The sequence below is a fragment of the Candidatus Aalborgicola defluviihabitans genome (assembly GCF_016705985.1).
GTDB lineage: Bacteria > Pseudomonadota > Gammaproteobacteria > Burkholderiales > Burkholderiaceae_C > Allorhodoferax > Allorhodoferax defluviihabitans.
The window spans coordinates 338,890-453,250 of record NZ_JADJKN010000023.1 but is presented as its reverse complement, the minus strand read 5'-3'; the positions used below and the strand labels follow the sequence as shown (position 1 = coordinate 453,250).

The 114,361-nt window shown below is 60.8% G+C and carries 99 protein-coding genes, 1 tRNA gene and 10 pseudogenes (2 of these 110 running past the window's edge); 67 read left to right on the top strand and 43 right to left on the bottom strand.

Annotation, left to right across the window (positions count from 1 at the left end):
• On the bottom strand, window positions 1–165 hold the beginning of the coding sequence (locus IPI80_RS18115) for a wax ester/triacylglycerol synthase family O-acyltransferase (protein WP_413862510.1). 1,446 nt of this gene lie to the left of the window's left edge; 165 of the gene's 1,611 nt are visible here — the first part of the coding sequence; the start codon lies at window positions 163–165; its stop codon lies off the left edge, out of view.
• A gap of 179 nt (window positions 166–344) precedes the next feature.
• Here IPI80_RS18115 and IPI80_RS18110 point away from each other — a divergent pair, with 179 nt between their 5' ends.
• Window positions 345–599, top strand: a complete 255-nt coding sequence (locus IPI80_RS18110; protein WP_413862509.1) for an acyl-CoA-binding protein — start codon at window positions 345–347, stop codon at window positions 597–599.
• Window positions 600–661: 62 nt separating this feature from the next.
• Here IPI80_RS18110 and IPI80_RS18105 read toward each other — a convergent pair whose 3' ends face one another.
• On the bottom strand, window positions 662–988 hold the full coding sequence (locus tag IPI80_RS18105; protein ID WP_413862508.1) for a polyhydroxyalkanoic acid system family protein: 327 nt from the start codon (window positions 986–988) through the stop codon (window positions 662–664).
• 73 nt (window positions 989–1,061) lie between these two features.
• Here IPI80_RS18105 and IPI80_RS18100 point away from each other — a divergent pair, with 73 nt between their 5' ends.
• Window positions 1,062–1,394, top strand: a complete 333-nt coding sequence (locus IPI80_RS18100) for a DUF1840 domain-containing protein (RefSeq protein WP_413862507.1) — start codon at window positions 1,062–1,064, stop codon at window positions 1,392–1,394.
• Window positions 1,395–1,422: 28 nt separating this feature from the next.
• Here IPI80_RS18100 and IPI80_RS18095 read toward each other — a convergent pair whose 3' ends face one another.
• From IPI80_RS18095 to IPI80_RS18065, 7 genes are all read right to left on the bottom strand, one after another.
• Window positions 1,423–2,673: a phenylacetate--CoA ligase family protein gene (locus tag IPI80_RS18095; protein WP_413862506.1), complete on the bottom strand. Its 1,251-nt coding sequence runs from the start codon at window positions 2,671–2,673 to the stop codon at window positions 1,423–1,425.
• A 43-nt stretch (window positions 2,674–2,716) separates the two neighbouring features.
• Window positions 2,717–3,526: an ABC transporter ATP-binding protein gene (locus IPI80_RS18090; protein WP_413862505.1), complete on the bottom strand. Its 810-nt coding sequence runs from the start codon at window positions 3,524–3,526 to the stop codon at window positions 2,717–2,719.
• A 110-nt stretch (window positions 3,527–3,636) separates the two neighbouring features.
• Window positions 3,637–4,965, bottom strand: a complete 1,329-nt coding sequence (locus IPI80_RS18085; RefSeq protein WP_413862504.1) for an ABC transporter substrate-binding protein — start codon at window positions 4,963–4,965, stop codon at window positions 3,637–3,639.
• A 58-nt stretch (window positions 4,966–5,023) separates the two neighbouring features.
• On the bottom strand, window positions 5,024–6,100 hold the full coding sequence (locus tag IPI80_RS18080; RefSeq protein WP_413862503.1) for a branched-chain amino acid ABC transporter permease: 1,077 nt from the start codon (window positions 6,098–6,100) through the stop codon (window positions 5,024–5,026).
• 29 nt (window positions 6,101–6,129) lie between these two features.
• Window positions 6,130–7,059 (bottom strand): branched-chain amino acid ABC transporter permease, encoded by a 930-nt coding sequence (locus IPI80_RS18075; protein ID WP_413862502.1) that lies wholly within the window; start codon window positions 7,057–7,059, stop codon window positions 6,130–6,132.
• Between the two features lie 75 nt (window positions 7,060–7,134).
• Window positions 7,135–7,950: an ABC transporter ATP-binding protein gene (locus tag IPI80_RS18070; protein ID WP_413862501.1), complete on the bottom strand. Its 816-nt coding sequence runs from the start codon at window positions 7,948–7,950 to the stop codon at window positions 7,135–7,137.
• Between the two features lie 2 nt (window positions 7,951–7,952).
• Window positions 7,953–9,899 (bottom strand): AMP-dependent synthetase/ligase, encoded by a 1,947-nt coding sequence (locus IPI80_RS18065; protein ID WP_413862500.1) that lies wholly within the window; start codon window positions 9,897–9,899, stop codon window positions 7,953–7,955.
• A gap of 166 nt (window positions 9,900–10,065) precedes the next feature.
• Here IPI80_RS18065 and IPI80_RS18060 point away from each other — a divergent pair, with 166 nt between their 5' ends.
• Window positions 10,066–10,779, top strand: a complete 714-nt coding sequence (locus IPI80_RS18060) for a Crp/Fnr family transcriptional regulator (protein ID WP_413862499.1) — start codon at window positions 10,066–10,068, stop codon at window positions 10,777–10,779.
• A 21-nt stretch (window positions 10,780–10,800) separates the two neighbouring features.
• Here the strand turns inward: IPI80_RS18060 and IPI80_RS18055 are convergent, their stop codons facing one another.
• Window positions 10,801–11,439, bottom strand: coding sequence for a hypothetical protein (locus tag IPI80_RS18055; protein ID WP_413862498.1), 639 nt, complete (start codon window positions 11,437–11,439; stop codon window positions 10,801–10,803).
• A 193-nt stretch (window positions 11,440–11,632) separates the two neighbouring features.
• On the opposite strand from IPI80_RS18055, the gene IPI80_RS18050 reads away from it, so the two are divergent.
• The 3 genes from IPI80_RS18050 to htpG all read left to right on the top strand — a co-directional run bounded on the left by IPI80_RS18050 (window position 11,633) and on the right by htpG (window position 15,994).
• Window positions 11,633–12,601, top strand: coding sequence for a pseudouridine synthase (locus tag IPI80_RS18050; RefSeq protein WP_413862497.1), 969 nt, complete (start codon window positions 11,633–11,635; stop codon window positions 12,599–12,601).
• 21 nt (window positions 12,602–12,622) lie between these two features.
• Window positions 12,623–13,912 (top strand): lipase family alpha/beta hydrolase, encoded by a 1,290-nt coding sequence (locus IPI80_RS18045; RefSeq protein WP_413862496.1) that lies wholly within the window; start codon window positions 12,623–12,625, stop codon window positions 13,910–13,912.
• Between the two features lie 99 nt (window positions 13,913–14,011).
• Entirely contained in the window at window positions 14,012–15,994 is a 1,983-nt protein-coding gene (gene htpG / locus IPI80_RS18040; protein WP_413862495.1) for a molecular chaperone HtpG, read from the top strand.
• Between the two features lie 80 nt (window positions 15,995–16,074).
• Here htpG and IPI80_RS18035 read toward each other — a convergent pair whose 3' ends face one another.
• On the bottom strand, window positions 16,075–17,544 hold the full coding sequence (locus tag IPI80_RS18035; protein WP_413862494.1) for a DHA2 family efflux MFS transporter permease subunit: 1,470 nt from the start codon (window positions 17,542–17,544) through the stop codon (window positions 16,075–16,077).
• A 96-nt stretch (window positions 17,545–17,640) separates the two neighbouring features.
• On the opposite strand from IPI80_RS18035, the gene IPI80_RS18030 reads away from it, so the two are divergent.
• From IPI80_RS18030 to IPI80_RS18020, 3 genes are read left to right on the top strand one after another with little or no spacing between them, the layout of a single operon-like run.
• A complete protein-coding gene (locus tag IPI80_RS18030) occupies window positions 17,641–18,504 on the top strand; it encodes an SDR family oxidoreductase (protein WP_413862493.1) in 864 nt (287 codons plus the stop codon).
• Window positions 18,505–18,539: 35 nt separating this feature from the next.
• Window positions 18,540–20,393, top strand: coding sequence for an SLC13 family permease (locus IPI80_RS18025; protein ID WP_413862492.1), 1,854 nt, complete (start codon window positions 18,540–18,542; stop codon window positions 20,391–20,393).
• Window positions 20,390–21,412 carry a hypothetical protein gene (locus IPI80_RS18020; protein ID WP_413862491.1) on the top strand — a complete coding sequence of 341 codons (1,023 nt, stop codon included), beginning with the start codon at window positions 20,390–20,392 and terminating at the stop codon, window positions 21,410–21,412. Before IPI80_RS18025 ends, IPI80_RS18020 begins: the two co-directional genes overlap by 4 nt.
• A 17-nt stretch (window positions 21,413–21,429) precedes the next feature.
• On the opposite strand, the gene IPI80_RS18015 is transcribed toward IPI80_RS18020, so the two are convergent.
• Window positions 21,430–22,569, bottom strand: coding sequence for a M14-type cytosolic carboxypeptidase (locus tag IPI80_RS18015; protein ID WP_413862490.1), 1,140 nt, complete (start codon window positions 22,567–22,569; stop codon window positions 21,430–21,432).
• Between the two features lie 218 nt (window positions 22,570–22,787).
• Between IPI80_RS18015 and IPI80_RS18010 the strand changes: the two genes are divergently transcribed.
• Window positions 22,788–23,255 carry a glycine cleavage system protein H gene (locus IPI80_RS18010; protein ID WP_413862489.1) on the top strand — a complete coding sequence of 156 codons (468 nt, stop codon included), beginning with the start codon at window positions 22,788–22,790 and terminating at the stop codon, window positions 23,253–23,255.
• Window positions 23,252–23,644, top strand: coding sequence for a DsrE family protein (locus IPI80_RS18005; RefSeq protein WP_413862488.1), 393 nt, complete (start codon window positions 23,252–23,254; stop codon window positions 23,642–23,644). The genes IPI80_RS18010 and IPI80_RS18005 overlap by 4 nt, the downstream gene beginning before the upstream one ends.
• Before the next feature lie 46 nt (window positions 23,645–23,690).
• On the opposite strand, the gene IPI80_RS18000 is transcribed toward IPI80_RS18005, so the two are convergent.
• The 7 genes from IPI80_RS18000 to fdnG all read right to left on the bottom strand — a co-directional run bounded on the left by IPI80_RS18000 (window position 23,691) and on the right by fdnG (window position 32,956).
• A tRNA-Sec gene (locus IPI80_RS18000) sits at window positions 23,691–23,786 on the bottom strand.
• Between the two features lie 11 nt (window positions 23,787–23,797).
• Window positions 23,798–25,726: a selenocysteine-specific translation elongation factor gene (selB, locus tag IPI80_RS17995; protein WP_413862487.1), complete on the bottom strand. Its 1,929-nt coding sequence runs from the start codon at window positions 25,724–25,726 to the stop codon at window positions 23,798–23,800.
• Window positions 25,727–25,742: 16 nt separating this feature from the next.
• Complete coding sequence (gene selA / locus IPI80_RS17990; protein ID WP_413862486.1) at window positions 25,743–27,224, bottom strand: L-seryl-tRNA(Sec) selenium transferase; 1,482 nt, start codon at window positions 27,222–27,224, stop codon at window positions 25,743–25,745.
• Complete coding sequence (gene fdhE / locus IPI80_RS17985) at window positions 27,224–28,225, bottom strand: formate dehydrogenase accessory protein FdhE (RefSeq protein WP_413862485.1); 1,002 nt, start codon at window positions 28,223–28,225, stop codon at window positions 27,224–27,226. Before fdhE ends, selA begins: the two co-directional genes overlap by 1 nt.
• Before the next feature lie 83 nt (window positions 28,226–28,308).
• The gene (locus tag IPI80_RS17980) at window positions 28,309–28,962 is read right to left on the bottom strand and encodes a formate dehydrogenase subunit gamma (RefSeq protein WP_413862484.1); all 654 of its coding nucleotides are present in this window, start codon (window positions 28,960–28,962) and stop codon (window positions 28,309–28,311) included.
• On the bottom strand, window positions 28,959–29,873 hold the full coding sequence (gene fdxH / locus IPI80_RS17975) for a formate dehydrogenase subunit beta (RefSeq protein ID WP_413862483.1): 915 nt from the start codon (window positions 29,871–29,873) through the stop codon (window positions 28,959–28,961). Before fdxH ends, IPI80_RS17980 begins: the two co-directional genes overlap by 4 nt.
• 2 nt (window positions 29,874–29,875) lie before the next feature.
• Window positions 29,876–32,956, bottom strand: a complete 3,081-nt coding sequence (fdnG, locus tag IPI80_RS17970; protein ID WP_413862482.1) for a formate dehydrogenase-N subunit alpha — start codon at window positions 32,954–32,956, stop codon at window positions 29,876–29,878.
• A gap of 519 nt (window positions 32,957–33,475) precedes the next feature.
• Between fdnG and dbpA the strand changes: the two genes are divergently transcribed.
• Window positions 33,476–34,885, top strand: coding sequence for an ATP-dependent RNA helicase DbpA (gene dbpA / locus IPI80_RS17965; RefSeq protein WP_413862481.1), 1,410 nt, complete (start codon window positions 33,476–33,478; stop codon window positions 34,883–34,885).
• A 6-nt stretch (window positions 34,886–34,891) separates the two neighbouring features.
• On the opposite strand, the gene IPI80_RS17960 is transcribed toward dbpA, so the two are convergent.
• Both IPI80_RS17960 and IPI80_RS17955 read right to left on the bottom strand, forming a co-directional pair.
• Entirely contained in the window at window positions 34,892–35,689 is a 798-nt protein-coding gene (locus IPI80_RS17960) for a CAP domain-containing protein (RefSeq protein WP_413862480.1), read from the bottom strand.
• A 197-nt stretch (window positions 35,690–35,886) separates the two neighbouring features.
• On the bottom strand, window positions 35,887–37,479 hold the full coding sequence (locus IPI80_RS17955; RefSeq protein WP_413862479.1) for an FAD-dependent oxidoreductase: 1,593 nt from the start codon (window positions 37,477–37,479) through the stop codon (window positions 35,887–35,889).
• A gap of 56 nt (window positions 37,480–37,535) precedes the next feature.
• On the opposite strand from IPI80_RS17955, the pseudogene glpK reads away from it, so the two are divergent.
• A pseudogene (glpK, locus tag IPI80_RS17950) lies at window positions 37,536–39,052 on the top strand (glycerol kinase GlpK).
• A gap of 21 nt (window positions 39,053–39,073) precedes the next feature.
• Here the strand turns inward: glpK and IPI80_RS17945 are convergent.
• A pseudogene (locus tag IPI80_RS17945) lies at window positions 39,074–39,208 on the bottom strand (hypothetical protein); the annotation flags it as partial.
• A gap of 33 nt (window positions 39,209–39,241) precedes the next feature.
• On the opposite strand from IPI80_RS17945, the gene IPI80_RS17940 reads away from it, so the two are divergent.
• The gene (locus IPI80_RS17940) at window positions 39,242–40,486 is read left to right on the top strand and encodes a D-alanyl-D-alanine carboxypeptidase family protein (protein WP_413862478.1); all 1,245 of its coding nucleotides are present in this window, start codon (window positions 39,242–39,244) and stop codon (window positions 40,484–40,486) included.
• A 572-nt stretch (window positions 40,487–41,058) separates the two neighbouring features.
• Window positions 41,059–41,424, top strand: a complete 366-nt coding sequence (locus tag IPI80_RS17935) for a hypothetical protein (RefSeq protein WP_413862477.1) — start codon at window positions 41,059–41,061, stop codon at window positions 41,422–41,424.
• Between the two features lie 416 nt (window positions 41,425–41,840).
• Here IPI80_RS17935 and IPI80_RS17930 read toward each other — a convergent pair.
• From IPI80_RS17930 to IPI80_RS17920, 3 pseudogenes are all read right to left on the bottom strand, one after another.
• Window positions 41,841–42,314, bottom strand: a pseudogene (locus tag IPI80_RS17930) (dihydrolipoyl dehydrogenase); the annotation flags it as partial.
• Window positions 42,307–42,476: pseudogene (locus IPI80_RS17925) on the bottom strand (transposase zinc-binding domain-containing protein); the annotation flags it as partial. The pseudogenes IPI80_RS17925 and IPI80_RS17930, both read right to left, overlap by 8 nt.
• Window positions 42,477–42,663: 187 nt before the next feature.
• Window positions 42,664–43,306: pseudogene (locus IPI80_RS17920) on the bottom strand (IS5 family transposase); the annotation flags it as partial.
• A 291-nt stretch (window positions 43,307–43,597) separates the two neighbouring features.
• Between IPI80_RS17920 and IPI80_RS17915 the strand changes: the two are divergent.
• From IPI80_RS17915 to IPI80_RS17865, 11 genes and pseudogenes are all read left to right on the top strand, one after another.
• Window positions 43,598–43,942 carry a carboxymuconolactone decarboxylase family protein gene (locus tag IPI80_RS17915; protein ID WP_413862476.1) on the top strand — a complete coding sequence of 115 codons (345 nt, stop codon included), beginning with the start codon at window positions 43,598–43,600 and terminating at the stop codon, window positions 43,940–43,942.
• Between the two features lie 26 nt (window positions 43,943–43,968).
• Window positions 43,969–45,373 (top strand): annotated as a pseudogene (locus IPI80_RS17910) (ABC transporter substrate-binding protein).
• Entirely contained in the window at window positions 45,307–45,651 is a 345-nt protein-coding gene (locus IPI80_RS17905; RefSeq protein WP_413862475.1) for a hypothetical protein, read from the top strand. The pseudogene IPI80_RS17910 and the gene IPI80_RS17905 overlap by 67 nt, the downstream one beginning before the upstream one ends.
• A gap of 24 nt (window positions 45,652–45,675) precedes the next feature.
• Window positions 45,676–46,680, top strand: coding sequence for an ABC transporter permease (locus tag IPI80_RS17900; RefSeq protein WP_413862474.1), 1,005 nt, complete (start codon window positions 45,676–45,678; stop codon window positions 46,678–46,680).
• A 227-nt stretch (window positions 46,681–46,907) separates the two neighbouring features.
• Window positions 46,908–47,543 (top strand): annotated as a pseudogene (locus tag IPI80_RS17895) (ABC transporter permease); the annotation flags it as partial.
• An 88-nt stretch (window positions 47,544–47,631) separates the two neighbouring features.
• Window positions 47,632–48,648, top strand: coding sequence for an ABC transporter ATP-binding protein (locus IPI80_RS17890; RefSeq protein WP_413862473.1), 1,017 nt, complete (start codon window positions 47,632–47,634; stop codon window positions 48,646–48,648).
• Window positions 48,639–49,691 carry an ABC transporter ATP-binding protein gene (locus IPI80_RS17885; RefSeq protein WP_413862472.1) on the top strand — a complete coding sequence of 351 codons (1,053 nt, stop codon included), beginning with the start codon at window positions 48,639–48,641 and terminating at the stop codon, window positions 49,689–49,691. The genes IPI80_RS17890 and IPI80_RS17885 overlap by 10 nt, the downstream gene beginning before the upstream one ends.
• Entirely contained in the window at window positions 49,688–50,923 is a 1,236-nt protein-coding gene (locus IPI80_RS17880) for a CaiB/BaiF CoA transferase family protein (RefSeq protein ID WP_413862471.1), read from the top strand. The genes IPI80_RS17885 and IPI80_RS17880 overlap by 4 nt, the downstream gene beginning before the upstream one ends.
• An 86-nt stretch (window positions 50,924–51,009) precedes the next feature.
• Window positions 51,010–51,795: a MaoC/PaaZ C-terminal domain-containing protein gene (locus IPI80_RS17875; protein ID WP_413862470.1), complete on the top strand. Its 786-nt coding sequence runs from the start codon at window positions 51,010–51,012 to the stop codon at window positions 51,793–51,795.
• A gap of 36 nt (window positions 51,796–51,831) precedes the next feature.
• Window positions 51,832–52,632: an enoyl-CoA hydratase/isomerase family protein gene (locus IPI80_RS17870; protein ID WP_413862469.1), complete on the top strand. Its 801-nt coding sequence runs from the start codon at window positions 51,832–51,834 to the stop codon at window positions 52,630–52,632.
• Window positions 52,633–52,699: 67 nt separating this feature from the next.
• Window positions 52,700–53,257: a TetR/AcrR family transcriptional regulator gene (locus IPI80_RS17865; RefSeq protein WP_413862468.1), complete on the top strand. Its 558-nt coding sequence runs from the start codon at window positions 52,700–52,702 to the stop codon at window positions 53,255–53,257.
• A gap of 843 nt (window positions 53,258–54,100) precedes the next feature.
• Here the strand turns inward: IPI80_RS17865 and lpdA are convergent.
• From lpdA to IPI80_RS17845, 4 genes and pseudogenes are all read right to left on the bottom strand, one after another.
• Window positions 54,101–55,504: a dihydrolipoyl dehydrogenase gene (lpdA, locus tag IPI80_RS17860; protein WP_413862467.1), complete on the bottom strand. Its 1,404-nt coding sequence runs from the start codon at window positions 55,502–55,504 to the stop codon at window positions 54,101–54,103.
• A gap of 6 nt (window positions 55,505–55,510) precedes the next feature.
• Window positions 55,511–56,872: a dihydrolipoamide acetyltransferase family protein gene (locus IPI80_RS17855; RefSeq protein WP_413862466.1), complete on the bottom strand. Its 1,362-nt coding sequence runs from the start codon at window positions 56,870–56,872 to the stop codon at window positions 55,511–55,513.
• Entirely contained in the window at window positions 56,872–57,891 is a 1,020-nt protein-coding gene (locus tag IPI80_RS17850) for an alpha-ketoacid dehydrogenase subunit beta (protein WP_413862465.1), read from the bottom strand. The genes IPI80_RS17855 and IPI80_RS17850 overlap by 1 nt, the downstream gene beginning before the upstream one ends.
• Window positions 57,888–59,122 (bottom strand): annotated as a pseudogene (locus IPI80_RS17845) (3-methyl-2-oxobutanoate dehydrogenase (2-methylpropanoyl-transferring) subunit alpha). Before IPI80_RS17845 ends, IPI80_RS17850 begins: the two are co-directional and overlap by 4 nt.
• Window positions 59,123–59,356: 234 nt before the next feature.
• Here IPI80_RS17845 and IPI80_RS17840 point away from each other — a divergent pair.
• The 4 genes from IPI80_RS17840 (at window position 59,357) to IPI80_RS17825 (ending at window position 62,430) form a co-directional block, all read left to right on the top strand.
• On the top strand, window positions 59,357–60,796 hold the full coding sequence (locus IPI80_RS17840) for an MFS transporter (protein WP_413862464.1): 1,440 nt from the start codon (window positions 59,357–59,359) through the stop codon (window positions 60,794–60,796).
• Between the two features lie 4 nt (window positions 60,797–60,800).
• Entirely contained in the window at window positions 60,801–61,046 is a 246-nt protein-coding gene (locus IPI80_RS17835) for a hypothetical protein (protein WP_413862463.1), read from the top strand.
• Window positions 61,047–61,194: 148 nt separating this feature from the next.
• Complete coding sequence (locus tag IPI80_RS17830; protein WP_413862462.1) at window positions 61,195–61,743, top strand: NADPH-dependent FMN reductase; 549 nt, start codon at window positions 61,195–61,197, stop codon at window positions 61,741–61,743.
• Between the two features lie 210 nt (window positions 61,744–61,953).
• Complete coding sequence (locus tag IPI80_RS17825) at window positions 61,954–62,430, top strand: OmpA family protein (RefSeq protein ID WP_413862461.1); 477 nt, start codon at window positions 61,954–61,956, stop codon at window positions 62,428–62,430.
• A 190-nt stretch (window positions 62,431–62,620) separates the two neighbouring features.
• On the opposite strand, the gene IPI80_RS17820 is transcribed toward IPI80_RS17825, so the two are convergent.
• The 7 genes and pseudogenes from IPI80_RS17820 to IPI80_RS17790 form a co-directional block, all read right to left on the bottom strand.
• Window positions 62,621–63,706 carry an XdhC family protein gene (locus IPI80_RS17820; RefSeq protein ID WP_413862460.1) on the bottom strand — a complete coding sequence of 362 codons (1,086 nt, stop codon included), beginning with the start codon at window positions 63,704–63,706 and terminating at the stop codon, window positions 62,621–62,623.
• A 15-nt stretch (window positions 63,707–63,721) separates the two neighbouring features.
• The gene (locus tag IPI80_RS17815; RefSeq protein WP_413862459.1) at window positions 63,722–64,324 is read right to left on the bottom strand and encodes a CoxG family protein; all 603 of its coding nucleotides are present in this window, start codon (window positions 64,322–64,324) and stop codon (window positions 63,722–63,724) included.
• Between the two features lie 44 nt (window positions 64,325–64,368).
• Complete coding sequence (locus tag IPI80_RS17810; protein WP_413862458.1) at window positions 64,369–65,574, bottom strand: vWA domain-containing protein; 1,206 nt, start codon at window positions 65,572–65,574, stop codon at window positions 64,369–64,371.
• A 39-nt stretch (window positions 65,575–65,613) separates the two neighbouring features.
• Window positions 65,614–66,606 (bottom strand): AAA family ATPase, encoded by a 993-nt coding sequence (locus IPI80_RS17805; RefSeq protein WP_413862457.1) that lies wholly within the window; start codon window positions 66,604–66,606, stop codon window positions 65,614–65,616.
• 158 nt (window positions 66,607–66,764) lie between these two features.
• Window positions 66,765–67,555: pseudogene (locus tag IPI80_RS17800) on the bottom strand (FAD binding domain-containing protein).
• A gap of 18 nt (window positions 67,556–67,573) precedes the next feature.
• Entirely contained in the window at window positions 67,574–69,946 is a 2,373-nt protein-coding gene (locus tag IPI80_RS17795; RefSeq protein WP_413862456.1) for a xanthine dehydrogenase family protein molybdopterin-binding subunit, read from the bottom strand.
• A 12-nt stretch (window positions 69,947–69,958) separates the two neighbouring features.
• A complete protein-coding gene (locus IPI80_RS17790; protein ID WP_413862625.1) occupies window positions 69,959–70,429 on the bottom strand; it encodes a (2Fe-2S)-binding protein in 471 nt (156 codons plus the stop codon).
• Between the two features lie 190 nt (window positions 70,430–70,619).
• On the opposite strand from IPI80_RS17790, the gene IPI80_RS17785 reads away from it, so the two are divergent.
• Window positions 70,620–71,738, top strand: coding sequence for a helix-turn-helix domain-containing protein (locus tag IPI80_RS17785; protein ID WP_413862455.1), 1,119 nt, complete (start codon window positions 70,620–70,622; stop codon window positions 71,736–71,738).
• 44 nt (window positions 71,739–71,782) lie between these two features.
• On the opposite strand, the gene icmF is transcribed toward IPI80_RS17785, so the two are convergent.
• Window positions 71,783–75,079 (bottom strand): fused isobutyryl-CoA mutase/GTPase IcmF, encoded by a 3,297-nt coding sequence (icmF, locus tag IPI80_RS17780; protein ID WP_413862454.1) that lies wholly within the window; start codon window positions 75,077–75,079, stop codon window positions 71,783–71,785.
• Window positions 75,080–75,266: 187 nt separating this feature from the next.
• Between icmF and IPI80_RS17775 the strand changes: the two are divergent.
• The 3 genes and pseudogenes from IPI80_RS17775 to IPI80_RS17765 all read left to right on the top strand — a co-directional run.
• Window positions 75,267–75,947 (top strand): annotated as a pseudogene (locus tag IPI80_RS17775) (MBL fold metallo-hydrolase); the annotation flags it as partial.
• Entirely contained in the window at window positions 75,933–76,379 is a 447-nt protein-coding gene (locus IPI80_RS17770; protein ID WP_413862624.1) for a rhodanese-like domain-containing protein, read from the top strand. The pseudogene IPI80_RS17775 and the gene IPI80_RS17770, both read left to right, overlap by 15 nt.
• 6 nt (window positions 76,380–76,385) lie before the next feature.
• Window positions 76,386–77,156 carry a type III pantothenate kinase gene (locus tag IPI80_RS17765; protein ID WP_413862453.1) on the top strand — a complete coding sequence of 257 codons (771 nt, stop codon included), beginning with the start codon at window positions 76,386–76,388 and terminating at the stop codon, window positions 77,154–77,156.
• A 10-nt stretch (window positions 77,157–77,166) separates the two neighbouring features.
• Here IPI80_RS17765 and IPI80_RS17760 read toward each other — a convergent pair whose 3' ends face one another.
• On the bottom strand, window positions 77,167–78,354 hold the full coding sequence (locus IPI80_RS17760) for a M20 aminoacylase family protein (RefSeq protein ID WP_413862452.1): 1,188 nt from the start codon (window positions 78,352–78,354) through the stop codon (window positions 77,167–77,169).
• Window positions 78,355–78,421: 67 nt separating this feature from the next.
• Between IPI80_RS17760 and IPI80_RS17755 the strand changes: the two genes are divergently transcribed.
• Window positions 78,422–80,530, top strand: a complete 2,109-nt coding sequence (locus IPI80_RS17755; RefSeq protein ID WP_413862451.1) for a molybdopterin-containing oxidoreductase family protein — start codon at window positions 78,422–78,424, stop codon at window positions 80,528–80,530.
• A 92-nt stretch (window positions 80,531–80,622) separates the two neighbouring features.
• Here IPI80_RS17755 and IPI80_RS17750 read toward each other — a convergent pair whose 3' ends face one another.
• Entirely contained in the window at window positions 80,623–81,207 is a 585-nt protein-coding gene (locus tag IPI80_RS17750) for a molybdopterin-dependent oxidoreductase (RefSeq protein ID WP_413862450.1), read from the bottom strand.
• An 18-nt stretch (window positions 81,208–81,225) separates the two neighbouring features.
• Between IPI80_RS17750 and IPI80_RS17745 the strand changes: the two genes are divergently transcribed.
• Complete coding sequence (locus IPI80_RS17745) at window positions 81,226–81,441, top strand: hypothetical protein (protein ID WP_413862449.1); 216 nt, start codon at window positions 81,226–81,228, stop codon at window positions 81,439–81,441.
• A 31-nt stretch (window positions 81,442–81,472) separates the two neighbouring features.
• Here the strand turns inward: IPI80_RS17745 and IPI80_RS17740 are convergent, their stop codons facing one another.
• A complete protein-coding gene (locus IPI80_RS17740; protein ID WP_413862448.1) occupies window positions 81,473–82,354 on the bottom strand; it encodes an acyl-CoA thioesterase in 882 nt (293 codons plus the stop codon).
• A gap of 36 nt (window positions 82,355–82,390) precedes the next feature.
• Here IPI80_RS17740 and IPI80_RS17735 point away from each other — a divergent pair, with 36 nt between their 5' ends.
• Window positions 82,391–83,290: a radical SAM protein gene (locus IPI80_RS17735; RefSeq protein ID WP_413862447.1), complete on the top strand. Its 900-nt coding sequence runs from the start codon at window positions 82,391–82,393 to the stop codon at window positions 83,288–83,290.
• Here IPI80_RS17735 and pobA read toward each other — a convergent pair.
• Window positions 83,287–84,459, bottom strand: a complete 1,173-nt coding sequence (gene pobA / locus IPI80_RS17730; protein ID WP_413862446.1) for a 4-hydroxybenzoate 3-monooxygenase — start codon at window positions 84,457–84,459, stop codon at window positions 83,287–83,289. The two genes, IPI80_RS17735 and pobA, sit on opposite strands and share 4 nt — an antisense overlap.
• Before the next feature lie 112 nt (window positions 84,460–84,571).
• On the opposite strand from pobA, the gene IPI80_RS17725 reads away from it, so the two are divergent.
• Window positions 84,572–85,450 carry a helix-turn-helix domain-containing protein gene (locus tag IPI80_RS17725; RefSeq protein ID WP_413862445.1) on the top strand — a complete coding sequence of 293 codons (879 nt, stop codon included), beginning with the start codon at window positions 84,572–84,574 and terminating at the stop codon, window positions 85,448–85,450.
• Between the two features lie 7 nt (window positions 85,451–85,457).
• On the opposite strand, the gene IPI80_RS17720 is transcribed toward IPI80_RS17725, so the two are convergent.
• Complete coding sequence (locus IPI80_RS17720; RefSeq protein WP_413862444.1) at window positions 85,458–86,363, bottom strand: LysR family transcriptional regulator; 906 nt, start codon at window positions 86,361–86,363, stop codon at window positions 85,458–85,460.
• Between the two features lie 122 nt (window positions 86,364–86,485).
• Here IPI80_RS17720 and IPI80_RS17715 point away from each other — a divergent pair, with 122 nt between their 5' ends.
• From IPI80_RS17715 to IPI80_RS17620, 20 genes are all read left to right on the top strand, one after another.
• Window positions 86,486–87,523 carry a cupin domain-containing protein gene (locus tag IPI80_RS17715; RefSeq protein ID WP_413862443.1) on the top strand — a complete coding sequence of 346 codons (1,038 nt, stop codon included), beginning with the start codon at window positions 86,486–86,488 and terminating at the stop codon, window positions 87,521–87,523.
• A gap of 16 nt (window positions 87,524–87,539) precedes the next feature.
• On the top strand, window positions 87,540–88,241 hold the full coding sequence (locus IPI80_RS17710) for a fumarylacetoacetate hydrolase family protein (RefSeq protein WP_413862442.1): 702 nt from the start codon (window positions 87,540–87,542) through the stop codon (window positions 88,239–88,241).
• A 34-nt stretch (window positions 88,242–88,275) separates the two neighbouring features.
• Window positions 88,276–89,469 carry a 3-hydroxybenzoate 6-monooxygenase gene (locus tag IPI80_RS17705; protein ID WP_413862441.1) on the top strand — a complete coding sequence of 398 codons (1,194 nt, stop codon included), beginning with the start codon at window positions 88,276–88,278 and terminating at the stop codon, window positions 89,467–89,469.
• Entirely contained in the window at window positions 89,469–90,110 is a 642-nt protein-coding gene (maiA, locus tag IPI80_RS17700; protein WP_413862440.1) for a maleylacetoacetate isomerase, read from the top strand. The genes IPI80_RS17705 and maiA overlap by 1 nt, the downstream gene beginning before the upstream one ends.
• 172 nt (window positions 90,111–90,282) lie before the next feature.
• The gene (locus IPI80_RS17695; protein WP_413862439.1) at window positions 90,283–91,458 is read left to right on the top strand and encodes an ABC transporter substrate-binding protein; all 1,176 of its coding nucleotides are present in this window, start codon (window positions 90,283–90,285) and stop codon (window positions 91,456–91,458) included.
• A gap of 18 nt (window positions 91,459–91,476) precedes the next feature.
• Entirely contained in the window at window positions 91,477–92,334 is an 858-nt protein-coding gene (locus IPI80_RS17690) for a branched-chain amino acid ABC transporter permease (RefSeq protein ID WP_413862438.1), read from the top strand.
• Window positions 92,335–92,343: 9 nt separating this feature from the next.
• Window positions 92,344–93,339 (top strand): branched-chain amino acid ABC transporter permease, encoded by a 996-nt coding sequence (locus IPI80_RS17685; protein ID WP_413862437.1) that lies wholly within the window; start codon window positions 92,344–92,346, stop codon window positions 93,337–93,339.
• Complete coding sequence (locus IPI80_RS17680; RefSeq protein WP_413862436.1) at window positions 93,336–94,091, top strand: ABC transporter ATP-binding protein; 756 nt, start codon at window positions 93,336–93,338, stop codon at window positions 94,089–94,091. The genes IPI80_RS17685 and IPI80_RS17680 overlap by 4 nt, the downstream gene beginning before the upstream one ends.
• The gene (locus IPI80_RS17675) at window positions 94,084–94,791 is read left to right on the top strand and encodes an ABC transporter ATP-binding protein (RefSeq protein WP_413862435.1); all 708 of its coding nucleotides are present in this window, start codon (window positions 94,084–94,086) and stop codon (window positions 94,789–94,791) included. The genes IPI80_RS17680 and IPI80_RS17675 overlap by 8 nt, the downstream gene beginning before the upstream one ends.
• Before the next feature lie 25 nt (window positions 94,792–94,816).
• Window positions 94,817–95,386, top strand: a complete 570-nt coding sequence (locus tag IPI80_RS17670) for a hemerythrin domain-containing protein (RefSeq protein ID WP_413862434.1) — start codon at window positions 94,817–94,819, stop codon at window positions 95,384–95,386.
• 205 nt (window positions 95,387–95,591) lie between these two features.
• Entirely contained in the window at window positions 95,592–96,374 is a 783-nt protein-coding gene (locus IPI80_RS17665) for a crotonase/enoyl-CoA hydratase family protein (protein WP_413862433.1), read from the top strand.
• A 20-nt stretch (window positions 96,375–96,394) separates the two neighbouring features.
• Window positions 96,395–98,263: a feruloyl-CoA synthase gene (locus IPI80_RS17660; RefSeq protein WP_413862432.1), complete on the top strand. Its 1,869-nt coding sequence runs from the start codon at window positions 96,395–96,397 to the stop codon at window positions 98,261–98,263.
• 42 nt (window positions 98,264–98,305) lie between these two features.
• Complete coding sequence (locus IPI80_RS17655) at window positions 98,306–99,571, top strand: thiolase family protein (protein WP_413862431.1); 1,266 nt, start codon at window positions 98,306–98,308, stop codon at window positions 99,569–99,571.
• Window positions 99,572–99,636: 65 nt separating this feature from the next.
• Window positions 99,637–100,401 carry an SDR family NAD(P)-dependent oxidoreductase gene (locus tag IPI80_RS17650; RefSeq protein ID WP_413862430.1) on the top strand — a complete coding sequence of 255 codons (765 nt, stop codon included), beginning with the start codon at window positions 99,637–99,639 and terminating at the stop codon, window positions 100,399–100,401.
• 11 nt (window positions 100,402–100,412) lie between these two features.
• Entirely contained in the window at window positions 100,413–100,832 is a 420-nt protein-coding gene (locus tag IPI80_RS17645; RefSeq protein ID WP_413862429.1) for an acyl-CoA thioesterase, read from the top strand.
• A gap of 50 nt (window positions 100,833–100,882) precedes the next feature.
• A complete protein-coding gene (locus IPI80_RS17640; RefSeq protein WP_413862428.1) occupies window positions 100,883–102,019 on the top strand; it encodes an ABC transporter substrate-binding protein in 1,137 nt (378 codons plus the stop codon).
• A 20-nt stretch (window positions 102,020–102,039) separates the two neighbouring features.
• Window positions 102,040–103,080, top strand: coding sequence for a branched-chain amino acid ABC transporter permease (locus IPI80_RS17635; RefSeq protein ID WP_413862427.1), 1,041 nt, complete (start codon window positions 102,040–102,042; stop codon window positions 103,078–103,080).
• Between the two features lie 89 nt (window positions 103,081–103,169).
• Window positions 103,170–104,936, top strand: a complete 1,767-nt coding sequence (locus tag IPI80_RS17630; RefSeq protein ID WP_413862426.1) for an ABC transporter permease subunit — start codon at window positions 103,170–103,172, stop codon at window positions 104,934–104,936.
• Window positions 104,937–104,946: 10 nt separating this feature from the next.
• Entirely contained in the window at window positions 104,947–105,681 is a 735-nt protein-coding gene (locus tag IPI80_RS17625; protein WP_413862425.1) for an ABC transporter ATP-binding protein, read from the top strand.
• A 350-nt stretch (window positions 105,682–106,031) separates the two neighbouring features.
• A complete protein-coding gene (locus IPI80_RS17620; protein ID WP_413862424.1) occupies window positions 106,032–106,496 on the top strand; it encodes a MarR family winged helix-turn-helix transcriptional regulator in 465 nt (154 codons plus the stop codon).
• 67 nt (window positions 106,497–106,563) lie between these two features.
• On the opposite strand, the gene IPI80_RS17615 is transcribed toward IPI80_RS17620, so the two are convergent.
• The gene (locus IPI80_RS17615) at window positions 106,564–107,484 is read right to left on the bottom strand and encodes a LysR family transcriptional regulator (protein WP_413862423.1); all 921 of its coding nucleotides are present in this window, start codon (window positions 107,482–107,484) and stop codon (window positions 106,564–106,566) included.
• A 103-nt stretch (window positions 107,485–107,587) separates the two neighbouring features.
• Here IPI80_RS17615 and IPI80_RS17610 point away from each other — a divergent pair, with 103 nt between their 5' ends.
• The 9 genes in view from IPI80_RS17610 to IPI80_RS17570 are tightly spaced (at most 36 nt apart) and all read left to right on the top strand, a layout consistent with a single transcriptional unit that may run on beyond the window.
• Window positions 107,588–108,298: a substrate-binding domain-containing protein gene (locus IPI80_RS17610; protein ID WP_413862422.1), complete on the top strand. Its 711-nt coding sequence runs from the start codon at window positions 107,588–107,590 to the stop codon at window positions 108,296–108,298.
• A 36-nt stretch (window positions 108,299–108,334) separates the two neighbouring features.
• Window positions 108,335–109,375: an amidohydrolase family protein gene (locus IPI80_RS17605; RefSeq protein ID WP_413862421.1), complete on the top strand. Its 1,041-nt coding sequence runs from the start codon at window positions 108,335–108,337 to the stop codon at window positions 109,373–109,375.
• Window positions 109,376–109,377: 2 nt separating this feature from the next.
• Window positions 109,378–110,061: a 4-carboxy-4-hydroxy-2-oxoadipate aldolase/oxaloacetate decarboxylase gene (gene ligK, locus IPI80_RS17600; protein ID WP_413862420.1), complete on the top strand. Its 684-nt coding sequence runs from the start codon at window positions 109,378–109,380 to the stop codon at window positions 110,059–110,061.
• Between the two features lie 7 nt (window positions 110,062–110,068).
• Window positions 110,069–111,001, top strand: coding sequence for an amidohydrolase family protein (locus tag IPI80_RS17595; RefSeq protein WP_413862419.1), 933 nt, complete (start codon window positions 110,069–110,071; stop codon window positions 110,999–111,001).
• A 1-nt stretch (window position 111,002) separates the two neighbouring features.
• A complete protein-coding gene (ligA, locus tag IPI80_RS17590) occupies window positions 111,003–111,446 on the top strand; it encodes a protocatechuate 4,5-dioxygenase subunit alpha (protein ID WP_413862418.1) in 444 nt (147 codons plus the stop codon).
• The gene (locus IPI80_RS17585; RefSeq protein WP_413862417.1) at window positions 111,446–112,315 is read left to right on the top strand and encodes a class III extradiol dioxygenase subunit beta; all 870 of its coding nucleotides are present in this window, start codon (window positions 111,446–111,448) and stop codon (window positions 112,313–112,315) included. The genes ligA and IPI80_RS17585 overlap by 1 nt, the downstream gene beginning before the upstream one ends.
• Window position 112,316: 1 nt before the next feature.
• Window positions 112,317–113,273 (top strand): Gfo/Idh/MocA family oxidoreductase, encoded by a 957-nt coding sequence (locus IPI80_RS17580; RefSeq protein WP_413862416.1) that lies wholly within the window; start codon window positions 112,317–112,319, stop codon window positions 113,271–113,273.
• Between the two features lie 4 nt (window positions 113,274–113,277).
• Entirely contained in the window at window positions 113,278–114,276 is a 999-nt protein-coding gene (locus IPI80_RS17575; RefSeq protein ID WP_413862415.1) for an aldo/keto reductase, read from the top strand.
• Window positions 114,277–114,293: 17 nt separating this feature from the next.
• Window positions 114,294–114,361, top strand: the 5' end (the start) of a protein-coding gene (locus tag IPI80_RS17570; RefSeq protein ID WP_413862414.1) for a protocatechuate 4,5-dioxygenase subunit alpha. It continues 280 nt past the right edge of the window; the window shows 68 of its 348 coding nt (coding positions 1–68); its start codon is at window positions 114,294–114,296; its stop codon lies off the right edge, out of view.

Here is a 114,361-nt window from a genome sequence, read left to right as displayed (position 1 = left end):
CCCCAAGGCCCCGGCCATTGCATGGGTGACGTTCTCCTGTATCGTGTGGGGCGCCGTTGCAACTGGCTTTTCAGCCAGATGGTCAGAAGACATTTCGGTCGCTGGCGCAGCGGCAGCGCGGCGCTTGCGCGGCGCTGTTTTTTTGGCGGTGGCTCGGGTTACCATGGACTCTCCAGTACGGGGGATGGGAACAGGAAACAGTCTGGGCACTGGCAAGTGCCAGCCCGTTGGGGCTACTGTACTATTCTTAAGGCCCTTTGCCCCGTAAGATACTGGACAAATATCCAACACAGTTGGGTATTCTCCCCAACACCGTTGCTGACCCGCCCTAACCGGAGACCTTGATGTCCGATCTGAAGAAAAAATTTGAAGCCGCTGTCGCCAACTCCAAGAACCTGAGCGAGCGCCCCGACAATGCCACGCTGCTCAAAATCTATGCCCTGTATAAGCAGGCCAGCGTAGGTGACAACGCCGAAAAGAAGCCCGGTTTTGTCGACATGGTGGGCCGCGCCAAATGGGACGCCTGGAACGGCCTCAAGGGCACCGACAGCAAGGGCGCAATGCAGCAGTATGTCGATTTGATCGAATCTTTAAGCTAAACAGCCCTCTAGCCCTCGTAAAATATACGCAGACAGCTACTAAAACAATAGTATCGTGGATGCTATTGTTTTTTGGCTACTGCCTTTTTACGCGCCGGTTTCGGTGCCAGTAGGTCGTCCAAGTTTTTGACGATCTCAGCTTCGATGCGGCCCTTGAAAGCCCCCAGCAAAAAACCCAGCTTGGCGTCCAGATCGAAATGATCCGGCGTGACATGCAGTGTGCCGTTGACGCCGGAGCGGGTGAAGGTAACCATATCTCCCTTGGCACCCTCCTTGTAGGTGCATTCCATGCCAAACTCGGCCTTTACCTCCTCGGCCCACGCATAGGCAATTTTGCGGGCTGCCGCCAGGCTCAGGGAATGATCGCGTCGAATGTGCAGTTGTGCCAAAGCCTTACTCCTGGATTTTTGTAGATGATTGGGTTTGGTTCATACTCGCATACAACACATAACCCAGATTGCCATGCTATACAAATTCAAATCCAAAGTCACTGGTGACCTGATCATGCTGGAACCCAACGGACGTCAAATACTGCAATTGATCGGCAAGGACGACCCGACCAGCGCCCACAAAGGCATTCTGCTGCCGGCTGACATGCCAGCCGCGATTGCCGCACTGGAACACGCCATCGCCCAGGACGATGCTGCCCAGCAACAGCATTTACAGGAAGCCCAGGCTGCTGGTAAGACCCAATCACCAGCAGACGGAGTCACGCTGCGCCAGCGGGCGCTACCTTTCATCGAGATGCTGCAGCGTTGCCAGAAGGCCGACAAAGAGGTCGTCTGGGGCGTCTGAGTCCCCTTTTTTGCCTGCTGACCGCAGGCTACTTGTAGCTTCTGGCGTCGTCGATGATCTTGCCGTCGTTGGGCAGACTGCCCAACGGCACCACATCCACCTGTCCGCGCAGCTTGGTCACATCACGGATGGCCTCGCCAATGCGCACAGCCAGGCCCTCAGCCGGATTGGCAACTTCCACGCACAGCGTCATGCTGTCATTGGCCATTTCGCCCGTTACTACCAGCCGTGCCCGCGCCACCTCGGCAAAGCGCTTGACGATATCATTCACCTGCTTGGGGTGCACGAACATACCGCGAACCTTGGTGGTCTGGTCGGCACGCCCCATCCAGCCCTTGATGCGGGAATTGGTGCGGCCAGTGGGGCAGGCTCCAGGCAGCACAGCAGACAGGTCACCGGTACCAAAGCGGATCAGGGGATAGGTTGGGTTGAGCGTGGTAACCACCAGCTCGCCCACCTCACCATCAGCCACTGGATCGCCCGTGCCGGGGCGCACAATTTCCACGATCACGCCCTCATCCAACACCAAGCCCTCGCGCGCCGATGTCTCGTAGGCGATCAACCCGAGGTCCGCCGTGGCATAGCACTGGTATCCCGCAATGCCACGTTCCAAAAACCAATCGCGCAACGACGGCGGAAAGGCCTCGGCTGACAGCAGCGCCTTGGTGACGCTTGGCAGTGGCACCTGCATTTCCTGCGCCTTCTCGATAATGAGCTTGAGAAAGCTGGGCGTACCGATATAACCCGCCGGTTGCAGATCACGCATGGCCTGGACCTGTTGTTCGGTTTGCCCCGTGCCACCCGGAAACACCGAGCAACCCATGGCATGGGCACCCGTTTCCATCATGGAACCGGCCGGCACGAAGTGGTAGCTGAAGCTGTTGTGAATCAGCTCGCCAGGCCGAAAACCCGCCGCATAGATAGCCCGGGCCATGCGCCAATAGTCGCGCGCCGTGCCTTCGGGTTCGTAGATGGAACCGGGGCTGGAGAAAACGCGCGGCATGGCCGCACCTTTGCCAACGGTGCTAAAGCCGCCGAATACATCGCTGGCGGTGCGGGCTGCGATCTGACGTTCTTGCAACTCGTGCTTGCGCACCACCGGCAGGCTGGCCAGCGCGGCGCGGGTGGTTACCTGTTCCACTTCAAAACCCTGCAATAACTCGGCATAAGCGGGGGAAGACTTGCGCGCGTGCGCCAGTTGCGCCGGCAAGGCTGCCATCAGCGCGGCCTCGCGCTGCGCTGGTTCGCGCGTTTCCAGCGCATCAAAAAGTGGGGACATGGGTGGGAATCCGTTTTGGGTCGTGGGCTGGGGAACAAGCGATTCAGGCCAGCCAACGCTTGCGGCGCTTGTAGCTCTTGACGTCCTTGAAGCTCTTGCGCTCACCACTACCCATGCCAAGGTAAAACTCCTTGACGTCTTCGTTGGTGCGCAGGTCGTTCGCTGCACCATCCATCACCACCCGGCCCGACTCCATGATGTAGCCGTAGTCCGCGTACTTGAGGGCCATGTTGGTGTTTTGCTCGGCCAGCAAGAAAGTGACGCCTTCTTTGGTGTTGAGATCTTTCACGATCTCGAACACTTCTTCGACGATCTGGGGTGCCAGGCCCATGGAGGGCTCATCGAGCAAAACCATGCTGGGGTTGGCCATCAGGGCGCGGCCAATGGCACACATCTGCTGCTCACCACCCGATGTATAGGCGGCTTGGCTGGACGCCCTGGTCTTGAGGCGCGGGAAGTAGGTATAAACCTTCTCCAGATTGGCAGCGATCTCCGCCTTGTCTTTGCGGGTGTAGCTGCCTGTTAGCAGGTTTTCTTCAATCGTCAGGTGGGCAAAACAGTGCCGCCCCTCCATGACCTGCACCACGCCGCGCTGCACCAAGTCGGCGGGCGACAGATTTTCAATGCGCTCACCGCGCAGCTCGATCGAGCCTTTGGTGACTTCACCGCGTTCGCCTTTGAGAAGGTTGGAAACTGCACGCAACGTAGTTGTCTTGCCCGCCCCATTGCCGCCCAGAATAGCCACGATGCTGCCCTCGGGCACCTGTAGTGACACACCCTTAAGCACCAGAATCACGTGGTTATAGATAACCTCGATGCCGTTGACGTTCAGAACAATAGTTTTGGGTTCCATAAGCTTTCTCACTGTGCCAATCGTCAGACTTGGGCTACAAGCCTGACGATTGGCGGCTCCGAGGAGCCGCCAGAATCTACCCGTGCCTAGCGGGCAGAAGGGTCATGCCATCAAGATTGGCAATCAGCCGGCTCGCGCCGTTTCATTTTCTTGTCAGCCAGATACTTGTCGCCGGCGGCTTTAACCATGGGCTTCAAGATTTGTTCATCTGCCTGGTACCACTCTGGCGCGATGTTCCACTTGGCACCGTCCCAAGTCTGGATGCGAGCCCAGCTAGAACCCATGTGGTCAGCACAGCTTGTAGAGACAGGACGCATCACGCCGCCAAAGCCCATGGCATCGATCTTCTTCTGGTCGAGGTTCAGATTCTCAAAGCCCCAGCGCACTTGCTCGCCGGTCATGACCTTGCCCTTGCCAAAACGCTCCTGTGCACGGCGCACAGCTTCCACGCCCAGCATCTGGATCATCGCGCCACGGGTGTACAGCACCGAGCCAACTTCATCCTTGGGGCCGGTACCCTGGCCCTTGTCGTGCACATACTTCGTGATTTCCTGGATGACCTTTTGGTCCTTGCCGGAACCGTTGAGTGCCAAGGCGTGGTAGCCCTTGGCGCCCATACCCACGTCGCGCACATCTGGCTCAGCACCCGCCCACCAGACGCCATACATCTTCTCGCGCGGGTAACCGGTAGCCTGGGCTTCCTTGAGCGCGGTGGAGTTCATCACGCCCCAGCCCCACAGCAGTACGTAGTCAGGCTTGCTCTGGCGTACTTGCAACCAGGTGGCCTTCTGTTCAACGCCGGGTGCCGTTACAGGCAAAAGCTGCAGATCGAATCCGTGCATTTTGGCCCGCTCTTCGAGCAGGGGGATGGGCTCCTTGCCAAACGGGCTGTCATGGTAAACAAGCGCAATTTTCTTGCCTTTGAGTTTGTCCATGCCGCCGAGCGACTTGCCCAAGTGCTGGATGATGATGTCGGCGCCGGTCCAGTAGCTGCCCATCATCTCGAAGTTCCACTTGAAGGCCATGCCGTCTGCCGACATCGACAGGCCATAACCCACCGTCAGCAACGGGATCTTGTCGCCCGGTGCTTTTTCGGTCAGGGCAAAGGTGATCCCGGTTGATTGCGGGTCAATCATTGCGACGCCGGGCTTGACTTTCAGTCGCTCATAGCATTCCACGCCGCGGTCGGTGGCATAGCCGGTTTCGCACTCTTCAAAAGTGAGCTTGACGCCGTTGATGCCGCCGTCACGGGCGTTGATCATCTTCAGGTAGTCCTGCTTGCCGTTGGCCCAGGGCGTGCCGTTGGGTGCGTAAGGACCTGTGCGGTAGGAAAGCAGCGGGAAGAACTGCTCCTTGGCCTGCGCTAACGCGCTGGTGGACAGCGACGCTGCACCAGCGGCCACGACAGTGGCCGCGATGACGAGTTTCGAAAGCTTCATGGATGTCTCCTTTGAATGAATGTGTTGAAGCACAGGGGGGGGAACGGAATTACACGGTTTAGTGTGGGAAAGGCCAGAGCCGGAGTTTTTGCTTGCCAATGGACCACAGCTTGGCCAGGCCATGGGGTTCGACGATAAGAAACCAGACAATCAGCCCACCGAAGGTCATGAGTTCGACATGCGAAATCGTCGCAGTGGACAACTCAATACCCACCAAGTTGCCCATAGCAGGCAGGATTCGGCTCAGAATAATCGGCAGGATAACGATAAAGCCGGCACCAAAGAAGCTGCCCATCACAGACCCCATACCGCCGATGATCACCATGAACAGCAGACGGAAAGACACTTCAACCGAGAACGCCGCCGGCTCCCAGGAGCCCAGGTGAACGAAGGCCCACAGGCCACCGGCCACGCCGATGATGAAGGAGCTGACGGCAAACGCGCTGAGCTTGGCGTACATCGGGCGAATGCCAATCACGGCAGCGGCCACGTCCATATCGCGAATCGCCATCCACTCACGGCCAATGGCACCGCGCACCAGATTCTTGACCAGCAAGGCAATCACCGTGAGCAACGAGAGGCAGAACAGATAGCGTGCAACGGGTGTGTCCAGCGCCATACCGAGCACCTTGAGGTTGGTGACCGATACCGAACCCGACGGCGAATCATTGGTCAACCATTGAATGCGCAAGAACATCCAGTCACTGAAGAACTGTGCTGCAAGCGTGGCAACCGCCAGATACAGGCCCTTGACGCGCAGGCTGGGCAAACCGAACAGAATGCCAAACAGCATGGCGCAGACACCACCCAGAATCAGCGCCGGTATCAGCGGCATGCCCGGTACGCGCACAAAGAAGTTGTAGGCACCATAAGCGCCTACTGCCATAAATGCGGCTGACCCCAGCGATATCTGCCCACAGTAACCCACCAGCACGTTCACGCCCAACGCGGCGAGCGACATGACGACGAAGGGAATCAGGATCGAGGTATAGAGGTACTCGCTGGCAAACATCGGAATGGCGACGAACGCCACCGCCAGCAGCAGACCAACTGCAATCCGGTCCTGCGCAATCGGGAAAATCTGCTGGTCAGATCGGTAGCTGGTCTTGAACTGGCCGTTTTCGCGGTAAAACATGGTGGGTGTCCTGTAGGTCTTGTATTGGCTTAGACGCGATCGATGATCTTCTCACCGAAGAGTCCCTGCGGCCTGAACAGCAGAAACACCAGCGCGAGCACATAGGCAAACCAGATTTCAATGCCACCCCCAACATAAGGGCCAAGGTAGACCTCGGAGAGCTTTTCACCAACCCCGATGATCAGGCCGCCGATGATGGCGCCGGGCACAGAAGTCAGCCCGCCCAAAATGACGACAGGCAACGCACGCAGGGCAATGGTCGTGAGCGAGAACTGCACGCCGAGCTTGGAGCCCCAGATCATCCCGGCGACCAGCGCCACGGCACCGGCAACGCACCACACGATGACCCAGATACGGCCCAGCGGAATACCGATCGACTGCGCTGCCTGGTGGTCGTCAGCCACAGCGCGTAGCGCGCGGCCCGTGGTGGTTTTTTGAAAAAACAGGGTCAATCCAATGACCAGCGCGGCCGCAATGCCTGCAGCAATGACGTCTTCCTGGTTGATGAGAAGGCCGCCGGGGAACACGGAATCAAGTACAAAGACCGGATCCTTGGGCATGCCGATATCGATGGGGTAAATGTCGCTTCCAAAGAATGACTGACCCAGGCCCTCGAGGAAGTAGGCAATGCCCAGCGTGGCCATGAGCAGCGTGGCGCCTTCCTGGTTGACCAGGTGGCGCAGCACCAGACGTTCGATCACCCAGGCCACCACAAACATGAACGCGCCAGCAATCAAAAATGCCAGGACGTTGGCCAGAATCTTGTTGTCAATGCCAGTCCACCCCGGAATCCACTCCGAGAAGCGCGCCATGGCCAGGGCTGCGAACAGCACCATGGCGCCCTGGGCGAAATTGAACACGCCAGAGGCCTTGTAGATCAGCACAAAGCCGAGCGCTACCAGCGAATACAGCATGCCGGCCATCAGGCCGCCAATCAGTGTTTCAAGAAAAAATGCCATCGTATCGAACCCCCCCAACCCAGTGGGGGGCGGAACCAAAAAACCACCCACAACTCCCGCCCCCCCCCGCAAAAATTAATGACTTGTTCCCAGGTAGGCGCTAATCACGTCTTCGTTGTTGCGTACTTCTTCCGGCTCGCCGTCACCGATTTTCTTGCCGTAGTCAAGCACGACCACGCGGTCGGAAATATCCATTACCACGCCCATGTCGTGTTCGATCAGCACGATGGTGGTGCCAAACTCGTCATTCACATCCAGCACAAAACGGCACATATCCTGCTTTTCTTCCACGTTCATGCCGGCCATGGGCTCATCCAGCAGAAGCACCTGCGGCTCCATCGCCAGCGCGCGTCCGAGGTCCACGCGTTTTTGCAGGCCATATGGCAACTGGCCTACCGGCGTCTTTCGGAAGGCCTGAATTTCCAGAAAGTCGATGATGTGCTCAACCTTCTCGCGGTGCGCAATTTCCTCTCGCGCGGCTGGGCCGATCCGCAGTGCCTGCATCAGGATATTGCTTTTGATTTTCAGGTTGCGCCCGGTCATGATGTTGTCGATCACGCTCATGCCCTTGAACAGTGCCAGGTTCTGAAACGTACGACCAATGCCCATCTCGGCCACTTGGCGCGAGTTCATGTGCGAAAAGGTTTGGCCTCGGAAAGTGATAGCGCCTTCCTGCGGCGTGTAGACACCGTTGATGCAATTGAGCATGGAACTCTTGCCCGCACCGTTGGGGCCGATGATGGCGCGGATTTCGTGTTCGCGTACGTTAAACGAAATGTCGGTCAGTGCGTTCACGCCGCCAAAGCGCAGGCTGATGTTCTTGACGTCCAGAATAACGTCGCCAATCTTCTTTTTGGCTCCAATTGGGGCCACTGCTGCGGGTGTTGTCATGCTCATGCTGCCGCCTTCACGGGTGCAAAGGTCTTTGCATCTTCGATCATCAGGGTGGCGCTGACCTTGCCAGTGCGACCATCTTCAAACTTGACCTGGGTCTCAATAAATTGGGATGTCTGGCCGCCGTACAACGCGTCAATCAACACGTCGTAGCGCTCGGCAATAAAGCCGCGGCGGACCTTGTTGGTGCGGGTCAGCTCGCCGTCGTCGGCGTCCAGCTCTTTGTGCAGCACCAGGAAACGGCTGACCTGGCTACCCGCCAACAGGGTGTCTACGCACAGGTCGGCGTTGACTTTTTCGACGCACTCCTTGATCAGCTGATAGACCTCGGGTTTTTGCGCCAGATCGGTGTAACCCGCATACGGCAGGTTACGCCGCTCGGCCCAGTTGCCTACTGCATCGAAATCGATATTGATGAACACACACACCTTGTCGCGCCCATCTCCATAGGCCACCACTTCCTTGATGTGCGAAAAGAACTTCAGCTTGTTCTCGACATATTTGGGCGCGAACATGGCGCCGTCGTTGGCGCCGCCCTTGATGCGACCCACGTCCTTCACACGGTCAATGATCTTGAGGTGACCATGGGCGTCGATGAAACCAGCGTCGCTGGAGTGGTACCAGCCGTCCTCGGTCAGCACCTCGGCGGTAGCTGCCGGGTTTTTGTAGTATTCCTTGAGAAGACCGGGGGATTTGATCAGGATTTCGCCGTTGTCGGCCACCTTGATCTCCACGCCTTCGCACGGCACACCCACCGTGTCGGCCCAGGCCTCGTTGTCGGGCTGTAGACACACGAACACAGCTGTCTCCGTGGAACCATAGAGCTGCTTGAGGTTGATACCAATGGAGCGGAAGAACGAAAAAAGATCAGGGCCAATCGCCTCACCGGCGGTGTAGGCCACGCGCACCCGGCTAAAGCCCAAGGTGTTGCGCAGAGGGCCATACACAAACAGATTACCCAACGCATACAGCAGTCTGTCGCCCATGCCTACGGTCTTGCCATCCATCAGGTCCGGGCCTACGCGTTTGGCCACACCCATAAAGTAATTGAACATGCCGCGTTTGATGGCACCGGCATCTTCCATGCGGATCATCACGCTGGTGAGCAGACCTTCAAAAACGCGGGGCGGCGCAAAGTAATACGTGGGCCCGATTTCCTTCAGGTCGATCGTCACCGTGGCGGCGGACTCCGGGCAGTTCACCACATAGCCACAGGCCAGCCACTGGGCGTAGCTAAAGATGTTTTGGCCGATCCAGGCCGGTGGCAGGTAGGCCAGCACCTCGTCGGCGCCGGTGAGCTTGTCAAAATCGGCCCCTACGCGCGCCCGGTTGAGCAGGGAGTTGTGGGTATGCACCACGCCCTTGGCGTTCCCGGTGGTGCCGGACGTGAAAAACATCGCGCCCACGTCATCGGGCTGGGCTTTGTTGATCTCGGCCGCATAGTACTCTGGGTGCAATCCGTTGAACGCCTTGCCGGCGGCCAGGAGTTCGTCCAGCGAAGCCAGGCATGGTTCATCGTACTTGCGCAAACCGCGCGGGTCGTCGTAATAAATGTGCGTCAGTTGTGGGCACTGCTCGCGGATTTCCAGCAACTTGTCGACCTGCTCCTGGTCTTCGGCAAAGGCAAAGCGCACTTCAGCGTTATTAATGGGGTACACGCATTCGGCGGCGGCGGCATCCTGGTACAGCGGCACCGGAATGGCACCCAGCGACTGCACGGCCAGCATGGTGGCATACAGGCGCGGCCGGTTGGCTCCCACCACCACCATGTGCTCGCCCCGACGCAAACCCGCCTGGTGCAGGCCGGCGCTCAGGTGCTGCACCATCGTCTGCAGGTCTGCCCAGGACAGCGACTGCCAAATCCCGTATTCCTTTTCACGCATAGCAGGCGCGTTGGGGCGCTCACTGGCGTGTTTTTGAAGTAGCCGCGGAAAAGTCGTTTGCATTCCAAATCCTTGTCGCCTATGCCAAACCCCCATGTCACGCACAAGGGCTGTCTATGGGCCCGATTATTAGCCGTCAGTTTGACGCCATGTTGTCGTTTGGACGACAATCCAGGCATTTCCAACTAGGTGTTTTCCCTTCACTTATCGGTAACTTACAACGACCGCCATGACGATAGATTCCAGCCTGCACCAACGTCGCCGCGAACTGACCGCGTCCGAACTTGCATCCATTCCCTGGATCCATGTGCTGTCTGCTCAGGAGAGGGAGCGCGCCATTGGAGAGCTCAAAATTGCCGATGCCAGCGCTGGCGAATACATCTGCCGCATGGGCCGCCCGGTGACCTACTGGTTTGGCGTGGTGGACGGGCTTTTGAAGATGAGCAGCGACAACGCCGAAGGCCAGACCATGACCTTCACCGGCGTGCCGCCAGGCGGCTGGTTTGGCGAGGGCACGGCCATGAAGCGCGAGGCCTACCGCTACAACATCCAGTCTCTGCGCAAGAGCCGCGTGGCGGGCCTGCATGTGGACACTTTCCACTGGCTGCTGGACCACTCCATTGGTTTTAACCGCTTTGTAATGAACCAGCTCAATGAACGCCTGGGCCAGTTCATTGCCGCGCGCGAAATCGACCGCATGACCAACCCCAACATCCGGGTGGCACGCAGCCTGGCGTCGCTGTTCAATCCGGTGCTGTACCCCAACGTCGGTGAAGTATTGCGCATCACCCAGCAGGAGCTGGCCTACCTGGTGGGCCTGTCGCGCCAGCGTGTGAATGAGGCGCTGACGGCGCTAGCCGCGCAGGGGGCTATCCAGGTGGAGTACGGGGGGCTCAGGGTGATGGATTTGCAGGCTTTGCGTAGCCAAGTAAATTTCAAGTAGCAAAGGGTTCCGGACTGATTTTCAGAACCGTACGCGGTACCCGAAGGTCAAAAAATCCTCACCATTGGCCCCATAGTCGTTCAGCAGGTCGTAGACCGCGCACCGGTGGTGCAAGCGCACAAAGACCTCATTCGACTTCTGTTGGGGTCGTGAGAACGCAAGTTCGATCATCAAAAAATTGAGCGTCTGGCTGCCGTTGCCGTCCGGGCCACGCTCCAGCGCGCTGACCTTGGACGTGTACGACAAGCCCAAAGGCCCCAGCCGCAAGTCAGTTTGCAACGTGTCATTCCAGGGAAAGCTGCTCCACCGCAGCACCGGTGCAATGGCGATTTCGGTCAGAGACTCCAACCCAAACTGCTGGCCTATCATCGCGTCGATTTCCAGCGATAAAGGCAGCGTCTGCGAGCGCCACACCGTTTTGCTGCCAGTGATGGCCAACAGGTGCTGGTTCAAAAATTTTGCCCTGCCCTGGGTTAAACCAGCCGGTTCAGAATCGTAGTATTGGCCGCCGTACCCGCCGATGCTCCAATCCAGATCTGCGCTCAGGGCTGTCGCGGGGTTGTATGCCAGGCCGACCAGCAATACCAGGGTGGCGCATCCCAACGCACTGCGCTTGCGTGGTGGGATGGCTGCGATGGTGGCAGTGGTGGTGGTCTGCATTGGTGATAGTCTCTGGCTACCCGAAGTAGATACGGTGGTTTGACCTATTTTTTCGCAGTAGCGTCATGTTGTCAAACGGGGCAGGTCCTGAACCAGTCGCTCGCACCTGGGCAGATGAGTAAAAACACTTTAGGCGAATTAGCCCTCCAGCCCTCGTAAAATATACACAAACAGCTACTAAAAACATAGCAAAATGACAAACGACTCTAAACCCCCTACCCCTTCCGTATTCCGCCGCGCCGCGCCGCCAGTGGGCAAGGCAGCGGCCAGCCGCGCACCCATCCCAGCAGGCCAGACCAACACGGCGGCGCATGGCGCCAATGGCACGGTGCGGCTGAATAAGCGCATGGCCGAGCTGGGCATGGCGTCACGGCGCGAGGCGGACGACTGGATTGCCAAGGGTTGGGTCAAGGTCAATGGCAAGGTGGCCGAGATGGGCATGCAGGTGGCGCCCGATGCACGCATCGAAGTGACGCAACAGGCCAAAGGCGCGCAGGCCAACCAGGTGACGATTTTGCTGAACAAGCCCATTGGCATTGTCAGCGGCCAGGCCGAAGACGGACATGAGCCCGCCATCACGCTGATTCAGCCGCAAAACCGCTGGGTGGATGACAACGCCCGCTTCTTCTTCCACGGCAGCCAGCTTAAAAGCCTGGTGCCTGCCGGGCGACTGGACATTGATTCCACGGGCCTCTTGGTGCTCACGCAGGATGGCCGCGTCGCGCGCCAGCTGATTGGCGAGGATTCGGAGATGGATAAAGAGTATTTGGTGCGCGTGGTTTACACCGGCTCCGAAAATCCCGCTGCTGCCAACTCTGCCGCCGCCACGTACGGCGGCAAGGTCACCCAACTCAGCCGCATTGACGATGACGACCCGATCAGCACCGATGTGCAATCCGTCTTTCCTGCCGACAAGTTGCGTCTGCTGCGCCACGGCTTAAGCCTGGACGGCCAGCCACTCAAGCCAGCCAAGGTCGAATGGCAAAACCCCGAGCAATTGCGTTTTGTACTGACCGAAGGCAAAAAACGCCAGATTCGCCGCATGTGCGAGCTGGTGGGCCTCAAAGTGGTGGGCCTCAAGCGGGTGCGGGTTGGCAAGGTCATGCTGGGCAATTTGCCGGTTGGCCAATGGCGCTATCTGGCACCGTTTGAAAAATTCTAACGGCGCACAGCCGCACACACCATGCCCAAAAAACCCAAGGCAGCAGCCAAACCGCTGCGCCATCTGCGACCATCCGACCTGCGAGCGGTCACCCAGCTGGCCACGCAAGCCACCCGCGGTGTCACCACCATGAGCGAGGGGGTGCACCAAGCCGTATGGTCTTCCATGGGCGCGTCATCACATGGTGCATCCAAGGCCCGGGCCCGTGGCATTACTGGTTTTGTCTACCGCGCGGTGCACGGTGTAACTGAGCTGGTGGGCAGGGGGCTACAGGCAGCGTTCACCAAGATGGAGCCGTTGCTTGAAAACCTGGTGGATGAACCGCCAGAAACCTATGGCCGTGAAGCCGTGCTGGCCGCGCTCAATGGCGTCATGGGTGACCAACTGGCGCAAAACCACAACCCGCTGGCCACGCCCATGACCTTGCGCTGGCAAGGCAACGCCCTGAACCCGCATGCCATGCCCCCCATGCCCGGCGCCACAGGCAAGGTACTGCTGCTGATCCACGGCCTGTGCATGAACGATCTGCAATGGCGAGCCATGCCACAGGAAGGCGGCAAGCCGCAGTCCGACCATGCCGCAGCGCTGTCCGCAGAGTTGGGCTACACCCCCATCTACCTGCGCTATAACTCGGGACTGCACACCTCTCAAAACGGTCGCAAACTGGCTGCATTGCTGGAACAGGTGCTGCAGCACTGGCCGGTGCCGGTAGAAGAACTCACGGCAGTGGTACACAGCATGGGTGGCCTGATCATCCGCAGTGCCACCCACTACGCGCAACAAGACAACCTGCACTGGCCCACGCAATTGAAGAATATTGTCTTTCTGGGCACCCCCCACCACGGCTCCCCTTTGGAGAAAGCCGGCAACTGGGTGGACGTGATTCTGGCTACCACCCCGTTCAGCAAACCCCTCGCCAAGCTGGGCCAGCTGCGCAGCGCCGGTATCACCGACCTGCGTTACGGCCACGTGCTGGATGCCGACTGGCAGGGTCGGGACCGCTTTACCCGCACACCCGACAGCCGCCAGAGTCTGCCTTTGCCTGAGGGCGTAGCCTGCTACACCGTGGTCGCCACAGCCGCATCCAAACGCAGCCCTTTGGCGGATCGCCTGATTGGCGACGGCCTGGTGCCCCTGGCCAGCGGCCTGGGCGAACACAGCGACCCGCGCCACAACCTGCAGTTTGCCAAGACGGCACAGGCAACCGTGTACCGCACCCCCCACATGGCACTGCTGAACAGCCCCGAGGTGACGGCCCAACTGCTGCAATGGCTGACACCCGCCAAACCGGCCCAGCGCGCAGGCTCTTGAAATACCAGCGACTCGCCCATAATTGAGGGTTTCCCACGCGGCGCACACAGGTGCCCGTTGGCCGCTTTTTGTTGAAACTTTCTGAGAGTTCTTTTTCCTATGACCAAGCAAACCCTTTCCTTTCAGGCCGAAGTAGCGCAACTGCTGCACCTGGTCACACACTCGCTGTACTCCAACAAGGAAATTTTCCTGCGCGAGCTGATCTCCAACGCATCGGACGCCTGCGACAAGCTGCGTTTTGAAGCCATCAACGACGGTGGCCTGTACGAGAACGATTCCGAGCTCAAGGTCAAGGTCACCTTTGACAAGGACGCCAAAACGCTGACCATCACCGACAACGGCATCGGCATGAGCGCACAGGAGGCCATTGACCACCTGGGCACCATTGCCAAGAGCGGTACAAAGGATTTCGTCAGCAAATTGAGCGGCGACCAAAAGGCCGACTCCCAACTCATCGGCCAATTTGGCGTGGGCTTTTACTCGGGCTTCATCGTGGCCGACAAGATCAGCGTGGAATCACGCCGCGCTGGCATGAAGACCTCCGAAGGCGTGCGCTGGGTCAGCGGCGGTTCGGGTGACTTTGAGGTGGAAGCCATCGAACGCGCAGAGCGCGGCACCAGTGTGACCCTGCACCTGCGCGAAGACGCACTGGACTACGCGCAGGCCTGGAAGGTCAAGAACATCATCAACAAGTATTCCGACCACATCAGCCTGCCCATCCTGATGGAAAAGGAAGAATGGAAAGATGGCGAGCTGATCAACCCATCGGACGAAGCCGGTGGCCGACAGCCCGGTGGCATGGTCAAGACCGGCGAGTGGGAAACGGTCAACAAGGCCAGCGCCATCTGGAGCCGCCCCAAGAAAGACATCAGCGCCGAGCAGTACGACGAGTTCTACAAACAGATCAGCCACGATTTTGAAGCGCCGCTGGCCCACACCCACAACCGAGTGGAAGGCAGCACCGAATACACGCAGTTGCTTTACATCCCCGGCAAAGCGCCCATGGACCTGTGGAACCGCGACAAAAAGGGCGGTTTGAAACTGTACGTGAAGCGGGTCTTCATCATGGACGACGCCGATGCCCTGCTACCGACCTACCTGCGCTTTGTGAAGGGCGTTGTCGACAGCGCTGACCTCCCACTGAACGTGAGCCGCGAACTGCTGCAAGAAAGCCGCGACGTCAAAGCCATTCGCGAGGGCTGCACCAAGCGGGTTTTGGGCATGCTGGAAGACCTGGCGAAACACGACAAGGTGGGCGAGACGTCTACCGATGGTGTAACTGACGTACTCAGTGCCGAAGACAAGGCTGAGGCCGAAAAGAACGCGGGCAAGTACACCAAGTTCTACGCCGAATTTGGCGCGGTGCTCAAAGAAGGCCTGGGCGAAGACTTTGCCAACAAGGAGCGCCTGTGCAAGTTGTTGCGCTTTGCATCCACCAGCAGCGATGCTGCCACCGTGGGCTTTGCCGACTACAAGGCGCGCATGAAAGAAGGCCAGGAGGCCATTTACTACATCACCGCCGACACGCTGGCCGCCGCCAAGAACAGCCCACAGCTCGAAGTGTTCAAGAAAAAGGGCATTGAAGTGCTCTTGATGACCGACCGCGTGGACGAGTGGGCGCTGAACTTTGTGCAAGAGTTTGACGGCACGCCGCTACAAAGCGTAGCCAAGGGCGCCGTCGATTTGGGCAGCCTGCAAGACGAAGCCGAAAAGAAGGCCGCTGAAGAAGCGGCTGAGACCTTCAAACCCCTGCTGGCCAAGCTGAAAGAAGCGTTAAAGGACAAGGCCGAAGACGTGCGCATCACCACCCGCCTGGTGGACAGCCCAGCTTGCTTGGTCGTGCAGGACCACGGCATGAGCACCCAATTGGCGCGGATGCTCAAGCAAGCCGGTCAGGCCGCGCCCGAAGTCAAGCCGGTGCTGGAAGTAAACGCCGAGCACCCATTGGTGAAGAAGCTCGAAGGCTCAGTGCACTTCAACGATCTGGCCCACATCCTGTTCGACCAAGCCCTGCTGGCCGAGGGCGGCATGCCGGCGGACCCAGCAGCCTATGTCAAGCGGGTGAATGCCCTGCTGGTCTAAAAGTTACTAGTGAAATAGGGCACCAGCCCTCGTAGATATTACGTAAAGCGCTACCAAATCGGTAGCGCCTTTTTTTAATATCACTCGTGCGGCTGCTCCCGTACCTGCCAGGCCGCCAGCAGGGCCAAGGCACAAATGCCCGCCAGCATCAAAAAAGATTCATTGAAGGCGAGCAAACGCTGCGGGTTGGTGGTGGGGTGTGCGAGCGACTGCCCATGCACCTCCAGTCGCCACTCCAGCACCAAGGCACACAGGCTCACGCCCACCGCGCCACCCACCATCCGCACGAATCCGATCACACTGGAGCCCTGTGCGATCAGATTCTTCGAGAGGCCACGCATGGAACCCAGGTTCAGCGACGGCAATATAAAGCCCAGGCCGATGCGCCCCACAATCACCCAGATGACGATGACCCAGATTGCGGTCTTTAGCCCTACAGTCACCATCAACCCAAAGCCGAGCGCCAAGAGCGCCAGACCGATACTCACCAGCACATGGGTCGGTTGCCGGTCCGCCATCCGCCCGACGATGGGGATGGTGATGCCCAGCACCAGCCCGGCGGGCAGCATCAGGGTGCCCACCAGCGAGGCCGACATCCCGAGGCCCATCTGCAAATAAACAGGCAGCAGGTAGGTGGACCCAAACAGGGCTGTGCCATAAATGAACGACACGATGCTGCCCATGGCGAACTGGCGGTGGTTGAAAAGCGCCAGATTCATCAAGGGAGCCTGCTGGTGCGGCCCCCTGTGGACATGGCTCAGGCGATGCTGCCATTTCACAAAAGCCAGCAAAGTCGCCACCGACAGCCCCAACAACAAGGCGGAGTGGACCAGGGAGCCACTTTGCAAGGTCACCAGTGCGTTGAGCAAACTGAGCGTGGCAATGGTTGCCAGCGCCAGACCCATCCAATCCAGCGTCGCCTTAACCGCCTTGTCCGCATCGGCCGCCAAGTTGGCAATCGGAATAAATTTGCGCGCCATGTAGATCGACGCCAGACAGAACGGCACCACCATGAAAAAAGTGGACCGCCAGCCAAACCAGTCCACCAGCAGCCCGCCCACGCTGGGGCCAATCGCGGGCGCCAGCACCACGCCCATGCCAAAAATCCCGCTGGCCCGTCCTTGTTCGCTGGAGGCAAACGCCCGCAGGATGATGATGGCGGGTATTGGCTGCACCACACCAGAAGCCAGCCCCTCCGCAACCCGGGCTACCAGCACCAGATCAAAATTATTGGAAATCCCACCCACCACACCACCCACCAGCAGCAGCACAATGGCTCCTGAATAGGTACGGCGATAGCCAAAGCGCGACAGCAGCCACGGCGTGGTCAGCATGGAAATCGTCATGGCCACCATGAAGCCGGATGACACCCATTGCATGCGGTCCTGCCCCAGCACAAAGTAGCGGCTCATATCGGGCACGGCCACGTTGATGATGGTGGACGACATGATGGATGCAACGGTGCCAATCATCACGGTCAGCAACAGCAGCCAGCGGTAGCGCTCCCCATAGCGAGCTTGCAGACCGTCCAGTGTTTCGAGGTGGGGCATGTACACCGTATATTACACATTCAACCGCTTTGTCACAGCGCACTGCCCGAGTCGCGGATGCAATTTTTCCTGCTGCCCCTTTACGAGACCTAACCCATGCCCCAATGCATTTTGATCACCGGTTGCTCCAGCGGCATTGGAGCCGCCATGGCGCGCGCGTTTCACCAGCGCGGCCACACGGTGTACGCCACAGCACGCCGGGTTGAAAGCCTGGCAAATTTGGAGCAACTCGGTCTGCGAACCCTGGAACTAGACGTGAATGACGATGCCAGCATTGCCACCGCCATGGAGGTGGTCCGCAGCGAGCAGGGCCGCATCGACATTTTGGTAAACAACGCCGGCTTCTCGCAGGTGGGCGCCGTGCTGGACTTGCAACGTGAAGACTTGCGCCGCCAGTATGAAACCAATGTCATTGCTCCCTTTGCGGTGGCACGCGCGGCACTGTCGTTGCTGCGTGCTGCACCGGCTGGCAGCTCCGGCAGAAAAGGTGGGGCCGTCATTGTCAACATTGGCAGCATCGTCGGGCTGTTCACTACGCCTTTTGCCGGAGCCTATTGTTCCAGCAAGGCGGCGTTGCATTCGCTCACCGACGCCTTGCGCATGGAGCTGGCACCATTTGGCATTCGCGTGGTCACCGTGCAACCCGGTGGCGTGCAGTCCAGCTTTGGCGCCCATGCGGAGGCGGCTATCCAGTTGCCAGCCGATTCGCTGTACCGTGGCGTGGAAAAAGGCATCCGCGCCCGTGCGCAGGCCGGCCAGGTCGGTGCGACACCGGCCGAAGCGTTTGTGGCCCCGCTGGTTGATGCCCTTCTGCAAAACGCACCACCTCTGCGTTTACGTGGTGGCAAGGGCAGTACCTTGTTTCCTTTGCTCAAGCTGCTGCTGCCGACCAAGACCTTTGACGCCATCTTGTCGCGCCGCTTTGGCTTGAGTGATGCCTGCGCTACCATGCCTCGATAGTTTGCGCTATTACCTCCCAAACAACTGCAATTCCCATGGCTGTGTCCGAACACAACAAAGATTCCGAGTACGCGCACCGGTTGCGCCAAGATCCGCTCTTTGCAGACATCACCGGACACGAGTTGGCGCGGTTGGTGGGCGCTGTGCAAAGCGTGGAATTTTCTCCTGGGCAAAGTGTGTGCACCCAGGACGACCCCGCCAACTTCCTGTACCTGATCGAATCGGGTGAGTTGTTGCTGAGCACCGCCAGCGGCCGCTCGGTAGAGTTGACCATGCGCCGCTGTGGCGAAGAGGCGGCCAGTGATCATGCGACGTACCTGTGTGGCACCATTGCCACCACGCCAGTGCGGGCGCTGCGCGTTCCCCGCGAGACGCTGCAGGAACTGTCACTCACGGCCACATCCTTACGGTCGCGGGCCTTGCTGGGTTTAATGGGACATGTGGGGGGCGAGCCCTTCCTGAAGTCCGGGACACCTCGAAAAAAGCCAGCGGTGCCCTTGTCCCGACGCGAAACAGCGGGCTGGCTGGCAACCGTGATGGTGCCACCGGCTATCTATTTTTTAGGCAGCATGGCCGGTCTGGCGGTCGAGGCGGCCTTGTTCTTGGCCATCTTGTCGGCGACGGTGCTGATGTGGGTGTTCACTCTGGCCGACGAATTTGTGCCGCCCTTGGTGGCCATTGTGGCCGTGCTAATTGTGGGACTGGTGCCCTACGAGGTTGCGTTAGCCGGGTTTGCGTCCCGCACGCTGCCCACGTTGCTGGGAGTGTATGCACTGGCAGCGGTTATTTCGGCCTCGGGTCTGAGTTACCGCTTCATGCTGTGGCTGCTACTGCGCCTGCCAGATACGCCTTTTTGGCACCAAACTGCGTTGGTGCTGTCAGGCTACATTCTGTCGCCCATCATGCCCTCAGCCAATGCCCGGCTATCGCTGGTTTTGCCGTTTTACCGCGACATGGTGGATGGACTGGGTTTACAAGCTAAAAGCAAGGCAGCTACTGCTTTGATGGCGGCCACGTTTTCGGGGGCCATGTTGTTGTCACCTATGTTCCTGACCAGCAAATCCTCTAATTTGACGGTAATTACCATGCTGCCGGGGCAACTGCAGGTGCAGTTCCAGGGGTTGTTTTGGTTTGTCGCAGCCAGCGTGGCAGCTGCCACGGTGACTTTGCTCCATTTGGTATTTATGCGCCTGTGTTTCGGGCGGGGTGCCGCAGCGGGTTTGCCCAAACCACGGTTGGCGCGGCAGTTGGCGCTACTGGGCCCCATGAGCGCAGCAGAAAAGGGCGCATTGGTAGGTTTTTTGTTTTTCTTGCTGGGCGCGGCCACGTCAGACTGGCACCATGTGTCTGCGGCCTGGATTGCCGGCTTTCTCCTGGTCGGGCTGTTGCTGATGGGTTTGTTCAGCAAAAAGGATTTTCAACAAAAAATCGACTGGCCCATGATTTTTTTCCTGCTCAGCCTGGACGGCCTGAGCCGTTCCATCAGTTACCTGGGACTGGACACGGCCTTGGCCCACAGCGTAGGTAACGGGTTTGCTTTCGTCGATGGGCGCATGGCGCTGTTCATACCCCTGGCACTGTTCGTAACGTTGGCGTTGCGCCTGGTGTTGCCTACCACAGCCGGCATGGTGGTGGCCGCCATCATTTTGCTGCCAATCGGTCAGTCCCAGTTCCTCAACCCGTGGGTGGTGGTCTTTTTGACGGCGATGTTTAGCGATATGTGGTTTCTCCCTTACCAATGCTCGCCTTACCTGCAGGTTGTGGGCAGTGGAATGGGGCGTTTTTACGAACAAGCAGAGTTTCTGCGCTACAACCACTACATGAATCTATCGCGCGTGGCTGCAGCCTACTTGTCTATCCCCTATTGGGAGGCGCTGGGACTCGTATGAAACAAGGCATTGGCGCCATTTTGGTGGGTGTATTTTTGGTCGTCGCATTGCTGTTGCTCAGTGGGTTCAACCGCGCCAAGCCCCGCATTCTGGTCATGCACAGTTCGGACCGCAACTCATCAACCGTTCAACGGCTCGATGAAGGTATTCACATAGCGCTGGATCGCAACCGCCTGCCCGTGTTCGTGCGATGGCATTACCTTGGGATTGACCATTTTCCCGTAGAAGATCTGCGCCAAGATGCGGCCAAAATCGGGGCCCGAACCATTGAACAGTTCGACCCCGACTTGGTAATCGCTGTCGATGACGAAGCCCAGCATTACTTGATGACTCGCTATGGTGGACATGCCCGCCCCAAAGTGGTCTTTACTGCCATTGACCAGGAGCCTGCGGCGTATGGGTACGTGGGCGCAGGCAACGTTGCAGGCATCGTTGAAACCCTGCCACTCACTGCCATTCGCGACACCTTGTTGCAGGCCCTTCAAGGCAAGCCTTTGCGGCTGGCGGTGATTGGCAGTCCTGGGCCGACGGGTCAGGGACAGAGCCGGCAAGTTCAGGCTTACGATTGGGCACCGCATCAGGTTGTGAGCGTAGATTCTCCCGCCGACTTTGCCACATGGCAAACAACCATCCAGGCCATGGACGGTAAGGTCGATGCGCTTTTGGTGCTGTCTTGTGAGGGTTTGACGGTCAGCCCGTTAGATGCCCGACCGGTCCCGCCCGCCGACATCGTTCATTGGATAGAAGCCAATGCCAAGCCTTTGCCACTTGGCGTGAGTCTCAGTTATGTCGAAATGGGCGGTGCCTTGAGTGTGGCGCCGTCCGCGCGCGTCATGGGCGAGGAGGCCACCAACCTGGCCTTAGCCTGGGTGAAGGCCGGTACGGCCGCACCGCCGGTTTTCGGCCAGAGCAACCACTACAGCGTCGGTATTCGCGCAACACCTCTGCAAGCTCGGCAGGTGGTGCTACCGTCCATTTACATCGAAGCCGCCCGACTGAACCGGCTGTACTTCCCCTGAACTGACTCGGCAACCGATTACAGCGTAGCCAACAAAGGCTGCAGCACGCTCGCCCCCAGGCGTTTAGAGCGCTCACCGTTCCAGCCTACGGCCGCATCGGGGTGCTGGGCGTTGTCCTTGAATGGCATCTCGATGGTGAACGCCAGGCAGCCAAACTGCTGTGCCACCCAGTTGGTGGCCAGGGTGGGGTTGGCGGTGCCCGGTTCGCTGCGCCCGTAGTTAACCGTGTCCTGAAAATCGGGGCAGTTGGCCAGCCAGGCCGCCTTGAAGGCATCCTCCAGCGCGGCGATGCGCTCGGTGTAGCCGGGATTTCCTTCAGAGCCGACACAGAAGTTGTAGGGCAAACCTTCGTCACCATGGACATCCAGGCACAAGTCCACGCCGGTTTCCAGCATCTTCTGGCGTACCAAAAATACCTCGGGGGACTTCTCCATGGTGGGCGCTACCCATTCTCGGTTCAGGTTGGCACCGACCGCATTGGTGCGAAGATTGCCGCGCACTGCGCCGTCCGGGTTCATGTTGGGCACCACATGGAACACGCAACGCTGCAGCAGCACACGGCTGACTGAATCGTCACCGTCGAGCAGGCGCTCCAAAAATCCTTCGGCGAACCATTCCGCCATGGTCTCGCCAGGGTGCTGGCGGGCAATCAGCCAGACTTTTTTCTTCTCTGCATCAGGGATGGTGCTACCGGCATCGGTGATGCGCAGCACGCTCATGTCGCGGCCATCGCATGTGCTACCCAGCCACTGCAAGCCCACGTGCGGGGATTGGGTGGCCGAACCGAGCAGGTCCAGATGCTGCTCATACGAATAGGGTTCGAAGTACGCAAAATATGTGGCGTTGCTCTCTGGCGTGGTGCGCACTGTCATCACGGTACCATCAAACGCGGTGTCGACTCGAAACCAGTTCTGGCGGTCGTGGCTGGCCACCACCTGGTAGCCATCCCAGCCCTTGGGGTAAGCGCAGGCGCCGGCATTCATAAAGCGCAGGGTCACGGGCAGGCCCACAGCCCCGTGCAGACAAAAGTGGAACCACTGGGCAAAGTCGCTGGCATTGTCGGCGCGGATGGCCAGTTCGATGTTGCGGTGGTCTTGCAGGCTCAGCACCTCAATGGCGCCGGAATCGAATTGAGAAGAAATATGAAGTGAGCTCATGCGGACGATTGTAGGATTGCACCGCTGGGGCACCAACGGGTGTTCTGTCGCATTACGCTATAACGCTAGTCCACTCAGTGGGGACCTTTTCAGTGTTGCCTTAAACTAACCTGCCTCCGCGAAAACCGGGGCGATTCAACCCATTGCTTTGATAACCGATTCCGCTGTATCGACAAAAGGTCAAGTCTGTTTCGATTTCTATTTCGTCTACCTAGACCATGACTGCGTTGAAACTAAGCTATCCACCTGATCTGTATTTCCTGATGGAGCACCAGGTCTGGGCCAGGGTGGAAGGTGATGGAACGGCTACGGTGGGCATTACCGAACTGGGCATTGCGTTGTCGGGCGAAATTTATATGTGCCGCCCCAAGCGTGTGGGCACCGCAATAGAGCAGGCTGCCACGGTGGCTGTGGTGGAACTGTCCAAGTCCATTGTGGCGGTTAAAACGCCGGTGTCCGGTACGGTGGTGGCGGTCAACTTTGCCCTGGAAGATCGTCCTTTTCTGGTCCACCAGGATCCCTATGGCGACGGCTGGATTGCACGCTTGCAGCTGGTCGATTTTTCTGCCGACGTGGCTGCGCTGGCTCACGGCGACGCGGTTGCACCGGCCATGGCGCGACATGCGCGGCTGTACGGCCATGTGCTAGAAGACGGTGGCGACCCTGGCACATCGGCGGCATCATGAGCTTTACCGAACACGATGCGGCCGGCGTGGCCATTCTGATGTGGGCTGCCGATCCCAGCCAGCCAGAGCGGCTGGCCACACCCCTGTTTCTGGCAGCGGCAGCTGCCGCCATGGACGTGCCGGTCGAAATTTATTTCACGGCGGCCAGCGTGCACCTGTTGGTGCCGGCGGTCGCCGCCCGCCTGCGCGCCAGCCCTCGGGTCGATAAAGCCATTGCCGACAACCTGCGAGAAGCTGTCGAGATGGGCGCGCGCCTGTTTGCCTGCTCGGACGCATTGCAGGCGCAGGGCTTGGATGCGGCCATGCTGATGCCGGGTTGCGGGCGCGGCGGTGCTGTGCAGTTCATGGCCCGTGCGATCGACCTGCGCTGGCGTACGCTGGTGTTTTGAGGCGCTGTCTAGCGCATCCAATTGACAAATTTAGGTTGAAGGGAAGTGGCGGAAGGGCATGGGAGTCGAACCCACCCAGCGACGCGTGGCGCCACCCACCGGGTTTGAAGCCCGGCCCACCCACCAGGATGGTTGCCCTTCCAATGACTGTCGTCAGCAGTCGATCGTACCCTCGAATAGTGTGCAGTCGCCACGCAGTTTATGCGTGTCACCCACGCGGCGGGTGAGGCCGATGCGGTCGAAGTGTTCCAGAATTTGAATAGCCCGTTTTCGCCCAAGGTGTGTGGCGTCGCGAAAATCTGCCGCCAGCACCACGTCGTCGTGCGCCCTGCCCACCTGACGTGCCAGCGCCGCCAGCTTTCGCATCGTTTCGGGTGGATAGAACAAGTCCTTCACGACCTGGTGCAGCTCACCACGGCGCGCCAACCGCGCCAGCGTGGTGCGCACCAGCGGCTCGGGTTCTTGTGCGTCGCGGGCCAGATCACGTGCCCAGGCCCCCTCGAATCTAGCCGCCGTAAGTGCGGTGGCGACCTTTTGGGCAATGCGTGTCTCGGTGACCGACAGTTGTGCACCATGGCTGGGCAAGTGCACCACGGCGCCGTGCAGTACCACCTGGCCCTGGCTGGCCAACTGATCCAGCAAGGCTTGCCACAAAGGTAGCGGCAGACGGGGTGCCGTCAGGCGGCGCAGGCGGGCACTATCCGGGCCCAGCTCGTCGGGTTGTCGCTCATGAAAGGCGTGCAGCGCCTGCAGCGCAGCCTGTTGAAATGCTTCTGTTTGTGTAGCGCCAAGCGCTTGGTCCGCCTGCCTTAGAACGGCAATTGGCAAAATTTCTTCATGTACGGCAGGTAGCCCCTGAGCCGCTGCAAAGCGCACCAGGTCCACGCCGTGGGGCGCCACGGTCAGCAGCACGGCTAGGCGCTGGGTAGTGCTGGGCTGTTTCAGCGCTGCTAACTCGGCCAGGCGCTGTGGCGTGCGCCGGTAACGCGTGGGGGCATAAGGATCGAGCACCGTGCCGCCGGCCAACGTGCGGCTGGCGGCAGCGTCGCGCAGCAGTACTCGCTCGCCGTGCCAGGCGCCCACGGGGGCGTGCAGCACCAATTGCGCCAACGCGGTGCCGCCGGGGGGCAGCAGGTCGGCATCCAGCAGTGCCACGGTCGCATTGATATGGGCGGCGCCGATATGCGCCTGCACATGGGCACCCGAGCGCAGTGCCCGGGCCTCACCTGGCCACAAGGTCAGCCGTAAGTCGATGCGGTCGCTGGCTACTGCTGCGGCTGGGGCGGCCAGCCACTGGCCGCGTGTGATGGCATCGCGGGCCAGCCCGACCAGAGCCACCGCGCAACGCTGGCCAGCGTAGGCGGTGGTGACGGCTTGGTTTTGCGCATGCAGGCTGCGCACGCGTGCGTACAGCAGCTGGCCCGATGCCCCTGGCAGCAAGGCTAGCTCGTCGCCCACGCTGACCAGCCCAGCATGGATGGTGCCGGTGACCACAGTGCCTGTGCCCTGCAGGGTGAAGGCGCGGTCGATGGCGAGGCGAAAAGCTTGGGGTTCAACACGACCTGCAGCGCTGGTGTCGTGCGCGTTTGCAGCATCAAAAAGCAACGTGCGCAGGCGGTCGATGCCTTCGCCGGTATGCGCCGAAACGGTGACGATGGGCGCACCCGCCAGCGGTGTATCTGCCACCAGCGCGACCATTTCAGCCTCCACTTCGGCGGCTCGACCCTCAGTGGCGCGGTCGGTCTTGGTGATGACGATGGCACCACGCCCAATGCCCAGCAGTGACAGCACCGCCAGGTGCTCGTGCGTTTGTGGCATGGGGCCGTCGTCTGCGGCAACCAGCAGCAGCGCATAGTCGATGACACTGGCGCCGGCCACCATGGTGTGCACCAAGCGCTCGTGGCCCGGTACGTCGATAAAGCCGATGCGCTGACCGTGCGGCGTATCCAGGTAGGCGTAGCCCAGTTCGATGCTGATGCCGCGTTTTTTTTCCTCGGGCAAACGATCGGTGTCCACGCCGGTGAGCGCGTGCACCAGCGTGGTCTTGCCATGGTCGATATGGCCTGCCGTGCCGATGATCATGCAAAAACCATAGCTGCTAGCGCTTGCTGCATAAGCGCAAATGGCCAATTTGACCTAAAAACAAGGATGCATCTTCCAGGCAACGCATGTCCAGCAGCAGGCGGTCGTCTGCGATACGTCCGATCACCGGCATGGGCAGGTGGCGCAGCGCCTCCGCCAATTGCTCCAGTGCGCGGCCGTTGCCCTTGGCCTGCACCGGCGCCATGGCCAGGCCGGCCGATGGCAGGCGCTCGATGGGCAGTGAGCCTGAGCCGATCTGGCCCTGCAGCGCCACCGGTTCAACGCGCCACAGCGGCCCTAGGGCGGCCTGCAGCGCAGGTTGCACAGCGCTTGCGGTGGCCTCAATATCGGCCAACGCCCGCGTCAGCAAGCGCAGCGTGGGCAAGTCCTGCGTCAGGCGCTCGGGGCGAAGGTACAAACGAAGCGTGGCCTCCAGTGCCGCCAGCAGCAGCTTGCTGACGCGCAGGGCTCGCTTGAGCGGGTGGCGACGAATACGATCGATCAGATCGCGGCGCCCGACGATCAACCCGGCCTGCGGCCCACCCAGCAGCTTGTCACCGCTGAAGGTGACCACATCGCAGCCAGCGCGCAACATCTCCTGCGGCAGGGGCTCACGCGGCAGGCCCCAGGCGGCAAGATCGACCAGTGCGCCGCTGCCCAGGTCGGTGATCATGGGCAGGTTATGGGCATGTGCAATGGTGGCCAGCGCGGTCTCGTCGACGCTGGCAGTAAAGCCCTGGACCACGTAGTTGCTGGTGTGCACCTTCATCAGCAGTGCGGTGCGCTCGCAGATGGCATGCTCGTAGTCGCGTGCGTGGGTCCGGTTGGTGGTGCCGACCTCGACCAGCCGGGTTCCGGCACTTTCCATCACGTCAGGCAGACGAAAGGCGCCACCAATTTCGACCAGTTCGCCGCGCGAGACGATCACCTCGCGATCCTTTGCCAGCGCGGCCAGACTGAGCAGCACGGCAGCGGCGTTGTTGTTGACCACCGTGGCGGCCTCGGCGCCGGTGAGCTGGCACAGCAGGCTCTCGACGATGCTGTCGCGGTCGCCCCGCTGGCCGCTGGCCAGGTCGTATTCGAGGTTGTTGGGCTGGGCCATCATGGCCTGCACATGGACAATAGCTGCCTCAGGCAGCAGGGCGCGGCCCAGGTTGGTGTGCAGCACCGTGCCGGTGAGGTTGAGCACCGTGCGCATGGCCGGCTGCAGCCGCGCCAGCACGCGCTGGGCCAGCGCGGTGGTAAGGACGTCGGGCGCAATCTGGCTGGCGGGCAATTGCTGGGCAACAGCTTGCTTACGCAGCGCGGCCAGCAAGGCGCGTGCTTCATCGGTGACCAGCCGATGGCCATGCTCGGCCACCAGGGCGACGCAGCCGGGCAGATGCAGCAGGCGGTCGAGCCCAGGCAGTTCGTGGGGTTGTACGTCGGTCTGGGGGGTAGCGCGGGAGGGGTGGCTAGCCTGCGAACCGTGGACCACGGATTCTTTGGGCAGAACCATCAACTCGCCCCGGGTTCGGTGTCGTGCTCGTCGTCACCAAACAGCAGCAGCATGTTGGTGCCATGACGGCTGAAGCCGGCTTCGGAGACCAGCAGGTCGAGCGTGAGTGTGGCCAGATCGTCGGCGACCGGCTCTACATGCAGGTCGCGTGCGACATGCATGATCTTCAGGTAATGGTGGCAGCTGTCGCAGGCCTCGGCCTCGACGACAGGCCGCTTTGGCTCAGTGTCGGAATCGACGTTGGGCCGCAGCGACTCGTAATGGATGCCCTGGGTCGCCAGGCAGTGTGTGCACTGGATGCGGCCCAGGTGCCACTGGGCATTGCACAGCGTGCAGTACAGGTAACGCTGACCTTCTTGCTGGCCGCCCAGTCGGATAATGCTGGTCACTGGCAGGCTGCCGCAGCAGGGACAGCGCGTGGCTTGCGTGGGCACCGGGAATGCGCTTAACTGGGCTGCGCCGGTGGCAGCGACCAGCTGCGTGAAGTACAGCTGCAGCCCTGCTGCGATCAACGGCGCGGCGGCCAAGTCCAGGCCAAGTGTGATGCCGGCCAACAAACGGTCGGCCTGTTGTTCCAGCGTAGTGTCGGGAAGTTGGATCACGGCCTGCACCGCAGCGCGTGCCGGGCTGTCGTTGGGCAACTGCTCCAACACTTGCTGTAGCAGGGCGCGCAGCTCGGCGCGCCACTGTCCATCGCGTGTCCAGCCGGTGGCGCCCAGTGCAGGCTGCCCCTCTTGTGCGGCGGAGTCCAGTTGGGCCAGCGTGGGCAGCACCATCGCTGTCTGACTTTGCACCCGGGCATGCTGGGCTTCACCCACCAGAGCCAGCAACATCAGGTAGTCGCGCATGGCATGGCTGGCAGCCAACTGACGCAAGCGTAGCGCGCGCTCGGCAAACAGGCGAGAAGGCTCGGGCAGAAGCAGCTGAGGAATTTCCAGGTCGGAACGCTGGACGATGTCCTCGGGAGTGCGGGTGATGGAGGTGGGAGGCTGAGCGTTCAAGATGGATAGAAATTAAAAAGCTGCCGTCAGTGTGTGCGACCGTGCGGCAGCTGTAAGCCAGAAGGAAGTGCTCGCCACAAATGTTACTTGCGCGGGGCCTTGGTTGCGGCCTGGCCCTGCATTTGCTCACGATACCACTGCGGATGGTGGTGCTTGGCCCAGCCGCCGCTTACGGTGCCGCGCACCATGGCATGCAGCGTTCCTTTGACCCACAAGGCAGCATAAACGTGGACAATAAAGCCCAACACCAGTACGAAGGCTGCGACGGCGTGCAGCAAAACGGCGACGCGCTGCAGCCCAATAGGCACGCTGCTGGCAAACCAGGCTTGCCAGAACAGCAGGCCGGTGGCCAACAACACGACCAGGCACGACGTGAAGAGCCAGAACACGATCTTTTGGCCCCCGTTGTATTTGCCAACGTTTTGCGGCAGCTGGGCTTGGTTGCCTTTGGACACAACGTCGCCCGCCGATGCAAGCCACTCCGAGTCTTCCTTGCGCCAGCGGTTGGCACTGACGAACATGAAGAACATGCCCAGGAACAGCACGAACATGGCAATGCCCAGGTAAGGGTGCAGGATGCGCGCCCATTGCGGGCCGCCAACCAGCGCCGTCAGCCAGAACAGCGCGGGGTGGAACAGCGCAAACCCGGACGCAGCGGCCAGGACGAAGCACGTTACCACCGCCCAGTGGTTGGAGCGTTGGCCCGCGTTGTAGCGTTGCAGCTGGAGCTTTTTCATGACTCTTCTCCTTGCGTTTCGCCGGAGGTGCCTGCGCTGGCTACCTCCTCGTCTTCTTCGGGAACTTCCAGCGGGCCTTTACGCAGGTAGTGGAACCACCCCGTGAAGGCCGCACCGGCCATAACAGCCAGGGCCACTGGCTTAGTCCAGCCCTTCCACAACGACACAAATGGGCTAATGCTCGGGTTCTGTGGCAGGCCAGTCAGCTGGGGCTGGTCGGCGTGCTTGAGCACATACATCACGTGTGTGCCACCAACGCCTGCCGGGTTGTACAGTCCGGCGTTTTTGAAGCCCCGCTCCTGCAGCTCTAGTGCGCGTTCCTCGCCAGAAGCCACCATGTCCTCTTTGGCACCAAAGGTTATGGCTCCGGTCGGGCACGTCTTGACGCAGGCCGGCTCCAGGCCAACGCCGACACGGTCAGAACAAAGGGTGCACTTGTACGCCTTGTTATCCTTTCCACTGATGCGCGGCACATTAAACGGGCAGCCCTTGATGCAGTAGCCGCAGCCAATGCAGTGCTCGCTGATGAAGTCCACAATGCCGTTGGCGTATTTGACGATGGCGCCTGGTGACGGACAGGCCTTCAGGCAGCCTGGATCATCGCAGTGCATGCATCCGTCCTTGCGGATCAGCCATTCGAGTTTATCCGGCTCGGGTTCGACCTCGAAGAAACGCATCAGCGTCCAGGACTGGGACGTCAAGTCACTGGGATTGTCATAGACGCCGATATTGCTGCCAACATCGTCGCGCAGGTCGTTCCACTCCATGCACGCGACCTGGCAGGCCTTGCAGCCTATGCACTTGGAGACGTCAATGAGTTTGGCGACCTCGGGCACATGGGCGCGTGCCTGTGGCGGTGGGGTTGTGGTGGCCGAGCGCGCGACCACGTTCTGTGATTGCAAACTGGACATGGCTACACCTTTTCAATGTTGACGAGGAAGGCCTTGAACTCCGGCGTTTGCGAGTTGGCATCGCCCACGAACGGTGTCAGCGTGTTGGCTAAGTAGCCATTCTTCGTCTGGCCTTTAAAACCCCAGTGGAAAGGTATGCCCACCAAGTGCACCTTTTGGTTGTTGCAGTCAAACGGTTTGATGCGCTTGGTGACGACCGCCTTGGTGACGATGTGGCCGCGGTTGCTGCTGACCTTGACGCTGTCGCCGTGCTTGATGCCCTTTTCCTTCGCCAGTTCTTCGCTGATTTCCACGAACGATTCGGGCTGCGTGATGGCGTTGAGCCGCGCGTGCTTGGTCCAGGTGTGGAAATGCTCGGTGAGCCTGTACGTTGTGGCCGAGTACGGAAACTCCTCCTTCTTCCCAAAGGCGTCCATGTCGCTCTTGAACACCCGCGCACAAGGATTGCTGGTGGCCTTGGGGTTATCGGGGTGCAGTGGGTTGACACCTATCGGCGTTTCGAAGGGCTCGTAGTGCTCGGGGAAGGGGCCTTCGGCCATGCCAACCGCGTGCAACCGGGCCGCACCTTCGGGCGTCATGATGAACGAGCCCACGTTTTCCTCGGGGGCGGCGTTCGGGCGCATGTCGGGCACATCGGGGCCTGTCCAGGCCTTGCCGTTCCAGGTCATGTACTTCTTGCTCTCTGCCCAGGGCTTGCCGTCCTTGTCCGCGCTGGCGCGGTTGTACAAGATGCGGCGGTTGGCCGGCCACGAGAAACCGAAGTTCTGGTACACCCCCAGCCCCGACGGGTCAGACAGGTCGCGCCGTGCGGCCATGTTGCCGGCCTCGGTCCAGCAGCCCGCGTACAGCCAGTTGCCGCACGCCGTGGAGCCGTCGTCACGCAGCATGGCAAAGCCCGGCAGCTGTTGTCCGGCCTTCACCAGTACTGCGGGCGGTGCCAACTTGTTGGCCGGGTCGGGCGGTGCCAGCACGTCGCTCAAGGCCTTGCCGTTGATTTCGCGCCACAACTCGTTCGGCGACGGCACCTTGGGCTGCGCATAGTTCCAGTCCAAGTGGGCAATTGGGTCGGAGAAGGCGCCGCCGTCCTTGGCGTACATCTCGCGCAGCTTGATGAAGAGCTGGGCCATGATCTCCGAGTCCACCTTGGCTTCGCCAGGCGGATCGAGGGCCTTGTCCTTCCAGATCGCGACGCGGCTGGAGTTGGTGATACTGCCTTCCTCTTCGGCAAAGCAGGCAGCGGGCAGGCGGAATACTTCGGTCTGAATGTTCTCCGGCTTGACGTCGTTGAACGGCCCGTAGTTTTGCCAAAAATCGGCGGTCTCTGATTCCAGCGGATCAATCATCACCAGGTACTTGAGCTTGGCCAGTGCCGACGACAGTTTGTTCTTGTTGGGAACGGTCGCCAGCGGGTTGAAGCCCTGCGAGATAAAGCCGGTCATCTTGCCCTGGTGCATCAGCTCGAACATGTGCATCACGTCGTAGCCGCCTTCGAGCTTGGGCACCCAGTCGTAGCAGAAGTTGTTGGCCGGCTGGGCTGCTTTGCCGTAGTAGGACTTCATCAGGCTGTTGAAGAACCTGGGAAAGTTGCTCCAGTAATTGAACTGGTTGGGCCGCAAGGCCTTGGGCGTGTTCCTGGCGATGTATTTTTCGTAGGTGACGTCACCATCCGTGGGTGCACTCAGGTAGCCCGAGAACACCTCGGCATAGGCGTTCATATCCGTCACGCCCTGCACATTGGAGTGGCCACGCAAAGCATTCACGCCGCCGCCCGGGCGCCCCATGTTGCCCAGCAAAAGCTGGATCATGGCCATGGTGCGTATGTTCTGGCTGCCCACCGTGTGCTGTGTCCAACCCAGCGCGTACAGGATGGTGCTGGTCTTGTCGGGAGCCGACATCTCGCCCAGCATGGCACAGATCTTCAGGAACTTGTCCTGCGGTGTTCCACAGATCTTCTTGACCATGTCCGGCGTGTAGCGGCTGTAATGCTTTTTGAGCTGCTGGTACACACACAGGGGGTCCTGCAGCGTGTCGTCCACTTTGATGTAGCCCTTATCGTCAAGCTGGTAGCCCCAGGTGGACTTGTCGTACTTGCGCGTGGCCTCGTCATAGCCGCTGAAAAAACCATTGTCAAACTGGTAGCCCGGCTTGGTCAGGAAAGTGGCGTCGGTGTTGAACTTGACGTAATCGTGGTGGATCTTGTCGTTGCTCAGCAACCAATTGATGATGCCGCCCAGGAAGGCGATGTCGGTCCCGTTGCGAAGCGGCGCATACACATCGGCCAGCGCAGACGTGCGGTTGAAACGCGGGTCCACCGAAATCAGCTTGGCCTTGCGTTTTTGCATGGCCTCCACCACCCATTTGAAACCTACCGGGTGGGCTTCGGCGGCATTGCCGCCCATCACAATAATCAGATCGGCATTTTTAATGTCGGTCCACGAGTTGGTCATCGCTCCGCGACCGAAAGTCGGGCCCAGACTGGACACCGTCGGTGCGTGTCAGATACGTGCTTGTGTATCGAGTGCGACCATCCCCAGGCCGCGAGCGACCTTGACGGACAGATAACTGGACTCGTTAGACGACGAGCTACAGACGAGAAAACCGGTGGTAGTCCAACGGTTTACCGTGGTGCCTGCAGCGTTCTTCTGGACAAAGTTGGCATCGCGGTCAGCCTTCATGTGCTTGGCGATGCGGGTCAGTGCATCGTCCCAGCTGATGCGCTTCCACTCTTTGCTGCCGGCTTCGCGCACGGCGGGGTACTTGACCCGGGATGGGGAGTTGATCATGTCCATGACACCTGCGCCCTTGGGGCACAGCGAGCCTCGGCTGACAGGGTTGTCGGGGTCGCCCTCCACATGGATGACGTGCTCCTTGGCGTTCTTGGCGCGGTCACCCAGTTTATAGATCAGCATGCCGCAACTGACAGAGCAGTAAGGGCAGGTGCTGCGCGCGACGGTGGCGCTTGCGAGTTTGAAGGCGCGGGTTTCAGCAAGGGCAGCTGTGGGTGAAAAACCCATCGCCACCAAGCTGGACCCGACCAGTCCCGCCGTGCTAACGCGGAAGAACTGTCTGCGATGCATATCCATGAGCTTGTCTCCTTTTAGTGTGCTGCATCGTAGGAATTGCATGCAGGCCATGAGCGGAAGGACGCAATCAGTTTATGCACGGGGCGATTTTGTTGGCTACAGGGTTTACCATGACGGTTACTTCAGTTACCTTGGATTGGCGAGCTGCGCAAGGTACTCAATCGGCGGCACTACCCACTGGAAGTGATGCTGGCGTGCGCAAAAATTGATCGCTGGAACTGAGACCATGGACATGATCAAAAAGAGGCAGATACGGGCAGATGCAGCGCTCCAAAGTCCAACCCATCTCCGCCGCTCAGCCGTTCTATGGTTTGGTTTTCTGAGATTCATTTACCAACGCAGCTTTGTTGGAAGGATCAAGGCTATTGCGGCAAAGTCATTACTATTAATTTGATAGTGATAGAGCAAGTATGGACGAGGGCTACAGTCCGCTTTTACTTAAACAATGTCGAGACAGCCTGTTTCACCCTCGCTGCGGTCTAGGCACCACTCCCTCCGTCGCCCACTGATAATCGGAGTATGACTTTCCCCACCGCCTTTGCTGCGCTCCCCCTCTCGCCCGCTACGCTGACCAACCTTACGCAGCTGGGCTACACCGACATGACGCCCATTCAGGCGGCCAGCCTGCCCATTGCGCTTGCGGGCAAAGACCTGATTGCCCAGGCCCAAACCGGCAGTGGCAAGACAGCGGCCTTTGCGCTGGCGCTGTTGGCCAAGCTCAACCCACGCTGGTTTGCCGTGCAAGCCATGGTGCTGTGCCCCACGCGCGAGCTGGCCGACCAGGTGGCGGTAGAGATTCGCCGCTTGGCGCGCGCGCAAGACAACATCAAGGTGATTACGCTGTGTGGCGGCATTGCGCTGCGTGGCCAACGTGCCAGCCTAGAGAACGGCGCACACATTGTGGTGGGCACGCCTGGGCGCATCATGGACCACCTGGAGCGTGGCTACCTCACGCTAGAGGGTCTGAACACCCTGGTGCTGGACGAAGCCGACCGCATGCTGGACATGGGCTTTTTTGACGACATCGTCAAAGTTGCCAAGCAGTGCCCAGCGGAACGGCAAACCCTGCTGTTCTCGGCCACCTACCCCGAAGGCATTGAGAAGCTGGCCCGGCAGTTCATGCGCGAGCCGCAGCGCATTGAGATTGCACCACCCAAGACCGAGAGCCTGATTGAGCAGCGCTTTTACGAAGTGACGCGCCAAACCCGCTTGCACGTAGTGGGCCAACTGCTGCGCCATTTCCGCCCGGTGAGCACGCTGGCGTTTTGCAACACCAAGCAGCAATGCAAAGACTTGGTGATCCAGCTCCAAGAAGAAGGCTTTTACGCCCTGGCCCTGTACGGCGAGCTGGAGCAGCGCGAGCGCGACCAGGTGCTGGCGCAGTTTGCCAACCGCAGCTGCTCGGTCCTGGTGGCCACCGATGTAGCCTCCCGTGGGCTGGACATCAACCAGTTAGAGGCCGTGATCAACGTCGACATCACGCCCGACCCCGAGGTGCATGTGCACCGCATTGGCCGCACTGGGCGCGCGGGCGAATCGGGCATGGCGCTGAGTTTGGTCAGCATGAATGAGATGGGCGCAGTGGGCAAGATTGAGCAGTACATGGGCAAGCCGTCCACTTTTTACCCGCTGGACACGCTCACCGCGACCAGTGCCACACCTCTGTTGCCACCGATGGTGACACTGCAAATTTTGGGTGGCCGCAAAGAGAAGATTCGCCCTGGCGACGTGCTGGGCGCGCTGACCAATGCAGAAGACGGCCCGGCCTACACGCGCGAGCAAATCGGCAGGATCCAGGTAACCGAGTTCTGCACCTTTGTGGCGGTGGCGCGCGATGTGGCCAAGGCGGCCTGCGCCAAGCTCAATGCCGGCAAGGTCAAAGGCAAGAGCGTGCGCGTGCGCATTCTCACGGTCTCAGACAATGCATAGGGCCTTTTAGGGCCGTCCCAGATCCATCGTCCAGTAGGTGCGATAGGTGGAGCTGTTGTTGATGACGCAAGCCACACCTACTTCGGTGTAGTTGACACCCATGATGTTGCTGCAATGTCCAGGACTGGCCATCCAGGCGGCCATAACGGAGGCCACACTTTCCTGACCTGCGGCGATGTTCTCGCCCAACCGTGACCAACTGTATCCAGTTGCCGAGATGCGCTGATCAAAGGTGCGGCCGTCCCGGCTGGTGTGCGAAAAATAGTTGTTGTTGGCCATATCCGCCGAGTGGCCCGCCGAGGCATCGAACAGCTTGCTATTCCAAGCCAGCGGCGCAGTGGCGGGGAAAGACGTAGTGCCGCAGGTTTGATTGCTGGCGCGGGCCTGGTTGATCAGCGCCATCAAATCCGTCTGAAAATTAGGCAGGCTGCAAGTATTGGCTGCTGTCAGTGTGCCGCCGGGCGTGTCCGTGGTCACCAGTGTGGCCGCGAGCAATGTGAACTCATTCAATTGCACCCGCACGTTGTTGTAGGTCGCACCCTGGAACACAACAGAGCCGAGGACCAGCAGGTTGCTGGCCGGATCGAAGGTATCGGGCACTGGTGTACCGTTGTCCACAGCCAGCAAGACATAAGAATTGACCGTCGCCGATACGTTCTGGTATTTGGCTCCGTTCACTGACACTGCGTTGATGAGCAGGCGGTTGATCGTGGGGTCAAAAGTGCTGGCTCCATATGCGTTAAGCGCCCCCCACATGGATACCAAGGCCAGGGCGCGTATGGTGCGCTGTTGTGCATTCTTCACGGTCAAACTCATCCTTTTCTTGTTACAGCCACTGGCGCGTTCAGCACCAATTTTCCAGCAATTTCATGATAGTCGACTGGTGAAATGCGTTACAAGGCGTTCCTCCCACATGCTGACTCCAATTGAATGGTGCTGATGACCTTGAAACCCGCGCAGAGTCTTTCCTGAACTAATCCGCGTCGCACCCCTGCCCCCGCTCAGGGTAGGGTGACGTAGCGCTCTGCCAGCGCCAGAAATTCATCCACGGTCACTGTGCACCCCAGCTCTTCGCCCAGCACCTGCGCAACACCAGGCGCTGCCGCTGCCGCTGCCCGGGCGTCAAGAAACAACAACCGACTGCGCCGCGCCAGCACATCTTCCACGGTGCGGGCATATTCATAGCGCGCGGCAAACCGCACCATCGCTTCGCTCAGATGGGGCGCCAGCATGCGTGTTGCGCCGGGTAACTGTTCCAACACGTCCCGTTCACTGCCATACAGATGGGTGCCAGGTGCCTCGCTGATGCGAACCGTCACCGCGCCAGGCGGCGGTGCCCCTACCAAGGCGTGGTGAGCGGTACTGGAATCGGGCAGCGTCGGCAGCAAGCCCGCAGCGACGCACTTGGCCACCACATCTTCCGCCATGGAGCGGTAGGTGGTCCATTTACCGCCGGTGACGGTGACCAGGCCCGAGCGGCTGATGGCCACGGTGTGCTCGCGGCTGATTCCTTTGGTACCGGCACCATCGTCTTCAGCAGGTTTGACCAAGGGGCGCAACCCCACCCAGACACTGCGCACATCACTGCGCTGGGGAGCGCGCTGCAGATACCGGGCCGACTCGCTGAGGATAAAGGCCACTTCCTCGGCAAAGGGCTCGGGCTCGCGCGCCAGATCATGGCGGGGCGTGTCGGTTGTGCCCAATATGACCTTGCCTAGCCAAGGCACGGCAAACAGAACGCGTCCGTCCGCTGTTTTGGGTACCAGCAACGCGTGGTCACCCGGAAGAAACTCGCGCTCCACCACCAGGTGCACGCCCTGGCTGGGCTCTACCATGGGGCTGCAGGTGCGGCCACAGGCCATGCTGTCTTGCTGGCGCAGCGCATCCACCCACACGCCCGTGGCGTTGACCACGCAGCGGGCGCGCACTTCCAGCACATCACCGGTTTCGGTGTCCCGTACCCGCACACCCGCAACCTGTGCATCCACATGGATCAGTTCCTCTGCCTTGCAGTAGTTGACCATCAGCGCCCCACTGGCAGCGGCCGTGCGCGCCAGCACCAGGGCCAGGCGGGCGTCGTCAAACTGGCCATCCCAATATTTGACACCGCCGCACAAATGCTTCGGGTTGACGCTGGGAAGGTAGGCGCGTGTCTGTGCGGTATTCAGGAATTCGGTGGAGCCTAAACCCGCCTTGCCAGCCAGCAGGTCATAGGCTTTGAGGCCCACACCGTAGAAGGGCGTCTCCCACCAGTGGTAGGACGGCATGACAAAGGGCAATGGCTGGGCCAGGTGCGGCGCGTTGTGCAACAGGTTGGTGCGCTCATGCAACGCATCGCTGACCAAGGCAATATCTCCCTGCGCCAGGTAGCGCACACCGCCGTGCACCAGTTTGGTGGCCCGCGACGATGTGCCTTTGGCAAAGTCGTGGGACTCCAGCAACACCACGCTCAGGCCACGCAGCACAGCGTCCAGCGCCACACCCAGGCCGGTAGCACCCCCTCCAATAACGGCCAGGTCGTAGGTGTGTGGTGTCTTCAAGCGCGCCAGTAGTTCTGCGCGCGCGGTTGGCAAGGGTTGAGCGGTTTGGTTCATGCGGCGTTTTTCGCTATGCTGGCATTATTGTTCCCTTTTCTATCGGAGCCTCTTGCATGCCTTACCTGCTCGCACTTGACCAGGGCACCTCCAGCTCGCGCAGCATCGTCTTTGACCAAGGTGGCACCGTGTGGCCATGGCCCAGCAAGAGCTACCCCAGATCTACCCGCAGCCCGGTTGGGTGGAACACGACCCTATGGCCATCTGGCAAACCCAGTTGGCAACCGCCCGCGCGGCGCTGACCAAAGCCGGCCTGGGTGCGCGGGACATTCACGCCATTGGCATCACCAACCAGCGGGAAACCACGGTGGTCTGGAACCGGCGCACCGGCAAGCCCATCCACCACGCCATCGTCTGGCAAGACCGCCGCGCCGAACCTGCTTGTGCCCAATTGCGCGCAGATGGCAAGGCACAGGTCATTCAGGCCAAGACGGGTTTGCTGGTTGACGCCTATTTTTCGGGTACCAAGCTGCAGTGGCTGCTGAACCATGTGCCCGGCGCGCGTGCGCAAGCGCTGGCCGGCGAGTTGGCCTTTGGCACCGTGGACAGCTGGTTGCTGTGGCAACTGACAGGCGGTTGCGATGACAGCACACGGGCACAGGCTCACCACGCAACCGATGTGAGCAACGCCTCACGCACTATGCTGTTCAATGTGCACACCAACCAGTGGGATTACGAGTTGCTGCAGTGGCTGAACATCCCCGCGAGCCTGATGCCCACAGTGCTCCCCTCCAGCGCCGACTTTGGCAGCGTCAAGGCCGATTTGCTGGGCGCACCCATCCGCATTGGTGGCATGGCCGGCGACCAGCAAAGCGCCCTGTTTGGCCAGGCCTGCTTTACCGCCGGCATGGCCAAGAACACCTATGGCACGGGTTGTTTCATGTTGATGCATACCGGCGAGAAATTTCAACTCTCACAAAATGGCCTGCTGACCACCAGTGCGGCACAGGTTGGGAAAACCCCCGAATTTGCCATGGAAGGCAGCGTCTTCGTGGGTGGCGCCGTGGTGCAGTGGCTGCGCGACGGGCTGGGTGCCGTGCACTCCAGCTCCGAAGTACAAGCCCTGGCCGAGTCGGTACCCGACACCGGCGGTGTGATGCTCGTGCCGGCTTTCACTGGCTTGGGCGCGCCCTACTGGAACCCACAGGCGCGCGGCACCATCACCGGCATCACCCGTGGCACCACCATGGCCCACATCGCCCGTGCGGCCCTGGAAAGCATTGCCTTCCAAAGTGCCGCGCTGCTGCACGCCATGGGCCGCGATGCGATTGCGCAGGGTGGACAGCCGGTGCGTGAATTGCGCGTAGATGGGGGCGCCTGCGCCAACAACCTTCTGATGCAAATGCAGGCAGACCTGCTGGGTATACCGGTGGTGCGGCCGGCCGTGATTGAAACCACGGCCCTGGGCGCCGCCTACCTGGCTGGCCTGGGTACCGGGTTGTATTCCAGCACCCAGGAACTGAGCAGCCAGTGGCGTGAAGAGCGTCGCTTTGAACCCACTCTTCCCAGAGACCAGGCTCAAGCCCGCATGGCGGATTGGGAGCACGCCGTGCGCCAGGCCACGGCACAATAGCGCGCCAGCCGCTGGGCGGCCTTAGATGTGCAGTGCGTGACCCAATGCGCGCATCGCGGCCTCTTGCACCGCCTCACCCAATGTAGGGTGTGCATGGATCGTGCCCGCTACGTTTTCCAGGCTGGCGCCCATCTCTAGCGAGTGCGAGAAGGCCGATCTACGACAATCAACGCTCTACCCAAAAACACAATGCAAAAAAAGACTTTCTCCATCCTCCCTCTCGTCCTGGCAATCGCTGCTGCCTCCCTGGTTCCTGCTTCGGCATCCTTCGCGCGCGGCCACAAGGCTACCAAACCCGCGGCTGCCAAAAAAGCCCGGGCCGCTCTGAACGCCCTGCCGCCACTTGCTGCCCAGATCAGCTTGGCGGGCAACCCACCGGCACTGCCTGCCAAGGCGTGGCTAATCATGGATTCTGACTCTGGCGAAGTGCTTGCCTCGGCCAACGCGGACGAAGCCCTGCCGCCGGCGTCTCTCACCAAGATGATGACCAGCTTTCTGGTCGAGCAAGCGCTGCGCTCCGGCAAGCTTAAGCAAACAGACCTGGTCTCGGTCAGTGAGAACGCGTGGTGCCGTGGGTCCAGCACCGAGTCGTGCATGTATTTGCCGCTCAACAGCCAAGCCACAGTGATAGACATCCTGCGCGGCATCGTCATCCAGTCGGGCAACGACGCGTCCAAGGCCATTGCCGAGCACATGGCCGGTTCCGAAGAAGGCTTTGCCAAGCTGATGAACGCCGAAGCCCAGCGCCTGGGCATGAAGAACACACATTTCGTCAACCCCACGGGTTTGCCCGACCCGCAGCACAAGTCGTCTGCGCTTGACCTCGCCATCTTGGCACGGGCCATCATTCGTGACAGCAAGGATTACTATCCAATCTACGCGGAACGCGATTTCAAATACAACGGCATCAAGCAAGGCAACCGCAACGCCTTGCTCTACACCGACCCCAGCGTTGACGGACTGAAAACGGGCCACACCCAAGAAGCCGGCTACTGCCTGGTCACTTCGTCCAAGCGCAACGACATGCGCCTGATCACCGTCATTCTCAACACCGATAGCGCCCAGGCGCGTGCTGACCAGACCCGCACGCTGCTAGGTTGGGGCTTTAGCAGCTTCGAGAAGGCGACCCCGATTCAACCGAACACCGTGATCACCAAGGCGAAGGTCAGCTTCGGCAAGGCTGACATGGTCGACGCGGGTCTGGCAGCCCCTTGGAGCCTGACCGTGCCGCGCGGCCAGACGGTGGAGACGGCGGTGGAGATCACGCCGGGCCTGGAGGCACCAATCGCCAAGGGCACTGTGGTGGGCAAAGTGATTGCCACTTCGAAGGGCAAAGTGGTGGGCGAAACGCCACTCGTTGCGCAGGCTGATGTGGAGCGCGCTGGATTTCTGATGCGCGGTTGGCAACATGTTGCCAAGTTGTTTGGGAAGTAAACGCCAGCAGGCTCGCGTGGCGTCAAAAGCATAAAGACTTTTGACGCCATGGCCGGGCAGCCAGAGTAGGCAGCGAACACGACATTACTACGAATTCCATAGCGCACTACCGATACTCGACAAGGGCTATAGGCCTATTTATCGGATGCAATCTATGCTGACTGCGAGCGCAAAGCGGTGAGCGTGGCCTGGGTGGCATTGCAGATGCCCACCGATCAAGCGGCACTGGCACCACGCCAGGTGGTGTCTGGGGCAACGCTACGCCATCCACCGTTTGGACACTGCGCGCATTACGCACGCGCGACGTGGCAACGCAAGTCCGGCGATCAGGAACGCTGCGGGCGCAGTCTGCACGGTGAGCAACGACACTGGACTGGGTCATAATCTCTTGACACAAGCAGGGGATTGGCTCAAATCCCGTATAGCCCAAAGCACACACACCACCGCCTCAAATGGCGCTTCAGTCCAACATGGTTTATCTGCCGCGAATCACGTCCTCGCTTCTTGCGCGCACTGTAGCGCGGTAGATAAACGCTGATTGTTAAAGCTTTCTCACCTGAAGGATGTCTTGCATGAACGATGCTTCTCTTCTCGCGCTTCTCAAGGATTGGCTGATTCCTTTGGGGTCAGTTGTCGTATCTGTGTGGTTCGCCGCCTCGGCAAAGAAAGATGCAGACCGCGCGGACCGTCTGCTTGCGCAAATTAAGGATTCCGTGGAGGGTTCGCAGCGAAAGATGATCGAGTCCGCTACCGGAATCCTGGATTCGATGCCGCAGGTCATTGAAGGGAAGGTGAGTCTCGCAAAACTACAGGCGGCGAATGCTGTCTTAGAGACCATCCGCGCAAACATCTCCAACCCGGGTCGAGTGCCAGCCGCGGAGCATGAGCAGCAGATGTTGGCGCTTTCTGCCCACCTAAGCATGCTGATCTCGAAATAAGGTTTGTGTTTCTTGCTGTTCATTGGAACTCCAACGCTCCTCTCTCGTTGCACAGCTTCAACAAGCCGGTCCATCGGACGCGCTATGCGCTGCGCTGATCGGCGGCGTTAAACCGCCGCCTGTCGTAGCCGATCGAACGGCTGCTGTCCCTTCTGGAATTTGTCAACTCTCGCAGCAAAGCCGGCCAATCGGACAAACTCAGCCTGGTTTGGAGGGTGTTGACGAACCAACACCTGTAGAACCAAAAAAATCAACCCGCGAGTGTGGGCCAAGGGAACGAATGTCCGGTCCACCAGTCCCGCCCAAAGGATGATGTGCAACGTACATTCACCACCCAATAGCTACCGTAAACATAGCACCAGTCTTATATTGCACGAGGGCTAGCGGCCCATTTTCCTTAAGACTTTGCCGCAAAACTAGATATGCAGCGCGTGCCCCAGCGCCCGCATCGCCGCCTCTTGCACCGCTTCACCCAAGGTTGGGTGGGCGTGGATGGTTCCCGCCACGTCTTCCAGCGTAGCGCCCATCTCCAGCGAATGCGAGAAGGCCGTGCTCAGCTCCGACACACCAGCCCCTACCGCCTGCCAGCCGACGATGCGGTGGTTGTCACGCCGGGCGACCACGCGCACAAAACCGTCGGTGGATTCCAGCGTCATGGCACGGCCGTTGGCGGCGAAGGGGAACTGCGCGGTGATGCAGTCCAGCCCAGCCTTGGCGGCGTCGGTTGGCGCAAGACCTGCCACCACCACTTCGGGGTCGGTGAAGCAGACGGCAGCAATGGCCGCAGGGGCGAAATGGCGGCGTTTACCCGAAATGATTTCGGCCACCATCTCGCCCTGCGCCATGGCGCGATGGGCCAGCATGGGCTCGCCCGTCAAATCGCCAATCGCGCACCGGCAGACGGGGAATACATGGTCCGTCAGGTGCGCAGCGGCCGCGGCCATGCGACGGGTGTTGCATGAAGGGCAGACGCCACGGCCTTTGCAGGAGAAGGCGACCAGAAAATCGGCACCACAATCGTCGCAGCGCACCCTGGCAAAGCCGTGGGCCACCGCTGTGGGATGAGTGTGGTGCGCAGAAATCGCAGGAGCAGGGAAAGGGTGTGGATGCTGAGCCGAACTGGGACCAGGCAAACCAATCACCGCCCGAGTACCCTGACGATCAGCGCACTACTTGGTGAATTTGCATTAGGTCGTAACGACTGCGCCGGGTTAGGGCTGTGTTCTTCGGCAGCCCGGAGTAAGCGTTTTCTTCCTGGTCGTGCAGCAGGCTGTTGCGCTCAAGCACGTCGTGCACATTGCCAGAGGTGCCTCGCGCGGTGTGGACTAACCCGGACTCTGAATCGACTCCAATGTGGGCCTTCATGCCGAAGTGCCACTGGTTGCCTTTCTGGCTGGAGTGCATCTCGGGGTCACGGGCCTTGTCTTTGTTCTTGGTGGAACTGGGTGCGGGAATGAGGGTGGCGTCCACCACGGTGCCTGTCCTGAGCAGCAAGCGGCGCTGGGTCAGCAGGTCGTTGACTGTGCCCAGGATCTGTTCGGACAGTTTGCTTCTTTCCAGCCGATGGCGGAAGCGCAGGATAGTGCTCCCATCGGGCAGGCGGGCGAATTCTTCAAGCTGCGCAAACTCGCGGTACAGCGGGGTGTCGAAGAAGGCTTCTTCCATGCCGGGGTCAGACAGGGTGAACCCTTGCTGAAGGAAGTGTGTGCGCAGCATGGTTTGCAGCGAGAAAGGCGGGCGGCCCTTCTTGTCTTTGGGGTAGTAGGACGCGATGAGTTCGACCAGCGCTGCCCACGGAACGACTTGGTCCATCTGCTCCAGGAACTCGCGCTTGCGGGTTTTTCTTGGCGCTCAGATTGAGTTTCAATGCGGTTTGCTCCATGCTATGTATTTTATAGCAAATGAGCATTTTTGTCAGCACATTTCAGCGGGAGTTATGCAGAGTTTCCTTTGTTGTGGTGCGGCGCGGCAGGCGACCCCCAAGAAATCCGACACCTTTCGGCCTGAGTCTCAACTCAGTCGTTCGTTCGTGCACATTTTTTCGCAGCACGAGATACGGGGTATCCGTCCAACTGAAGAAATTTATTGTCCCATCGGGAACGCGAAATCAGGGTTAACCCGAATAGTAAATGAACAGACAGGTCTGTACAGTTCATTCACTTTCCTTAACTACATGAATGGTTTACTCATGCATTACCACGCACCCTCCGACCACACCTTCAGCAAGCAACTGCGCACTGGCGCACCTGAGGCGTTCAAGGCTTTCATCGAATTCGACCAGGTGGCGTTTGCTGAAGGCGAGAACCGACTGGCGGTGAAAACGCGCGAACTGATCGCCATCGGTGTCGCTGCCACCACGCAGTGCCCCTACTGCATGGAAGCGCACGTAGCGGGTGCCAAGAAGGCAGGCGCAACCCAGGCCGAAGTGGCCGAAGCCATCATGGTGGCTTCGGCGCTGCGTGCGGGCGCTGCCTTCACACATGGCTGGATGGCCATGAAGTTTTTCGACAAAGACTAATCCTCCCTTCTCCCAGGAGACAGACCATGACCTTTTCCCACTTTGCACGCCGTACCACCACCATCGGCCTTGCCACCATGCTGGCTGGCGCACTGGTCGCCTGCGACAAGCCCGCTGGGCCTTCTGCATCCACCGCAGCCGCGCCAGCCGCGCCTGCAGCCGCAGACAAGTCGATTCCGACCTTCGTGTTTGGCCTTGCGAACGAGCCACGAACGCTGGATCCGGCCTATGTGTACGACGGCGACACGCTCCGTATCCTGGATCAGATCTATGAAACGCTGGTGCAGCTCAAGCCCGGAACTGCTGAGGTTGTTCCCGGACTGGCAAGTGCCCACACGGTGTCCGAAGATGGGAAAACCTACCGATTCACGCTGCGTGACGGTGTGACGTTCCACGACGGCACGCCCTTTAACGCTGCAGCGGTGTGTTTCAACTTTGACCGTCTTTACAACTTCAAGAACGTGCAGCAGACCTTGAGCCTGAGCACGTTCTGGCAGAACGTATTCGGTGGGTTCGCGACCCAGGATTTGCCCAGCTCGCCAAAATCCAGCCTGTACGCGTCGTGCGAAGCGCCCGACGAAAAAACAGCCGTGGTTCATCTGACCAAGCCATCGTCGGCGTTGATCCCGGCCTTGGCCTCGCGCTATTTCGGCATCGTGAGCCCGGCCGCCATCAAGGAGTACGGCGACAGTGTGGAAATCAGTGGGGCGTCGTTCAGTTTCCCCGGAAAGTTCGGCACCGAACATCCGACGGGCACCGGTCCGTTCAAGTTCGACAAATGGCAGCGTGGCGACAAGCTGGTGCTGGCACGCAACGACGCCTACTGGGGCAACAAGGCGAGCATCCAGAGCCTGATCTTCAAGGCCATTCCCGACGGGCCAGCGCGGCGCCAGGCGCTCGAGAGCGGCGAGATCGACGGCTACGACGCTGCGGCGCCGCAGGACGTGGAAGCGCTGCGCGGTGAGGGATACCTAGTGGTCGAGCGCACCAGGGTACAACGTGGGTTACTTGGGCTTTCAGAACAAGACTCCCCCGCTGGACAACCTGAAGGTGCGGCAGGCGCTCTCTCATGCCGTGAACCGTGAGGCGCTGGTCAGATCCCAGTACCCTGCTGGTGCGAAACTGGCAACGCAGTTCCTGACCTCGGATGTCCCGGGTTTCAACCCCGATCTGAAGTCGTATTCGTACGATCCGGAACTTGCACGCAAGATGCTGGCAGAGGCAGGGCACCCCAATCCGACGATTGAATTCTGGTACCCCACAGGCGTGTCACGCGCTTACATGCCCGATCCCAAAGCCATTATGGAAGCGTATAAGGCCGACCTGGAAAAAGTCGGGGTGAACGTGGTCGTGAAGGCCGTGCCGTGGACACCCAGTACGTGGCCGGCTTGCAGCAAGGCAAGGCTCCCATCTACATCGTGGGTCGCCTAGGAACCTACGCTGATGCTTCTGACTTCCTTGATTCGCTGTTCATCAACGGGCGGATGGCGACGTCTCCGGAAATCATCGCCGGCCTGGCAGCTGCACGCACGGAAGTGAATCTGGAAAAACGCGCCGAGCAGTACCAAAAAATCAGTGCCGAAATCATGGCGCTGGCGCCCGGTGTGCCGTTCGTGAGCGCCCCGACCCATTTGGTGTTCAAAGCCGGTACCAAGGGATTCGTTGCGTCGCCGATTGCACAGGAAAGCATGGCGTCGGTGCACCACTGAACCACAGCCAACTAAGGACACACCATGCTCCGCTTCATCCTCCGAAGACTGCTCCAGATGATCCCGCTGTTGCTGGGTCTTTCACTGCTGATTTTCGCGTGGGTGAGGGTACTGCCGGGAGGTCCTGCGCAAGCCCTTGCGAACGAAGACGCAACAGTTGCAGACATTGCAGCTATTGAGCGATCTCTTGGCCTGGACCGGCCTGTGTACGTGCAGTATTTGGAGTTTCTTGGCAAGGCTGCCCGGCTAGACTTCGGCAATTCGCTGCAGTCCAACCGGCCGGTGACCGAGGAAATGATCGCCCGCTTCCCCGCTTCGCTGGAGCTCTCAGTCTGCGCACTGCTGCTCGCCATTCTGGTGGGCGTGCCGCTCGGGTACTTCGCAGCGCGGCGCTATGGGTCGCGGTTGGACAAGATATCGGTTTTCGGATCACTTTTGGGCATCACGATCCCGGTGTTTTTCTTGGCCTACCTGCTCAAGTATGTGTTCGCCGTAAAGCTCGGCTGGCTGCCCACAACGGGCCGGCTGGACGCGCGAATAGTCGCCGAGCATCCGACCGGGTTCTACGTGCTGGATGGCATCGTGACCGGCAACTGGCCGGCCGCCTGGAGTGCTCTGAAGCACCTGGTACTGCCTGCCATCGCGCTGGGCACCATTCCCATGGCGCTGATTGCACGCATTACGCGGGCCTCGGTGCTGGATGTCGTGAACGAAGACTACGTGCGTACGGCGCAGGCAAAGGGCTTGTATGCCTCCACCATCACGTTTCGCCACATCCTGCGCAACGCGCTGATTCCCTTGGTGACGATTCTTGGTCTTCAGTTAGGAGCGCTGATTTCCGGCACCGTGCTGACGGAAACGGTGTTCTCGTTTTCCGGCGTTGGGCGGTTTGTCGCCAACGCCATCTTGGTGCGCGACTATCCAACGATCCAGGGTTTTGTGATCGTCATTGGACTGCTGTACGTCTGCGTCAACCTGTTAGTCGACCTGGCCTACGGCTTGGTTGACCCCCGAGTGAGGGTTCACTGATGCCGACGGTTCCAATTTCGCCTGCTTCCGAGCCCTCCGCCCGCACCGGAGCCGCGCTCCTGCTGCCAGAGGGCGGCGAAGTACCCCTGACCCGTGGCCTTTGGCATGAAGCGTTTCTGCGCGTTCTAGCCAGTGGCTCGGGCCGGTTCGGCCTGCTACTAATTCTGTTTTTGTCGCGGTGGCGCTGCTCGCTCCGTGGATCGCGCCTTTAGCCCGGCCAACAACCAGTGGCTGAGCGAAGTGCGCCCGGGGTCTATCCCGGTCCGTCGGCGGAGCACTGGCTGGGCATCGACACCCAGGGGCGCGATGTGCTGTCGCGCCTCATCTGGGGGGCGCGCCATTCCTTGCTGATCGGCGTGGTGTCGCTGCTGCTGGGTGCCTCGGTGGGTCTGCTGCTGGGATTCCTCGCAGGCGCCATGGGCGGCTGGGTGGACAGCGTCATCATGCGTCTGATGGACATCATGCTGGCAGTGCCTTCCTTGCTGTTCGCCATCGCGGTTGCCGCCGTGCTGGGCCAGAGTCTCACCTCGGTGATGATTGCTGTGGCCGTGACCAGTGTGCCGATATTTGCCCGGCTGCTGCGCGGGCAGATGCTCAGCCAGCGCGACGCCGACTATGTGGTTGCGGCCCGTTCGATTGGCGTCAAGGGCCACATGATTGCGCTGCGGCACATCCTTCCCAACTCGGTCACACCGGTGATCGTGCAGGGGACACTCTTTCTGGCAACCGCCATCATAGATGCGGCCGGCTTGGCCTTTCTCGGGCTCTCGACCGCCGACCCCTCCACGCCAGAGTGGGGCCGCATGCTGACCGACGCCCAGAATGCGTTGGCGACTGCGCCTCTGCTGGCCATTTTGCCGGGCACTGCCATCGTGCTGTCTGGCCTTGGGTTTCACCCTGTTGGGCGAGCAGCTGCGCGAAGCGCTCGACCCGAAGTACCGGAGGTAAGCCATGAGCCTGCTCCAAGTTCGCAATCTCTCGGTGACTTTTACGCGCGAAGGCAGCGCCCCAGTGAGGGCCGTAGATGGACTATCCTTCCAGGTCGAGCCGGGCGCTTCGGTCGGTCTGGTGGGCGAGTCCGGATGCGGAAAGTCGGTCACTTCCCTGGCCATCATGGGGCTCTTGCCCAAACGCAACACGAGAATCGAAGGCGAGGTCTTGTTCGAGGGCCGGAACCTGCTCGCCATGCCGGAAAACGCCTTGCGTGACATCCGAGGCAAAGACATTGCCATGATCTTTCAGGATCCGATGTCCTCGCTGAACCCGGTGGTGCGCATTGGCGTGCAGATCACTGAAGTCCTGGTGCGCCACCAGCGGCTGAAAGCCTCCGAGGCCCGGCGCGAGGCCGAATCGCTTTTGCGCAAGGTTGGTATCCCGGATCCGCTGCGCTGCCTGGGCCAGTACCCGTACCAGCTCTCGGGCGGCATGCGCCAACGCGTCTTGATTGCCATTGCCCTGGCGTGCAAGCCACGTCTGCTGATCGCTGACGAACCGACCACGGCGCTTGACGTCACCATTCAGGCGCAGATTCTGGATCTGCTGGGCGCCTTGATGCACGAGACCGGCGCCGCAATGGTCATGATCACGCACGACATGGGCGTGGTCGCGGGCATGTGCGACGAAGTCAACGTGATGTATGCAGGCCGTCTGGTCGAATCGGCGCCACGTCGGGCGCTGTTTGCTGCGCCACGCCACCGCTACACAGAGGGCTTGCTCAACTCCATTCCGCGCATGGACAGGCCGCGCAGCGAACCCCTCAGGCCTATTCCAGGATCGGTGCAGAACGCCGTCCCCTGGCCCAAAGGCTGTGCCTTCGCACCTCGGTGCAGCCACCGCCAAGACGACTGCCTTTCAGGCGAGATTGCGCTGCGCACCGAAGGCCAAACCGTTCACCGCTGCCTGCACGCTGCCCCGCTGGGGGCGGACAAAGCTTCAGCCTACTCAGAAGAAGGTGCCCCATGTCTTTGATTCAAGCGCGCGCGGTGGAGGTGCACTTCCCCATCAAGCAAGGCATTATTTTTGACCGAACAGTGGGAGCCGTCCGTGCCGTAGACGGCGTCAGTTTTTCGGTTGAGAAAGGCCAGACGTACGGACTGGTTGGCGAATCCGGTTGTGGCAAGTCGACGCTGGGGCGGTCGCTTCTGCGTTTGATCGAACCCACGGCGGGGACCGTGGAGTTCGATGGCGTCGACCTGCGTACGCTGGCACCAGAGCCGATGCGCAAGTTGCGCCGGCGCATGCAAATGGTCTTTCAAGACCCCATGGCCAGCTTGAACCCGCGCCAGACCGTGGAGTCGGCACTGCTGGAGCCCCTGCGGGTGCATGGGATGTTGCCCGAATCGGGGGCCCGCAGCGCCGTCGTGCGCAAATTGCTGAATGCGGTGGGCCTTCCAGCTACGGCCGCGCAGCGCTTTCCTCATGAGTTCTCGGGCGGCCAGCGCCAGCGCATCGGCATTGCGCGTGCCATTGCTTTGCGCCCCGACTTAATCATTGCCGATGAACCGGTGTCGGCACTCGACGTCTCGGTGCAGGCGCAGGTGATCAACCTGCTCAAAGAGCTTCAGGCCGACATGGTCCTGACTTACATCGTCATTGCGCACGACCTTGCTGTGGTGCGCCACATTAGCGATACCGTGGGCGTCATGTACCTGGGCGCGCTGGTCGAAGAAGCACCCTCGGACGAGCTGTACCAGAACCCGATGCACCCGTACACCTTGTCGCTGGTGTCGGCGGTGCCGATCCCGGATCCCGAAATCGAGTTGCACCGCAAGCGCATTTTTCTCACCGGGGACCTGCCGTCCCCGGCCAACCCGCCCCAAGGATGCCGGTTTCACACCCGCTGCCCGTTTCGCCAGGAAGCGCGGTGCGATACCGAACGCCCGGTCCTGCACGAAGTTGCCCCAGGGCACAAAGTCGCTTGCCACTATGCCGAACGCATTGCGGCGCAAGAAATCACGCTCGTGAGCGACCCAGCCACAGTTAACGCCAAACCCTTAAGGAGATTCCCATGACGACCTCTTCCATCCCCCCATTGCAGGGCATCGTGGTGCTCGATTTGACCCGTTTCATGTCTGGGCCCTACGCCACGATGCTGCTCGCCGATGCCGGCGCCGATGTGATCAAGGTGGAGCCCTTGGGCGGCGAGGAAACCCGCACGCTGCATCCGATCTTGAAGGACGACGATGACAAAGAGATCAGCGGCTATTTCTTGCGTCTCAATCGCCGCAAGCGCAGTGTCTGCCTGGATCTGCGCTCCCCTGAAGGACGCGATGCCCTGATTGAACTGGCCAAAGGCGCAGACGTCGTGGTGGAGAACTACCGCCCCGGGGTGATGAACAAGCTGGGGATTGGCGCTGAAGTGCTGATGAAGGCCAACCCCCGCCTGATCTTCTGCGCAATTTCCGGCTTTGGTCAAACCGCTTCGCCCAATCGCGATTGGCCGGCTTTCAACCTGGTCCCCGAGGCCATGGCGGGCGTGCTGTCGCAGTCGCCCACCCCCGGCGTGCCACCCCGACCGGTGGGACCGGCGCTCGGCGACCTGTTTCCGTCGATGCATGCGGTCTCCGGTATTTTGATGGCGCTGCTGCGCCGCCACACCACGGGGCAAGGCAGCTTGGTGGACATCGCCATGTACGACTCCATGCTTTCGCTCAATGAGATGGCACTGGGCGTCGCGTCCATGACCGGCGGCGAATTGCTCTACGGCCAGCGCGTGAATCCCAACCTGGCGCCTTATGGCTACTTCCCCACCAAAGACGGTTGGGTCTGTATCGCAGTGGGCCCGAATCGGCAGTGGGAGAGCCTGTGCAAGCTGATGGGCCACCCCGAGATGGGGGTGGACGAGCGTCTCAACAGTGGCAGCGGGCGATCCACCCACTTCAAGGATTTGATCGAGCCGGTACTGTTCGCCTGGCTGGCCGAGCGCGGCAAGGAAGAAATTGCCGCCGAACTGGCCGCAGTGGGGGTGCCTGCCGCTCCGGTGCGCAACGCCTCGGAGGCACTGGATTGCGAGCAGGCCCGAGTGCGCGGCATGGTGGCAGACGTGCACGCCCCTGCGGGCAAGTCCTGGCAGGTTGCCGGCAGCCCGGTGCGGCTCAGCCCCGCGTTCGACTTGCCCGAGGCGAGCACCGTGCGCCCTGGTCAGAACACGCTTGAGGTACTCACCGAGATCGCCCACATGACGCCCGACGATGCGCGCCAGTTCGTCACGGACCCGACGCTGCGCGCTGCGCCTACCCATTGACCCGCGAGAGCCACCATGCCTATTCCGTCTTCCTGTGAAACCAGATCTCGACCCCCGCCGAAGAAACCATCGACCCCCGTTGGGCGATGAACTTTGCCGCCGCCATTGACGACTTCAACCCGCGGCTGTATGCCACGGATCAAGGCGCCCTCCAGGTGCATCCGCTGTACCTCGGCTACACCGAATGGGAAGCGACCAAGCAGGTCATGGCTTCGGTGCCGCTGACCGACGCCGAGCGCATGCGCGGCGTGGCTGCCGGCATCGTGCAGACGATGCACCAGCCATTGCGCACCGGCATGCACATCTCCACCACAGCCCGCATCACGGCGCTGTACCGCCACAGCGCCGGCGCCTTCATGGAAAAAACCATTGAGACGACCAGCGGCGGCGAACCGGTGTGCACCACCTTGTTTCGCTCCGTGATGCGCGGCGTGGAGGTGGACGGCCCCGAGGTGGCCGGCGTAACCCCGTTGCAGCGCACGCCATTTGGCGACGCGCCCACCCTACGCGAACGCATCGTGCTGCACCCCAACGCCTGCCACGTGTTCTCGGAATGCGCACGCGCTTACAACGCCTTCCATACCGACATATCGGTGGCGCGCAAGGCGGGTCTTTCGGGCCTGATCCTGCACGGCGCGGCGACGATGGCTCATGCGGTGTCTGTGCTGACGAAGCATTTTGCAGACGGCGACATGACCCGCATTCGCCGTATTGCCGGGGACTACCGCGCCATGGTGTTTGTGCCCGGAGCCATTGAGGTCCAGGCCGGCGCTGCCGTGGAGGGCCCGCTGGGCCTGTACGTGCCTTTCCAGGTGCTGACCGACGATGGCAAGTCGGCTGTCGCGGGCGGCGAGCTGGTGCTCAGCGCCTGAACCCCTATCTCCCTGCCATCCGTTCACCACCACGCCATGAACAGCACCACCCTTTCCCTAGAAACCGTCGAAGCGCGCCTTGAGGCGGGCATCGTTTACGTGACGCTCAACCGGCCAGACAAGCGCAATGCCGTCAATGCGCAGCTGCTGCGCGACCTGGTTCAGGCCGTCCAGGAGCTGGCGTACCGTCCCGAGGCCCGCGTGCTCTGGCTCAGCGGCGCCGGGCCTTCTTTTTGCGCCGGCTACGACGTCTCGCAAACCGCTAACGCAGACACGCGCAGCCAATGGATCGCCAGCGAGGAGATGGCCAAGGCCTTCGCCCAGATTGAAGCGGCGCCCGTGGTGCGTATCGCCCAAGTGCAGGGGCACGCAGCGGGTGCCGGCCTGGTATTGGCCACGCTGTGCGAGCTGCGCTACGCCACGCCAGACGCTGTTTTCGCGGTCCCGGAACTCGACTTCGGCATTCCGTTTTCCATGGGCGGCATGAACAGCCTGACCCGGTACATCGGCGTCACCCGCACGGCCGACATGGTGCTGAACGCGCGCCGTATCACCGGTGCCCAGGCGCTTGCCTACGGTTTGGTCACCGACGTGGTCGCGCCGGAAGAGCTGGCCGCGCATGTGCAAGCCATAGCGGAGAAGCTGGCGCGCAGGCCGAGCGTCTTGATGATGAACACACAGGTTTCGTTGCGGGAGGCCGCACTTGCACACACGCCGGAAGGCAAGAACGACCTGGCGGCACTGTTCCTGAGTCGGCAGGACCCGGCCTGCCAGGAGGTCAGCGCACAATATGCGCAACAATTTCGACCAAAAATGAAGAGCCAAACCCCCTTCTAAAACGATCTCTTCGGCGGATGAACGCGCCCAACAGCCTGCGGCTGTCGGCAGCGGAAAAGACCGCATCATGGCGGTGGCCGGCGAGCTCTTTTACCGAAACGGCATCGGCTCCGTAGGGGTGGATCGCATCATTGAAGACGCGGGCGTGGCCAAGGCAACGCTTTATAAGAATTTCCGCAGCAAAGACAACCTGATCCATGCGTACCTGAACGAAAAGCACGATGTCACCGTGGTGGCGCTCACGGCGATTGCGGCCAGCGGGCAATCTGCGGGGGAGAAGATCGACGGCATCTTTGGCTACCTGGAACAGCTCACACAGGACGAGAAGTTTCGAGGCTGCGCGTTCGTGCTGGCCGTGGCCGAATCGCCCCTGCCCGACTCGCCCGCCTACCAATGGGCACATCGGCACAAAGCCCATGTGCGCGGCATTTTTTCCGACGTTCTGGCCAAGTCTGTCAAACGGGGACAGCTCGATACGGTAGTGGAAAAAATGATGATCCTCTATGATGGGGCGCTCATTTCCTCGGCACTGCAAGACAGCCCTGCCCCGATCCAGTTTGCACTTGAAATGGCCCACCATGTTTTGCGCCAACACGCCCCGAGGCAGCGCTCCCTAACGGAATGATCGGCGGCCAAGGGGAGGCTAGCCCGCATATTTCACGCTCCCCCACTGTATGACCCTGTGCGTGTCAATTTCGGTGTTTCGGTTGCTTGAAGCGCCCGATTCGAAGGGATAGCCCGACGGATAAGTACTCCAACCGCATAAACCGCATAAGCCCAAGTGTGCCCCCAAAATTTGGCCTAAAAAAGCACCAGCACCCACAGTCACCCGTCTGATCTGCTAGGAAAGTTTGCCGCTGTCACCACGCTGAGCCGCAAAGACTACCATAAAACACAGCCCCGCCCCGGCGGGTGGTTGCCGCCACACTTTGAGGTTCACCACGTAGTGCGCTGATCGTCGGGGTAGTCGGGTGGTGATTGGTTTGCCAACTCCCAGTATGGCTCAGCCTCTACACCCCCCCCGTCTCCTGCGCACCAGCGCCATCCCCCAGCGGTAGGTCGGTTTGCAGTCATCGAAAACGGATAGCGAGTCCAGTAGATTTTGCCTGCGCTGGGGCACATGGCGAATGACCGGTCTCGGGCTATTCAATAAAGAGCCGTTAAGTCCGCTCTGTCTCGATTGTGTGAGTTCGCGCGGTCAGATTGAGCACCCGCTTTCGCAGCATTGCCGACTTAATCGCACCCACACAGTCTGGCTTGGATGGTGCTCCTGAACCAACGTCAGTCGCGCCAAAAAAATCAGCCCGAGATCATGTGCAAAGGGAACGGATACCCGGTCCATTCGCTCCGAACAATCGGTGGATGTGCAACGCACGATTCACCCTCCCAATAGCTACTATAAACATAGCACTATCTTTATATTTCATTAGGGCTAGCGGCCCATTTTCCTTAAGACTTTGCCGCAAAACTAGATATGCAGCGCATGCCCCAGCGCCCGCATCGCCGCCTCTTGCACCGCTTCACCCAAGGTGGGGTGCGCGTGGATGGTTCCCGCCACGTCTTCCAGCGTAGCGCCCATCTCCAGCGAATGCGAGAAGGCGGTGCTCAGCTCCGACACGCCAGCCCCTACCGCCTGCCAACCGACGATGCGGTGGTTGTCGCGCCGCGCTACCACGCGCACAAAACCGTCGGTCGATTCCAGCGTCATGGCGCGGCCGTTCGCCGCGAACGGGAACTGGGCCGTGATGCAGTCCAGCCCCGCCTTGGCCGCGTCAGTCGGCGCCAGCCCAGCGACCACCACCTCGGGGTCGGTGAAGCAAACAGCAGCGATGGCCGCAGGGGCGAAATGGCGGCGTTTACCCGAAATGATTTCGGCCACCATCTCACCCTGCGCCATGGCGCGGTGGGCCAGCATGGGCTCGCCCGTCAAATCGCCAATCGCCCAGACGTTGCGCATGGAGGTGCGGCACTGGTCGTCTACCTTGATGGCGCGGCCTTGCATGGCCAACATCAGTTTCTCCAGCCCCCAGCCGTGGGTGTGCGGCACGCGGCCAATGGCCACCAGCACTTGGTCAGCTGCCAGCTCGCTCTCGCGGCTGGCTGCGTCTTGCACGCGCACGGCGTCACCCGCGGTGTTCAGGCCTTGCACCTTGCTACCCAGCAGCACCTGCACGCCCAGCTTGCGCAGCGATGCGGCCACGGGCTTGGTCAGCTCTTCGTCGTACAGCGGCAGAATGCGGTCTTGCGCCTCGACCACGGTCACATCCGAGCCCAGCTTGCGGTAGACCAGGCCCAGCTCCAGTCCGATATAGCCGCCGCCCACCACCACCAATTTCTTGGGGATGCTGTCGGGCGACAGCGCCTGCGTGGACGAGATGACGCGCCCGCCAAACGGCATGCCGGGCAGGCCCAGCTCGACCGAGCCCGTGGCCAGCACGATGTGCTCCCCCTGGATGCGCAATGGCTTGGCGTCCGGCTTGCTTTGCGCCACGTCAACGGTCTTGCCGTCCACCATGGTGGCCCAGCCCTTGACAACCTTGACACCATGCTTTTTGAGCAGGGCGCCGACGCCACCCGTGAGCCTTGCCACGATGCCGTCTTTCCAACGCACGGTCTGTGCAATGTCGATGCGTGCCGACTCAACATGGATGCCCAGCGTGCTGTCACCCATGAAATGGTGCGCCTGGTGAAAGGCCTCCGCGGCGTGGATCATGGCCTTGGAGGGGATGCAGCCCACATTCAGGCAGGTGCCACCCAGTTGCTCGCCTTCGACCAGCGTGGTGGCAATGCCCAGTTGTGCCGCGCGGATGGCCGTGATGTAGCCACCAGGGCCACCCCCGATAACCAGTAGGGTTGTGTGATGTATGTTCATGTCCACTTACTCCACAAACAAGGTGGCCGGACATTCCAGGTATCCACGTATTTTTTGTACAAATTGCGCCGCGTTCATGCCGTCCACCACGCGGTGGTCGAAACTTGACGACAGGTTCATCATCTGGCGCACCACCACTGCGCCATTGCGCACCATGGGGCGTTCGACCATGCGGTTGACACCGACGATGGCTACCTCGGGGTGGTTGATCACGGGCGTGCTGACGATGCCACCCAAGGCACCCAGGCTGGTAAGCGTGAGCGTTGAACCGGTCAGCTCGTCACGCGTAGCCTTGCCGGTGCGCGCGGCTTCGGCCAGGCGCGCGATCTCGGCCGCACAGGCCCACAGGTCCAGCGTTTCGGCATGGCGAATCACCGGCACCATCAGGCCACCATCGGTTTGCGTGGCAAGCCCCAGGTGCACAGCGCCATAGCGCGTGATCACGGATGCCTCATCGTCAAACCGGACGTTGACCTCAGGGTGCTCGCGCACGGCCAGCACCATGGCGCGAACGAGGAAAGGCAGTACCGTCAGGCGACCGCGCTCCTTGCCGTGCAGGGTATTGAGCCGAACACGCAGGGCTTCGAGCTCGGTCATATCCACTTCTTCTACATAGGTGAAGTGCGGAATGCGGCGCTTGGCATCTTGCATCTTCTGCGCGATCTTGCGGCGCAGGCCGATGACGGGAATGGCTTGCTCATCCAGGCGCTGGGCATAGCGCTGGTCGGCCACACCCGCAGGCTGTGAGTGCGCTGCGCGGGCCACATAGGCCTGCAGGTCCTCATGCGTGATGCGTCCGGCGGTACCGGTGCCCGGCACAAATTGCAACTCCACACCCAGGTCCCAGGCCTGGCGGCGCACGGCGGGTGAGGCGATGGGCTTGTCGCCGGGGGCTCGCACCAGGGTTGCCGGGGCTTTGCCGTTGTGCGCGGGTGCCGACCCATTTTTCCGTTCACCCTGAGCGGATCGAGGGGCTTCGACAGGCGCAGCCTGAACGGAGGTTGGCGGATGCGCTGGGGCTATCGCCTCGGTTGCCACAAGCGTTTTTGCAGTTGCTATTGAATTGGTAGCTGTCTGTGTAGTATTGACGAGGGCTGGAGGCTCGTTTTGCTTAAGGTTTCCGGCACCTTCCACCTCAATGCGGATCACTTCGGACCCCACGGCCATCACCTGGCCCACCGCGCCGCCCAGGGCCAGCACTTTGCCGGCAACCGACGAGGGAATTTCCACCGTGGCCTTATCGGTCATCACATCGGCCAGGATCTGGTCCTCGGCCACCATGTCACCGACCTGCACATGCCAGGCGACCAATTCGACTTCTGCAATGCCTTCGCCGATATCCGGCATCTTGATTATGTGAATACCCATCATGCCTCCATCGCGCGCTTGAACGCTTCAGCGACCCGCTTGGGGCCAGGAAAATAGTTCCACTCCTGGGCGTGCGGATAGGGGGTATCCCATCCCGCCACCCGCTCGATGGGGGCTTCCAGGTGGTAGAAGCATTCTTCTTGGACCAAGGCGATCAGCTCAGCACCAAAGCCACTGGTGCGCGTGGCTTCATGCACCACCGCGCAGCGGCCGGTCTTCTTGACCGAGGCCACAATGGTTTCCAGATCCAGTGGCCAGATCGAGCGCAAGTCGATGATCTCCGCATCGATGCCGCTCGCCTGGGCTGCCGCTTCGCAGACATACACCATGGTGCCGTAGGCCAACACGGTCAGCGCGTTGCCGGGGCGAAACACCACAGCTTTGTCCAGTGGCACCGTGTAGTAGCCGTCGGGCACGGAACCCATGGGGTGCTTGGACCAGGGCACGACCGGTTTGTCGTGGTGGCCGTCAAACGGGCCGTTGTACAGGCGCTTGGGCTCCAGGAAGATGACCGGGTCGTCATTCTCGATCGAGGCGATCAGCAGGCCCTTGGCGTCGTACGGGTTGGACGGCATCACCGTGCGCAGACCGCAAACCTGGGTGAACATGGCCTCAGGGCTTTGGCTGTGGGTTTGGCCACCGTAGATGCCGCCGCCGCAGGGCATGCGGATAGTGATGGGGCAGGTGAAGTCACCCGCCGATCGGTAGCGCAGGCGCGCCGCTTCCGACACGATCTGGTCGCTGGCCGGGTAGAAATAGTCGGCAAACTGGATTTCCACCACCGGGCGCAGTCCATAGGCGCCCATGCCCACAGCAGTTCCTACAATGCCGCCTTCGGAGATGGGCGTATCAAACACGCGCGAGGTGCCGTACTTTTTTTGCAGGCCTTCGGTGCAACGGAAAACGCCACCGAAATAACCCACGTCCTGGCCGTACACCACCACGTTATCGTCTCGCTCCAGCATCACATCCATGGCCGACCGCAGCGCCTGGATCATGGTCATAGGGGTGTTGCTCATATTCCCAACTCCTGTCGCTGCCGGCGCAGGTGCGCGGGCATTTCTTTGTAAACATCTTCAAACATTTCAGCCGGGCTGCGCATGTTGCCATCGGCCAGGGTGCCGTATTGCTCGGCTTCTTTTTGCGCAGCGGCTACATCGGCTTCCAGCTCCTTTTGCGTGGCGTCGTGCTCGGCATCGGACCAGCCCCCAGCCCGATCAGGTGTTGTTTAAGGCGGTTAATGGGGTCCCCCAGGGGGAAGCGCGCAGCGTCATTCGCCGGGCGGTACTTACTGGGGTCGTCGGACGTGGAGTGGGGGCCGGCGCGGAAGGTCACCCACTCAATCAGGGTGGGGCCCAGGTTGCGCCGGGCGCGTTCCAGCGCCCATTGCGAGGCGGCATATACCGCCAGAAAGTCGTTGCCATCCACCCGCAGGGAGGCAATACCGCTGCCCACGCCGCGTGCGGCAAAGGTGGTGCCCTCGCCCCCGGCAATGGCCTGGAAGGTAGAAATGGCCCACTGGTTGTTCACCACATTCAGAATGACCGGTGCGCGGTACACATGTGCAAAGGTGATGGCAGTGCTGAAGTCTGCTTCCGCTGTGGCGCCGTCGCCAATCCAGGCGGAGGCCACCTTGGTATCGCCTTTGATGGCGGAGGCCATGCCCCAGCCGACGGCCTGGATCACTTGCGTGGCCAGATTGCCGGAGATGGAGAAAAAGCCCTGCCTCTTGCTGGAGTACATCACCGGCAGTTGGCGACCCTTGAGCGGATCGTGCTCATTGGAATAGAGCTGGCAAATCATGTCCACCATGGACACATCGTCGCGTGCGAGCAGCAAGCCTTGCTGGCGGTAGGTGGGGAAGCACATGTCGCCGTCCACCAGAGCTTGCGCGTGGGCGCAGGCAATCGCCTCTTCACCCAGACACTGCATGTAGAACGACATTTTTTTCTGCCGCTGCGCAATCAACATGCGGGCATCAAAAGCCCGCGTCTTGAGCATGGCCCGCATGCCTTTGCGCAACTGCGCCACGCTGAGGTCGGGTGCCCAAGGGCCGACCGCATGACCGTCCTTGTCGAGCACACGAATCAGCGTAAACGCCAGATCACTGGTTTGCGCCGCCTGGGCATCCACCGGGGGGCGACGCACCGCGCCAGCTTCGGAAATGGGGAGGTAGGAAAAGTCTGTGTCATGGCCGGGTCGCCCGGTGGGCTCCGGCACATGCAGACGCAGTGGCTCGTAAGTTGGCATCAACATAACTCCTTGCAGGATCGTGGCCTGCAGCAAATTTCGGGGTTGCCCCGATCTGGCGGGTAGCCAGGTCTGGACGGACAATGCGGCGCGGCGCCCGGGATCACCAAGCGCGTTGCGTGCGGTGGGTAGCATACCTCGGCTTGGCCGGACCGCCCTGTACACGCCTGCAAAAAGTACTGGGGGGTTTCCCGAAGCACCCACAAGGGCGCTCGGTTATCGCTACCATTTGACATGGTTGCCAGTTCCGCCACAACAAAGCGCTACCTTCCCTGGGTGGTTGCCACGGCGTTGTTCATGGAGCAGCTGGACTCCACCATCGTCAATACCGGCATCCCGGCCATGGCAGCGAACCTGGGTGTTACGCCCTTGAGCCTGAAGGCAGTGGTGACCAGCTACATCCTGAGCCTGGCGGTGAGTATTCCCATCAGCGGTTGGCTGGCCGAGCGCTATGGCAGCCGGCGTATCTTCATGTTGGCGGTGGCCCTGTTCACCGTGTCGTCGGTGCTATGCGGTCTGGCGGTAAATTCCACCATGTTGGTCGCCTCGCGTGTGCCCCAGGGAATTGCGGCGGCCATGATGATGCCAGTAGGCCGCATGGCCATTGTGCGCACTTTCTCCAAGGGCGAACTGCTGCAAGCCATGAACTTTGTGATTATTCCAGCGCTGTTGGGGCCGTTATTGGGGCCCACCGTGGGCGGGTTGATCGTGCATTGGGCGTCCTGGCGCGACATCTTTTTTGTGAACGTACCGGTCGGCTTGGCTGCACTCTGGTTTGCCAAAAATTACATGCCCAATTACCGCAGCGAAACCCAGCGCACGCTGGATGTGCGCGGCCTGTTGTTGTTTGCCAGTGGGGCCGGCCTGCTCTCATGGCTGCTGGAGGTATTTGGTGAAACCAACCTCTCCCCTGTCAATTTGGTCATGTTGGCGGCCATGTCCTTGGCGCTGCTGGTGGGCTATGGCTGGCACGCCAAGCGGGTGCCCTATCCGCTGCTGCGCTTGTCGCTCCTGTCGACGCGCACGTTTCGGGTTTCGGTGCTGGGCGGCTTTGTGACACGGCTGGGCGTGGGTGGCATGCCGTTTTTGCTGCCGCTACTGTACCAACTGGGCTTGGGGCTGCCCGCCTGGCAGTCAGGCTTGTTGATGATGCCTGCTGCGGTCGCCGCAATGGCCATGAAGGTGCTCTCCGCCCCCATGCTCAAACGCTTTGGCTTCCGGCAGGTGCTGATCGTGAACACATTGCTGGTAGCCTGCGTCATTGCCAGCTACTCACTGGTTGGGGAGGGGACGCCGATGTTCGCCATCGTGGCCATCGGGCTGGCGCTTGGCTTGTTTAACTCGCTGCAGTTTTCGAGCATGAACTCCATGGCCTATGCCGACATTGACGCAGCGGATGCCGCCATGGCCAGCACCATGGCCAGCACATTGCAACAAATGTCCATGAGTTTTGGTCTGGCGTTTGGGTCGTTGACGACAGGGTATTTTCTAAATGGCATGTCCCAATCGGACCGCGTGGCGGTCACATCCTCGCTGCACCACGCCTTTTTGACACTGGCCGCATTGACCGTGGTGTCGTCGCTGTCATTCTGGACGCTGCAACCGCAAGACGGTGAGAGCGTCAGCAAGGGCAGCGAGGCACCAGCCAATAATCCAGCAGAGCTACGCACTTAACACCATGCCCGCAACTATCCTCACCGTAACGCCATCCGGCCATGTGGCCGGCAAAGAACTGCTGGTACCCAGCGGCCCCGAAGGCATTTGCTATGACCACGTACAAGATTGGCTGACACCGCGTCTCAAGGCCAAGAAGCAGGTGAAAGACGTCAGCGCCCAGGTGCTGGTCAAAGGCATCAAGCAATGGGCAGCGTATGACGAGAGGGTGGGCGGCAAAACGCAGCGAACCGTATTCAAGATTACCTAGGAATGGGGTGGACCGGACCCTGAGTTGAAGAGGGGCGTTTGGACTGAATTGGCGCATTTTGCAATCGCTCTGCATAATGACTTGACACCTCTTTGTTTCATCAACCGTCCGGCTTGCCCCATGGGTGGGCCGTCTTCTGGAGCGCAGCATGGCAAATTTTGTGATCGCCGTCATTGTCGGCAGTCTTCGCAAGGATTCATTCAACCGCAAGCTGGCCGGCGCGCTCGAAAAGATGTTTCCGGCGGACTTTCAATTCAAATACGTGCGCATTGATGATTTGCCGCTGTACAACCAGGATGACGACGCGCAGCAGGCGCCACAGGTACTGCGTATGAAGAGTGACATCAAGGGCGCCCAGGGCGTTCTGTTTGTGACACCTGAATACAACCGGTCGATTCCCGGCGTGCTTAAAAACGCCATCGACCACGGTTCGCGGCCTTATGGGACCAGCGCTTTTGAGGGCAAGCCTGCCGGTATCGTCGGCACGTCCATCGGCCCAATTGGCACGGCCATGGCCCAGCAGCATCTGCGCAACGTGCTGGTGTTTCTGAACATGCACACCTTAGCCCAGCCTGAGGTCTTCCTCCATAACAAGGAAGGGCTCTATGACGCTGCCGGCAAACTCAATGCAGGCACCGAAAAGTTCCTGCAAGCTTGGGTGGACACTTACGTCGCCTGGGTCAAGAAACACATCTGAGCGTCATACCGAACTTGTGCGCCCAACGCCGCACCGTTTCATAGGTCACTTCAACCCTTCGGGCAGTAGGCGGTCGGGTGCTTCGATACACGCCCTGGTATCGAGACGGTGCAGGGTTAAGAGCTGTACTTGGCATGGTGGCGGTCCTTGCAACTGACCAGGACTCGTGGCACTTTACAATTGAAGCTCAATATTTTTGGAGTTTCAACCATGGGTTCTCAGGACGACGACAACATTGGTGTTGTTTTAGGTGTGGTTTTTGGCGTAATTGCCCTGGTTGTCGCGCTGGTGCTGGGCGTCACACAATATTCAAAGAACCAGATGGCTGTCAAACCCGCAGTCGCGGCTGTCGCGGCAGACGGCGCGAGCGTGAAGGTGGTGAACGGCATCGTGATGTTTTACTTTGCATCCGGCAAGTCCGATCTGGCTGCGGGAGCGAATGAGGCTCTGACAGATATCGTGCGTGCGGCTGCCGCAGGCAAGAGCGTTGTCATCAGTGGTTTTCATGATGCCACCGGCGACCCAGCCATGAACGCAGAGTTGGCAAAGCAGCGCGCCCTGAAGGTTCGGGATACGCTTGGGGCGCTGGGTGTTGCGCAGGACAAAGTCGAACTCAAGAAGCCTGAGCAGACACTGGCGACGGGCGCCGACAGCGAAGCCCGCCGGGTTGAAGTATCGGTTCAGTAACGCGCCACACAAAGCGCGCACATCGATAGTCGCCAGTCTGATTTGCCAGGAATTTGCGCTGCCAGTACCGTGTACAGGCAATTGGAACCATGGAACTTGTTGCCCACAAAAATCACCTTGTGGTGTTTGCAGGAGAAACCATCTAAGCCCACGACAGCAATGTTGACTATCAAAGCGGGGCCGGGGTGCTTCAGGAACCGGGTCGCCCCACCCCACAGATCAGCGTTTCAGGGTCATTGTGGGAGATGGCCAGTTCATCCTTGGCGTGCGACACCTCCATGTCGCGTGGCAGCGTCACACCGTTCTTCACGGCCAATATTTCGGCCATGATGCTCACCGCAATTTCTGGTGGAGTTTTGCTGCCGATGTAAATTCCGATGGGGCCACGCAATCGGGCCAGGCTTTTCGGGGTTTGGTCCAGGTGCTCCACCATGCGATGATGGCGTGCCTGGTTATTACGGCGCGACCCAATGGCACCAATGTAAAACGCCTCTGTCTGCAATGCCTCCAGCAGAGCAAGGTCATCCAACTTCGGGTCGTGGGTAAGTGCAATCACGCAGGTGCGACGGTCCGGCTTAAACGCTGTGACCACGTCATCTGGCATGTCGCTCAACACCGTCGCGCCTTTGACCGACCAGGCACTGCGGTATTCCTCACGAGGGTCACACACGGTCACAGCAAACCCGCAGAACAAGGCCATGGTTGCCACATATTCGCTGAGCTGTCCCGCACCAATCATCAGCATGCGGTACTCTGGGCCAAAGGTGTTGGCCAGCTCGTCTGGCCCCAACACCAGGTCAGACGGCGCGGCGCTTGGTTGCAGTTTTACGGCTCCGTCGGCCAGTCGCACTTCACGCCGGACCAGTTGCCCCTGCTCCAACAGGGCCACCAGCTCCTGCAAGACGCCAGCATCCGGGTCAAACTCCAGCAGCAACTCCAGAGTGCCCCCACAGGGCAGTCCAAAACGGTGTGCTTCGTCTGCCGTAATGCCGTATTTGACGAAACGCGGGGCGCCTTGTGGAATCTCTTGCGATTCGCCACTTGGCGCTGCGCCTTGTGAGGCATAGGCCCGGGTGAAGCGGTAAATCAGGTCGTCTTCGATGCAGCCGCCTGAAACTGAACCGACTACCGCACCATCCTCACACAGGGCCATGATGGAACCCACTGGCCGTGGCGACGAGCCCCACGTGCGCACCACGGTGGCCAGCAAGGCCCGGCGGCCAGCCAGCCGCCAGTCGCGCAGAATGCGCAACACCAAAACGTCTACGTTTTCCATGGTGGGCTCCTGGATTTAGCGCAAGAGAGCGACACACGCCAAAATGATCAGCGCAGCTGCAACCCACACCCATACCGGCAAGCCCATCAGCCCTGCACTGGGAGGCGCCTGGGTCGTTACGGGTACTGCCCCGTTTGCCGCATCCGCCGCTGCTTGTGCGGCATACGCGTCGGGGTGCTGCTTTTGCATTTCGTCGTCAAACCGCTTGAAAAAGTCTTCGGCCATGGATTTGGCAGCACCATCAATCAGGCGCTGGCCAAGCTGGGCAATCTTTCCGCCCACCGTGGCGTGCACCTTGTAACTGAGTTCGTTGCCCCTGTCGTTTGGCGTGAGCTGCACGGCGGCATTCCCTTTGCCGAAGCCTGCAGGACCGCCCTGCCCTTCAAAGCTGATGGTGTAGCTGCTGGGGGGCTGGATGTCAGAGAGCGTGATCTTGCCGCTGAACTTGGCAGCTACCGGTCCGATCTTGATGGACATGCCGATGGAATATTGATTGTCGCCCGTGGCCTCGACTTTGTCGCAACCGGGAATGCAGGTCTTGAGTACAGCGGGGTCGTTGAGCGCGTCCCACGCCTGTTGTTGGGTGATGGCCAGTTGACGGCTGCCTTGCATTTCCATGGTGTGTTCCTTTTCTCTTTTCGTGTTTACTCAGTGCTCAGTGCTCAGCGCCGAAGCACACCGGCCACGCTAGCGGCCAAGTCCTCGAGCTTGCTGAGGTTGTGCACCGCCAAGGTGCCGTGCGCGTATCGATTTAAAACAGATGCCCCCTGCGCTAGGGGCGCGTAGCCCTCAAAGCGCAGCAAGGGATTTAGCCACAAAAGACGACCGGTGCGGTGGCGCAGCCAGTCCAGTTCGTGTTCCAGGGCTTGCGGCTCGCCGGTGTCGAGCCCGTCGGAAATCAGCAGCACCAGCGTCCTGCGGCCTACGAGTTTGCGGCTGTGCAGTGCGCGCAAGGTGCAGAGTGAGTCTCCCAAGCGGGTACCGCCAGCGAAGTCATCGATGGCCGCGCTGGCCTGGACCAACATGGCATCCGTGTCGGCCTGTGCAAAGGCGGGGCCAAGGTCGGTTAGGTGCGTTCCAAAGGCAAATACATGGCGTTGCAGTCGCGCACTACCGCCCAATGCTTGACGGCTGGTTGCAGCGTGCAAAAAGGCCAGTAGCAGGCGGGCATAACGCTCCATAGACCCCGACACATCCACCAGAACCAGTAACGGCAGAGGTTGGCGCACCCGCTGCAGGCGCGGAAGGTCAATGGGCTCCCCGCCACTGCGCACCGCTGACTGCAGCACGCCGCGCCAATGCAGCGCCTGGCCACGGTGGCCCGGTCGGCTGCGTCTGCTGGCAAAGGTAGGCAGCGGCAACCGGATATCGCGCGCCAAGCGCTCCACCAGGCGAAACTCGGTGGCACCCAGGGCATTGAAGTCTGCATGTTGGAGGCGCTGCAGGTCGCTGGCGGTCATTGCCGCGTCAAAGTCCACCTTGTCGTCTTGCGGCTTGGGCTGGGCCTGTTTGCCAAATGCCTGTTGAGGCGAAAGCGCCTCACGCACCCGGGGGCGGCGCTTGCTGGGTTCGGCCTTGCCTTCGGCGCTGGGCAACAATTGCGCGAGCAGCTTGTGTGCCATGTTGGGGTTGCGGAAAAACGCGTCAAACAATTCGCGAAAAACCTGCCGGTCTTGCTCACGGCTTACCAGCACCGCTTCGAGCGCTGCGCTAAAGTCTTCACGCCGCTCCAGACCCACGGTCAAAGCTGCATCGGTGGCCAACGCAATGCGGGCGGGGTCCACCCGCACGCCAGCTCGACGCAGCGTGCGTCCGAAGGCGGCCAAGTTGTCACCGAACTTGCCCAGCCGTGCATCGCCTAACTGCATACCGACTCCAGGGCACCTGCTGGTGCAGCTGGGTGTGCACTATCGCGCATCTTCTTCCTCGGCTGGGGCCAGCAGATCGCTGGCAAGCTGGTGGTTGAGGGCCGCCACATCGTCGCGCTGCTTGAACAAAATTCCAGCCGTGTCGGTCAGCAGCTCTGGGTCGAGCACCAGCGTATCCAAAGCCAGCAGGGCCTTGACCCACTCCACACTCTCGGCAATGCCCGGTGCGCGCTGAAAGCTGGCCACAAACGGCTGGCTGCGCAAGCGGTTCACCACATCGGCAACCTGGGCGGTCAGTGCATCGGTCGCACCGGGAACCTGGGCGCGGATGATGGAGAGCTCGCGGTCCCGGTCGGGGTAGTCCAGCCAGTGGTAGAGGCAGCGCCGCTTGACCGCATCGTTGAGTTCACGGGTTCGGTTGCTGGTCAAAATAGTGACCGGCGTCACCTCGGCGCGCACCGTGCCCAGCTCCGGAATACTCACCTGAAACTCACCCAAATATTCCAGCAGGAAAGCCTCAAACGGTTCATCCGCGCGGTCCACCTCGTCAATCAGCAACACCGCGCCAGGGGCGGGTGTCTGCAGGGCCTGCAACAACGGTCGGCGCAGGAGATAGCGCTCCTGGTATACCTCGCGCTCGATAGCCGAAACATCTATCCGGCCCGAACCGCCGCCGGGCCGCCCCAAGGCGGTGAGCGCCCCCTCGGGGGGCAGCGAGGACACGCCAGTGCCGAGCGTGGGGGCGATTTCTGCAGCTCGCATGTGCAGCAACTGGGCGGCGTAGTTCCATTCGTACAGAGCTTCGCGCTGCTCCAGGCCGTCATAGCACTGCAGTCGGATCAATGCCCGTTGGAGTGCCGTCGACAAGGCCTTGGCCAGCTCGGTTTTGCCCACACCGGGTTCGCCCTCCAGCAACAGCGGGCGCTGTAGCTTGAGCGCCAGAAAGACGGACGTCGCCAAACGGCGGTCGGCGTAATAACCGGCCGCCTGCAGGGCTTGCGTGAGCGCATCGATGCTGGAAAACGGAGTCATGAAAAATTACTTTGCTATTTATTCAGGAGCTATATAGTCATATCGGACGAGGGCTAGAAGCCAAAAACACTAACAACATTTGGCCTAAGAGGCTTATAGGTTGAAATGAAGAGGCCCCGCGTCCAACGGACTGCGGGGCCTGTGCACTGGCCCTAAGCTCAACCCAATAGCTTGGCCACGCCCCGCTGGGTTTGTACGCTGATGAGGTTGGCGCGGTACGCTGCTGTGGCGTGCAGGTCCGCATTCAAGTCGCTGGCATCAATGGGTACCGCTGCGGCAGACGCGACCGTAAAGCTCTTGTTCAACGCGTCTTCCAGTCCCTTGTGGCGAAACACACCCTGCCCGGCCCCGGTGACTGCCACGCGCACGCCGCCTGCCGTTTGCGCCAGATAAACCCCCACCAGCGCGAAACGCGATGCGGGCTGGACGAACTTCATGTACACGCTGCGCTGAGGAATGGGGAAGCTGATCGCGGTGATGAGTTCGCCTTCGTCCAACGCTGTGGTGAACATGCCGAGAAAAAATCATCTGTAGCAATCTTGCGACGGGTGGTGTGCACGGTAGCACCCAAGGCCAATACGGCACTGGGGTAACAGGCAGCGGGGTCGTTGTTGGCCACCGAGCCACCGAGTGTGCCCATGGCACGCACCTGCTTGTCGCCAATGTGGGCCGCCAGATCGGCCAGCCCCGGAATGGCGGCTTTCACTTCGGCGCTATTGGCTACATCCATGTGGCGCGTCATCGCGCCGATGACGATGGCATCGCCTTCACGGCGTATGCCGGCAAGCGACGCGATACCGCCTAAATCGGCCACCGCACCGGGTTGCGCAAGGCGCAGTTTCATGGACGGCAGCAGGGTTTGCCCACCGGCCAGCACTTTGCTGCCGCTTGCGGCTAGCTTGGACGCGTCTTCCACCGTGGCGGGACGCTCTAGGGTAAATGCATACATGTTCAGTGTCTCCTGTGCTTAGACTCTAGCGGCCTTGATGGCTTCCCACACGCGGTGGGGCGATGCGGGCATGTCGAAGTCTTGCACGCCGACTTCGTGCAGCGCGTCAAGCACCGCGTTGATGACTGCTGGCGGCGAACCGATGGCACCGGCCTCACCGCAACCTTTGGAGCCCAGGGGGTTGTGGGTGCAAGGGGTGCAGATGTTGTCGATCTTGAACTCCGGGAAGTCATCCGCGCGCGGCATGGTGTAGTCCATATACGAGCCTGTCAGCAACTGACCGGTCTCTTTGTCGTAGACACAATTCTCCAGCAGCGCCTGGCCTATGCCCTGCACCAAACCGCCGTGCACCTGGCCTTCCACAATCATGGGGTTGACGATGACGCCAAAGTCGTCTACCGCAGTGAACTTGTCAACGCGCGTCTTGCCCGTCATGGGGTCAATTTCAACCTCGCAGATGTAGGTGCCGCTGGGGAAGGTGAAGTTGGTCGGGTCGTAAAACGCGGTTTCGTTCAGACCCGGCTCCAGCTTGTCCAGCGGATAGTTGTGCGGCACATAGGCGGTAAGCGCTACCTGGCCGAAAGTCACCTTTTTGTCGGTGCCTTTGACGGTGAACTCGCCATTGGCGAACTCCACATCGGCGTCGCTGGCTTCCATCAGGTGGGCCGCAATTTTCTTGGCCTTGGTCTCGATCTTGTCCAGCGCTTTCATGATGGCCGAGCCACCGACCGCCAGTGAGCGCGAGCCGTAGGTGCCCATGCCAAACGGTACACGGCCAGTGTCGCCGTGCACGACGTCCACGGCATCTACCTCAATGCCCAAGCGCGCTGCCACCACCTGCGCAAAGGTGGTTTCGTGGCCCTGGCCGTGGCTGTGGGAACCGGTAAACACGGTCACGCTTCCGGTGGGGTGCACCCGCACCTCGCCGCATTCAAACAGGCCGGCACGTGCACCCAGTGCACCCGCAATATTGCTGGGCGCCAGGCCGCAGGCCTCGATGTAGCTGGAGTAGCCGATACCGCGCAAGAAGCCCTTGGCCTTGCTGGCAGATTTGCGAGCCTCAAAACCGGCGGTGTCGCCCAGGCCCTGTGCCTTGGTGAGCAATGCAAGGTAGTCGCCTGCGTCGTATTGCAGGGCGACTGGCGTCTGGTAAGGCCAGCTGTTGATGAAATTGCGTTTGCGAATCTCATCCTGCGCAAGACCCAACTCCCAGCCGCAGCGGCTTACCAGGCGCTCCAACAAATAAGTGGCTTCAGGGCGGCCTGCACCCCGGTAGGCATCCACCGGTGCGGTGTTGGTAAACCAGGCATCTACCTCCACGTAGATCAGAGGGCAGGTGTACTGGCCTGCCAACAACGTGGCATAGAGGATGGTGGGCACTGCAGTAGAAAAAGTAGACAGATAGGCCCCGAGATTCGCATCAGTATGCACCCGCATGGCGAGGAATTTGCCGTCCTTGTCCATGGCCATTTCGGCATGGCTGGCATGGTCGCGACCGTGGGCATCGGTCAGGAAAGACTCGCTGCGCTCGCAAGTCCACTTGATACTGCGGTTGATTTCCTTCGATGCCCAAGTGAGCGCGACATCTTCGGCATACAGGAAAATTTTGGAACCAAAGCCGCCGCCTACATCCGGTGCAATCACGCGCACTTTGTGCTCGGGCAGACCCAGCACAAAGGCGGTCATCAGCAGACGCTCTACGTGTGGGTTCTGGTTGGCGACATACAGAACGTACTCTCCCGTTGCGCGGCTGTAGTTACCAATGGCGGCGCGCGGCTCCATGGCGTTTGGAATCAACCGGTTGTTGGTCAGATCCAGCTTGGTAATGTGGGCGGCGGTTGCAAAAACCGCATCCACGGCGGCCTTGTCTCCCAGGCCCCACTTGTAGCAATGGTTGTTGGGGGCTTGTTCGTGCAACTGGGTGCTGGTGGCGGCGTCGCGCACGTCCACCACAGCCGGCAGCGCGTCGTAGTCCACCACCACCGCTTCAGCTGCGTTTTTGGCTTGCTCCAGCGTTTCGGCAATCACCATGGCCACCTGGTCGCCTACGTGGCGGGCCTTGCCCAATGCCAGTACCGGGTGCGGCGGCTCGTTCATGGGTTTGCCATTCACATCGGTGATCAGCCAGCCACAGGGCAAGCCGCCCATTTTGCCTTCCAGGTCTTTGCCGATAAAAATCTTGACGACACCGGGCATGGCCTCGGCGGCCTTGACGTCAATGCTGTTGATGGTGGCGTGGGCGTGGGGGCTGCGCACAAAGACGGCGTAGGTCTGGCGCTCCATCGTGATGTCGTCGGTGTATTGACCGGCGCCGGTGAGGAAGCGGTAATCCTCTTTGCGGCGAACGGACTCGCCGATGTGCGGAAGCTTGGAAAAATCTGATGCACCCATGGCGGCGGCTCCTTAAGAATGGGCCATGGCAGCTTGACCTTGCTGCACAGCCTTGACGATGTTCTGGTAGCCAGTGCAGCGGCAGAAGTTGCCCTCCAGCAGCTCGCGGATCTGGCCTGCGTCGGCCTTGGGGTGGTGGTTGCACAGGTCTACTGCACTCATCACCATGCCGGTGGTGCAATAGCCGCATTGCAGGCCGTGGCACTCTTTGAAGGCAGCTTGCATGGGGTGCATGGTGCCGTCCGGTTGGGCCAAGCCTTCAATGGTGGTGATGTCAGCACCGTTCACCTGCGCCGCCAACACATTGCACGACTTGATGCTGTGCCCGTCTTTGATTACCGTGCAGGCCCCGCACTGGGCGGTGTCGCAACCCACATGGGTACCGGTCAGGTGGAGGTGCTCGCGCAGCACTTGCACCAGCAGTGTGTGGGGGGGAACATCCACCGTAGTGGGCTTTCCATTGACCGTGAGCTGTATCTGCATAAAACGTGTCTCCATGTGTTTTCGGATAGCGGGCAACCAATGCAAATTATTGAAGTCTCGGTTAGCATTGACCCTAGGTAAAACCCTTGGTCTTTTGCCTGACGGGCACAAAATTCTCAAAATGGAACACTTTGACGCTTACGCTGCCGCGCCAATCAAAATGTCAATAGACTCAAGCCGGTAAACACCCATGCTGCAGACCCTGATCCACACTGTTGAGCAACGCCTGCTGCACATCAGCGCGGCGCGCCAAGCCATGCTGATGGAAGGCGAAGCTTTGCGGGTGCCGCTGTCTGCCCCGTGGATCGAGCGTAGTTGGCAGCGCTGCCTCGACAGCGGTCATAGCCCCCGTGAGCGGCTGGCCTTTGACGGTTTGCCCCCACAGGCGCTGCAGCGGGTGCAAGAGTCCAACCAAAGCCTGGTTCAAGCCGCCCGCCCAGTCATGGAGCGACTGGGGCAAGCCATCGCCGACACCCGTTACTTTGCCATCCTGACCAATGCGCAGGGCATCGTGGTGGATGTCAATGGGCCAATCGACCGCAGTGACCGGCGTGCCGATGTTATCGCCCGAATCGGCGTTAACTTGTCAGAGGCGCACGTTGGCACCACTGCCATCGGCGCGGCACTATTTGAAGGGCAAGCCGTATGGCTGCACCGGGGGGAGCATTTCTTTGAAGACAACGCCGCATACAGCTGCGCAGGCGCACCGCTCTTCGGGCCCGACGGCCATTGTGTGGGCATGCTGGACCTCACCGGTGTCGATGTTTTGGAGCGGCCCGAGCTCAAACACCTGGTGTCCCAGACCGCTGGAAAAATTGAAAGCGCCATGGTACTGGCGCGCCCACACCATTTGCTATTGCGGCTCAATTGGCCTGGCTATGCGCTGGGTGGTGAAGGCGATGGCATGCTCTGCCTCGACAGTGATGGCTGGATCACCGGTGCCAATGCCACTGCCCGCACCATGGCTCCAATCCTGCAAAATAATGGGCTTGCGTCGGTACACGCGACCGAAGTGTTCGGCATAGCGCACAGCAGTTTCTTTGATTCTGCCAATCGGGAAAGCGGGGTATTGGATGTGCCGCTCTGGAACGGCCTCCATTTGCAGGTGCTACCCATCTTGAGTGCGCGGGAAGCGCTGGCGGTGCCTGCTGGACGAGGCGCTCCTGCATCTTCCCTGCCGTTGAAGGACATGGAAACCGCCTTGATACGCAAGGCCGTCGAGCATGCGCGAGGCAACGTGGCCGCCGCAGCCAAGGCTTTGGGCATCAGCCGCGCCACGGTCTACCGCAAGCTGGGCCACAAGCACTGAAGACTTTGCTATCGCTTGAGTTTAGCAAAGGCCGACGGCAAGACCTACATATTGCGTCGGTACTGCCCACCCACTTCAAACAGCGAATTGGTGATCTGTCCCAGCGAGCACACCCGCACCGCATCCATCAACACCTCGAACACATTCTTGTTTTCAATGACGGCCTGTTGCAAGCGCTGGAGTGCGGCGGGTGACTCCGTTGCGTGCGTGGCATGGAAGTCGGCCAGACGCTTCAGCTGGCTCTGTTTCTCGTCGTCGGTGGATCGGGCCAGCTCCAGCTTGTCCATCACAGCATCGCCATGCGGGTTGCGGAAGGTGTTGACGCCGATGATGGGCAGCTCGCCGGTGTGCTTGAGCATCTCGTAGGTCATGCTCTCGTCCTGAATCTTGCCGCGCTGGTAGCCGGTTTCCATGGCACCCAGCACGCCGCCCCGATCCGCAATGGCGGTGAATTCGGCCAGCACGGCCTCCTCCACCAGCTCGGTGAGTTCTTCGATGATGAAGGCGCCCTGGTTGGGGTTTTCGTTCTTGGCCAGACCCCACTCGCGGTTGATGATGAGCTGGATGGCCATGGCGCGGCGCACGCTGTCTTCGGTGGGCGTGGTGATGGCCTCGTCAAACGCGTTGGTGTGCAGGCTGTTGCAGTTGTCGTAAATGGCGATCAGCGCTTGCAGCGTGGTGCGAATGTCGTTGAACTGGATCTCTTGCGCGTGCAGGCTGCGGCCACTGGTCTGGATGTGGTACTTCAGCTTCTGGCTGCGCTCGTTGGCACCGTATTTTTCTTTCATGGCCACGGCCCAGATGCGGCGCGCCACGCGGCCCATGACGGTGTATTCGGGGTCCATGCCGTTGCTGAAGAAGAAGGAAAGGTTGGGCGCAAAGTCGTCAATGTGCATGCCACGTGCAAGATACGCCTCGACCAGCGTGAAACCGTTGGACAGTGTGAAGGCCAACTGGCTGATGGGGTTGGCACCGGCCTCGGCGATGTGGTAACCGCTGATGGACACGCTGTAGAAATTGCGCACGTTGTGGTGCACAAAATACTCGGCAATGTCGCCCATCACCTTCAATGAAAACTCGGTGGAGAAGATGCAGGTGTTCTGGCCCTGGTCTTCTTTCAGGATGTCGGCCTGCACGGTGCCGCGCACATTGGCCAGCACCCATTCGCGGATTTTTTCGGTCTCGGTATCGGTCGGTTCGCGGCCGTTGTCGGTCTTGAACTTTTCCAGGTTTTGGTCGATGGCCGCATTCATGAACATGGCCAGAATGCTGGGCGCCGGGCCGTTGATGGTCATGGACACGCTGGTGGCCGGGTTGCACAAATCAAAGCCGCCGTACAGAACCTTCAGGTCATCCAGTGTGGCAATGCTCACGCCGCTGTTCCCAATCTTGCCGTAGATGTCGGGACGCACGTCCGGGTCATTCCCATACAGCGTGACCGAATCAAACGCAGTGGACAGGCGCTTGGCTGCCATGCCTTCCGACAGCAATTTGAAGCGGCGGTTGGTGCGGAAGGCGTCGCCTTCACCGGCGAACATGCGGGTCGGGTCTTCGCCCTCGCGCTTGAAGGCGAAGGTGCCGGCGGTGTAGGGGTAGCTGCCGGGCACGTTGTCCAGCATCAACCACTTGAGAATTTCGCCATGGTCCTCGTAGGTGGGCAGGGCCACCTTGCGGATGGTGGTGCCGCTCAAAGATTTGGTGGTCAGCGCAGTGCGGATTTCTTTGTCGCGGATTTTCACCACGTACTCGTCGCCGGCATAGGCCCGCTGCATTTCTGGCCACTGGGCCACGAGCTTCTTGGCGGCCGGGTCCTGGCGCTCGGCGCGTTCACCAGCCAGGCGCAGCACCGTGGTCTTGGCACCATCGCGGGCGGCGTCATCGTCCTGCAGCATGCGGGCTGTTTCGTTGAGCTGCTGGATCTCGCGGGCCAAACGGGACTGCGCGCGAGCCTGTTGCTTGTAGCTGCGCACCGTATCACTGATTTCGGCCAGATAGCGGGTGCGGGCCGCTGGCACCACGGGTGTCTGGTTGGAGCTGAAACGCACGTTCACTACCGGCAACAGCCCGGTGCCCTTTACTGGCAAGCCCAGTTCCTGCAAGCGCGGCAGCAGCGCCTGGTACAGGGCGGTCACGCCGTCGTCGTTGAAGCGCGCGGCCATGGTGCCAAACACCGGCATTTTGTCGGGTGGCGTGCTGAAGGCTTCGCGGTTGCGTTGCACTTGTTTGGACACGTCGCGCAGGGCGTCGTTGGCGCCCTTTCGGTCGAACTTGTTAATGGCCACAAACTCCGCAAAGTCCAGCATGTCGATCTTTTCCAGCTGGCTGGCAGCGCCAAACTCGGGCGTCATCACGTACAGCGGCACATCCACCAGCGGCACGATGGCGGCGTCGCCTTGGCCAATGCCCGAAGTCTCAACAATGATTGCATCAAAACCCGCTACCTTGCAGGCGGCAATCACGTCGGGCAGTGCCTGGCTGATCTCGGAGCCAAAGTCGCGTGTAGCCAGGCTGCGCATGAACACCCGGTCGCCGTTCTGCCAGGGGCCAATGGCGTTCATGCGGATGCGGTCACCCAGCAGCGCACCACCGCTTTTGCGACGGGACGGATCGATGGATATGACGGCCAACCGCAGCGCGTCGCCCTGATCCAGGCGCAGTCGACGGATCAGCTCATCGGTGAGCGACGATTTGCCGGCACCACCGGTGCCGGTAATACCCAGAACCGGTATCTTTTTTGTAGCGGCCTGTGTACGCAATTCGAGGGCTAGCGGGTGTTTTTCATCAAAACCTTCCAGGCCGGTAATCAGTTGGGCCAGCGCGCGCCAGGCTTGCTGGCTGTGCCCCTGGATGGCATCCAGCGAGGTGGGGGCAAAGGAAGACAAATCCTGGTCGCAGCGCATCACCATCTCGCCAATCATGCCGGCCAGACCCATGCGCTGGCCATCTTCGGGGCTGTAAATGCGGGTCACGCCGTAGGTCTGCAACTCGGCAATCTCGCTGGGCACGATCACGCCACCGCCGCCACCAAACACCCGAATGTGAGAACCGCCCCGCGCCTTGAGCAGGTCCACCATGTATTTGAAATATTCAACGTGACCGCCCTGGTAGGAGCTGATGGCAATGCCCTGCACGTCTTCCTGCAAAGCCGCCGTAACGACATCATCCACGCTGCGGTTGTGGCCCAGGTGAATCACCTCGGCACCCATGCTTTGCAGAATGCGGCGCATGATATTGATGGCGGCGTCATGGCCGTCAAACAGGCTGGCAGCGGTGACAAAACGCACCTTGTTCGCAGGCCGGTAGTTGGCCATGGCTTTGAATTCGGCGGACAGGTTGCTCATGCGGGGCTCCTAAATCACCGTGCTGCGCTTCGCACGATTGACGTTTACGTAAACGTCAACTGTAAACCATTTGGCCATCCTCCGGCTTACGTGGCACCAATTTCACCTTCGACAAATGGTCGTTCAAATCCATTACATTCCATCTTGATTTCTTGTCGTAGAGGCCTTGCCCGTTAGAAGGAGCCCCATGCAACCCATTCAACTTTTTGACCCCGCATCCAGCACTTACACCTACATCGTCTTTGACGCCGGCACGCGTGAGGCAATCATCATTGACCCGGTAGACGAACAACTGGACCGGGACCTGGAGGTGCTGCGCCAATATGGACTCACCCTGGCCTGGACGGTGGAAACCCACGCCCACGCCGACCACATTACCAGTGCCGCACGGCTTGCCGAGCACACCGGCGCCCAAACCGCCGCGCCCAGTGGCTGCGGCATTGATACAGCGGCAATGCAATTGGTGGATGGCAGTGTGCTGCATTTCGGCAACGAGGCACTCACCGCCCTGCATACACCCGGCCACACCGCCGGCAGCATGTGCTACCTCTGGCACAACCATGTATTCACGGGCGACACGCTGCTGATCAATGGTTGCGGCCGTACCGATTTCCAATCGGGAAGCGCCGAGGAGATGTACCACAGCCTCACCCAAGTTCTGTTCAAACTACCCGATGACACCCTGGTTTGGCCAGGACATGACTACCACGGGCATACCCACACCACCATCGGCGCCGAGCGCACCGGCAACCCCCGCGTGGCTGGTAAAACGATGGACGAGTTTGTGGCCATCATGCAGGCCCTGAACCTGCCCCGCCCCAAGCGCATCGATGAGGCCGTGCCAGCCAATCAGATGTCTGGCTTGCGCCACGACGCTGGAGGCACGCAGATACACGCCGTGCTGCCGGCACCTGGCTACGCCGGTGACGTGTCCGCAAACCTGGCCTGTGCCTGGTGGCTGGCGGGCGACGCCGTACTGGTGGATGTACGCACCGATGCCGAACGCGAATGGGTGGGTTTTGTACCCGGTGCCGTCAACCTGGCCTGGAAACAATGGCCTGGCATGGCCATGAACCCCGGTTTTGATGAAGGCCTGCGTGCAGCGGTTCTGGCCGGCAAAAAGGTCGTGCTGCTATGCCGCAGCGGCGTGCGCTCGGTCGCCGCCGCCAAACGCGCCACCGAACTCGGCCTGGAGGCTTACAACATTCTGGAGGGTTTTGAGGGCGACCCTGACGCCCAGGCCCACCGTGGCAACAAGGGGGGCTGGCGTATGCGGGGGCTGCCCTGGCGGCAGGGATAATCAGCCATGACTTTTTTGGCTCTGGATATCGGCAATACGCGCCTCAAATGGGCGCAATATGCGTCCCCCCTTCCTGACGCCCTGCTCCTGGCCCAAGGCGCGGAGTTTCTGGAAAATATTGACAGACTCTCCGATGGCGCCTGGAATGGTTTGTCAGCACCCCACTGCATCCTGGGCTGCGTGGTCGCCGCCGACGCAGTCAAACGCCGCCTGCAGGAGCAGATGGAGTTATGGGATGTGTCGCCGCAGTGGGTGGTTTCCAGCGAGGCCGAGGCGGGCTTGCGCAATGGCTACGACCACCCCACCCGCTTGGGCGCCGACCGCTGGGTCGCCATGATTGGCGCATACCACCGTATGCTTGCCCAAGGCGCACCACGCCCCATGGTGGTCGTGATGGTGGGAACCGCTGTGACCGTGGAAGCGGTGGATGCCAGCGGCAAGTTTTTGGGTGGACTGATCCTGCCGGGCCACGGCATCATGCTGCGCGCCCTGGAATCCGGCACCGCCGGCCTGCACGTACCCACCGGCGAAGTGCAGGAATTTCCCACCAACACCAGCGACGCGCTGACCAGTGGTGGCACTTATGCCATTGCTGGCGCAGTAGAACGCATGGTCCAGCACGTTCGCCAGCATTGCGGTGCCGAACCAATGTGCATCATGACCGGGGGTGCGGGCTGGAAGATGGCGCCAAGCATGTCGCTGCCGTTTGAACTGGTGGACAACCTGATTTTTGACGGCCTGTTGCAAATGGCGGCCGTGCGGTTCCCCGCCTGCTAGGACTGCGCCCCTATCGCAAGAACCACGCCTCTGCCAGACGGACCCAATAGGTGGCGCCCAATGGGATCAACCGGTCATTGAAGTCGTAGCTGGCGTTGTGCAGCATGCACGGACCGCCTCCGTGGCCCATTTCGCGGTGATCGCCGTCGCCATTGGCGATGAAGCTGTAGCAGCCAGGCTTGGCCATCAGCATGTAGGCAAAGTCTTCGGCGCCCATGGTCGGTTCCTGTGCCCGCACGCGGTCCTCGCCCACGATACCGACCATCACCTGGCGGGCAAACTCGGCCTCGGCAGGCGAATTGATGGTGGGCGGGTAATTGCGCACAAATTCAAAACTGCATTCCAGGCCAAAGGCTGCTGCCGTGTGCTCAGCCATCTCGCGCATGCGCTGTTCGATCATGTCCAGCACCTCAATGCTGAAGGTACGCACCGTGCCCTGTAACTCGCAACTGTCGGGGATGACGTTGGTGGCTTCGCCGGCATGGATCATGGTGACCGAAATGACACCCGCATCAATGGGCTTTTTGTTGCGGCTGATGATGGTCTGAAACGCCTGCACCATCTGGCAGGCCACCGGCACTGGGTCCAGCGCGTTGTGCGGCATGGCCGCGTGCCCGCCCTTGCCGCGGATGGTGATCTTGAATTCGTTGCTCGATGCCATCACTGGTCCGGCACTGGCCGCAAAATGCCCCACTTCTGAGCCCGGCCAGTTGTGCATGCCAAACACCGCCTGCACCGGAAATTTCTCAAACAACCCGTCCTTGATCATTTCGCGAGCGCCACCACCCCCCTCCTCGGCTGGCTGAAACACCAGGTACACCGTGCCGTCAAAGTTGCGGTGGGTGGCCAGGTACTGGGCAGCAGCCAGCAACATGGCGGTGTGGCCATCGTGGCCACAGGCGTGCATCTTGCCGGCGTGTTGGCTGGTGTGCGCAAAGGTATTGGACTCCTGCATAGGCAGGGCGTCCATATCTGCGCGCAGGGCAATGGCCCGGTCCGAGGTGCCCGCCTTGACAATGCCCACCACGCCGGTGGTACCCAAGCCCCGGTGCACGGGAATACCCCATTGGGTGAGCTGCGCGGCCACCACGTCGGCCGTGCGTACTTCTTTGAAACACAGCTCTGGGTGCGCGTGCAGGTCACGGCGCAGGGCAGCAATGGCCGGCGCGGCGGTGACGATTTCATCAATCAGTTTCATAGCGGGCAGCGGGGTTTTAGTTGGGTCAATTCAGCATTATTGCGCCGCAAGCCTTACCATGCCGGGCATGCGTGATTCTCATTTTCCCATCCAGGTGACCGGTACCCACGAGGTGCTGGGAGCCTGCCCCCACGACTGTCCCGACACCTGTTCCCTGGTGACCACGGTGCAAGATGGTGTGGCCACCAAGGTCCAGGGCAACCCGGCACACCGGCACACCGACGGCGCCCTGTGCACCAAGGTGTCGCGCTACACCGAGCGCACCTACCACCTCGAACGCATTTTGCATCCGCTCAAGCGCAGCGGCCCCAAGGGGGCGGGCCAGTTCGAACCGGTCAGCTGGGACGTGGCGCTGACTGACATTGCCCAGCGCCTCCAAGCCATCGTAAACCGGGGGCCTGAGGCGGCCCAGGCCATCCTGCCCTATAGCTTCGCCGGCACCATGGGCCTGGTGCAGGGTGACGGCATGGCCGAACGCTTCTTCCACCAGTTGGGGGCGTCCCTGCTGAATCGGACCATTTGCGCCTCCGCTGGCAGCGAAGGGTTGACCCAGACCCTGGGCGGCAAGGTGGGCATGCGGGTCGAATTCTTTGCGGAGTCCAAGCTCATAATCATTTGGGGCAGTAACTCCATCACCAGCAACCTGCACTTTTGGCGCTACGCCCAGGTAGCCAAGCGCAATGGCGCCAAGCTGATCTGCATTGACCCGCGTAAATCCGAAACCGCCGATAAATGCCACGAGCACATAGCCCTGCTGCCCGGCACCGACGCGGCCCTGGCGCTGGGTTTGATGCACGAACTGGTCCAGAACGACTGGCTGGACCACGACTACCTGCAGCGCTACACCCTGGGCTGGGATGCCTTGCGCGCGCGGGCGCTGCAGTGGCCGCCAGAACGCACGGCCCAGGTCTGCGGCATCCCATCCGAGCAGGTGCGCGCACTGGCCCGCGACTACGGTGGCTGCCTGCAGCGCAAAGAGCCGGCTGCCATCCGTATGAACTACGGCCTGCAGCGGGTGCACGGCGGCGGCAATGCCGTGCGCGCTATTGCCTGCCTGCCCGCACTCATTGGCGCCTGGCGCCACCGCGCAGGCGGGGTGTTGCTGTCGAGTTCCAGCCAGTTTCCGGTGAACACCAAAGCCCTGGAACGCCCCGACCTGCTGGCAGGGCGCACACCCCGCACCATCAACATGGTGACCATTGGGGACGACTTGCTGCGCCCGGCTTCCCCGGAGTTTGGCCCGGCCATTGAGGCGGTGGTTGTATACAACAGTAACCCGGTGGCAGTGGCCCCCGAATCCGCCAAAGTGGCAGCTGGTTTTGCCCGCGAGGACCTGTTTACCGTGTTACTGGAGCACTTCCAGACCGACACGGCTGATTACGCCGACTACATCCTGCCCGCCACCACGCAACTGGAGCATTGGGACATCCACCTGAGCTACGGCCACACCGATGTGCTGCTCAACCAACCCGCCATTGCGCCGCTGGGCGAAGCCAAGTCCAATACCCAGATTTTTCGTGAACTGGCCCAGCGCATGGGTTTGAGCGACCCCTGCTTTACCGACAGCGATCTGACCATGTGCCGCGCCGCCTATGGCGATGCCGTGGACTTTGAGATGCTCTTAAAGCACGGCTATGCCACCCTGCCAGTGGCCGAGGCCCCGTTTGCCCAAGGCGGCTTTCCCACGCCATCCGGGCGCTGTGAATTTTTCAGTGCACGCCTGCAGGCCCAAGGGCAGGACGGCCTGCCAGACCATGTGCCCAACCACGAGGCGGTGGGTACTTCAAGTGAGTTCCCGCTGGCCATGATTTCACCGCCTGCGCGCAACTTTCTCAACTCCACCTTTGTCAACGTGAAAAGCCTGCGCGACATGGAGGGCGAGCCCATTCTGGAGATGCATGCCAGTGACGCCCAGTCCCGCGCCATTCGCTCGGGCGACGTGGTGCGCGTGTTCAACCGGCGTGGCGAATACCGCTGCAAGGCCGTAGTGTCTTCCCGCGCCCGTGCCGGCGTGGTCAATGGGATGGGGCTCTGGTGGCGCAAGCTGGGGCTGGCCGGCACCAACGTCAACCAGCTCACCAGCCAGAAGCTGACCGACATGGGCCAGGGGCCCACGTTTTACGACTGTCTGGTCGAGGTGGAAGCCGTTGCCGGCATCAACGTCAACACCAAATAGTTACAAGAAAAATAGGCCTCTAGCCCTCGTCAAATATACATAGATAGCTACAAAAATTGTAGCTATCTGCGTTTTAACCAGCTACAACCAGCTCAGGTCTTCTGCACGTCCATGTGGTACAGCCCCCAAGGGCATTGGGCAAAGCGCTCCTTCAGCGGCTGGTCCTTGTAGGGCGCGACCGCACCGGCGTCAAACACGGCCCACAGCGGACCCAGCCCACCCAAGGCCAGCGGCTTGCCGTCCATATGGGTGGCCACCAGCATGCGCATGCGCTGTAACTCGGCCAAGCTTACATTGACGTTGTACCCATCCACAGCCCGCAGGCCAATGGTGAAGGCGCCGTCCAGCGCCACACCGGCGGCAGCCAGCACGGTACTGACCAACGGGCCGGACAGCGTGTGGGGCTTGGCATCGTATTCCAGCGTCGGGCGGATCGTGACGGCCGGCAGACGGTACAAATCGACCGCATCAAACGCCATGGCACGGTCAAACTTCAGGCCATGTTTGGCCATCATCTGGTCCAGCGCCGGGTCCAGCGCACCTCGGTTGGAACGCATGATGGCCCCGCTGACCGTGAGCAGCACCGGCCCGCGCGCTGGAGTCTTGGCAGCCGCCAACGCGGTCAGGGGCATAAGGCCAACGAGTGCCGAGGTGGCCAGGAATGCGCGTTTGTTCATGGTGTCTCTCCAGAATGAATGGGATATTTCTACACAAACGCCAGTGTCTCCGAATCACAAACCAGCGTCTCGCTAGGGAATTTACCGCTGCCATTGCGCTATGCGCCCCTATTACCCAACGCTGCCGTTCTCCAGCAGGACCGCAAGTTGCTGCTGTTTCCCTTGATTTCGACCATTGCCGCCCAGGGTTTCGATCCTCAGACCCTGCGCCAGGCCTTTGTGGCCAAGACCTAGACACCCAAAATGTGCCTAGACGTTTAGGCGCCTACACGCCTGGCACGCGCCGGATCAGGCCTTCCTGCGTGACGCAGGCCACCAGTGTTCCATCACGGCGAAAGATATTGCCGTGGTTCAGGCCCCGCGCTTGGCTGGCGGCCGGGCTTGTGCAGTCATATAGCAACCAATCGTCGATGCGGAAGTCGTTGTAGAACCACATGGCATGGTCCAGGCTCGCGGTCACCATGTTGGGCTGGTAGTAAGTGGCGGCATGGGGCCGCAGGCTGGTGCCCAGCAAACCAAAATCCGAAGCGTAGGCCAACAGGCACTGGTGCAAGGCCTGATCGCCCTGCACTGGGCCGGCAGCGCGAAACCAAATCGACTGGTGGGGTGGCCTTTTCTCAGGGTGGAAGGGGTCCACTGGGTCGATGGGGCGAATGTCGAAGGCCAGATCAGGCGTCCCCTGGGCGCCCGCCTGCAAGGGGATCAACTCCGGCACCGGACGGCTGCTGCGGGCAGCGCTGGGTAGCGATTCGGGCGCAGGCACTTGCGGCATTGGCAGCTGGTGCTCAAACCCTCGCTCATCCGCTTGAAAGGACGCCGACAGGATCAGGATGGCCTTGTCTGCCTGCGATGCGACCACCCGGCGCACGCTGAAGGTGTTGCCGTCGCGCACGCGCTCCACCTTGTAATCAATCGGCGCCAGAGGATCACCTCCCCGGATGAAATAGGCATGCAGCGAATGGGCGCGGCGTTGCGCGCAGGTGTTGCCTGCGGCCACGAGTGATTGGCCCAAAATGTGACCACCAAAAAGGTTGCGAAAGCCCAGATCCAGGCTTTGCCCGATGAAATGGTCGTCCTGAATGGTTTCCAACTGGAACAAGTCCAGCAATTGGTCGAGTGCGCTGGTTGCACTAAGATGGGTGTTCAATTGAGCGCCTGCGCCTTTCTGCATGGAGTCGATTTTGTGCATCCAACTATACCCATTCACTACATCAATCCAGTGTTTCGACCACCCAGCGAGGCACAGTCGCTGATTTTGCCGGTGACCAACGGCTGCTCGTGGAACCAATGTACCTACTGCGAGATGTACACCGAGCCGCAAAAGGCCTTTGCCGTGCGCGACGAGGCCGAGACGCTGCAATCTATCCAGCGCTGCGCAGAGCAATTTGGCAGCCAGGTTCAGCGCGTGTTTTTGGGAGATGGCGATGCCATGGCGCTGTCCACCCGGCGGCTGATGGCGGTGCTGACGGCCATCCGCACGCACCTGCCCCACGTGCGGCGGATTTCCAGTTACTGTTTGCCACGCAATGTGCGCAGCAAGAGTGTGCAGGACCTGCGCGACCTGCTACAGGCCGGCCTGACGCTGGCCTATGTCGGTGCGGAATCTGGTGACGACACAGTGCTGCAGCGCGTCAACAAAGGCGAGACTTTTGCGACGACCAGCGATGCGTTGGACAAGCTGGGTGCTGCCGGCATCACCCGCTCCGTCATGCTGCTCAATGGACTGGGCGGGCGGGTGCTGACCCAGCAGCACGCGCTACAGTCCGCACGTCTGGCCAACGCCACCCAACCCGAGTTTCTGGCCAGTCTGGTCGTGAGCTTTCCGCAAGGCGAGGCCCGCTTTCGCCAGGGCTTCCCCGAGTGGGAACCGCTGGACCCACATGAATTATTCCGTGAGATTGAACAACTGCTGCAAGCGCTGGAGCTTAAACGCACAGTGTTTCGCAGCGACCACGCCTCCAACTGGCTGGTGCTCAAGGGTACGCTGGGTGCCGAAAAGCCCCGCCTGTTGGCCGAGGTGCGTACGGCCATCGACCGCCCCCAAGCCGCCGCGTTGCGGTCAGCCTGGGCGCGCGGAATTTAAAACGGCAATCCAACGTAGTTTTCGGCCAGCGAACCCAGTGCCTTTTCCGATGAAAACAGGTACTCCAACTCGGTCTGCTGCAGCTTCTGGTCGTAACCGATACCGTCCGCAAAGGTGTGCAGCATGGTCGTCATCCACCATGAGAAGCGCTGGGCCTTCCAGACACGGGCCAGTGCCTTGGCGGAGTAGTTGTCCAGCCCCGAATCATCACCATTTTTGTAGTGCGCCACCATGGCGTGGTACAGGTAGTAAATGTCGGATGCCGCGCTGTTGAGACCGCGTGCGCCGGTAGGCGGCACGATGTGGGCCGCATCGCCGGCCAGGAACAGGTTGCCGTAGCGCATGGGTTCGGCCACGAAGGAGCGCAGGGGCGCAATCGACTTTTCGATGGACGGCCCGGTGATCAGGCGCGCGGCCACCTCGGCTGGCAAGCGGCGCTTGAGTTCTCCCCAGAACTTCTCGTCCGACCATTCTTCCACCGTGTCGGAGAGCGGCACCTGGATGTAGTAACGGCTCAGCACCTGTGAGCGCAGCGAGCACAGGGCAAAACCACGCTCGTGCTTGGCGTAGATCAACTCCGGCGACACCGGCTTGGTGCGCGACAGCACGCCCAGCCAGCCAAAGGGATAGACCTTCTCATATTCCTTGAGCACGTCACGCGGAATGGACTTGCGGCTGACACCATGAAAACCATCGGCACCGATGACGTAGTCGCAATCGATACGCACGACCTCGTCGCCATCCCGGTAGGTCACAAAGGGGTTGGCAGTTTTCAGGTCGTGGGGCTGCACGTCCTCGGCGTTGTGGATGACGATGCCCTTCATCTTGTCACGCGCCTCATACAGGTCGCGCGTCAGCTCGGTTTGGCCATACACCACCACAGAGCTGCCGCCACTGTACTTGTGTAAATCGACCCGGCTCTGCTGACCATCGTGGGCAATAATGAAGCCGTCATGGATCTCGCCTTCGCGGTCCATGCGCTCACCGCACTGGGCCTCGCGCATCAGGGCCGCAAAGCCGTGCTCCAGCACGCCGGCGCGAATACGGCTCAGCACGTATTCGCGGCTCTGGCGCTCCAGAACCACGGTGTCAATGCCCTTGAGGTGCAAGAGCTGGGACAGCATGAGGCCCGATGGGCCCCCGCCAATAATGCAAACGCTGGTTTTCATGTGAATGTCTCCTGATTTTGAAAGCTGCGACGGGCATACCGTGAACGAAGAATAATGGCAAAGCCTGCTGGCTTCAATACCGCATTCCATCCAAAACTTGTACGATTCGAACATGCAACTCCACAACGGCATCGTTCTGTCCCACGGTCTCTTCGGCGAGTCCACCCAGCTCCCCGACGTGATGCACTGCGAAACCATCGCTGCCCGTTCCTCGCTGCACGACTGGGAACTGGTACCCCACCGCCATGGCCGCCTGCACCAGTTGATGCTGGTGCAAAGTGGTGCCGGCATGGTGCATTTGGAAGGGCGCGCCGTTCCCTTTGGCGCCATGACGCTTGTTAACGTGCCCCCCGGGGCCGTGCACGCCTTCACCTTCGAGCCCGACACCCAAGGCTTTGTAGTGACCCTGGCGGATGAAATACTGGACCTGATCCTGGCCGGGGTGGGCGATGTGCGGCACACGCTGGGACAGCCCGTTGTCAGTGCAGTCGATGCCGCGCTGGGCGCCGTCATGCAACAAATCTGGGACGAATACAACGGGTTGGGCCAGGCCCGCGCCCTGGTGCTGCGCGGCCTGTGCGCAACCCTTTTGGGGCTGACCGCCCGCTGCATGTCGCACAGCGAGCGGACCCCTGCCGATCTGGAAAAAACGCAACTGCTGCAGCGCTTTGAGGCGTTGGTGGAAGAGCATTTTCTGGAGCACTGGGGCGTTGCCGACTATGCCAGGGCCCTGTCAATTTCCCCCACCCACCTCAGCCGCGTAGTGCGCGCCGCCACTGGGGAACCTGCCTCCCGGCTGATGGATGCCCGGGTGCTGCGTGAGGCCCGGCGCCGACTGGCCTACACCAACCTGCGGGTGGCCACCATTGCCTACGCGTTGGGCTTTGCCGATCCAGCCCATTTCAGCCGTGTGTTTGCGCGCGCTGCAGGCATATCGCCGCGCGCCTTTCGACATCAACTGGCGGTCAAACCGAAGCTTGCAGGCGGGTGATGCCCGTTTAGGCTGCCGGCCGCGTCGTTAAAAGCTCGGCAATCACCCGGCGCAGCCATTGTGAACCAGGGTCGTTGTGGTAGCGCTCGTGCCAGTGCTGCTTGACCTCGTACTGGGGTAACTGAAACGGGACCGCAAAGGTGCGCAAGGCGCCACGGCCATGCAGCACATCGCCCAAGCGCGAAGGGATGGTGATGATCAGGTCGGTGTGCTCCACCACCAGCGCCGCGCCGATAAAGTTTGGAATCTTCAGCGAAATCTTGCGCTTGATACCCATGCGCGCAATTTCCTGATCAATCAACAGCGGTGCAGAGCCTGACGAACTGATAACGGCATGGTCTTCGGACGCAAAGTGGTGCAGGGTCAGCTCGTGCTGGATGCGCGGGTGGTGGGCACTGACCATGCAGACAAAGTGCTGAACAAACAGCACGTTCTGGTAGAAACCTGCCTCCAGTTGCGGCAGGTAGCCCAGAGCCAGATCGGCCTCCCCGCTTTCCAGCAGGCGGGCAATGTCTTTGGTCAGCGGAATGATCTCGATGCGAATATTGGGCGCGGTAGCGCGCAGGGTCGCCCACAGTTTGGGCAGCAGCACCAACTGACTGATGTCAGTCATGCAGATGCGAAAGGTGCGCTCGGAAGTGGCCGGTTCAAAGGTATCCCGGTGGCCCAGCACCACAGCCAGTGCCTCCAATGCGCTGCGCACCGGACGCACCAGCCCCTCACCCAACGGTGTGGGCTCCATGCCCTTGGAGGTGCGCACAAACAGCGGGTCACCAAATTGTTGGCGCAGCTTGGACAGCGCCACGCTCACGGCGGGCTGGCCCAAATCCAGCGCCGTGGCGGCGCCGGTCACGCTACGGGTGCGGTAAATCGCATCCAACACCTGCAAGAGGCGAATATCGATGGTGTTCATGCCGACCTTTATTCGAATTTCGAATACTGAATATTAAGGGCTGCGGATTTACAGCATGTCAATCGACTTTTACGATCCAACCCACTGTCCAACACCCCCTAACAAATTACCGGAGACAGACCATGCATGAACTCGGTCGCCTAGAAGATTTGCCCCAAGACTACCGCGATGCGTTGACCCGCAAAAACCTGGTGCCGCTGTGGCCCAGTCTGCGTGCCGTGTTGCCGCACAATGTCCCCACGCGCGCTACGCAGGCCATTCACTGGCCCTACGCCACGCTGCGTCCGCTCCTCATGCAAGCGGGCGAGCTCACTCCCATGGAAAAGGCGGAACGCCGCGTACTGGTGCTGGCCAACCCGGGCCACGGCCTGGAGAACATGAAGGCCAGTCCCGCCATGTACTTGGGAATGCAGTTGTTGTTGCCCGGTGAGTGGGCCCCCAGTCATTACCACTCACCTAATGCCGTGCGCATGGTCGTGGAAGGCGAAGGTGCCTACACCACGGTAGATGGCGAAAAATGCCCCATGCAGCGCGGCGACCTGATCCTTACCCCTACCGGTCTGTGGCATGAGCACGGACACGATGGCGATCAGCCCGTGGTCTGGCTGGATGTGCTGGACCTGCCCATCATTTACTACACCGAGACCTCCTACGCTGTCGAAGGTGTGCGCCAACAGGTCAAGCCGGGGCGCGGCGACCAGGCCTATGCCAGCGGTGGCGTGGTGCCAAGCCCGGTATTCGAGCGCAGCGACAAGGCCTACCCCATGCTGCGCTACCCCTGGGCCCAAGCCAAGGCGTCGTTACTGGCACTCGCCTCGGATCGCGCCGATCTGCAAGCCGTGCAGGTTACCTACGTTAACCCGGAGACCGTCAAAGATGCGCAAAACAACCTGGGCTTCTACGCACTGATGCTGCGCCCTGGTCAAACGCTGCGTCTGCCGGCACGCTCGCCGTCACAGGTGTTCCACCTGATCGAAGGCGCAGCTGAAGTGCAAGTGGTCAGCAAGACCTTTGCCCTGGCCGAGGCTGACACCTGCTGCACACCGGGTTACGAGTCCGTGACGCTGAAAAACCTGCAAGCCGACCAGCCTGCTTTCCTCTTCATCGCCGACGAGTCGCCCCTGCACCGCAAGCTCGGCGTCTATGAGAACCGCGGATAAACCAAAAACCAACCCCATGACTGCTTACATTTTCCCGCCACCCGCCGTCCAGTCCCTGCCCATCCGTGGCAAGACCGAGCGCTTCCCCATCAACCGCCTGTTCTTTGTGGGTCGCAACTACCATGCGCATGCCATCGAGATGGGCAAACCGGTGGACAAGTCCGTCGAGCGGCCGTTTTACTTCACCAAGTCGCGTGACACGCTGCTGGACAGTGACTCCACCACACCGTACCCACCCGAAACCCAGAACTTCCATTTCGAGATGGAGATGGTGGTGGCCATTGGCAAGGCAGGCTTTCGCGTCGGCCTGGATAGCGCCCATGAACTGATTTATGGCTACGCTGCCGGGCTGGACATGACCCGGCGCGACCTGCAGCTGGTGGCCCGCGACAAAGGCCGGCCCTGGGACTTGGGCAAGGATGTAGAGCAATCGTCTGTGTGTTCGGAAATCGTGCCCATGCAGGGGCAGATTATCGACCAGGGCACTATCGAGTTGGAAGTCAACGGTCAAACCCAGCAATCTTCAAATGTGGACAAGCTGATCTGGAGCGTGCGCGAAATCATCGCCGATCTATCGCTGTTCTACCACCTGCAACCCGGTGATTTGATCTACACCGGAACACCCGAAGGCGTTGGCGCAGTCAAGACCGGCGACGTCATCACCGGCCATGTGCAAGGCATTGGAGCAGTAACGCTCACCATCGGTGCAGCCGAGTAAAGCATTTCCCCAAAGAGATTCGAGGAGACATTTCATGACACAACAACTACCTGTTCTGGTTTCCGGTGGTGGCATCGGCGGACTGGCGGCCGCGCTGGCCCTGGTGCGCCAGGGTTTCGAGGTTACTGTCTTTGAGCAGGCCGCCGAAATTGGCGAAATTGGCGCCGGCATTCAGCTGGGTCCCAATGCCTTCCACGCGTTTGATGCACTGGGTGTGGGTGACAAGGCGCGCAGCCGTTCCGTCTTTACGGATTACATGGTGATGCACGACGCACTCGATGAGTACCAGGTCGGAAAAATCCCCACCGGCGAAGCCTTTCGCAAACGCTTTGGCAACCCCTATGCGGTGATTCACCGGGTCGACATCCATCGTTCGTTACTGGAAGGCGCGCAGGAAACCGGCAAGGTGCAATTCATTACCAGTACCCGCATCGAGCGCGTGGAACAGGATGACCAATCGGTCACGGTGTTTGACCAGAACGGCAAGTCCTACACCGGGCAAGCCCTGATTGGCGCTGACGGCGGCAAGTCCGTGGTGCGCCAGCAGTATGTGAACGACCCACCTCGCGTCACCGGCCATGTTGTCTACCGCTCCGTCGTGGACAGGCCGGACTTCCCCGAGAACCTGCAGTGGAACGCTGCCAGCATCTGGGTTGGCCCCAACTGCCACCTGGTGCACTACCCGCTGCGCGGTGGCGAGCAATACAACGTGGTGGTGACCTTCCACAGCCGCAACCAGGAAGAGTGGGGTGTCACCGAAGGCAGCAAGGAAGAAGTGGAGAGCTACTTTCAGGGCATCTGTCCCAAGGCCCGCCAGCTAATCGAACTGCCCAAGAGCTGGAAGCGCTGGGCCACGGCCGACCGCGAGCCGATCGACACCTGGGTGTTTGGCCGCGCCACCATCCTGGGCGATGCTGCCCACCCCACCACCCAGTACATGGCCCAAGGTGCCTGCATGGCGCTGGAAGATGCGGTCACCCTGGGTGAAGCGCTGCGCGTGAATGACAACGACTGGACCAAGGCGCTGGCGTTGTACCAGCGATCCCGCGTGGCCCGCACCGCGCGCATCGTGTTGTCCGGCCGGGAAATGGGGCGGCTGTACCACGCCAAGGGCGTGGAGCGCCTGGTGCGCAACAGCCTGTGGAAAGACCGAACATCCGAGCGCTTCTACGATGCGATGGAGTGGCTGTATGGCTGGAACGTCGGTAACTGCTTAGCGCAAGACTGATGCAGCTCTACAACTTTTACCGTAGCGGCACCTCGCACCGCCTGCGCATTGCGCTCAACCTCAAAGGGTTGGATTTTGACTACGTTGCCATCCACCTGGGCAAGGACGAGCACCACAGCGCCGCCTTCAAGGCATTGAACCCACAGGGGCTGGTGCCTGCTCTGGTGCTGGACGACGGTCTGGTGCTGACGCAGTCGCCCGCCATCATCGAATGGCTGGAAGAGCGCCACCCCACACCCGCCCTGTTGCCGGTGCTGCCCCAAGACCGCGCCCGGGTGCGGGCCCTGGCCGCGCTGGTGGGCTGCGACATCCACCCCCTCAACAACCGACGGGTGCTGGAGTACCTGCGCCAACAACTGGGCTGCGAAGACGCAGCCGTCAACGCCTGGTGCGCCACCTGGATCACGGCCGGCTTTGAAGCCCTGGAGAACCTGCTCGCAGCCGATACGCGTCGGGGAGACTATTGCTTTGGCAACACGCCTACGTTGGCCGATGTGTACCTGGTGCCGCAGGTCGAAAGTGCACGCCGCTTCAAGGTTGATCTTTCGCCCTACCCCCATATCTGCGCTATTGACGAAGCCTGCGGGCGCCTGCCGGCCTTTCAAATGGCGACACCCGGCGTACAGCTGGATGCCACATGACCACCTGGCAATCAGCTACTCGGGTGCACAGGCCTGTGCCATCTCGATATAACACTTATCAAGATATGCAATTTGTATATATCAGCTAGTGACCATCCACCCACGACAAACGACGGGTGAGTCCCTAAAATTTCCCACAGACAACGCCCACACCATAACCCTGGAGACAACCATGACAAAGTTCACCATCGCCTTCAAACTGTCTGCCGTGCTGGCCGCCTGCGCGACCTGCTTTACGGTGCAGGCCGCCGAGCCACTCAAGATCGGTCTGGTACTGCCCATGTCGGGGCCATTTTCTGCCTATGGCAAGCAGATCGAACACGGTGCACGCCTGTACCTGCAACAAAGCGGCGGCAGCTTCTCCGGTCGCAAGGTGGAACTGATCATCAAGGACGACACCGGTGTCGCGCCTGAAATCAGCAAGCGCGCGGCCCAGGAACTGGTGGTCAAGGACAAGGTGGACATCCTGGCTGGCTTTGGTCTGACACCGTCGGCTTTTGCTGTGGCACCCCTGGCAACGGAAGCCAAGAAGCCCATGATCGTGATGAACGCCGCCACATCGGCCATCACCACCAAGTCTGAATACATCCTGCGCGTATCACACACCCTGCCCCAGGTGACTGCTCCCATTGCCACCTGGGCCGCCAAGAACAACATTAAAAAGGTCTACACCCTGGTGGCGGACTACGGCCCTGGTCAGGACGCCGAAGCACAATTCAAGAAAACATTTACCGTAGCCGGCGGCGAAGTGGTGGGCGAAGTGCGAACACCCGTGAAAAACCCGGACTTTGCACCCTTCTTGCAAAAGATCAAGGATGCCAAACCCCAAGCGGTGTTCCTGTTTGTGCCGCCCGGTGAGCAGACCATCGCCTTTACCAAAGGCTTTGCCGAGCGCGATCTGGCCAAGGCCGGCATCCGCATCATCGCCACCGGTGACCTGACCGGCGAAGACGTGATCGACGGCGTAGGTGACAACGCACTGGGTATTGTCAATTCCATGCAATATTCCGAGGCGCACAACTCACCTGAAAACAAGGCCTACGTGGCTGCGTACTACAAGGCCTACCCCAAGGACCGCCCAGACTTCATGTCGGTCAGCGGCTACGACGGCATGCAGTTGATCGCCAAGACACTGGAGAAAACCGGCGGCGACGCCACAGGTGACAAGTTCATGGCAGCCGCCAAGGGACTTGCCTGGATCAGCCCACGTGGGCCCATCAGCATTGATCCGCAAACCCGCGACATTGTGCAGACCATCTACATCCGCAAGGTAGAGAAGGTGGCCGGCAAGCTGCAAAACGTGGAATTTGAATCGCAAGCCAACGTCAAAGACCCCGGCAAACAATAAGCAGAAGCGACCGCCGCCATGACAGTCCTTTTTGACGGCATTGCTTCGGGCATGCTGCTGTTCCTCATCAGCGTGGGCTTGTCGGTCACGCTCGGTTTGATGAACTTTGTGAACCTGGCGCACGGTTCATTTGCCATGGTGGGCGGCTATGTGTGTGTCACGCTGCTTAACAAGGCAGGGGTGCCGTTTCTGGCCTGTCTCCCCCTGGCCGCGCTGGCCACGGCGCTGGTCGGCGTGGCGCTGGAGCGCACCCTGTACCGGCGGCTGTATACCGCCACACATCTGGACCAGGTGCTGTTTTCGCTCGCCCTGGTGTTCATGTCGATGTCTGCCATGCAGTACTTCTTCGGCGCGCAGCAACAGCCGCTGAACCTGCCTGATTTTCTCAAGGGGCAAATCAACCTTCCGGGGCTGGATATGGGTATCTACCGGCTGTTCCTGATCGCAGTGAGCCTGTTGATCGCGTTTGGCCTGCAAAGCATGGTCAGCGGCACCCGCTTTGGCGCACAACTGCGGGCCTCTGTGGACAACCCGCGCACCGCGCGCGGCGTGGGTATCAACGTGGAGCGCATCTTCACATTGACCTTTGCGCTGGGCAGTGCGCTGGCCGGGCTCGGCGGGGCCATGGGTGTGGAAATGCTGGGACTGGACCCCGGATTTCCGGTCAAGTACATCGTCTATTTCCTGATTGTCGTGGCCGTGGGTGGCAGCGGCAGCATTACCGGCTCCCTCGTCGCGTCCCTGATCCTGGGTGTTGTGGATGTCGCCGGCAAGTATTACGTACCGCAGGTGGGATCGTTTGTGATCTACGCCGTGATGGTGGTCATGCTGGTGTTCCGCCCGCAAGGACTGTTTGGCCGTATGGCTGCTCGTTAGGACAACACCATGTCAATTGCTTCCATTGATCTCGCGCCACTACAGCGCGCCGACCGCTGGCGTGTTGCGGAGTGGGCCTTCTGGCTGCTGCCGGTGCTGGGCTACTTTGTGTTCCCCGACAACCTGGTGTTGCTGACACAGATAGCCATCACCGCACTGTTTTGCCTGTCGCTGGATCTCATTCTGGGTTATGCCGGCATCGTGTCACTGGGCCATGCCGCTTTTTTTGGATTAGGCGCCTACACCGCAGGGCTGTTGGCCAGTCACGGTTGGGGTGAACCGCTATCGGGACTTGCCGTGGCAGCGCTGGCCAGTGGCGTACTGGGTTTTATCACCAGTTTGCTGGTGTTGCGTGGGGCCGATCTGACCCGTCTGATGGTGACCTTGGGCGTGGCCATGATGCTGTTCGAGTTGGCCAACAAGCTGACCTTCATCACGGGCGGCGTAGACGGCTTGCAGGGTATTGAGATGAAGCCTATCTTTGGCACCTTTGGTTTTGACATGGTTGGCAAGACAGCGTACTGGTACACCATGGTGGTGCTGTTTCTGATGTTCTGGGCTGCCCGCAAGCTGGTGCACAGCCCGTTTGGCCTGTCCATCAAGGGCATCCGCCTGAATGTGGCCCGCATGCCAGCCCTGGGGGCACCGGTGAACGCACGCCTGGCCGCCATCTACACCATTGGCGCGGCCTACGCCGGCGTGGCCGGTGCGCTGATGGCGCAAACCACACAATTTGTCGCACTGGATGTTCTGTCCTTCAACCGCTCGGCTGAATTGTTGCTGATCCTCGTGCTGGGTGGGTCCGGCAGTCTGTATGGCGCAATGCTGGGTACCATCGTCTTCATGGCTGCCCACCATGTGCTGTCGGACATGAATCCCGAGTACTGGCAATTCTGGCTGGGCGCCATGTTGATGTTGATCGTGCTGTTTGCCCGTGATGGCGTGATGGGCGGCCTGCGCACTGCAGCCGCGCGACTCATTCCCCGCAAGTTGGCCGCACCATGAGCCCCTACGCACTCCAAACCAAGGGCTTGGTGAAGAAGTTTGGCGGCTTTGTTGCCACCAATGACGTCACCCTTAACGTGCAAGCCGGCGCCCGCCACGCACTCATCGGCCCCAACGGTGCTGGCAAGACCACGCTGATCAACCTGCTCACTGGTTTTCTGGAGCCTACTGCTGGCCAGGTCATTCTCAACGACGACGACGTTACGCAACTGGCACAGCACCAGCGCGTCAAACGCGGTTTGGCCCGTACCTTCCAGATCAACCGCCTGTTTGCCGAGTTGACCGTATTGGAGTCTGTGGTGCTGGCCGTGAATGAGCGCCTGGGGCTTGGCGCACGCTTCTTCAAACCGGTGGGCGCCCACACTCAGGCCGTGCAGGAAGCAGCCGAACTGCTGCACACCTTGCGCCTGGCCGACGTTGCACACGAACAAACCCGCAGCCTGGCCTATGGCAAGCAGCGCCTCATCGAAATTGCGCTGGCACTGGCGGCCAAGCCCAAGGTCCTGCTGCTGGATGAACCGGCTGCGGGTGTGCCCACATCGGAAAGCCGGGAGCTATTTGCGTCCATCGCTGCTTTGCCGCGCGATGTGACCATCCTGCTGATTGAACACGACATGGATCTGGTTTTCCGCTTTGCCGATCAAATATCGGTGCTGGTGAGCGGCGCCCTGTTGACCCAGGGCACGCCCGACCAAATTGCCAATGATCCAAAGGTGAAAGAGGTGTACCTCGGGGAGACCGTCCATGGCTGAACTGCTGTATCTGGACAAGCTGTGGGCCGGCTACGGTGAGGCCGTGGTACTGGAAGATGTATCGCTGACGCTCAATGAAGGAGACAGCCTTTCGCTGTTGGGCCGCAACGGCATGGGAAAGACGACACTGTTGTCCACACTCATGGGTGCCGCCGACTACAAATCGGGCGTGATGCACTTTGCGGGGCAGGATCTGAGCAAGGTCGCACCCTTTGCCCGCGCCCACCTGGGCCTGGGCTGGGTGCCGCAAGAACGCGACATCTTTCCGTCCTTGACGGTAGAAGAAAATCTGACCGTGGTGGCGACCAAGGGGCACTGGGACGTAGCCAAGGTTTGTGCGATGTTTCCCCGCCTTGGCGAGCGCCGCCTGAACATGGGTAACCAGCTCTCGGGTGGCGAGCAGCAGATGCTGGCACTGGGCCGCGCGCTCATGCTCAACCCCAAACTACTGCTGCTGGACGAGCCCCTGGAAGGTCTGGCCCCACTGATCGTGCAGGAGCTGCTGTCCATCATTCAGCAGCTCACCGAAGAAAGCGGCATGGCCGTGATTCTGGTAGAGCAGCACGCCCGCCAGATCCTGCCGCTGACCCGCCAGGCCTTGGTGCTGGAGCGCGGCAAAGGCGTGTACCAAGGCCCCAGCCAGCCACTGCTGGACGACAGTGCACTGCTCGACAGCTGGCTGGGCGTCTCCAGCCACTAAGCACTCCAACCATACGGGAATTACCATGCGCGCCATCGACATCATCCACGCCGAGCACCGCGCTCTGAGCGCCGTGCTACAGGCCTTTCGCATTGTGCTGGACGGCATCCGAAGCGGCACAATGCAGCCGGATTTCACGCTGCTGGATGCCCTGATTACCTATATCACCGAAGTCCCCGACCGGTTGCACCATCCCAAAGAAGATGACGTCCTGTTCGTGAAAATTCTGGAAGTGCTTCCCGAGCTGGCACCGTTGATTGAAAAGCTGCAGCACGAGCACGTTATGGGGGCCCGAGGCACCCTGGCCTTGCACGAGGCACTGAAGGTCTACCAAACTGCGGGCAGCGCCGGTTTTGCCGAATTCGACGCAACGGCCAGCCGCTATATCGAATCATCCCGCAAGCATCTGGTGACAGAAGAGACTGAACTTCTGCCCGTGGCCAAGCAAAAGCTCGCGCCGCAGGACTGGGCCGGTATCGATGCCGCATTCGAAGCCAACAAGGACCCTTGGTCCGGCCCCACCGGGGAATTCCGCGCCCTGTTTTCGCGCATCGTCGCCATGGTGCCTGCACCCTACGGCGTTGGGCCAGCGTAAGGCCTTTCAAATCCATTTTTGCGACTCCATTGGGACGGCCGTTGACCGCCCCAATGGAGTCGGGCGCCCTGCCGTTTTGTGTGAACCTCCGTTCATGCATTTCACCCACAAAATTCTAGGGTAAACACTGAGAAATTAGTTTCAAAGATCCGTTGATTTAGTTATGGTCTATAACCATAATTCATTCAACTGAGGACCCCTCTCCATGACATCCAAAGACATCCATCTCGACATTTGCGGCGACCAGAACGAAGTGGCCGTCATCCGTCTGACGCGCCCCAAGAAGCGAAATGCCATCAACGACGCACTGATTCTGTCCATCCGCGATTTGTTTGAGAAACTGCCCGCCACCGTGCACGCCGCCGTCATTGACGGTGAAGGCGAGCACTTCTGCGCCGGCCTGGATTTGTCAGAGCTGTCCGAGCGCGACGCCGGCCAGGGCTTGATCCATTCCCGCATGTGGCACGCTGCACTGGAGCGCGTGCAATACGGACCGGTACCTGTTGTCGCAGCCCTGCATGGCGCAGTGGTGGGCGGAGGCCTGGAGTTGGCCAGTGCCTGCCATATCCGCGTGGCTGATGCCTCCACTTTTTACGCCTTGCCCGAAGGCACGCGCGGCATCTTTGTCGGCGGGGGTGGCGCGGTGCGCATTCCACGCTTGATTGGTGCGGCCCGCATGGCCGACATGATGTTCACCGGCCGCGTTTACAACGCCGAAGACGGCGAGCGTATTGGCCTGTCGCAGTATGTGGTGCCCGCAGGCGATGCATTCAAAAAGGCCTTCGAGCTGGCACAGGTCATCGCCAAAAATGCGCCGCTGACCAACTATGCACTGATGCATGTGCTGCCCCGGATTGCCGAGCAACCGGCAGACCAGGGTTATGTCAGCGAAGCCATGATGGCCGCCATTGCCCAGAGCGCGCCCGAAGCCAAAGAGCGCGTGCGCGCCTTTTTGGACGGCAAGGCCGCCAAGGTCAAAAAAGCCTGAGCGGCCCCGAGGAGGCACACATGACAACAACCAGCCACGTCTACCGCTCGCTGCATTTCGGCGTCACCCGTGGCGTGCTGACCGAAGCGCCAGGCGGCGTGCAGTATCTGAAAGCCGAACAGGCGCTGGAGCCCTGCGCACCTCGCATGACCGACCGCTTTGTGCATTGGGCCCAGACCGCACCGCACCGCACCTGGATGGCCCAGCGCGTTCGCAATGCTGATGGCAGCAAGGGCGACTGGCAGCACATTACTTACGCGCAAGCACTAAACAAGGCGCGTGCGATTGCACAGGCACTATTGCTGCGCGGCCTGAGTCCAGACCACCCGGTGCTGATCCTGAGCGAGAACGACTTGAACCACGCCTTGCTGGCACTGGGTTGCATGCTGGCCGGAGTGCCGTGGTCACCGGCGTCACCCGCTTATTCCACCATCAGCACCGACTATTCCAAGTTGCGCCATGTGGTGAACACTCTCACCCCCGGCCTGGTGTTTGCCAGTGATGCCAGCCGCTACGGCAAGGCCGTGCTGGCCACCATTGCACGCGATGTGGAAGTGGTGTTTGCCACTGGCACCGTGGATGGTCTGGACAGCACGCCCTTTGCCGAGCTGCTCCATACCGTGGCCACCAGCGCGGTGGATCGCGCCATAGCGGCCACCGACCCTGACACCATCGTCAAATTCCTGTTCACCAGCGGCTCCACCAAGCTACCCAAGGCGGTCATCAACACCCAGGCCATGTGGTGTGCCAACCAGCAGCAAATGCGTCAGAGCATGCCGGTGCTGACCGAGCTGCCGCCCGTGCTGGTGGACTGGCTGCCCTGGAACCACACCTTTGGTGGCAACCACAATTTCGGCATGGTGTTGTACAACGGCGGCACGATGTACATCGACGAAGGCAAGCCGGTGCCCGCGCTGATTGGCGAGACCCTGCGCAACCTGCGCGAGATTGCCCCAACCTTGTACTTCAATGTGCCCACCGGTTTTGAAGCCATCGCCGGCGCCATGAAGACCGACCTAGCCCTGCGCAAGAACTTTCTTTCCCGCGTCAGCATGTTCTTCTACGCTGGCGCGTCACTGGCCCAACCGGTGTGGGACAAGCTGTTTGAAAGCGCCGAAGCCGAGTTGGGCCAGCGCATCGTCATGACCAGCGGCCTGGGCATGACCGAGTCCGGCCCCTTTGGCCTCTTTGTCACCAGCCCAAATGTGCAGGCCGGTGACCTGGGCTTGCCCACGCCCGGGCTAGAGCTGAAACTGGTGCCCAACGAAAGCAAGATTGAGGTACGTTACCGGGGCCCCAACATCACCGTGGGTTATTGGCGTGCACCGGAAGAAACCTCAGCACATTTTGATGCGGAAGGCTTCTTCTGCACCGGCGACGCGCTGAAGTGGATTGACGCGCAGGACATCCACCAGGGCCTGCGCTTTGATGGCCGCATTGCCGAAGACTTCAAGCTCGCCACCGGAACTTTCGTGAGCGTGGGGCCGCTGCGCGCCAAGGTCATTGATGCGGGGGCACCTTGCATCCAGGACGCAGTCATCACTGGACTGAACCAGCACGAGGTCGGCGCGATGGTGTTCCCCAACGTAGCCGCCTGTCGCAAGCTCAGCGAATTGAATGCCGACGCCGGCATGGACCAGGTGCTGACCAGCACCCCGGTGCTGGCGCACTTTCAACAGGTGGTGGATACCCTGGCGGCCAGTGCCACCGGCAGCGCCAACCGCATTGCCAAGCTGTGCCTGCTGGCCGAACCGCCCACGCTGGACCGTGGTGAGATCACCGACAAAGGCTCCATCAACCAGCGCGCTGTGTTGACGCTACGCGCGGCCACCGTGGACGCGCTGCACGCCGGCAGCCTGCCCTACACCCTGACACCCAAGGCAGCGTAACGCAGCCCGCCACTTTCTTCACTATTTCAGGACACATTGACCATGGCGAGCAAAGGTTTTTTCAGCGCATTTACCGACGTGTGGTTGCTCGACGGAGTGCGCACTCCCATGGTGGATTACTGTGGCGCACTGGGCCACATCTCGCCTACCGATCTGGGTATAAAGGCTGCACGCGAGGCACTCAAACGCGCCGGCGTACCAGGTGAGGACATTGGCTCGGTCGTGACCGGCAACATGGCACCTGGCGACTTTGACCAGTATTTTCTACCTCGCCACATTGGTCTGTACGCCGGCGTACCAGTGGAAGTGCCTGCCATCATGGTGCAGCGCATCTGCGGCACGGGCTTCGAGCTGTTCCGCCAGGCCGGCGAGCACATCCAGGGCGGCGCCTGCGAGGCCGCGCTGGTGGTGGGCACCGAAAGCATGACACGCAACCCCATTGCGGCCTTTGACCACCGCACCGGCTTCAAGCTCGGCGCTCCGGTGGGCTTCAAGGATTACATGTGGGAGGCACTGAAAGACCCGGCTGCTGGCATCAATATGATCCAGACCGCCGAGAACCTGGCCAAGCAATACGGCATCACCCGCGAAGCAGTGGACACGTTTGCCGCCAGCTCGTTCGCCAAGGCAGTGGCAGCGCAGCAAAGCGGCTTCCACGCTGGCGAAATAGTGCCGGTGGTCTCCGAGAAGTTTGAGCTGCCCGGTTACAAGACCCGCGGCATCAAGCTGCACGGCAAGTTGACCGAAGTGGCCCATGACACCCATGCGCGCGTCTCGCCCGTCGAAGTACTGGCCAAACTCAAGGCCGTGTTTGCCGATGGCGTGCAGACGGGTGGCAACAGCGCCGCGTTGGTCGATGCCGCCGCTGCGTGTGTGGTGGCGTCTGGCGACTATGCCAAGGCCCATGGCTACCAAGCCGGTGGCAAAAAGGCCCTGGCCCGCGTGGTCGCCGCCACGGCCGTGGGCGTGCCGCCCGAAATCATGGGCATTGGCCCGGCACCGGCCATTCGCCTGCTGCTGGAGCGCACCGGGTTGACGTTGAACCAAATTGGCCGTTTCGAAATCAACGAAGCCCAGGGCGCACAGACCCTGTCCGTGGGCAAGGAATTAGGCCTGGACCTGAGCAAGCTCAACGTCAACGGCGGTGCCATTGCCTTGGGCCACCCGCTCGCCGCCACCGGCGTACGCCTGACGCTGACCCTGGCGCGCGAAATGCAGCGTGCCGGTGTGCGCTGGGGCATCTCCAGCGCCTGCGTGGGCGGCGGCCAGGGAATGGCCCTGCTGCTGGAGAATCCCAACGGCATTTAGGCCGCTAGCCCTCGTCAACACTACACAACACACTATTATTTTTATAGTAAAAAAAGGAAATCACCATGAATATTCAAGGACAGGCAGCGCTGGTGACCGGCGGTGGCTCCGGCCTGGGCGAGGCTACGGCCCGTGAACTGGCCCGCCTGGGCGCCAAGGTCGCCATTCTGGACGTCAACCTGGCTGGTGCCCAAGCGGTAGCAACCGACATTGGCGGCGTAGCACTACAGTGCGACGTGACCAGCCCCGAAAGCGTGCAGGCCGCCATCACGGCCGCCGCCGCCGCCCACGGCCCGGCTCGCATCCTGATGCAAATTGCCGGCGTTGGCAGTGCCAAGCGTGTGGTGGGCAAGGACGGCAACGCCGCACCGCTGGAAGACTTTGTGCGCGTCATCAACGTCAACCTGATCGGCACCTACAACGCGGCCCGGCTGTTTGCCGCTGCCTGCGCCAAACTGGACCCCATGGAAGACGGCGAGCGCGGCGCCATGGTATTCACCGCCTCCGTGGCCGCGTTTGACGGACAGGTGGGCCAGCAGGCCTACAGCGCCTCCAAGGCCGGTGTGGCGGGCATGACCCTGCCCATGGCGCGCGATTTGGCCCAACACGGCATCCGTGTCTGCACCATCGCCCCGGGCCTGTTTGCCACGCCGCTGATGAAGACCCTGCCAGAGGCGGTGCAACTGTCGCTGGCAGCCAGCATCCCGTTTCCACAGCGCCTGGGCAAGCCCGAGGAGTTTGCGCAGTTGGCCACCCACATTGTCAGCAACGGCCATCTCAACGGCGAAGTGATCCGCCTGGACGGCGCCCTGCGCATGGCCCCCCGTTAAAAGTGAACAGCATGAGCAAGACAGTAATTTTTGAAGTGGAAGTGATGTTTGGCGACTGTGATCCCGCCGGCATTGTGTTTTTTCCCAATTTCTCCAAGTGGATGGATGCCTCATCCTTCAACTTTTTTCGGCAGTGCGGCGTGCCACCCTGGCGCGAACTGGTCAAGACCACCGGCATCATCGGCAACCCGCTTCTGGAGATCCGCACCACGTTCAAGCGCCCCGCCACCTACGGCGACGTGATCCAAGTGCACACCTCAATTGATGAGTGGCGGGAGAAGACCTTTGTGCAACGCCACATCGTCAAACGCGGCGACGACCTGCTGTGCGAGGGCACCGAGACCCGGGCGTTTTGCGTGCGCGTTCCCGGCGATGAGTTCCGCATCAAAGCCATTCCCGTTCCCGATGACATCAAGGCCCTGTGCACTTGATGCCATCCAATTTCCCGTTCCCCCACCTGTAACAACCGAAGGAGACAAGCATGAAGAAGATGATCAAAACTGCGGCCGGTGCCGCCATTGCCCTGCTCGCAACCGGCGCCGCGCTGGCCGACATCACCATCGGCGTGGTCCTGCCACTGACCGGACCGGCCTCGGGCCTGGGCATTCCCGTGGGCAACCAGATGAAGCTCTGGCCCGCGACTATCGGCGGTGAAAAAATCAAACTCATCGTGCTGGACGATGCCACCGACCCCACCAATGGCACCAAAATTGCCAAGCGCTTTGTGACAGAAGACAAGGTCGACGTCATCATCGGCTCCGTCGCCACACCGGTGGCCATTCCCATGGCTGCCGTCGCTGCCGAGTCCGGCACCGTGCAACTGGCCCTGTCTCCCATGGGCCTGCCACCTGGCAAGGACGCCTGGACCTTCCGCCTGGCCCAGAGCAATGCTGTGATGTCGCATGCCGTGGTGGGCCTGATGAAGAAGCAGGGTATCAAGACCGTAGGCTTTTTGGGCTACACAGACGCCTATGGCGAAGGTTGGCTGAAGGACTTCACGGCTGAGGCCGAGAAGAACGGCATCAAAATTGTGGCAACTGAGCGTTTTGCCCGCTCCGACAGCAGCGTGACCGGCCAGGTGCTCAAACTGGTTGCCGCCAACCCCGACGCCATGCTGATCGTGGCTTCGGGTAGCGGTGCCGCCATGCCCCACATGGCGGTGGTGGACCGTGGCTACAAAGGCAAGATTTACCAGACCCATGCCGCCGCTACGCGCGATCTGATGCGCGTGGGTGGCAAGGCCGTGGAAGGCGCGTATGTGGTGTCCGGACCGGCCGTGATTGCCGAACAGTTACCTGACAACCATCCTTCCAAACCGATAGCAATCGACTTTGTCCAAAAGTACGAAAAGGTTTACGGCGTTGGCTCGCGCAACCAATTTGGCGGTCACGGCTACGACGCCGAGCTGGTGCTGGAAAAGGCAATTCCGATCGCGCTAAAAAAGGCCAAGCCCGGCACACCCGAGTTCCGGGCCGCCTTGCGTGACGCACTGGAAACCATGGGTCGCACCGTCGTATCCCAAGGCGTCCTCAATTGGACCAAGGACGACCACTGGGGCTTCACACCCGAGACCGGCGTGATGCTGAAGGTGGTCAACGGCGACTGGAAAGTCGAATAATTCCTTAGCAAGGCAATTCCATGGACTTTTCGATCGCCAGCATCCTGATGCTGGACGGTGTGACCAACGGTGCCATCTACGCCCTTCTGGGCATCGCCACTGTGCTGGTGTTTACCGTCACGCGGGTCATCTTCATTCCGCAGGGTGAGTTCGTCACCTATGGGGCTTTGACGCTGGCCATTTTGCAGACTGGCAAGGTCCCTGGAACTGTTTGGTTGCTGTTGATTCTTGCAGCCCTTGCGGCGGCCATGGATGGCTTGGCCCAGTGGCGGCGCCAGCACCACCTGTTGGCGTCCTTGAAGGCTGTAGCCAAGACCCTGGCCGTGCCCGCCGCAGTGGCTGCCGTAACCGCCTGGGCGGCACCAATGCAGGCACCGCTGCTGGTGCAGGCCTTCTTGAGCATCTGCATAGTCACGGCTTTTGGGCCGCTGGTGTACCGCGTGGCTTTCCAGTCGCTGGCCGATGCCACGCCACTGGTGCTGCTCATCGTGTCGGTGGGTGTGCACTTTGCCATGACCGGGCTGGGCCTTTTGTTCTTTGGTGCCGAGGGCTTTCGCAACCCGCCGTTCTGGGACTTGCGCCTGGCGCTGGGCCCCGTCAGTCTGACGGGGCAGACCCTGATCATCGCTGTCGTGTCGGGCGCGCTCATCGTGCTGCTGTGGTTGTTCTTTGAGCGCTCTGTGTACGGCAAGGCGCTGCGGGCTACAGCGGTCAACCGCCTGGGTGCCCGGCTGATGGGCATTTCGTCCCCTGCTGCCGGACAACTGACCTTTGCCATGGCGGCACTGATTGGTGCGCTGTCGGGTCTGCTGATCGGCCCCACCACCACGGTGTTTTACGACTCCGGATTCCTGATTGGTCTCAAGGGCTTTGTGGCCGCCGTGGTGGCGGGCCTGTCCAGCTACCCCGGTGCGCTGGGGGGCGCACTGTTTGTCGGCGTGGTCGAAGCGTTTGGCTCGTTTTATGCCAGCTCGTTCAAGGAAGTCATTGTGTTCACCATCATTCTGCCGGTGCTGTTGTGGCGCTCCCTGAACGGCGATCATTCAGACGAGGAGCATTAGGATGAAACCCCCACGCTCATTCACTTCGTGTAACTCACTGCCCCCGGAGGGGGCACCTCAGCGCCTTCGGGCGGCCGGGCGGCACTGACATGCTGGCGCGCAAATATGGTTTGTGGGCGCTGGTCGTCGCTCTCATCGCAGTGGCCGTGTTGCCCTTGCCCGATTTCTGGATCACCCAGCTCAACTACATTGGCCTGTATAGCCTGACCTGCCTGGGTTTGGTGCTGCTCACCGGTGTGGCCGGGCTCACCTCATTCGGTCAGGCCGCCTTTGTCGGCATTGGTGCGTACTCCACCGCCTGGCTCACGCTCAACGCGGGCCTGTCGCCGTGGGTCACGCTGTTTATCGGTTTGGCGATCACTGCAGTATCGGCACTGATCGTGGGCGGCATCACACTGCGCATGTCGGGCCATTACCTGCCACTGGCAACCATCGCCTGGGGCCTTTCCTTGTACTACCTGATGGGCAACATCGACGCCTTGGGCAAATATGACGGCCTGCTGGGCATCCAGGGCCTGTCCTTGTTCGGCTGGGATCTGGGTCAGGGCCGCGGCTTTTATGCGCTGACCTGGTTCACCGTAGTGTTGGCCGCGCTGGCAGTGCTGCACCTGCTGGACTCCCGTGCCGGGCGCGCCATGCGATCACTTCGCACCGGCACGCTGATGGCCGAAGCCATGGGGGTGCCCACCCTGCGCTACAAGATCACCATCTTTCTGATTGCGGCGCTGCTGGCATCGCTCTCGGGTTGGTTGCTGGCGCACTTTCAGCGCACGGTGAACCCATCGTCGTTCGGCCTGAAGATGGGCATTGAATACCTGTTCATGACTGTGGTGGGCGGCGTGAGCCACGTGTGGGGCGCCATCACCGGTGCGCTCTTGACCAAGCTGCTGGAGGACCAATTGCAGGTCCTGTTGCCCCAGTGGATTGGCACCAGCGGCAGCTACGAGACCATCGTCTTTGGCATCGTGCTGGTCCTGATGCTGAAATACCTGCCCGACGGCCTGTGGTCATTTGTCGAGAAGCGCTTGCCGAGCCCCCAACGCACGGTGGACTGGGAGCGCGCTGCAGCCCTGCCTGAACGCACCAAGCCCGCACACGGCGATCTGGTGCTGGACGTACAGACCATCCGCAAGGTATTTGGCGGACTGGTGGCGGTAAACGACATCAGCTTCCAGATCAAGGCTGGGCAGATCGTTGGCCTGATCGGCCCCAACGGCGCCGGCAAGTCCACCACCTTCAACCTGATCACCGGTGTGCTCTCGTTGACCAGTGGTGACGTCGTGTTTCGTGGCCAGAAAATTGGCGGCCTTCGCTCGCGGGAGATTGCAGCGCGCGGCATATCGCGCACTTTCCAGCACGTCAAGATGATCGCCGACATGACCGTGTTGGAGAACGTGGCCCTGGGCGCCCACCTGCGTGGGGCCAAGGGCGTGCTGGCCGCCATGACACGGCTCAACCGCACTGAAGAACAACAACTGTTCCGCGAAGCCCAGCGCCAGCTGGAACGCATTGGCATGGGTGCCTACCTGCACGAGCAGGCCGGTAACCTGGCCATGGGGCCGCAACGCCTCATGGAGATTGCCCGCGCCTTGTGCAGCGACCCTGCACTGCTGCTACTCGACGAACCCGCCGCCGGCCTGCGCCACCAGGAGAAGGCGGCCCTGGCCGGCGTGCTGCGCCAGCTGCGCAGCGAGGGGATGAGCATCCTGTTGGTTGAGCACGACATGGACCTGGTGATGGAGGTGTGTGACCACCTGGTGGTCATGGAGTTCGGCACCTTCCTGACGCAAGGCACACCGGAATTCATCCAGAAAAGCCCCGAGGTACGCGCCGCCTACCTGGGTACGGAACATTAGGAATCACGCTATGTCCACACCATTGCTCCAGGTCAGCGGTCTGCGCTCAGGCTATGGCCGCGCCGAGGTCTTACACGGTATTGACCTGCATGCCGACAAGGGCAGCGTCATCACCGTAATCGGCCCCAACGGCGCCGGCAAGTCCACCCTGCTCAACACCCTGATGGGCATCCTCCCCAGCCAGGGCGGCATCACCTTTGACGGCCAATCCATCGCCAGCATGACACTGGAAGAACGCGTCATGCAAGGCATTGCGCTGGTGCCCGAAAAGCGCGAGCTGTTTGGCACCATGCAGGTGGAAGACAACCTGCTGCTGGGCGGCTTTCGTCAAATGCGCCTGGGCAATGCCCAATGGCGTGACCGCATGACCGACGTGTTTGACCTGTTCCCCCGCCTGAAGGAACGCCGCACCCAATTGGCCGGCACCCTCTCCGGCGGCGAACGCCAGATGCTGGCCGTGGGCCGTGCGCTGATGGCCCGCCCCAGCCTCTTGATGCTGGACGAACCGTCATTGGGATTGGCTCCGCTGGTGGTGCGCGAGATCTTCAACATCATCACCGAGCTGCGCCAGACCGGCGTGACCATTGTGTTGGTGGAGCAAAACGCCCGCGCCGCGCTGGCCGTAGCTGACTACGGTTACGTGCTGGAAATGGGTGAACTCAGCGCGCAGGGTCCTGCCGCCGACCTGGCCGAAGACCCACGGGTGATTGCCACCTACCTGGGTTCTGCCAAGAAAGTTGCATAAGAAAACAGGGTCTAGCCCTCGTCAAATATGCGCAAACAGCTATAAATACAATAGCGTTTATGAATTTTTACCAACCCGCCACCGCCGACATGGCGTTCATCCTGGAGACCGTGCTGCAAGAGTCTGCCAGGTTTGTGGGGGAAGTCATCGCCCCACTGAACCGCGCCGCTTACCTGCAGCCATGTAACACTGGCCCGCAGGTGCCCCGCGCTACAGTGAGCCGGCACAGGCCTTTGCGCGCTGGGTGCTGCCCGAATCTGCCATGCGATTTGCTATCATCAAAAACGCTCTTTTGACCGTTTCCACCACAGCCTCCAGCAGCGCAACCACCGGTTGACGCGCCCCATTCCATGCCTACCACCCGCCCCGATACCGCCATTGACCAGATCGATACCCGTTTTCTGGAATCCCTGGTGGGCTACAACACCCGGCGCGCCACCTTGGTCATCATCGGCTCGTTTCTGGAAAAAATGGCGGTATTTGACCTGCGCCCGGTGGACTTCTCGGTGGCATGCCTAATTCTGCACAACCCGGGCATCACTTCGCGCCAGTTGTGCGCCACCCTGGGCCTGTTGCCGCCCAACTTGGTGGGCCTGCTTAACGCACTGGTCAAGCGCGGCCTGATTACGCGCAGGCCGCATCCCAATGATGGGCGCGCCCTAGGGCTACACCCCACACCCGATGGTGAAAAGCTGATCCGCAAGGCCGAGAAGGTGGCTTTTGCCTTAGAAGCCGAGTCTGCCGCCGGCCTGACCCCTACCGAGCGCAAAACCCTGATCCGCCTGCTGCAAAAGGTTTACCTCACGCAAAATTAGTGCAACCCACCCGACGACCCCCAACAACAAGCCCAATCGATCATCCGCAAAGGAAACATCACGCTGCTTAGCGGTAGTCCTGCATCGCCTGCTTCACCACATCGGCCACCAGCGCTTGCACACCCTTGTGGGTCTCGGTGCTGGGGCGACGGGCCGAGGTCACCAACATCAGCTCGCACACCAGTTGCGGGTTGTACAGGCGGTGCGTGGTGAAGCTGTGCGGCTTCTGAAAGTTGCTGAGTGTGTAGGGCGGCAGCACGGCAAAGCCCAGGCCTTCACCCACCAGTTCCAGAATGGCATTGAGTCCGTCCACTTCCAATTCGATCTTGGGTTTGAGGGCCATGCCTGCCAATTCGGTTTCGATCAGGATGCGAAAGGCATTGGGCCGGCTCGGCAGGATCAGTGGCAGCTCGGCCAGGATGGGCAACGGCATGCGGGCCTTAAGCGCAGGTCCCTTCAGACGCTGCACACAAGCCTTGGATGCAATCAGCACCAGGGTTTCACGGTGGAGTATCTGGGTTTCTATGTCCGGTGAATGGGTGGGGTTGTAGAGCAGTGCCATGTCCAGCCGGCCCGAACGCAGGCCTTCGTTCATGGCAACAGAAAACCCCTCAGTCAAGGTCAGGTGTGCGTTCGGCAGGCGCTTGCGAAATTCCAGCGTCAGCGGCACGGTGATGAGCTTGCTCAAGGATGGCGGCAAACCAATGGATACATGGCCGCCCAACGCTCCGCGCGTGGATTCAAGTTCTTCACGGGCCAATGCCACCTGGTGCAGGATGCCGCGGCCATGTTCCAGCAGCACCAGCCCCGGCTCTGTCAACGTCACGCCGCGCCCGTTGCGCAGCAGAAAGGTCTGGCGCAATTCCACTTCAAGCTGACGAACATGGCGGCTGAGCAACGGTTGCGGTATGCCCAAAGCACTGGCTGCGCGGGTGAAACTGCCCAGTTCAGCCACGCGGACAAAGGATTCGATCTGTTTGAGGTCCATTGTCTATCTCGATATAACGGTCTGCAAGGTATGCAATCGGGTTATAGCAGCTAGTGGCCATTTCCGCACGACAAATTGAGGGGTTATCCCTAGAATTTCCCCCATGCAAGCCGCTTCAAATTTTCCAAACAAAACACTCACCGGCATCTCATCCATGGCCACCCGTGCTGTGCTGGCCGACTTGATCGGAGCCTATGCGAAAGCCACTGGCAACAGCATCGCCATCGAATCGGTAGGTGGTGTGGATGCGGCCAAACGGGTGCAGGCCGGAGAGGCGTTTGACGCCGTGTTTCTGGCGGCAGACGCCATCGACAAACTGATCGCCAGCGGCCATGTTCTCGTCGGCAGCCGGGTGGACCTGATGCGCTCGGGCGTATCGGTGGCCGTACGCAAAGGTGCGGTCCAACCCAGCATTGCCACTGAGGCCGCGCTGATGGCGACTGTGCTTGCAGCATCCAGCATTGGCTATTCCACAGGCCCCAGTGGTGTGGCATTGATCAAGCTGTTTGAACGCTGGGGCATTGCACCGCAAATCCAGAGCCGCCTTGTACAAGCCACGCCCGGCGTTCCAGTGGGCAGCATGGTGGCCAACGGAACAGTCGCTCTGGGTTTTCAGCAAACCAGCGAGCTGTTAAACCTGCCGGGCATTGCCATTCTTGGGCCGTTACCCGAGTCCGTGCAGATTGTGACCACTTTTTCTGCCGGCGTGTGCGCCACCAGCCAGGACGCAGCGACCGTACAGGAGCTGTTGGCCTACATGGCTGGCCGTGATTGCGCCGACGCCAAACGCCGCCAGGGCATGGAACCGGCCTGACCCCTTAGCCAATTTTTTGAAGCCCGAGAGAGACACATGAAAAACCCACTCATCATCGACTGCCACGGCCACTACACCACAGCCCCCAAAGCGCTGGAGACCTGGCGCAATGCGCAAATTGCCGGCATCAAAGACCCATCCGCGATGCCCAAAGTGTCCGACCTGAAGATCAGCGACGACGAACTGCGCGAGAGCATTGAGACCAACCAGCTGCGTTTGATGAAGGAACGCGGCAGCGACATCACGCTGTTCTCGCCCCGCGCCAGCTTCATGGCCCACCACATTGGCGACTTCAATGTATCCAGCACATGGGCTGCCATCTGCAACGAACTGTGCCACCGCGTGAGCACCCTGTTCCCAGACCACTTTGTGCCCGTGGCCATGCTGCCGCAAAGCCCCGGCGTGGACCCAAGAACCTGCATTCCCGAGTTGGAGAAGTGCGTCAAGGAATATGGCGCGGTGGGTATCAACCTGAACCCCGACCCCAGCGGCGGCCACTGGACATCGCCCCCGCTATCGGACAAGCACTGGTACCCCATTTACGAGAAGATGGTGGAGCACGACTTGCCAGCCATGATCCACGTGAGCACCAGCTGCAACGCCTGCTTCCACACCACTGGCGCACACTACCTGAATGCCGACACGACGGCTTTCATGCAGTGCCTGACCAGCGAGCTGTTCAAGGATTTCCCCACGCTCAAGTTCCTGATTCCGCACGGTGGCGGCGCCGTGCCCTACCACTGGGGCCGTTTCCGCGGCCTGGCGCAGGAGTTGAAGAAGCCGCTGCTGGAAGAGCATTTACTCAACAACATTTTCTTTGACACCTGTGTCTACCACCAGCCAGGTATCGATCTGCTCAACACCGTGATCCCGGTGAAGAACGTGCTGTTTGCGTCCGAGATGATTGGTGCTGTGCGCGGCATTGATCCGCAGACCGGCAACTATTACGACGATACCAAGCGCTATATCGAAGCGTCGAAGATTCTCAGCGATGACGACCGCTTCCAGATTTACGAAGGCAATGTGCGCCGCGTGTTCCCGCGCCTGGATGCCGCGCTTAAACAGAAAGGAAAATGACCATGTACGAACTAGGCGTTGTGTACCGCAACATCCAGCGAGCCAACCGCGTGGCCGCCGATGGCATGGCCGCGCTGGGCTCTGCCACCGTGCACGAGGCCATGGGACGTGTGGGTTTGCTCAAGCCCTATATGCGCCCCATTTACAGCGGCCAACAGGTGTCCGGAACGGCGGTGACCGTGCTGCTACAGCCCGGCGACAACTGGATGATGCATGTGGCAGCGGAGCAAATCCAGCCTGGTGACATCGTGGTGGCCACTGTTACGGCCGACTGCACCGACGGCTACTTTGGTGACCTGCTGGCCACCAGCTTCCAGGCCCGTGGGGCGCGCGCCCTCATCATCGACGCCGGTGTGCGCGATGTGAAGGAGTTGCAACGCATGGGCTTTCCGGTGTGGAGCAAATGCATCAGCAGCAAGGGCACAATCAAGGCCACGCTGGGTTCAGTCAACATCCCCATCGTCTGTGCCGGCATGCTGGTGACACCGGGCGATGTAATCGTGGCCGATGACGACGGCGTGGTTTGCGTGCCCGCAGCGCGTGCCGTGCAAACGCTGGAAGCGGCGCAAAAGCGCGAGAGCTTTGAAGGCGAAAAGCGTGCCAAACTGGCATCCGGCATTCTGGGCCTGGACATGTACAAAATGCGCGAACCGCTGGCGGCTGCGGGTTTGAAATACATCGATTGAGACCCGCATGACACCAACCACAACAGGTGATTTCACCAAGACCCCCGGCTGGCTGGACTGGTACACCGGCCCCAGCAAGCCCCGTTTCACCGTGCCCGCCGGTGCAGTAGATGCGCATTGCCACGTCTTCGGTCCCGGCGCCGAATTTCCCTTCGCGCCCGAGCGCAAGTACACGCCCTGCGATGCGTCCAAGCACCAGTTGTTCGCCTTGCGCGACCATTTGGGTTTTGCCCGCAACGTCATCGTACAGGCCACCTGCCATGGCGCGGACAACCGGGCTCTGGTGGATGCATTGAAGAGCAGCGCGGGTCGGGCGCGTGGCGTAGCGACCGTCAAACGCAGCGTCAGCGATGAAGACATTCAAGCAATGCACGACGCCGGTGTGCGCGGTGTGCGCTTCAACTTTGTGAAACGCCTGGTGGACTTTACGCCTAAAGACGAGTTAATGGAGATTGCCACACGCATAGCCAAGTGGGGCTGGCACGTGGTGATCTACTTCGAAGCCGTGGACCTGCCCGAGCTGTGGGACTTTTTCACTGCGCTGCCCGCCACGGTGGTGGTGGACCACATGGGCCGCCCCGATGTGTCCCTGCCCGTTAATGGGCCGCAATTTGCCCTGTTCCAGAAGTTCATGCGCGAACACGCCAATGTGTGGAGCAAGGTGAGTTGCCCCGAGCGCCTCTCGGTCGCCGGACCCAAGGCCCTGAATGGTGAGCAAAACGCCTACCGCGACGTGATTCCGTTTGCCAGGGCGATCGTCGAAGAGTTCCCCGACCGCGTGCTGTGGGGCACCGACTGGCCGCACCCCAATCTGAAGGACCACATGCCTGATGACGGGCTGTTGGTGGACTTTATTCCCCACATCGCCACCACGGCGGAGCTGCAGCACAAACTGCTGGTGGACAATCCCATGCGGCTTTATTGGCCCGAGGAAAGCTGACATGGCACTCGACAAACCTTACCTGGATGTCCCCGGAACCATCATTTTTGATGCCGAGCAGAGCCGCAAGGGCTACCACCTGAACCAGTTCTGCATGTCGTTGATGAAGGCAGAAAACCGTGCTCGCTTCAAGGCCCATGAACGCGCCTATCTGGATGAGTGGCCGATGACGGAGGAACAGAAGCTGGCCGTGCTGGCCCGCGACCTGAACCGCTGCATGGCGGCCGGGGGCAACATCTACTTCCTGGCCAAGATTGGCGCTACCGATGGACTGAGCTTTCAGCAGATGGCCGGCAGCATGACCGGTATGACCGAAGACGAATACCGCGCCATGATGGTGGGCGGTGGACGCAGTGTCACAGGCAACCGCTTTGTCGGTGAAGACGGCGACGCCCAACCGCAACACCAGCCCCAGGGCAAGGCCGGCAAGAAAGAGAGCACCTGATGGCCCGCATCACCGCATCCGTTTACACCTCGCACGTGCCCGCCATTGGGGCGGCGCTGGACCTGGGCAAGAGTCACGAGCCGTATTGGCAGCCCGTGTTCAAGGGCTACGAGTTTTCCAAGCAGTGGATGAAGGACAACCAACCCGACGTCATCTTTTTGGTCTACAACGACCACGCCACCGCCTTCAGCCTGGACATGATCCCCACTTTTGCCATCGGCACAGCGGCGGAATTTGCCATCGCTGACGAGGGCTGGGGCCCACGCCCGGTGCCCAAGGTCATCGGTCACCCCGCGCTGGCGTCCCACATTGCCCAGTCCGTCATCCAGCAGGACTTTGACTTAACCATTGTCAACAAGATGGACGTGGACCACGGCCTGACGGTGCCGCTGTCGCTGATGTGCGGCGTCAAGGACCCGGTGAAGGACGCCTGGCCCTGCCCGGTGATTCCGTTTGCCGTCAACGTGGTGCAGTACCCAGTGCCCAGCGGCCAGCGCTGTTTCAACCTGGGCAAGGCCATAGCCAAGGCCGTGGAGAGTTTTGATGAAGACCTGAACGTGCACATCTGGGGGACAGGCGGCATGAGCCACCAGCTGCAAGGCCCGCGCGCCGGCCTGATCAACAAGGAATTCGACAACGCCTTCCTGGACCAGTTGATTGCCAACCCAGCCGATGCAGCTGCCATCCCCCACATCGACTACGTGCGCGAGGCGGGCAGCGAAGGTATTGAACTGGTAATGTGGTTGATCGCCCGTGGTGCTATGAAAGATATAGCTAATAACACCGTATCGGCGAGGGCTAGACACCGTTTTTACCATGTACCCGCATCCAACACAGCGGTCGGCCACCTGATTTTGGAGAACACCTGATATGAGCAAGACCATCAAAGTCGCCCTGGCCGGTGCCGGCGCCTTCGGCATCAAGCACCTGGACGGCATCCGCAACATTGACGGCGTTGAAGTCGTCTCGCTGGTCAGCCGCGATCTGGACAAAACGAAGGAAGTGGCGGCGAAGTACGGCATTGGCCACGTCACCACCGAGCTCTCCGACAGCCTGGCCCTGCCCGAAGTGGACGCGGTCATCCTGTGCACACCCACGCAGATGCATGCCGCGCAAACTATTGCCTGCCTGAAAGCCGACAAGCACGTGCAGGTGGAAATCCCGCTGGCCGACACGCTTCAAGGCGCTCGCGATGTGGTGACGCTGCAGCAGCAAACCGGGCTGGTTGCCATGTGTGGCCACACCCGGCGCTTTAACCCCAGCCACCAGTACGTCCACCAGCAAATCCAGGCCGGTGCATTCAACATCCAGCAGATGGATGTGCAAACCTATTTCTTCCGCCGCACCAACATGAACGCACTGGGCCAGGCCAGGTCCTGGACCGACCACCTGCTGTGGCACCACGCAGCCCACACGGTGGACTTGTTCGCCTACCAGTGCGGCAGCCCCATCGTCAAGGCGAACGCGGTGCAGGGCCCCATCCACCCCGTCCTGGGGATTGCCATGGACATGAGCATTCAGCTCAAAGCAGCCAATGGCGCCATTTGCACGCTGTCACTTAGCTTTAACAACGACGGTCCGCTGGGCACCTTCTTCCGTTACATCGGCGACACCGCCACCTACATTGCCCGCTACGACGACCTGTTCAATGGCAAAGAGGAAAAAATCGATGTCAGCAGGGTGGATGTGTCCATGAATGGCATTGAGCTGCAAGACCGCGAGTTCTTCTCCGCCATCCGCGAAGGCCGCCAGCCCAATAGCAGCGTAGCCGGTGTGCTGGCCTGCTACGAAGTGCTGCACGACCTGGAACAGCAGTTGAAAGACTAAAGCCATGCAGACCCGCGCACTCGGAACGTTCCAGGTCAGCGCCATTGGCCTGGGCTGCATGAACCTGGACCATGCCTACGGACCGGCCACCAGCGAACTGGACGGCGAACGCGTGCTGCTGGGCGCGCTTGACGCCGGCTACACCCACCTGGATACCGCCACGTTGTATGGCGGTGGCAAGAACGAAGAGCGCATCGGCCGCGTGCTGGCCAGGCACCGCCAACGCTTTGTGCTGGCCAGCAAGTGCGGCATGGCCATCATCCCGGTGGAGGGTAAACCCACCCGGGTGATTGATGGCCGCCCCGAGACGCTGCGCCGTGAGTGCGAAGCCAGTCTGCGCCGACTCAAAACGGATGTCATTGACCTCTACTACCTGCACCGCTGGGATAAAAAGGTGCCCATTGAGGACAGCGTGGGTGCCCTGAGCGACCTGGTGCGCAAGGGCATGATCCGTGGCATTGGTCTGAGCGAGGTATCTGCCCCCACCCTGCGCCGCGCCCACGAGGTGCACCCGATTGCCGCACTGCAGACAGAATACTCCTTGTGGTCACGCAACGCCGAGATTGCCGTGCTGGACGCCTGCCGTGAACTGGGTGTGGCCTTTGTGGCCTTCAGCCCGCTGGCGCGCGCCTACCTGTGTGGCGGGCTGAACGATGTTGGTGCCCTGGACATCAAGGATATTCGTCGCGCCATGCCACGCTTTGGGCCAGGGCACTATGACGCCAACCTCCAACTGTTGCCAGCCTACCGATTATTGGCACAGGAAGCTGGCTGTAGCCCCGCCCAACTGGCGCTGGCCTGGTTGCTGCACAAAGCGCCGCACGCCATCCCCATTCCCGGCACCACCAACGTGGCGCACCTGCTGGAGAACGCTGCAGCAGCCGATGTGGATCTGAATCCGGATCTGATAGCGCGACTCGATGCGCTGATCAACCAGAAAACCGTGTCCGGCCCACGCTACGACGTGCAGGCGACCGGCGAAGTGGACACCGAAGATTTTTGACCCCAGGAGACCATGACATGACAAAACCACTACCCAAAATTCCCGGCACTACGCCGTTCGATGGCGAGCAGGCCCGCAAGGGCTA

Excerpts from the sequence above, each read along its gene's own strand:
- IPI80_RS18110 (WP_413862509.1), top strand. The coding sequence starts at position 345 with ATGTCCGATCTGAAGAAAAAATTTGAAGCCGCTGTCGCCAACTCCAAG.
- IPI80_RS18100 (WP_413862507.1), top strand. The coding sequence starts at position 1,062 with ATGCTATACAAATTCAAATCCAAAGTCACTGGTGACCTGATCATGCTG.
- IPI80_RS18095 (WP_413862506.1), bottom strand. The coding sequence starts at position 2,673 with ATGTCCCCACTTTTTGATGCGCTGGAAACGCGCGAACCAGCGCAGCGC.
- IPI80_RS18090 (WP_413862505.1), bottom strand. The coding sequence starts at position 3,526 with ATGGAACCCAAAACTATTGTTCTGAACGTCAACGGCATCGAGGTTATC.
- IPI80_RS18085 (WP_413862504.1), bottom strand. The coding sequence starts at position 4,965 with ATGAAGCTTTCGAAACTCGTCATCGCGGCCACTGTCGTGGCCGCTGGT.
- IPI80_RS18080 (WP_413862503.1), bottom strand. The coding sequence starts at position 6,100 with ATGTTTTACCGCGAAAACGGCCAGTTCAAGACCAGCTACCGATCTGAC.
- IPI80_RS18075 (WP_413862502.1), bottom strand. The coding sequence starts at position 7,059 with ATGGCATTTTTTCTTGAAACACTGATTGGCGGCCTGATGGCCGGCATG.
- IPI80_RS18070 (WP_413862501.1), bottom strand. The coding sequence starts at position 7,950 with ATGACAACACCCGCAGCAGTGGCCCCAATTGGAGCCAAAAAGAAGATT.
- IPI80_RS18065 (WP_413862500.1), bottom strand. The coding sequence starts at position 9,899 with ATGCAAACGACTTTTCCGCGGCTACTTCAAAAACACGCCAGTGAGCGC.
- IPI80_RS18060 (WP_413862499.1), top strand. The coding sequence starts at position 10,066 with ATGACGATAGATTCCAGCCTGCACCAACGTCGCCGCGAACTGACCGCG.
- IPI80_RS18055 (WP_413862498.1), bottom strand. The coding sequence starts at position 11,439 with ATGCAGACCACCACCACTGCCACCATCGCAGCCATCCCACCACGCAAG.
- IPI80_RS18050 (WP_413862497.1), top strand. The coding sequence starts at position 11,633 with ATGACAAACGACTCTAAACCCCCTACCCCTTCCGTATTCCGCCGCGCC.
- IPI80_RS18045 (WP_413862496.1), top strand. The coding sequence starts at position 12,623 with ATGCCCAAAAAACCCAAGGCAGCAGCCAAACCGCTGCGCCATCTGCGA.
- htpG (WP_413862495.1), top strand. The coding sequence starts at position 14,012 with ATGACCAAGCAAACCCTTTCCTTTCAGGCCGAAGTAGCGCAACTGCTG.
- IPI80_RS18035 (WP_413862494.1), bottom strand. The coding sequence starts at position 17,544 with ATGCCCCACCTCGAAACACTGGACGGTCTGCAAGCTCGCTATGGGGAG.
- IPI80_RS18030 (WP_413862493.1), top strand. The coding sequence starts at position 17,641 with ATGCCCCAATGCATTTTGATCACCGGTTGCTCCAGCGGCATTGGAGCC.
- IPI80_RS18025 (WP_413862492.1), top strand. The coding sequence starts at position 18,540 with ATGGCTGTGTCCGAACACAACAAAGATTCCGAGTACGCGCACCGGTTG.
- IPI80_RS18020 (WP_413862491.1), top strand. The coding sequence starts at position 20,390 with ATGAAACAAGGCATTGGCGCCATTTTGGTGGGTGTATTTTTGGTCGTC.
- IPI80_RS18015 (WP_413862490.1), bottom strand. The coding sequence starts at position 22,569 with ATGAGCTCACTTCATATTTCTTCTCAATTCGATTCCGGCGCCATTGAG.
- IPI80_RS18010 (WP_413862489.1), top strand. The coding sequence starts at position 22,788 with ATGACTGCGTTGAAACTAAGCTATCCACCTGATCTGTATTTCCTGATG.
- IPI80_RS18005 (WP_413862488.1), top strand. The coding sequence starts at position 23,252 with ATGAGCTTTACCGAACACGATGCGGCCGGCGTGGCCATTCTGATGTGG.
- selB (WP_413862487.1), bottom strand. The coding sequence starts at position 25,726 with ATGATCATCGGCACGGCAGGCCATATCGACCATGGCAAGACCACGCTG.
- selA (WP_413862486.1), bottom strand. The coding sequence starts at position 27,224 with ATGGTTCTGCCCAAAGAATCCGTGGTCCACGGTTCGCAGGCTAGCCAC.
- IPI80_RS17980 (WP_413862484.1), bottom strand. The coding sequence starts at position 28,962 with ATGAAAAAGCTCCAGCTGCAACGCTACAACGCGGGCCAACGCTCCAAC.
- fdxH (WP_413862483.1), bottom strand. The coding sequence starts at position 29,873 with ATGTCCAGTTTGCAATCACAGAACGTGGTCGCGCGCTCGGCCACCACA.
- dbpA (WP_413862481.1), top strand. The coding sequence starts at position 33,476 with ATGACTTTCCCCACCGCCTTTGCTGCGCTCCCCCTCTCGCCCGCTACG.
- IPI80_RS17955 (WP_413862479.1), bottom strand. The coding sequence starts at position 37,479 with ATGAACCAAACCGCTCAACCCTTGCCAACCGCGCGCGCAGAACTACTG.
- IPI80_RS17940 (WP_413862478.1), top strand. The coding sequence starts at position 39,242 with ATGCAAAAAAAGACTTTCTCCATCCTCCCTCTCGTCCTGGCAATCGCT.
- IPI80_RS17935 (WP_413862477.1), top strand. The coding sequence starts at position 41,059 with ATGAACGATGCTTCTCTTCTCGCGCTTCTCAAGGATTGGCTGATTCCT.
- IPI80_RS17915 (WP_413862476.1), top strand. The coding sequence starts at position 43,598 with ATGAATGGTTTACTCATGCATTACCACGCACCCTCCGACCACACCTTC.
- IPI80_RS17900 (WP_413862474.1), top strand. The coding sequence starts at position 45,676 with ATGCTCCGCTTCATCCTCCGAAGACTGCTCCAGATGATCCCGCTGTTG.
- IPI80_RS17890 (WP_413862473.1), top strand. The coding sequence starts at position 47,632 with ATGAGCCTGCTCCAAGTTCGCAATCTCTCGGTGACTTTTACGCGCGAA.
- IPI80_RS17885 (WP_413862472.1), top strand. The coding sequence starts at position 48,639 with ATGTCTTTGATTCAAGCGCGCGCGGTGGAGGTGCACTTCCCCATCAAG.
- IPI80_RS17880 (WP_413862471.1), top strand. The coding sequence starts at position 49,688 with ATGACGACCTCTTCCATCCCCCCATTGCAGGGCATCGTGGTGCTCGAT.
- IPI80_RS17875 (WP_413862470.1), top strand. The coding sequence starts at position 51,010 with ATGAACTTTGCCGCCGCCATTGACGACTTCAACCCGCGGCTGTATGCC.
- IPI80_RS17870 (WP_413862469.1), top strand. The coding sequence starts at position 51,832 with ATGAACAGCACCACCCTTTCCCTAGAAACCGTCGAAGCGCGCCTTGAG.
- IPI80_RS17865 (WP_413862468.1), top strand. The coding sequence starts at position 52,700 with ATGGCGGTGGCCGGCGAGCTCTTTTACCGAAACGGCATCGGCTCCGTA.
- lpdA (WP_413862467.1), bottom strand. The coding sequence starts at position 55,504 with ATGAACATACATCACACAACCCTACTGGTTATCGGGGGTGGCCCTGGT.
- IPI80_RS17855 (WP_413862466.1), bottom strand. The coding sequence starts at position 56,872 with ATGGGTATTCACATAATCAAGATGCCGGATATCGGCGAAGGCATTGCA.
- IPI80_RS17850 (WP_413862465.1), bottom strand. The coding sequence starts at position 57,891 with ATGAGCAACACCCCTATGACCATGATCCAGGCGCTGCGGTCGGCCATG.
- IPI80_RS17840 (WP_413862464.1), top strand. The coding sequence starts at position 59,357 with ATGGTTGCCAGTTCCGCCACAACAAAGCGCTACCTTCCCTGGGTGGTT.
- IPI80_RS17835 (WP_413862463.1), top strand. The coding sequence starts at position 60,801 with ATGCCCGCAACTATCCTCACCGTAACGCCATCCGGCCATGTGGCCGGC.
- IPI80_RS17830 (WP_413862462.1), top strand. The coding sequence starts at position 61,195 with ATGGCAAATTTTGTGATCGCCGTCATTGTCGGCAGTCTTCGCAAGGAT.
- IPI80_RS17825 (WP_413862461.1), top strand. The coding sequence starts at position 61,954 with ATGGGTTCTCAGGACGACGACAACATTGGTGTTGTTTTAGGTGTGGTT.
- IPI80_RS17820 (WP_413862460.1), bottom strand. The coding sequence starts at position 63,706 with ATGGAAAACGTAGACGTTTTGGTGTTGCGCATTCTGCGCGACTGGCGG.
- IPI80_RS17815 (WP_413862459.1), bottom strand. The coding sequence starts at position 64,324 with ATGGAAATGCAAGGCAGCCGTCAACTGGCCATCACCCAACAACAGGCG.
- IPI80_RS17810 (WP_413862458.1), bottom strand. The coding sequence starts at position 65,574 with ATGCAGTTAGGCGATGCACGGCTGGGCAAGTTCGGTGACAACTTGGCC.
- IPI80_RS17805 (WP_413862457.1), bottom strand. The coding sequence starts at position 66,606 with ATGACTCCGTTTTCCAGCATCGATGCGCTCACGCAAGCCCTGCAGGCG.
- IPI80_RS17795 (WP_413862456.1), bottom strand. The coding sequence starts at position 69,946 with ATGGGTGCATCAGATTTTTCCAAGCTTCCGCACATCGGCGAGTCCGTT.
- IPI80_RS17790 (WP_413862625.1), bottom strand. The coding sequence starts at position 70,429 with ATGCAGATACAGCTCACGGTCAATGGAAAGCCCACTACGGTGGATGTT.
- IPI80_RS17785 (WP_413862455.1), top strand. The coding sequence starts at position 70,620 with ATGCTGCAGACCCTGATCCACACTGTTGAGCAACGCCTGCTGCACATC.
- icmF (WP_413862454.1), bottom strand. The coding sequence starts at position 75,079 with ATGAGCAACCTGTCCGCCGAATTCAAAGCCATGGCCAACTACCGGCCT.
- IPI80_RS17770 (WP_413862624.1), top strand. The coding sequence starts at position 75,933 with ATGTCTGGCTTGCGCCACGACGCTGGAGGCACGCAGATACACGCCGTG.
- IPI80_RS17765 (WP_413862453.1), top strand. The coding sequence starts at position 76,386 with ATGACTTTTTTGGCTCTGGATATCGGCAATACGCGCCTCAAATGGGCG.
- IPI80_RS17760 (WP_413862452.1), bottom strand. The coding sequence starts at position 78,354 with ATGAAACTGATTGATGAAATCGTCACCGCCGCGCCGGCCATTGCTGCC.
- IPI80_RS17755 (WP_413862451.1), top strand. The coding sequence starts at position 78,422 with ATGCGTGATTCTCATTTTCCCATCCAGGTGACCGGTACCCACGAGGTG.
- IPI80_RS17750 (WP_413862450.1), bottom strand. The coding sequence starts at position 81,207 with ATGAACAAACGCGCATTCCTGGCCACCTCGGCACTCGTTGGCCTTATG.
- IPI80_RS17745 (WP_413862449.1), top strand. The coding sequence starts at position 81,226 with ATGGGATATTTCTACACAAACGCCAGTGTCTCCGAATCACAAACCAGC.
- pobA (WP_413862446.1), bottom strand. The coding sequence starts at position 84,459 with ATGAAAACCAGCGTTTGCATTATTGGCGGGGGCCCATCGGGCCTCATG.
- IPI80_RS17725 (WP_413862445.1), top strand. The coding sequence starts at position 84,572 with ATGCAACTCCACAACGGCATCGTTCTGTCCCACGGTCTCTTCGGCGAG.
- IPI80_RS17720 (WP_413862444.1), bottom strand. The coding sequence starts at position 86,363 with ATGAACACCATCGATATTCGCCTCTTGCAGGTGTTGGATGCGATTTAC.
- IPI80_RS17715 (WP_413862443.1), top strand. The coding sequence starts at position 86,486 with ATGCATGAACTCGGTCGCCTAGAAGATTTGCCCCAAGACTACCGCGAT.
- IPI80_RS17710 (WP_413862442.1), top strand. The coding sequence starts at position 87,540 with ATGACTGCTTACATTTTCCCGCCACCCGCCGTCCAGTCCCTGCCCATC.
- IPI80_RS17705 (WP_413862441.1), top strand. The coding sequence starts at position 88,276 with ATGACACAACAACTACCTGTTCTGGTTTCCGGTGGTGGCATCGGCGGA.
- maiA (WP_413862440.1), top strand. The coding sequence starts at position 89,469 with ATGCAGCTCTACAACTTTTACCGTAGCGGCACCTCGCACCGCCTGCGC.
- IPI80_RS17695 (WP_413862439.1), top strand. The coding sequence starts at position 90,283 with ATGACAAAGTTCACCATCGCCTTCAAACTGTCTGCCGTGCTGGCCGCC.
- IPI80_RS17690 (WP_413862438.1), top strand. The coding sequence starts at position 91,477 with ATGACAGTCCTTTTTGACGGCATTGCTTCGGGCATGCTGCTGTTCCTC.
- IPI80_RS17685 (WP_413862437.1), top strand. The coding sequence starts at position 92,344 with ATGTCAATTGCTTCCATTGATCTCGCGCCACTACAGCGCGCCGACCGC.
- IPI80_RS17680 (WP_413862436.1), top strand. The coding sequence starts at position 93,336 with ATGAGCCCCTACGCACTCCAAACCAAGGGCTTGGTGAAGAAGTTTGGC.
- IPI80_RS17675 (WP_413862435.1), top strand. The coding sequence starts at position 94,084 with ATGGCTGAACTGCTGTATCTGGACAAGCTGTGGGCCGGCTACGGTGAG.
- IPI80_RS17670 (WP_413862434.1), top strand. The coding sequence starts at position 94,817 with ATGCGCGCCATCGACATCATCCACGCCGAGCACCGCGCTCTGAGCGCC.
- IPI80_RS17665 (WP_413862433.1), top strand. The coding sequence starts at position 95,592 with ATGACATCCAAAGACATCCATCTCGACATTTGCGGCGACCAGAACGAA.
- IPI80_RS17660 (WP_413862432.1), top strand. The coding sequence starts at position 96,395 with ATGACAACAACCAGCCACGTCTACCGCTCGCTGCATTTCGGCGTCACC.
- IPI80_RS17655 (WP_413862431.1), top strand. The coding sequence starts at position 98,306 with ATGGCGAGCAAAGGTTTTTTCAGCGCATTTACCGACGTGTGGTTGCTC.
- IPI80_RS17650 (WP_413862430.1), top strand. The coding sequence starts at position 99,637 with ATGAATATTCAAGGACAGGCAGCGCTGGTGACCGGCGGTGGCTCCGGC.
- IPI80_RS17645 (WP_413862429.1), top strand. The coding sequence starts at position 100,413 with ATGAGCAAGACAGTAATTTTTGAAGTGGAAGTGATGTTTGGCGACTGT.
- IPI80_RS17640 (WP_413862428.1), top strand. The coding sequence starts at position 100,883 with ATGAAGAAGATGATCAAAACTGCGGCCGGTGCCGCCATTGCCCTGCTC.
- IPI80_RS17635 (WP_413862427.1), top strand. The coding sequence starts at position 102,040 with ATGGACTTTTCGATCGCCAGCATCCTGATGCTGGACGGTGTGACCAAC.
- IPI80_RS17630 (WP_413862426.1), top strand. The coding sequence starts at position 103,170 with ATGCTGGCGCGCAAATATGGTTTGTGGGCGCTGGTCGTCGCTCTCATC.
- IPI80_RS17625 (WP_413862425.1), top strand. The coding sequence starts at position 104,947 with ATGTCCACACCATTGCTCCAGGTCAGCGGTCTGCGCTCAGGCTATGGC.
- IPI80_RS17620 (WP_413862424.1), top strand. The coding sequence starts at position 106,032 with ATGCCTACCACCCGCCCCGATACCGCCATTGACCAGATCGATACCCGT.
- IPI80_RS17615 (WP_413862423.1), bottom strand. The coding sequence starts at position 107,484 with ATGGACCTCAAACAGATCGAATCCTTTGTCCGCGTGGCTGAACTGGGC.
- IPI80_RS17610 (WP_413862422.1), top strand. The coding sequence starts at position 107,588 with ATGCAAGCCGCTTCAAATTTTCCAAACAAAACACTCACCGGCATCTCA.
- IPI80_RS17605 (WP_413862421.1), top strand. The coding sequence starts at position 108,335 with ATGAAAAACCCACTCATCATCGACTGCCACGGCCACTACACCACAGCC.
- ligK (WP_413862420.1), top strand. The coding sequence starts at position 109,378 with ATGTACGAACTAGGCGTTGTGTACCGCAACATCCAGCGAGCCAACCGC.
- IPI80_RS17595 (WP_413862419.1), top strand. The coding sequence starts at position 110,069 with ATGACACCAACCACAACAGGTGATTTCACCAAGACCCCCGGCTGGCTG.
- ligA (WP_413862418.1), top strand. The coding sequence starts at position 111,003 with ATGGCACTCGACAAACCTTACCTGGATGTCCCCGGAACCATCATTTTT.
- IPI80_RS17585 (WP_413862417.1), top strand. The coding sequence starts at position 111,446 with ATGGCCCGCATCACCGCATCCGTTTACACCTCGCACGTGCCCGCCATT.
- IPI80_RS17580 (WP_413862416.1), top strand. The coding sequence starts at position 112,317 with ATGAGCAAGACCATCAAAGTCGCCCTGGCCGGTGCCGGCGCCTTCGGC.
- IPI80_RS17575 (WP_413862415.1), top strand. The coding sequence starts at position 113,278 with ATGCAGACCCGCGCACTCGGAACGTTCCAGGTCAGCGCCATTGGCCTG.